The organism is Desulfobulbus elongatus DSM 2908 (assembly GCF_000621145.1).
GTDB classification, from domain to species: domain Bacteria; phylum Desulfobacterota; class Desulfobulbia; order Desulfobulbales; family Desulfobulbaceae; genus Desulfobulbus; species Desulfobulbus elongatus.
In genome coordinates, this window is record NZ_JHZB01000002.1 from 56,869 (window position 1) to 172,211 (window position 115,343).

General features: G+C 57.9%; 107 protein-coding genes and 1 tRNA gene (2 of these 108 only partly in view). 90 read left to right on the forward strand and 18 right to left on the reverse strand.

Annotated features, from left to right (window positions below; translation table 11 throughout):
• From Q362_RS0101280 to Q362_RS18585, 3 genes are all read left to right on the forward strand, one after another.
• On the forward strand, nt 1-1,156 hold the 3' portion of the coding sequence (locus Q362_RS0101280) for an LPS-assembly protein LptD (protein WP_028317196.1). It extends 1,142 nt beyond the left edge of the window; only the last 1,156 of its 2,298 coding nucleotides appear in the window; its start codon lies beyond the left edge, outside the window; it ends in the stop codon at nt 1,154-1,156.
• 21 nt (nt 1,157-1,177) lie between these two features.
• Nucleotides 1,178-2,152 (forward strand): hypothetical protein, encoded by a 975-nt coding sequence (locus tag Q362_RS0101285; protein WP_028317197.1) that lies wholly within the window; start codon nt 1,178-1,180, stop codon nt 2,150-2,152.
• Nucleotides 2,153-2,231: 79 nt separating this feature from the next.
• Entirely contained in the window at nt 2,232-3,395 is a 1,164-nt protein-coding gene (locus Q362_RS18585; RefSeq protein ID WP_051553450.1) for an MltA domain-containing protein, read from the forward strand.
• Between the two features lie 272 nt (nt 3,396-3,667).
• Here Q362_RS18585 and htpX read toward each other — a convergent pair whose 3' ends face one another.
• The 4 genes from htpX to Q362_RS0101310 form a co-directional block, all read right to left on the reverse strand.
• Nucleotides 3,668-4,504 (reverse strand): zinc metalloprotease HtpX, encoded by an 837-nt coding sequence (gene htpX, locus Q362_RS0101295; RefSeq protein ID WP_028317198.1) that lies wholly within the window; start codon nt 4,502-4,504, stop codon nt 3,668-3,670.
• 178 nt (nt 4,505-4,682) lie between these two features.
• The gene (gene elbB, locus Q362_RS0101300; protein ID WP_028317199.1) at nt 4,683-5,339 is read right to left on the reverse strand and encodes an isoprenoid biosynthesis glyoxalase ElbB; all 657 of its coding nucleotides are present in this window, start codon (nt 5,337-5,339) and stop codon (nt 4,683-4,685) included.
• A 38-nt stretch (nt 5,340-5,377) separates the two neighbouring features.
• Nucleotides 5,378-5,905 (reverse strand): hypoxanthine phosphoribosyltransferase, encoded by a 528-nt coding sequence (hpt, locus tag Q362_RS0101305; RefSeq protein ID WP_028317200.1) that lies wholly within the window; start codon nt 5,903-5,905, stop codon nt 5,378-5,380.
• A gap of 29 nt (nt 5,906-5,934) precedes the next feature.
• Entirely contained in the window at nt 5,935-8,229 is a 2,295-nt protein-coding gene (locus Q362_RS0101310) for a tetratricopeptide repeat protein (RefSeq protein ID WP_028317201.1), read from the reverse strand.
• 287 nt (nt 8,230-8,516) lie between these two features.
• On the opposite strand from Q362_RS0101310, the gene Q362_RS0101315 reads away from it, so the two are divergent.
• The 22 genes from Q362_RS0101315 to Q362_RS22625 all read left to right on the forward strand — a co-directional run bounded on the left by Q362_RS0101315 (nt 8,517) and on the right by Q362_RS22625 (nt 30,809).
• Entirely contained in the window at nt 8,517-9,293 is a 777-nt protein-coding gene (locus tag Q362_RS0101315; RefSeq protein ID WP_028317202.1) for a polysaccharide biosynthesis/export family protein, read from the forward strand.
• Nucleotides 9,294-9,308: 15 nt separating this feature from the next.
• Nucleotides 9,309-10,763 (forward strand): hypothetical protein, encoded by a 1,455-nt coding sequence (locus Q362_RS0101320; RefSeq protein WP_211248425.1) that lies wholly within the window; start codon nt 9,309-9,311, stop codon nt 10,761-10,763.
• Between the two features lie 126 nt (nt 10,764-10,889).
• Nucleotides 10,890-12,203, forward strand: a complete 1,314-nt coding sequence (locus Q362_RS0101325) for a UDP-glucose dehydrogenase family protein (RefSeq protein WP_028317204.1) — start codon at nt 10,890-10,892, stop codon at nt 12,201-12,203.
• A gap of 377 nt (nt 12,204-12,580) precedes the next feature.
• Nucleotides 12,581-12,784 carry a hypothetical protein gene (locus Q362_RS23330; RefSeq protein WP_157469785.1) on the forward strand — a complete coding sequence of 68 codons (204 nt, stop codon included), beginning with the start codon at nt 12,581-12,583 and terminating at the stop codon, nt 12,782-12,784.
• Nucleotides 12,785-12,826: 42 nt separating this feature from the next.
• On the forward strand, nt 12,827-14,242 hold the full coding sequence (locus Q362_RS0101330; protein ID WP_245590126.1) for a sugar transferase: 1,416 nt from the start codon (nt 12,827-12,829) through the stop codon (nt 14,240-14,242).
• Between the two features lie 42 nt (nt 14,243-14,284).
• A complete protein-coding gene (locus Q362_RS0101335) occupies nt 14,285-15,124 on the forward strand; it encodes an exosortase/archaeosortase family protein (RefSeq protein ID WP_028317206.1) in 840 nt (279 codons plus the stop codon).
• On the forward strand, nt 15,109-15,771 hold the full coding sequence (locus tag Q362_RS0101340; protein ID WP_028317207.1) for an exosortase C-terminal domain/associated protein EpsI: 663 nt from the start codon (nt 15,109-15,111) through the stop codon (nt 15,769-15,771). The genes Q362_RS0101335 and Q362_RS0101340 overlap by 16 nt, the downstream gene beginning before the upstream one ends.
• A gap of 43 nt (nt 15,772-15,814) precedes the next feature.
• Complete coding sequence (locus Q362_RS0101345) at nt 15,815-16,882, forward strand: VanZ family protein (protein ID WP_211248426.1); 1,068 nt, start codon at nt 15,815-15,817, stop codon at nt 16,880-16,882.
• 123 nt (nt 16,883-17,005) lie between these two features.
• Nucleotides 17,006-17,668, forward strand: coding sequence for a polysaccharide deacetylase family protein (locus tag Q362_RS22605; protein ID WP_084312133.1), 663 nt, complete (start codon nt 17,006-17,008; stop codon nt 17,666-17,668).
• 8 nt (nt 17,669-17,676) lie between these two features.
• On the forward strand, nt 17,677-18,855 hold the full coding sequence (locus Q362_RS23335; RefSeq protein ID WP_157469789.1) for a hypothetical protein: 1,179 nt from the start codon (nt 17,677-17,679) through the stop codon (nt 18,853-18,855).
• Nucleotides 18,856-18,865: 10 nt separating this feature from the next.
• The gene (locus Q362_RS23340; RefSeq protein ID WP_157469791.1) at nt 18,866-19,600 is read left to right on the forward strand and encodes a PHP domain-containing protein; all 735 of its coding nucleotides are present in this window, start codon (nt 18,866-18,868) and stop codon (nt 19,598-19,600) included.
• 115 nt (nt 19,601-19,715) lie between these two features.
• A complete protein-coding gene (locus Q362_RS0101365; RefSeq protein ID WP_028317209.1) occupies nt 19,716-21,023 on the forward strand; it encodes an oligosaccharide flippase family protein in 1,308 nt (435 codons plus the stop codon).
• 7 nt (nt 21,024-21,030) lie between these two features.
• Complete coding sequence (locus Q362_RS24675) at nt 21,031-21,666, forward strand: CatB-related O-acetyltransferase (protein ID WP_211248427.1); 636 nt, start codon at nt 21,031-21,033, stop codon at nt 21,664-21,666.
• A 30-nt stretch (nt 21,667-21,696) separates the two neighbouring features.
• Nucleotides 21,697-23,013: a polysaccharide pyruvyl transferase family protein gene (locus tag Q362_RS22610; protein WP_084312135.1), complete on the forward strand. Its 1,317-nt coding sequence runs from the start codon at nt 21,697-21,699 to the stop codon at nt 23,011-23,013.
• Nucleotides 23,014-23,168: 155 nt separating this feature from the next.
• Nucleotides 23,169-24,200 carry a nitroreductase family protein gene (locus Q362_RS22615; protein WP_169737340.1) on the forward strand — a complete coding sequence of 344 codons (1,032 nt, stop codon included), beginning with the start codon at nt 23,169-23,171 and terminating at the stop codon, nt 24,198-24,200.
• 270 nt (nt 24,201-24,470) lie between these two features.
• Nucleotides 24,471-25,505, forward strand: coding sequence for an O-antigen ligase family protein (locus Q362_RS0101380; RefSeq protein ID WP_169737341.1), 1,035 nt, complete (start codon nt 24,471-24,473; stop codon nt 25,503-25,505).
• Nucleotides 25,506-25,538: 33 nt separating this feature from the next.
• Nucleotides 25,539-26,513 carry a glycosyltransferase gene (locus Q362_RS18590; protein ID WP_245590127.1) on the forward strand — a complete coding sequence of 325 codons (975 nt, stop codon included), beginning with the start codon at nt 25,539-25,541 and terminating at the stop codon, nt 26,511-26,513.
• 42 nt (nt 26,514-26,555) lie between these two features.
• Nucleotides 26,556-27,002, forward strand: coding sequence for a glycosyltransferase family protein (locus Q362_RS0101390; protein ID WP_028317212.1), 447 nt, complete (start codon nt 26,556-26,558; stop codon nt 27,000-27,002).
• An 11-nt stretch (nt 27,003-27,013) separates the two neighbouring features.
• Nucleotides 27,014-27,493, forward strand: coding sequence for a glycosyltransferase (locus Q362_RS0101395; protein ID WP_245590128.1), 480 nt, complete (start codon nt 27,014-27,016; stop codon nt 27,491-27,493).
• A gap of 71 nt (nt 27,494-27,564) precedes the next feature.
• A complete protein-coding gene (locus Q362_RS18595; RefSeq protein ID WP_342670220.1) occupies nt 27,565-28,515 on the forward strand; it encodes a glycosyltransferase family 2 protein in 951 nt (316 codons plus the stop codon).
• Complete coding sequence (locus Q362_RS22620) at nt 28,512-29,723, forward strand: glycosyltransferase family 4 protein (RefSeq protein ID WP_084312143.1); 1,212 nt, start codon at nt 28,512-28,514, stop codon at nt 29,721-29,723. The genes Q362_RS18595 and Q362_RS22620 overlap by 4 nt, the downstream gene beginning before the upstream one ends.
• A gap of 51 nt (nt 29,724-29,774) precedes the next feature.
• Nucleotides 29,775-30,809 (forward strand): polysaccharide pyruvyl transferase family protein, encoded by a 1,035-nt coding sequence (locus Q362_RS22625; RefSeq protein ID WP_084312145.1) that lies wholly within the window; start codon nt 29,775-29,777, stop codon nt 30,807-30,809.
• A 167-nt stretch (nt 30,810-30,976) separates the two neighbouring features.
• Here Q362_RS22625 and Q362_RS23350 read toward each other — a convergent pair whose 3' ends face one another.
• From Q362_RS23350 to Q362_RS24680, 5 genes are all read right to left on the reverse strand, one after another.
• On the reverse strand, nt 30,977-32,734 hold the full coding sequence (locus Q362_RS23350) for a hypothetical protein (RefSeq protein WP_157469796.1): 1,758 nt from the start codon (nt 32,732-32,734) through the stop codon (nt 30,977-30,979).
• Between the two features lie 121 nt (nt 32,735-32,855).
• Nucleotides 32,856-33,659: a golvesin C-terminal-like domain-containing protein gene (locus Q362_RS0101410; RefSeq protein ID WP_028317215.1), complete on the reverse strand. Its 804-nt coding sequence runs from the start codon at nt 33,657-33,659 to the stop codon at nt 32,856-32,858.
• Between the two features lie 316 nt (nt 33,660-33,975).
• Nucleotides 33,976-36,663 (reverse strand): PKD domain-containing protein, encoded by a 2,688-nt coding sequence (locus Q362_RS0101415; RefSeq protein WP_169737342.1) that lies wholly within the window; start codon nt 36,661-36,663, stop codon nt 33,976-33,978.
• Nucleotides 36,664-36,840: 177 nt separating this feature from the next.
• The gene (locus Q362_RS0101420; protein WP_028317217.1) at nt 36,841-37,629 is read right to left on the reverse strand and encodes a cyclic di-GMP-binding domain-containing protein, MshE-related; all 789 of its coding nucleotides are present in this window, start codon (nt 37,627-37,629) and stop codon (nt 36,841-36,843) included.
• Between the two features lie 433 nt (nt 37,630-38,062).
• Nucleotides 38,063-38,566 carry a ComEA family DNA-binding protein gene (locus Q362_RS24680; protein WP_281172858.1) on the reverse strand — a complete coding sequence of 168 codons (504 nt, stop codon included), beginning with the start codon at nt 38,564-38,566 and terminating at the stop codon, nt 38,063-38,065.
• A 63-nt stretch (nt 38,567-38,629) separates the two neighbouring features.
• Here Q362_RS24680 and Q362_RS0101430 point away from each other — a divergent pair, with 63 nt between their 5' ends.
• Genes Q362_RS0101430 through Q362_RS0101445 form a run of 4 tightly spaced genes read left to right on the forward strand, consistent with a single transcriptional unit; the run spans nt 38,630 to nt 42,993 of the window.
• Complete coding sequence (locus Q362_RS0101430) at nt 38,630-39,601, forward strand: VanZ family protein (RefSeq protein WP_169737343.1); 972 nt, start codon at nt 38,630-38,632, stop codon at nt 39,599-39,601.
• Between the two features lie 5 nt (nt 39,602-39,606).
• On the forward strand, nt 39,607-41,061 hold the full coding sequence (locus Q362_RS0101435) for a HAMP domain-containing sensor histidine kinase (protein WP_028317220.1): 1,455 nt from the start codon (nt 39,607-39,609) through the stop codon (nt 41,059-41,061).
• On the forward strand, nt 41,058-41,642 hold the full coding sequence (locus tag Q362_RS0101440) for a hypothetical protein (protein ID WP_028317221.1): 585 nt from the start codon (nt 41,058-41,060) through the stop codon (nt 41,640-41,642). The genes Q362_RS0101435 and Q362_RS0101440 overlap by 4 nt, the downstream gene beginning before the upstream one ends.
• Before the next feature lies 1 nt (nt 41,643).
• Nucleotides 41,644-42,993: a sigma 54-interacting transcriptional regulator gene (locus tag Q362_RS0101445; protein ID WP_028317222.1), complete on the forward strand. Its 1,350-nt coding sequence runs from the start codon at nt 41,644-41,646 to the stop codon at nt 42,991-42,993.
• Nucleotides 42,994-43,079: 86 nt separating this feature from the next.
• On the opposite strand, the gene mutM is transcribed toward Q362_RS0101445, so the two are convergent.
• A complete protein-coding gene (gene mutM / locus Q362_RS0101450) occupies nt 43,080-43,931 on the reverse strand; it encodes a bifunctional DNA-formamidopyrimidine glycosylase/DNA-(apurinic or apyrimidinic site) lyase (protein ID WP_028317223.1) in 852 nt (283 codons plus the stop codon).
• Entirely contained in the window at nt 43,924-44,706 is a 783-nt protein-coding gene (locus Q362_RS0101455; protein ID WP_157469801.1) for a 4'-phosphopantetheinyl transferase family protein, read from the reverse strand. The genes mutM and Q362_RS0101455 overlap by 8 nt, the downstream gene beginning before the upstream one ends.
• Before the next feature lie 143 nt (nt 44,707-44,849).
• Here Q362_RS0101455 and Q362_RS0101460 point away from each other — a divergent pair, with 143 nt between their 5' ends.
• Together Q362_RS0101460 and Q362_RS0101465 are read left to right on the forward strand one after the other, a co-directional pair.
• On the forward strand, nt 44,850-45,440 hold the full coding sequence (locus Q362_RS0101460; RefSeq protein ID WP_028317225.1) for a CvpA family protein: 591 nt from the start codon (nt 44,850-44,852) through the stop codon (nt 45,438-45,440).
• Between the two features lie 121 nt (nt 45,441-45,561).
• On the forward strand, nt 45,562-46,971 hold the full coding sequence (locus tag Q362_RS0101465) for a mannose-1-phosphate guanylyltransferase/mannose-6-phosphate isomerase (RefSeq protein ID WP_035215236.1): 1,410 nt from the start codon (nt 45,562-45,564) through the stop codon (nt 46,969-46,971).
• 34 nt (nt 46,972-47,005) lie between these two features.
• Here the strand turns inward: Q362_RS0101465 and Q362_RS0101470 are convergent, their stop codons facing one another.
• Nucleotides 47,006-47,389 (reverse strand): PilZ domain-containing protein, encoded by a 384-nt coding sequence (locus Q362_RS0101470; RefSeq protein WP_028317227.1) that lies wholly within the window; start codon nt 47,387-47,389, stop codon nt 47,006-47,008.
• A 479-nt stretch (nt 47,390-47,868) separates the two neighbouring features.
• On the opposite strand from Q362_RS0101470, the gene Q362_RS0101475 reads away from it, so the two are divergent.
• From Q362_RS0101475 to Q362_RS18605, 6 genes are all read left to right on the forward strand, one after another.
• Nucleotides 47,869-49,089 carry an ammonium transporter gene (locus Q362_RS0101475; protein ID WP_028317228.1) on the forward strand — a complete coding sequence of 407 codons (1,221 nt, stop codon included), beginning with the start codon at nt 47,869-47,871 and terminating at the stop codon, nt 49,087-49,089.
• 54 nt (nt 49,090-49,143) lie between these two features.
• On the forward strand, nt 49,144-49,482 hold the full coding sequence (locus Q362_RS0101480) for a P-II family nitrogen regulator (RefSeq protein ID WP_028317229.1): 339 nt from the start codon (nt 49,144-49,146) through the stop codon (nt 49,480-49,482).
• Nucleotides 49,482-52,082, forward strand: coding sequence for a [protein-PII] uridylyltransferase (glnD, locus tag Q362_RS18600; protein WP_051553456.1), 2,601 nt, complete (start codon nt 49,482-49,484; stop codon nt 52,080-52,082). Before Q362_RS0101480 ends, glnD begins: the two co-directional genes overlap by 1 nt.
• 99 nt (nt 52,083-52,181) lie before the next feature.
• Nucleotides 52,182-54,362 (forward strand): glutamine synthetase III family protein, encoded by a 2,181-nt coding sequence (locus Q362_RS0101490; protein WP_028317230.1) that lies wholly within the window; start codon nt 52,182-52,184, stop codon nt 54,360-54,362.
• Nucleotides 54,363-54,690: 328 nt separating this feature from the next.
• Nucleotides 54,691-56,019, forward strand: a complete 1,329-nt coding sequence (gene glnA / locus Q362_RS0101495; protein ID WP_028317231.1) for a type I glutamate--ammonia ligase — start codon at nt 54,691-54,693, stop codon at nt 56,017-56,019.
• Between the two features lie 247 nt (nt 56,020-56,266).
• A complete protein-coding gene (locus tag Q362_RS18605; protein ID WP_051553458.1) occupies nt 56,267-56,986 on the forward strand; it encodes a CBS and ACT domain-containing protein in 720 nt (239 codons plus the stop codon).
• Nucleotides 56,987-57,004: 18 nt separating this feature from the next.
• Here the strand turns inward: Q362_RS18605 and ftsH are convergent, their stop codons facing one another.
• The gene (gene ftsH / locus Q362_RS0101505; RefSeq protein WP_028317232.1) at nt 57,005-58,816 is read right to left on the reverse strand and encodes an ATP-dependent zinc metalloprotease FtsH; all 1,812 of its coding nucleotides are present in this window, start codon (nt 58,814-58,816) and stop codon (nt 57,005-57,007) included.
• Between the two features lie 140 nt (nt 58,817-58,956).
• Nucleotides 58,957-59,466 carry a hypothetical protein gene (locus Q362_RS0101510; protein WP_028317233.1) on the reverse strand — a complete coding sequence of 170 codons (510 nt, stop codon included), beginning with the start codon at nt 59,464-59,466 and terminating at the stop codon, nt 58,957-58,959.
• Nucleotides 59,467-60,162: 696 nt separating this feature from the next.
• Here Q362_RS0101510 and Q362_RS0101515 point away from each other — a divergent pair.
• The 35 genes from Q362_RS0101515 to Q362_RS0101690 all read left to right on the forward strand — a co-directional run bounded on the left by Q362_RS0101515 (nt 60,163) and on the right by Q362_RS0101690 (nt 97,243).
• On the forward strand, nt 60,163-60,702 hold the full coding sequence (locus Q362_RS0101515; RefSeq protein WP_028317234.1) for a methylated-DNA--[protein]-cysteine S-methyltransferase: 540 nt from the start codon (nt 60,163-60,165) through the stop codon (nt 60,700-60,702).
• Between the two features lie 16 nt (nt 60,703-60,718).
• The gene (locus Q362_RS23355) at nt 60,719-60,940 is read left to right on the forward strand and encodes a hypothetical protein (protein ID WP_157469803.1); all 222 of its coding nucleotides are present in this window, start codon (nt 60,719-60,721) and stop codon (nt 60,938-60,940) included.
• Nucleotides 60,941-61,425: 485 nt separating this feature from the next.
• Nucleotides 61,426-61,995, forward strand: a complete 570-nt coding sequence (locus Q362_RS0101525) for a Pvc16 family protein (RefSeq protein WP_028317236.1) — start codon at nt 61,426-61,428, stop codon at nt 61,993-61,995.
• Nucleotides 61,992-62,996 (forward strand): hypothetical protein, encoded by a 1,005-nt coding sequence (locus Q362_RS0101530; RefSeq protein ID WP_028317237.1) that lies wholly within the window; start codon nt 61,992-61,994, stop codon nt 62,994-62,996. The genes Q362_RS0101525 and Q362_RS0101530 overlap by 4 nt, the downstream gene beginning before the upstream one ends.
• A gap of 12 nt (nt 62,997-63,008) precedes the next feature.
• Complete coding sequence (locus tag Q362_RS0101535) at nt 63,009-64,421, forward strand: phage tail sheath family protein (RefSeq protein WP_028317238.1); 1,413 nt, start codon at nt 63,009-63,011, stop codon at nt 64,419-64,421.
• A 57-nt stretch (nt 64,422-64,478) separates the two neighbouring features.
• A complete protein-coding gene (locus tag Q362_RS0101540; protein ID WP_028317239.1) occupies nt 64,479-64,913 on the forward strand; it encodes a phage tail protein in 435 nt (144 codons plus the stop codon).
• Nucleotides 64,913-65,359: a phage tail protein gene (locus Q362_RS0101545; RefSeq protein ID WP_028317240.1), complete on the forward strand. Its 447-nt coding sequence runs from the start codon at nt 64,913-64,915 to the stop codon at nt 65,357-65,359. Before Q362_RS0101540 ends, Q362_RS0101545 begins: the two co-directional genes overlap by 1 nt.
• 3 nt (nt 65,360-65,362) lie before the next feature.
• Nucleotides 65,363-65,527, forward strand: coding sequence for a DUF5908 family protein (locus Q362_RS23970; RefSeq protein ID WP_169737344.1), 165 nt, complete (start codon nt 65,363-65,365; stop codon nt 65,525-65,527).
• Nucleotides 65,528-65,530: 3 nt separating this feature from the next.
• The gene (locus Q362_RS0101555; RefSeq protein ID WP_028317241.1) at nt 65,531-66,199 is read left to right on the forward strand and encodes a CIS tube protein; all 669 of its coding nucleotides are present in this window, start codon (nt 65,531-65,533) and stop codon (nt 66,197-66,199) included.
• Nucleotides 66,200-66,252: 53 nt separating this feature from the next.
• Nucleotides 66,253-67,944 carry a type VI secretion system tip protein VgrG gene (vgrG, locus tag Q362_RS0101560; RefSeq protein ID WP_211248429.1) on the forward strand — a complete coding sequence of 564 codons (1,692 nt, stop codon included), beginning with the start codon at nt 66,253-66,255 and terminating at the stop codon, nt 67,942-67,944.
• A 25-nt stretch (nt 67,945-67,969) separates the two neighbouring features.
• Nucleotides 67,970-68,248 carry a PAAR domain-containing protein gene (locus tag Q362_RS0101565; RefSeq protein WP_028317243.1) on the forward strand — a complete coding sequence of 93 codons (279 nt, stop codon included), beginning with the start codon at nt 67,970-67,972 and terminating at the stop codon, nt 68,246-68,248.
• Between the two features lie 13 nt (nt 68,249-68,261).
• A complete protein-coding gene (locus Q362_RS0101570; RefSeq protein WP_028317244.1) occupies nt 68,262-68,711 on the forward strand; it encodes a GPW/gp25 family protein in 450 nt (149 codons plus the stop codon).
• 20 nt (nt 68,712-68,731) lie between these two features.
• Nucleotides 68,732-71,812 (forward strand): baseplate J/gp47 family protein, encoded by a 3,081-nt coding sequence (locus Q362_RS0101575; RefSeq protein ID WP_028317245.1) that lies wholly within the window; start codon nt 68,732-68,734, stop codon nt 71,810-71,812.
• Nucleotides 71,813-71,866: 54 nt separating this feature from the next.
• Complete coding sequence (locus tag Q362_RS0101580) at nt 71,867-74,473, forward strand: hypothetical protein (RefSeq protein WP_211248430.1); 2,607 nt, start codon at nt 71,867-71,869, stop codon at nt 74,471-74,473.
• A 69-nt stretch (nt 74,474-74,542) separates the two neighbouring features.
• Entirely contained in the window at nt 74,543-77,380 is a 2,838-nt protein-coding gene (locus Q362_RS0101585) for a hypothetical protein (protein ID WP_028317247.1), read from the forward strand.
• Nucleotides 77,381-77,387: 7 nt separating this feature from the next.
• Nucleotides 77,388-78,962, forward strand: coding sequence for a contractile injection system tape measure protein (locus tag Q362_RS21830; RefSeq protein ID WP_028317248.1), 1,575 nt, complete (start codon nt 77,388-77,390; stop codon nt 78,960-78,962).
• Nucleotides 78,963-78,968: 6 nt separating this feature from the next.
• Nucleotides 78,969-80,306, forward strand: coding sequence for an ATP-binding protein (locus Q362_RS0101595; protein WP_028317249.1), 1,338 nt, complete (start codon nt 78,969-78,971; stop codon nt 80,304-80,306).
• 41 nt (nt 80,307-80,347) lie between these two features.
• Nucleotides 80,348-83,122: a hypothetical protein gene (locus Q362_RS0101600; protein WP_028317250.1), complete on the forward strand. Its 2,775-nt coding sequence runs from the start codon at nt 80,348-80,350 to the stop codon at nt 83,120-83,122.
• 69 nt (nt 83,123-83,191) lie between these two features.
• Nucleotides 83,192-83,671, forward strand: coding sequence for a DciA family protein (locus Q362_RS21835; RefSeq protein ID WP_169737345.1), 480 nt, complete (start codon nt 83,192-83,194; stop codon nt 83,669-83,671).
• A gap of 143 nt (nt 83,672-83,814) precedes the next feature.
• On the forward strand, nt 83,815-86,133 hold the full coding sequence (gene cysS / locus Q362_RS0101610) for a cysteine--tRNA ligase (RefSeq protein WP_028317252.1): 2,319 nt from the start codon (nt 83,815-83,817) through the stop codon (nt 86,131-86,133).
• Between the two features lie 287 nt (nt 86,134-86,420).
• Nucleotides 86,421-86,497 (forward strand) — tRNA-Arg (locus tag Q362_RS0101620).
• A gap of 421 nt (nt 86,498-86,918) precedes the next feature.
• Nucleotides 86,919-88,403 (forward strand): helix-turn-helix domain-containing protein, encoded by a 1,485-nt coding sequence (locus Q362_RS23360; RefSeq protein WP_157469805.1) that lies wholly within the window; start codon nt 86,919-86,921, stop codon nt 88,401-88,403.
• Nucleotides 88,400-88,627, forward strand: coding sequence for a hypothetical protein (locus Q362_RS22630; RefSeq protein ID WP_084312151.1), 228 nt, complete (start codon nt 88,400-88,402; stop codon nt 88,625-88,627). The genes Q362_RS23360 and Q362_RS22630 overlap by 4 nt, the downstream gene beginning before the upstream one ends.
• Nucleotides 88,628-88,639: 12 nt before the next feature.
• The gene (locus Q362_RS23365; protein ID WP_157469807.1) at nt 88,640-89,017 is read left to right on the forward strand and encodes a hypothetical protein; all 378 of its coding nucleotides are present in this window, start codon (nt 88,640-88,642) and stop codon (nt 89,015-89,017) included.
• Complete coding sequence (locus Q362_RS23370; protein WP_157469809.1) at nt 89,014-89,250, forward strand: TraK family protein; 237 nt, start codon at nt 89,014-89,016, stop codon at nt 89,248-89,250. Before Q362_RS23365 ends, Q362_RS23370 begins: the two co-directional genes overlap by 4 nt.
• Nucleotides 89,251-89,252: 2 nt before the next feature.
• Nucleotides 89,253-89,981, forward strand: a complete 729-nt coding sequence (locus tag Q362_RS0101640; protein WP_028317255.1) for a nucleotide-binding protein — start codon at nt 89,253-89,255, stop codon at nt 89,979-89,981.
• A gap of 25 nt (nt 89,982-90,006) precedes the next feature.
• Nucleotides 90,007-90,915 carry a Rha family transcriptional regulator gene (locus tag Q362_RS21840; protein WP_051553460.1) on the forward strand — a complete coding sequence of 303 codons (909 nt, stop codon included), beginning with the start codon at nt 90,007-90,009 and terminating at the stop codon, nt 90,913-90,915.
• A 4-nt stretch (nt 90,916-90,919) separates the two neighbouring features.
• Nucleotides 90,920-91,210, forward strand: a complete 291-nt coding sequence (locus Q362_RS0101650) for a hypothetical protein (RefSeq protein WP_169737346.1) — start codon at nt 90,920-90,922, stop codon at nt 91,208-91,210.
• A gap of 402 nt (nt 91,211-91,612) precedes the next feature.
• Entirely contained in the window at nt 91,613-92,035 is a 423-nt protein-coding gene (locus Q362_RS18625; RefSeq protein ID WP_035215245.1) for a hypothetical protein, read from the forward strand.
• On the forward strand, nt 92,032-92,319 hold the full coding sequence (locus Q362_RS0101665; protein ID WP_028317258.1) for a hypothetical protein: 288 nt from the start codon (nt 92,032-92,034) through the stop codon (nt 92,317-92,319). Before Q362_RS18625 ends, Q362_RS0101665 begins: the two co-directional genes overlap by 4 nt.
• Entirely contained in the window at nt 92,316-93,260 is a 945-nt protein-coding gene (trbB, locus tag Q362_RS0101670; RefSeq protein ID WP_028317259.1) for a P-type conjugative transfer ATPase TrbB, read from the forward strand. Before Q362_RS0101665 ends, trbB begins: the two co-directional genes overlap by 4 nt.
• Complete coding sequence (locus tag Q362_RS0101675) at nt 93,253-93,579, forward strand: TrbC/VirB2 family type IV secretion system protein (RefSeq protein ID WP_035215247.1); 327 nt, start codon at nt 93,253-93,255, stop codon at nt 93,577-93,579. The genes trbB and Q362_RS0101675 overlap by 8 nt, the downstream gene beginning before the upstream one ends.
• 1 nt (nt 93,580) lies before the next feature.
• Complete coding sequence (trbD, locus tag Q362_RS0101680; protein WP_028317261.1) at nt 93,581-93,874, forward strand: conjugal transfer protein TrbD; 294 nt, start codon at nt 93,581-93,583, stop codon at nt 93,872-93,874.
• Nucleotides 93,868-96,396 (forward strand): VirB4 family type IV secretion/conjugal transfer ATPase, encoded by a 2,529-nt coding sequence (locus Q362_RS18630; protein WP_084312153.1) that lies wholly within the window; start codon nt 93,868-93,870, stop codon nt 96,394-96,396. Before trbD ends, Q362_RS18630 begins: the two co-directional genes overlap by 7 nt.
• Complete coding sequence (locus Q362_RS0101690) at nt 96,386-97,243, forward strand: hypothetical protein (protein WP_028317262.1); 858 nt, start codon at nt 96,386-96,388, stop codon at nt 97,241-97,243. Before Q362_RS18630 ends, Q362_RS0101690 begins: the two co-directional genes overlap by 11 nt.
• On the opposite strand, the gene Q362_RS24955 is transcribed toward Q362_RS0101690, so the two are convergent.
• Nucleotides 97,131-97,487, reverse strand: coding sequence for a plasmid fertility inhibition factor family protein (locus Q362_RS24955; RefSeq protein ID WP_425389233.1), 357 nt, complete (start codon nt 97,485-97,487; stop codon nt 97,131-97,133). The genes Q362_RS0101690 and Q362_RS24955 overlap by 113 nt on opposite strands.
• 104 nt (nt 97,488-97,591) lie before the next feature.
• On the opposite strand from Q362_RS24955, the gene Q362_RS21845 reads away from it, so the two are divergent.
• On the forward strand, nt 97,592-98,380 hold the full coding sequence (locus Q362_RS21845) for a TrbJ/VirB5 family protein (RefSeq protein ID WP_051553462.1): 789 nt from the start codon (nt 97,592-97,594) through the stop codon (nt 98,378-98,380).
• Nucleotides 98,381-98,384: 4 nt separating this feature from the next.
• Here the strand turns inward: Q362_RS21845 and Q362_RS0101700 are convergent, their stop codons facing one another.
• A complete protein-coding gene (locus tag Q362_RS0101700) occupies nt 98,385-98,597 on the reverse strand; it encodes a hypothetical protein (protein WP_028317263.1) in 213 nt (70 codons plus the stop codon).
• Between Q362_RS0101700 and trbL the strand changes: the two genes are divergently transcribed.
• Together trbL and Q362_RS0101710 are read left to right on the forward strand one after the other, a co-directional pair.
• Nucleotides 98,596-99,774, forward strand: a complete 1,179-nt coding sequence (trbL, locus tag Q362_RS0101705; protein WP_084312155.1) for a P-type conjugative transfer protein TrbL — start codon at nt 98,596-98,598, stop codon at nt 99,772-99,774. The two genes, Q362_RS0101700 and trbL, sit on opposite strands and share 2 nt — an antisense overlap.
• A gap of 45 nt (nt 99,775-99,819) precedes the next feature.
• Entirely contained in the window at nt 99,820-100,524 is a 705-nt protein-coding gene (locus Q362_RS0101710; RefSeq protein ID WP_028317265.1) for a VirB8/TrbF family protein, read from the forward strand.
• Nucleotides 100,525-100,539: 15 nt separating this feature from the next.
• Here the strand turns inward: Q362_RS0101710 and Q362_RS0101715 are convergent, their stop codons facing one another.
• Nucleotides 100,540-100,875: a helix-turn-helix transcriptional regulator gene (locus Q362_RS0101715; RefSeq protein ID WP_051553464.1), complete on the reverse strand. Its 336-nt coding sequence runs from the start codon at nt 100,873-100,875 to the stop codon at nt 100,540-100,542.
• A complete protein-coding gene (locus Q362_RS0101720) occupies nt 100,868-101,167 on the reverse strand; it encodes a type II toxin-antitoxin system RelE family toxin (protein ID WP_028317267.1) in 300 nt (99 codons plus the stop codon). The genes Q362_RS0101715 and Q362_RS0101720 overlap by 8 nt, the downstream gene beginning before the upstream one ends.
• A 52-nt stretch (nt 101,168-101,219) precedes the next feature.
• Here Q362_RS0101720 and trbG point away from each other — a divergent pair, with 52 nt between their 5' ends.
• The 15 genes from trbG to Q362_RS18650 form a co-directional block, all read left to right on the forward strand.
• Nucleotides 101,220-102,101, forward strand: a complete 882-nt coding sequence (gene trbG, locus Q362_RS0101725) for a P-type conjugative transfer protein TrbG (RefSeq protein ID WP_028317268.1) — start codon at nt 101,220-101,222, stop codon at nt 102,099-102,101.
• Nucleotides 102,101-102,544, forward strand: a complete 444-nt coding sequence (locus Q362_RS0101730; RefSeq protein ID WP_028317269.1) for a hypothetical protein — start codon at nt 102,101-102,103, stop codon at nt 102,542-102,544. Before trbG ends, Q362_RS0101730 begins: the two co-directional genes overlap by 1 nt.
• A complete protein-coding gene (locus Q362_RS22635) occupies nt 102,541-103,293 on the forward strand; it encodes a toxin co-regulated pilus biosynthesis Q family protein (protein WP_169737347.1) in 753 nt (250 codons plus the stop codon). Before Q362_RS0101730 ends, Q362_RS22635 begins: the two co-directional genes overlap by 4 nt.
• A gap of 13 nt (nt 103,294-103,306) precedes the next feature.
• Nucleotides 103,307-104,950 (forward strand): secretin N-terminal domain-containing protein, encoded by a 1,644-nt coding sequence (locus tag Q362_RS0101745; protein ID WP_028317271.1) that lies wholly within the window; start codon nt 103,307-103,309, stop codon nt 104,948-104,950.
• A 1-nt stretch (nt 104,951) separates the two neighbouring features.
• Nucleotides 104,952-105,452, forward strand: coding sequence for a type IV pilus biogenesis protein PilP (gene pilP, locus Q362_RS0101750; RefSeq protein ID WP_028317272.1), 501 nt, complete (start codon nt 104,952-104,954; stop codon nt 105,450-105,452).
• Nucleotides 105,452-106,609 carry a type 4b pilus protein PilO2 gene (gene pilO2, locus Q362_RS0101755; protein ID WP_028317273.1) on the forward strand — a complete coding sequence of 386 codons (1,158 nt, stop codon included), beginning with the start codon at nt 105,452-105,454 and terminating at the stop codon, nt 106,607-106,609. Before pilP ends, pilO2 begins: the two co-directional genes overlap by 1 nt.
• The gene (locus Q362_RS18640; RefSeq protein ID WP_084312161.1) at nt 106,596-108,155 is read left to right on the forward strand and encodes a GspE/PulE family protein; all 1,560 of its coding nucleotides are present in this window, start codon (nt 106,596-106,598) and stop codon (nt 108,153-108,155) included. The genes pilO2 and Q362_RS18640 overlap by 14 nt, the downstream gene beginning before the upstream one ends.
• Nucleotides 108,148-109,242, forward strand: a complete 1,095-nt coding sequence (locus Q362_RS0101765) for a type II secretion system F family protein (protein ID WP_028317274.1) — start codon at nt 108,148-108,150, stop codon at nt 109,240-109,242. The genes Q362_RS18640 and Q362_RS0101765 overlap by 8 nt, the downstream gene beginning before the upstream one ends.
• Nucleotides 109,243-109,277: 35 nt before the next feature.
• Nucleotides 109,278-109,772, forward strand: coding sequence for a type 4 pilus major pilin (locus tag Q362_RS0101770; protein ID WP_028317275.1), 495 nt, complete (start codon nt 109,278-109,280; stop codon nt 109,770-109,772).
• A gap of 2 nt (nt 109,773-109,774) precedes the next feature.
• Nucleotides 109,775-110,710 carry an ATPase, T2SS/T4P/T4SS family gene (locus Q362_RS0101775; protein ID WP_028317276.1) on the forward strand — a complete coding sequence of 312 codons (936 nt, stop codon included), beginning with the start codon at nt 109,775-109,777 and terminating at the stop codon, nt 110,708-110,710.
• A gap of 11 nt (nt 110,711-110,721) precedes the next feature.
• Nucleotides 110,722-111,195, forward strand: a complete 474-nt coding sequence (gene pilM / locus Q362_RS0101780; RefSeq protein WP_028317277.1) for a type IV pilus biogenesis protein PilM — start codon at nt 110,722-110,724, stop codon at nt 111,193-111,195.
• 2 nt (nt 111,196-111,197) lie between these two features.
• A complete protein-coding gene (pilV, locus tag Q362_RS21850; protein ID WP_051553474.1) occupies nt 111,198-112,601 on the forward strand; it encodes a shufflon system plasmid conjugative transfer pilus tip adhesin PilV in 1,404 nt (467 codons plus the stop codon).
• A gap of 8 nt (nt 112,602-112,609) precedes the next feature.
• Nucleotides 112,610-113,029 (forward strand): lytic transglycosylase domain-containing protein, encoded by a 420-nt coding sequence (locus tag Q362_RS22640; protein WP_084312167.1) that lies wholly within the window; start codon nt 112,610-112,612, stop codon nt 113,027-113,029.
• Between the two features lie 8 nt (nt 113,030-113,037).
• Entirely contained in the window at nt 113,038-114,216 is a 1,179-nt protein-coding gene (locus tag Q362_RS0101790) for a TrbI/VirB10 family protein (RefSeq protein ID WP_028317278.1), read from the forward strand.
• Nucleotides 114,217-114,340: 124 nt separating this feature from the next.
• Nucleotides 114,341-115,343 carry the 5' portion of a type IV secretory system conjugative DNA transfer family protein gene (locus tag Q362_RS18650; RefSeq protein ID WP_084312169.1) on the forward strand. The gene runs 929 nt beyond the window's last position, so 1,003 of the gene's 1,932 nt are visible here — the first part of the coding sequence; the start codon lies at nt 114,341-114,343; its stop codon lies beyond the right edge, outside the window.

Sequence of the window (115,343 nt, forward strand, 5' to 3'; positions counted from 1 at the left end):
CCAGGTGTTCGGCCGGGGCTTCAACGACAAAACCAACAAGTACCGCGAGAATACGGCGGCGACCCTCCGCTCCTGGGACTACGGCGCCTCGCTTCTGGGCGAGGTCATAGCGGTCAACGACATCACCGAACAGGTCTATACGCCGGACAACCCGTCCCGATCCTGGTCGTTGCCGTCGCTGACCTACTCCGGCCTAGTCCCCATCGCCTTCCTCGGTGGCCCCGACTTCCAGTGGGACGCCAACTACACCAATTTCTGGCGCGACGAGGGGGTGGGTGCCCAGCGCATCGATTTCATGCCCATGGTCACCACGGGCATTCCGCTCAGCCCGTACGTGGAGGCCAACGTCACCGGCGGCATTCGCAACACCGCCTACCTGATCGACGACAACGGGGCCTCCGACTGGCAAGACAAGGATTCGGAAAACCGGTTCCTGTCCCACCTGACCGGCGAGGTCGGCACGACCCTGATGCGCGACTTCGCCATCGACTTCGGCGGCGCCCACACCCTGAGCCACACGGTGCGGCCCTTTGTTTCGTACGTCCATACCTCCATCCCGAACCGGGAGGTCCTGCCCCAATTCGACGAGATCGACCAGCTGGAGGAGGAAAACGCCATCTATTACGGTTTCAACAACTTCTTCTCGCTCGCCGGCGAACGCAACGGCCGGGAATTCGATCGGGAATACGCCTTCTTCAAGGTCAAGCAGGGCTTTGATCTGCGTAGCGAGAAAAGCGACGCCCCGCTGACCCCGATCATGGCCGAGACCGGGCTGTACCCCCTCGAACGCATGCGGCTCAAATACACCACCGAAATCGATCTTTACGGCGACGGCGCCTTTCTCCATTCCATCGACGCCGACTACTCCAGCGACCGCGGCGACAGATTGTCACTCGATTACCGGTTCAACGAACTCACCGACGTCAACTCGGTCCGCACCTCCCTCTGGTACCTGCTGCCGTACAACTTCGCCGCCGGCTACAGCCTGGAACGAGCCATCGAACAGGATGAAACCATCGAGGAAATCGTCCGGCTGCGGTTTGTCCAGCCCTGCTGGTCGGTGGAATTCTCCGCCGATACCACGCCCGGCGACCAGACCTTCATGATCACCTTTCGCCTGGCCAACATCGGCAATCCCCTTGGCCTCGGTCTCTGAGGCTGCGCCGGCCGATCGCCCATGCCCGACGCAAACCGGATCGATGTCTTCAACGGCGATGCCGACGGCATCTGCGCCCTGCACCAGCTCCGCCTGCACACGCCCCGGCCGGGCGCCCGCCTGATCACCGGCCTCAAACGCGACATCGCCCTGCTGAAGCGGCTCGACGAGGTCAGCGGCCAGCGGATCACAGTGCTCGACATTTCGCTGGACCGCAACCGGGAGGCCCTGATGCGGCTGTTGTCCCTGGGCAACCGCATTTTCTACGCCGATCACCACTTCAGCGGTGAGGTGCCCCGGCATGGGTTGCTGGAAACCCACCTCGACCCTTCCCCGCACGTCTGCACCTCGCTGATCGTCGACCGGCTGCTGGCCGGCGCCCATGCCCCTTGGGCCATTGCCGGGGCCTTTGGCGACAACCTGGACGAGCGCGCGCGCCGCTATGCCGACGCGCTCGGCCTCGCCGCCGACGAACAGGAGATGCTCAGGGAGATCGGCACCCTGCTCAACTACAACGGTTACGGCCTGAGCGAGGAGGATCTCCTGATCCATCCCGCCGACCTGTTTGGCGAGGTTCGCCAATTCCGCGATCCCTTCGTCTTCTCCCGCCAGTCCGCCCTGCTGGAACGGCTTCGCCGCAGCTATGCGGACGACATGGCCAGGGCCGCCGATCTGCAACCGGCAAGCGTCACCGCCGGCGGCCGCGTCTTCCGCCTGCCCGCGGCGGCCTGGGCCAATCGGGTGGTCGGCGTGCTCGCCAACAGGCTCAGCCGCGAGCAGCCCGCCCTGGCCCATGCCGTGCTGCTCGCGCGTCCCGGCGGCGGCTTCCAGGTGAGCGTCCGCGCCCCACTCGCCACCCGCCAGGGCGCGGACAGCCTCTGCCGCCGCTATGCCACCGGCGGTGGCCGGGCCGGGGCGGCCGGGATCAACCATCTGCCCGAGGATGAGCTGACCGGGTTCCTGGCCGCCTTTGCCCGCCATTTTCCGTCGCCCTGAGCCCGATGACCGCCGCACCCAACCGCGCCCACCGCTTTGCCCTCGGCGAACCGGTTGGGGCCTGTACCCGCTGAATTCCATGCGTGGCCGGCAACGACAGGTTCTTGCCCTGCTGGCCGGATGTTGTCTGCTCCTGCTGACCGGTTTCGTTGCCGCCGCTGTCCCGGCCGCAGAACGTGTCGCCACCGACGATCTCGGCGGCCAGCGGCTCGACGAGGCCCTTGACCGCAGCCTGACCTTCCTCCGCACAATCGACCCCGCCGCCAGCTACCGGGTCGGGGACCGGTCCATCCCGGTGCGGCAGCTGATCCGCTCCCTGCTCCACCTGCAACACCTGGTGGCCGCCCATCCTGCCCCCGAAGCACTTGCCCGCGCAATCAACCGGGACTACGACATCATCCGGGGCAATGCCCTGCCGGGGACAACGGCCGGACGCATGCGCATCACCGGCTATTACCAGCCGATCTTCGCCGGCAGCCTCGACCGGCAGCCTCCCTACGTCCATCCCCTCTACCGGGTGCCGGACGATCTCCTCATCCGCCGCAACCAGGGCAAAAAGGAGGTGCTCGGCCGCCGGACGAACGGCGCGGTCGTGCCTTACTGGACCCGCCGGGAGATCGAACGCGACGGCCCGCTCCTCGGCCGGGAACTGGTCTGGCTCAAGGAGCCGTTCGATGCCTTTGTCCTCCATATCCAGGGCTCGGGAATCATCCGCCTGCCCGACGGCTCCCGGCGGGGCGTCCACTATGCCATCAGCAACGGCCGGCCCTACCGCAGCGTCGGCGCCTTCATGGTCGCCACCGGCCGGATGCGGCTGGCCGATGTCACCATGGCCAGCCTCCGCCGCTATATCGAGCGCCACCCCGGGGAACGGGACCTGATTCTCCACCACAACGATTCGTTCATTTTCTTCGAGTGGTGCGAACCGGGGCCGGCCATCGGCAGCCTGGGCCAACCTCTGACCCCCGGCCGCTCCGTTGCAGCCGACCACAAATGGTATCCACCCGGCAGCCTGGTCTACGTCGACAGCCGCCGGCCGATCATGACCGCTGCCGGCGAGGTCGGAAAGTGGCAGTCCCTGCGGCGGCTGGCCACGGTGCAGGATACCGGCAGCGCCCTGACCGGCCCGAACCGGCTCGACATCTTCTGGGGCACGGGCGAGCAGGCGGGCATGGAGGCGGGACAGATGAAGGAGGCGGGGGCGGCGTATCTGTTGCTCCTCAGGGAGGGTGCCGGCAAATAGATCGCCTGGAGAGGAGTTGGCGACTGAAGGTTACCTGCCGCCTGACGGGCGATCTTTTGTGATGGGATGGCGGGGAGATCACACGGCAGCGGGTGCGATTTGTCCTTTCGAGGAGCGGGGTGCCGGGAAATCTCCCGGTTCTGGGGATTTCCCAGTCGAAATGGCCCATCCTCCTCCGCCGGGTTCGCCGTGCGAATCGCCTCCTGTTCGATCCGGAAATGGAAGAGTCGGGAACGCGACGAAAAACCGCTCCGGCGGACACGCCTACATCGCTACATCGACAGCAGGCGGCGGATTCGCTCCTCCATGGGCGGGTGGGTCGAGAAGAGGTTGGCGACGGTGCCGCCGCTGAGCGGGTTGACGATGTACATCTGCGCCGATGCCGGATTGACGTCCATCGGCCGCTGGGCGTTGTAGTTGGCGAGCTTGTTGAGGGCGCTGGCCAGCGATTTGGGATGGCCGCAGATCTCGGCGCCGGTGGCGTCGGCCATGTATTCCCGGCCACGGGAGATGGCCATCTGGATGAGGGTCGCGGCCAGCGGCGCCACCAGCATGGTCACCAGCATCACCAGCGGGTTGCTGCCGCCTTCCTCGTCGTTGCGGCTGCCGCCGAACAGCATCGCCCACTGGGCCATGGTGGCCAGGTAGGAAATCGCACCCGCCATGACCGCGGCGATCGAACCGATGAGAATGTCCCGGTTCCTGATGTGGGCGAGTTCGTGGGCAACGACCCCTTCCAGCTCATGCCGGTCCAGCACCTGGAGCAGACCGGTGGTGACCGCCACCGCCGCATGTTCCGGGTTGCGGCCGGTGGCAAAGGCGTTGGGGGTCGGTTCGTCGATCACGTACACCTTGGGCTTGGGCAGTCCGGCCCGTGCGGCCAACCCACCCACGAGCGCATGCAGGTCGTGGGCTTCGGCCGGCGAGACCTCGCGGGCGTGATTCATGGCCAGGGCCATCTTGTCCGAATTCCAGTAGGCAAAAAAGTTCAGGCCCACGGCCAGCAGCAGGGCGATGATCATGCCCTGCTGACCGCCCATCGCCCGACCGGCAACCATGAACAGGGCGGTGAGCGCCGCCATGAGCATGAAGGTTTTCATGGTGTTCATCGTGTATCCTCTCAGCTTGAAGTTGGGGGGACGCCGATGCGGCGGGGAGCGCGCTTTCGGCTTTGGCCTACACGATAAACCGCCGGCGGGCCCAGTCAAGACGGGGCAGCCGCAAAAGCCGCCCCGTCCAGACCGTTGGTGCAGGGGAAGGGGAGAAGGAGAAAAGCGGGATGGGTGATCAGGCCATCATCGCCAGCATGGCCTTGATCAGGTTGTCGGCGCCTTCGGCGATCTGGTCAATCCGGGAATTGAGCATGTAGCAGGGGGTGCTGACGATTTTCTGTTCTCGGTCGATGGCGATTTCGCCCTGCATGGTCGGCTGATGGCGGGCACCCATGGCGGCGAGGTTGTCGGCGGTGCCCTGGTCCTGGCCGATGGTCAGGGTGACGTTCCCCAGCACCTTGGCCAGGATGACCGGGGCGATGCACAAAGCGCCGATGGGCTTGCCGGCGGCATGCATGGCCTTGATCGCCGTGGCCACATCGGGATTCACGGTGCATTGGGCGCCGTCGAAGGCGTAGCTGCTCAGGTTTTTGGCCGCGCCGAAGCCGCCGGGAATCACCAGGCCGTCGGCCGAGTCGGGGGCGAAGGTGGCGAGCGCGGCGATCTTGCCCCTGGCGATTCGTGCCGATTCGATCAGGACGTTGCGCTTCTCGCTCATCTCCTGCCCGGTGATGTGGTTGAGCACGTGGTGCTGCTTGATGTCGGGTGCATAGCACTGGAAATCGGCGCCATTTTTATGAATGGCCCAGAGGGTGAGGGTGGCCTCGTGGATCTCGGCGCCATCCTGATGGCCGCAACCGGAGAGGATCACGGCAAAATTCTTCTTTCGCATAACAGCCTCCTTTCGAGCAGGTTGACAACGGGTGTGATCTAGTCCAGGGAATAAATGGCCGGAAGATTGCGGTATTGTTCGGCGCAATCCAGGCCGTAGCCGACGAGAAAGCCGCGGTCGAGGTCGAAGCCGACGTAATCGACCGTAACCGGCACGGCCCGCCGTTCTTTCTTGTCGATGAGGGAACAGATCCGCACCGAAGCGGCCGGGCTTTGCCGGAAATGGTCCCGCAGCCAGGCCATGGTCGTGCCGGTGTCGACGATGTCCTCCACCAGCAGCACATCCTTGCCGGCCAGTTCGATGCCGGGTTCCTTGAGCAGACGGATGGTGCCCGACGACACCGTCCCCGTGCCGTAGCTGGCCACCCGGATGAAATCGATTTCAACATCGAGGGCGATGGTGCGGCACAGATCGGCGGCAAAGATGAAGGCGCCGTTGAGCACGCCGAGGAGCACCAGCTTCCTGCCCTGATAATCCCGGGTGATCTGCCGGCCGAGTTCCAGCACGCGGTCCTGAATCTGGCGGGAACTCAGGACCAGCTCCCGCGCGGGTTGCGATGTCGTCATGGGAACGCTCCGTTTGTGTGGTCCCTATGCTATTGCTCGCTCTGCCACTTCTTCAGGGTGGCGGCGGCCTCCTCCTTTTCCTGGAAGGATTGGTTCTGGGCCAGCGCCTTTTCCATTTCCCTGATGGCCTCCTCCTTCTTGCCCTCGCCATACAGGGCCAGGGCGAGGTGGTAGCGGAGCACGGGCATGTCGTCCTGCTTCTGCACCGCCTGGACAAACTCGTTGCGGGCCAGGCTGAACGAACCCCGCTTGTAATGCACCCAGCCCAGGGTGTCGATGATGTGGACATCGTCGGGCTGCTGCTGCTTGGCGGTCATGGCCAGACGCAGGGCCTCTCCCAGGTCGGGATCCTTGTCCTCGGCGATCATCCAGGCCAGATTGTTGGCCGCCGGGGCGAAGTCGGGCTTGATGGCCAGGGCCTTGGTATAGGATTCCTTGGCCAGATCGCTCCTGCCGGTCTGCTCGTAGAGGCTGCCCAACCCCATGTAGGCGCCCAGGGTCTTGGGCTGTTTGGCCAGCAGATCGTTGTACTCGGCGATGGCCTGATCGGTCTTGCCCTGCCGGGTCAGAACCATGGCGCTCAGGGCATAGGCCTGCGGATTGTCAGGATCGAGTTCCTGTGCCTTCTGGTAGAGTGCAAGGGCCTTGTCCGGTTGATTCGCGCCCAGGTACAGATTCGCCAGCACGATGTGCATGCCGCCGCTCTGCGGAGCCTTGGCGATCTGCGCCTCGGTCATCTTGATCAGCGCGTCCTGCTTGGCGCCCTCCTTCCGGGCGATCTGGAGCAGGAAGGTGAAGGCCCTGACATTGTCGGGCTGCAAGGTCATCACCTTGGCAAAGGTCTCCTTGGCCTTGGCCTCCTGCTGCAGGGCCAGGTGGGCCAGGCCGAGGCTGCCCAGCACTTCCACGTTGTCCGGCACCTTGGCATGGAGTTCGGAGAACATTTTCTCGGCGGTGGCGTATTCCTTGGAAAACAACACGCCCTTGGCGAGGGTGAGGGCGGCCTGGAAATCGCGGGGATTGATCTTCAGGGCCGTGGCCGCTTCCTTCTTGGCGGTTTCGAAGTCGCCTTCCTGAAGCGAAAGGAGCGCGAGCAGGGAATGGGCCTTGGCGAATCCGGGGCTGAACCTGATCGCCTCCAGCAGGGATTCCTTGGCCAGCTTCATGTCCCTGAGGTTGCTGTGGGCCACCGCTTTCACGAAAAACAACTCGCCCCATTTGGGATAGTCGCGGATCAGGCCCGTGACCGAATCCAGGGCCTCCTGATTCTTGCCTTCCTTGAGCAGGAACTTTGCCTGGACCAGGGCGGCGGTGGCGTTTTTGTCGTTGGCCTTCGCCACTTTCGTCAGCAGGTCTTTCGCCTGATCGAATTTGCCGTAATCGAAATAGAAATCAGCCAGTTGCGCTTCGAACTCCTCCGGTTTGTCGGCCGAGGCGATGGCCTCCTTGTAGAGCTGCTCCGCCTGTTCGAGGGCGCCTTTTTTCACGTAGAATTCGGCGACCGAAACCTTCAGCCTGCTGTTCTTGGGATCGACTTTGAGGGCCTGCAACAGATGCTGTTCGGCCTTGTCCACGTCGTTTTCGATCAGGTCGAGGGAGGCCATCTGCAGGTACGGCTGGGGCGAATCGGGCACGGCGGCCGCCATCTTGTCCAGCGTGGTTCGGGCCTTGTCCAGCTCTTTGCGCTCGATATAAAACGCGGCCAGGGTGGCGTAATTGAGCATTTTCTTGCCATTCAGCTCCAGCGCTTTTGCAAAGGCCTGCTCCGCCTCCGCGAATTGTTCCTTTTTGGTGAGGATGCGCCCCTTGATCCCGTACAGCCGGTCTTCGTTGGCGGCGACGGCAATGGCTTTGTCGATCGCGGCCAGGGCGGCATCGACCTTGCCGTCGACCAGTTCCAGGTTGGCGAGCAGGGCCAGGGCGTCCTTGTTGTCCGGCGCCTGCTTGAGCACCTCTTCGATTCTCTGGCGGGCGTCATCCTTTTTTTGGCTCAGCAGGTAGAACTCCGCTGTTTTGATGTTGGCGTCCAGGTTCTTCGGGTCCAGGGTCGCCGCGCGTTGCAGCTCCTCGAAGGCCTGGCGCGCCTCGCCGCTTTTCAGATAGAGCAGGCCCAGCTGATAGCGGGCTTCGGCGTATTTGGGATCGATCTGGATGGCGTTGCGCAACTCGATGATGGCCTCTTTGTCCTTCTGTTCCTGGAGGTAGGCCATGGCTTTCTGATAGTGTTCTTCCTTGTTTTTTTCTCCCAGGCACCCCGTGAGCAACAAGGAGCAGAGCAGGATCGAGAATGATGCGGCCAAAAACGACAGGCGGTTCGATTTCATAGGTCTCCTTCTCGCAAAGGGGGCTGGTGACGCTGAGATGACCAAGGGTCCGTTCTTCTTCGCTCTTTATATAGCAAACCGGGTGCATTGAGGAATAAAAAACGAGCCCCCCGGACAGGGGGATGATATTTTCAGTTCAATGTATGAACAAAGCGACTATTTTGCCAGAGAATGTTCCGGAATCGTGGAAAATAGAAAGATTCCTTTTTTTGTTTTGACCTGTTACCGTGATGCCGGTAGCATAAAAAGTCAATAAGTTCATCCTGCTGAGCCAAAAGGAGAGAGGCATGAAAACGTTTTCCATCGTCACGCAAAGGTGGGTGTGGGCAGTGGTTGTCGCCGGGTTTGTCATGGCGTGGTCGTCTTGGGCGGCTGAATCGGGGAGCGATGCTGTCGTCAAGGATGATCTCAAGGATAAATACCGGCAAGAGGTGCTGGGAGAGAAGGGGGCGTCCCAGAAAGACCAGGAATACGTCATCGGCTATCGCGACATTCTGTATGTCGAGGTATACGGCGAGGGATCGATGGCGGTGGGGCCGGGTAACGCGATGCAGGGGGGGATGTCGGCCGATGGAGGCGGAGCGGGAGGTCAGGATTTCATCCGCGGCCGCGGTACCGGCGCCGAGGTCGGTGTGGACGGGCGCGTTTCGCTGCGCCATATCGGCGATGTCTACGTGGTGGGCATGACCTTGTCCCAATTGGCTGAGTATCTGAGTAAATTGTACAGCGCCGTGTTCGGCGAGCCGAACGTGATCACCTCGGTGATGCAGAGCAACAGCCGGCAATACACGGTCATGGGGCAGGTGAAGGCGCCGGGTCTGTATCACCTCGACCAGCCGTTCACCATTGTCAAGGCGATCGCCAGGGCCGGTGGCCTGACCGAGTGGGCCAAGGCCGACATCACCGTGATTCGCCAGGGCAACGAACTGGTCGTCGAGAAGGGGCAGGACAAATCGCCGAAGAGCGCCCAGCAGTTCCAGTTTGATTACGATGATTTCGTCGCAGGAAAGAATATCGAGGGAAATATCCAGCTTGAACCCGGTGATGTAGTTGTCGTGCATTGACAGCGAGGCCATCTCATGCGGACAGTTTCTCCTGTGTCGGGGCGGACGGTTTTCTGCCTCCTGATTCCCGTGGTTCTCGGTGCGAGCCCGTCTTTTGCCCGGCAGACAACGGTAACCGGAACGGTGGGCACGGTCGTCGATTACCGCGAGCGATCGTACGAGCATGGTGACAGCGGCGCCTATTCCGATAACAGGGATCGACAGAAGATAGGCATTCGGCCGGAAGTGCTGATCGTTTCGCGGGATGTCCGCGACTCCCTGAGCCTGCACTACAGCCCCACGCTCAGTTATGACGCTGTCCTTGAAGAGAATGAAGTCGACCATCAACTCGATTTCCAGGGGGAACGCTGGCTCTCGCACAAGTGGTCGGTTTCGGTGGCGGAAACCTATATTCGGTCCGATGATCCCGGAACGCCCACCCGCGGCAGGGCCTACTACGACACCGTCGGCGATCCCGACGGTGGGCAAGCGACGCCGGATGACACGCCGACCGAGTTGTCCCGCGATCAGAACGGCCGGAAGTACTGGACGAATACCGCCCGCGTGCGCACAAATTATGCCGTGGACAAGGACAGCCGCATCGGCGGGGGATATACGTATTCCGTTTTGCGCAATGACGGGGACGGCACCGCTTACGAGGATTACGACAGACATTCCTTTTTTACCGATCTGGCCCATGGCTTCACCCCGAATTGGCGGTCGAATCTGGGGCTCAATTATACCCGCGGCCTGTACGACCGTGCGCAGCGCCTCGGTAGCGCCTCGGACGACTCCCCGGATCTCGATCAATACGGCCTGCTTTTTGGAATCGATTACGTCCACACTCTCCATGACTTCTATCCGTTCAAATATTCGCTGAACGAAACCCAGTACGATGGCGATACCCGCCCGGACAACCAGATCCATGCCTGGTCCCTGGGATGGGATCATGCCTTTGACTCCCGTACCCGGATGGCGCTGGGCGGCGGACCCTCCTACGCCAAAATCCAGGGACTGGAGGGCTCGTGGGGATACAACGCCTATGCCACCCTGAACAGGGCCTATGAACACGCCGCCTTGCTGTTGTCGCTCAATAAAGCCTATGAGACCAAGAACTTCACCGGAAGCAGCGGCGACAACGGTCTGACCGACACGTACAGCGCCCGGGCCGCCTTCAGCTATCGCTACACGCAGGATTTGTCCTTTAATCTGTTCGGCAGCTACAGCCGGGAATCCACGCTTGACCCGCAGGGGATATATCGAACCAGCGCCCTGGGCGACGCGACCGCAACGGGAAAGACCGGTGATGCGAGTTACGACAGGGATATCTACGAGACGGGCATCGGCTGCTCCTACTCCTTTGCCCGCTGGTACAAGGCCGGCCTGAAATACAGCTACTATGTTTCCGACGGCAAACTGGACAGCGATCAGTATACCGATCACCAAGTCCTGTTCACGTTGAGTGCCAGCCATGAACTCTGGCGGTGGTGAGGAACGGGTCGGTTGGGTTCGAAACGCATATCAGGGCGTGTGGTGCGTCAGTACGCCTTGCTTGAATCGTTTTTACCGTTGGCCAGGTAGCGCCTGCGGTTCTTGGACAGTGTTTGGAGGCTGCTTGTGAAGATTACAATTATCGGAACTGGTTATGTCGGCCTGGTGAGCGGCACATGCTTCTCCGAATTCGGCCATGAGGTGGTCTGCGTCGATCATGATGCGGCGAAAATAGAGACCCTCTGCCAGGGACAGATCCCGATTTACGAACCCGGCCTGGCCGATCTTGTCACCAAGAACGTGTCGGCCGGACATCTGCGTTTCACCACCGATCTCAGTCAGGCGGTACCGGGCGCCGATGCGATCTTCCTCGCCGTGGGTACGCCGTCGAGCCGACGGGGCGACGGTTACGCCGATCTCAGTTATCTGTATGAGGCCGCCCGGGGCATTGCCCCGTATCTTGCCGGCTATACGGTGGTGGTCGACAAGAGCACGGTGCCGGTCGGAACGGCACGCCAGGTGGCCCGGATCATCCACGAAACCAACCCCAAGGCCAGCTTCGATGTGGCGTCCAATCCCGAATTTTTGCGGGAAGGAGCGGCGATCAACGACTTCATGCGGCCGGACCGGGTGGTCATAGGGGTGGAAAGCGACCAAGCCGCCGCGATATTGCGCGAAATCTACGGTCCCTTGTACCTCATCGAAACCCCCATCGTGGTCACCAGCATCGAGACCGCCGAACTGATCAAATATGCCGCCAACGCCTTTCTGGCGGTGAAAATCAGCTTCATCAACGAAATGGCCGCTGTCTGCGAAGCCGTGGGGGCCGATGCCATCGCCCTGGCCAAGGGGATCGGGCTCGACGGCCGCATCGGCAAAAAATTCCTCCATCCGGGGCCGGGCTATGGCGGTTCCTGCTTTCCCAAGGACACGGTTGCCCTGTTGCGAACCGTGCAGGAGCACGGGGTCAGTGCCCGCATCGTCGAGGCCGCCGTCGAGGTCAATGCCGCCCAAAAGGCGCGGATGGTGAAAAAGATCCGCGATGCGCTGGGGGGCAGCGAGTCGGGTAAGACCATCGGCGTGCTGGGGCTCACCTTCAAGCCGGAAACGGACGACATGCGGGAGGCGCCTGCCCTGACCATCCTGCCTGCCCTGCTCGAACGGGGCGCGACCATCAAGGCGCACGACCCGCAGGGCATACACGAAGCGGCGAAGCTGTTGCCGGCGTCGATGCTCTATGTCGACGACCCGTACGAGGTGTTCGTCAATGCCGATGCGGTCGTTCTGCTCACGGAATGGAACCAGTACCGGGCCCTGGATTTCAACAGAATGAAGGACGAGATGCGCAACCCCGTCTTCATTGATTTGCGCAATGTCTACGAACCGCGGAAAATACAGGCCATGGGCTATGCATATGTCGGCAACGGCAGGGGGGAGTGATGGCGAGCGGTTATAATGGGGCCTCGTTGCCGGCTTCCGTCCGGTACGCCACCCGCCTTGTTTCGCAAGCCGGAGAGGGGATTGAACGTGCCTGAAATCGGTCGGAAGCGCAAACAGGAAGAATCGTTGCCAGCAACGGCCGGAAAGACGGGAGAGCAGTTGCCTTCCTTCCTGCACGTGTTTTTTTGAGAATATGACCTGGCAACGCTTGAAGTCCGGAAATATGCATCCTTTGTCATGGAGCGGCTCATGGAGCGTGGGGCATGGGAGGCGATGCGGTGGCTTTTGGCGACCTATTCCAAACAGGAGCGTTTCGCTTTTTTGCAGAACCGGGGCAGAAAATCCTCACACCCAAGGCGCTCAATTACTGAGCAATCATGAGCGATGTTCCCGACCATCTGCGTCGACAGTGGCTTGCCGATGCATATGCGCGGGATGACGTATGGAGCATCAGGAGTGCTCCCGGCATTTTGAATGAACGGCAGCGCGCCCTGCTTCCTGTTCTGGCGGCAATTCTACCTTGCCGGTGGAACAGCCTTGGCATTGCGGTTCGGGCACAAGCTTTCACCTGTTTTTACTGAATATCGAAGAAAAAGAGAACAGCCAATTTTTTGGGCAGGATGATGGACCACAACGCAAACGATCTGGGTTCCGGAGTTTTTTTTGTTGATATTCTGTGCACCGTTCTGGCCTTTCTCGCCGCTTTCTGGCTTAGGGAATTTGTTCCTGTGCTGGAGGAAGAGCCCCTTGATCTCTATTCTCACGTCTTCCTCATTCCGCTTCTGCTTGCCCTGACCATCAGCCTCCTTTCCTATTTTGGCGCGTATCAGGGACCGAACCGGAAAAATTATGGCGCCTACTTCTGGGCAGTGGCCAAGACGGTTTTTGTTACCGTGGCCACTCTTTTGTCGCTGCTCTTTTTTTTGAAGATCGAGTATGTGAGCCGTTTTGTCATCCTTATCTTTGCCGTCCTGGAACTCGTGGTTCTTTCGACGATTCGCGGCGTGGCGATCAGGATTTTCAAGGACCAGGTGCGTAGCGGCAAGAATAAGCTGCGGGTGCTCATCGTCGGCACGCGGAGCCGGGCGCAGGATCTCGTCAAGGCGTTGCAGCAACAGGTGGTCTGGGGGGTTCAGGTGGTGGGATTCATCGATCCCGATCCCGCTTGCCTGGGGCAAAAAATTTTCGGCGTCCCCGTGATCGGCACCGTCGAAAACATGCATGAATGCCTGAAAAACAATGTGTTTGACGAAGTGATCGTGGCTATCCCCCGTTCCCTTCTCGACGATGCCGAACCGATCGTCATGGCCTGCGAGGAGGAGGGGGTCCGCCTCCGTTTCATGGCCGACGTGTTCAATGTGCAGGTGGCGCGCATGTCGCTTTCACAGGTGCAGGGCATTCCCCTGCTCACCATGGAACCTGTCGCCCAGGATCCGCAGCAGCTTCTGGCAAAACGGTTGTTCGATCTCATTCTGACCATCCTCGCCCTTCCTTTCCTGGTGCCGTTGTTTTTGGTGGTGGCCCTCGCCATTAAACTGGATTCATCGGGTCCGGTATTTTTTGTCCAGCAGCGGGTCGGCTTGCGCAAACGTCTTTTCCCCATGTACAAATTTCGCTCCATGTATGTTGGTGCGGAGGAGAAGTTGAAGGAGATCGAGCATCTCAATGAAGCTGAAGGCCCTATTTTTAAAATACGGGATGACCCTCGAGTGACACGGGTCGGTCGATTTCTCCGCAGAACGAGCATTGACGAATTGCCGCAATTGATCAATGTTCTTCGTGGAGAAATGAGTCTGGTCGGTCCGCGGCCGATGTCGCAACGGGATGTGGAATTGTTTGATCGGGGTGTTCAGAGAAAGCGGTTCAGCGTGCAACCCGGATTGACCTGTTTGTGGCAGATCTCGGGCCGTAGCGACTTGCCTTTTGAGAAGTGGCTGGAACTCGACCTCGAATACATTGCAAACTGGAGTTTCTGGTTGGATATCAAAATCCTGTTCAAAACCATTCCCGTTGTCCTGAAATCCAAGGGTGCGGTGTAAGGCGAGCAGACAACATCGCGCGATGCGAGTTGGTTGAAAAGTATGATGAACTCTTCCAGAGAACGAAATCGAACCCTGCTCCTTTTCAGTTTCCTGGCGGTCCTGTTTGTTGTCGCCTACTATCCAGCTTTCATCGGCTTTGCCCGTAAGTGGTCCGCGTCCGAGGACTATGCCCACGCTTTTTTCACCGTGCCGATCATTATCTACATGATATGGACCAAAAAAGAGGCATTCCTTAAACAGGAGGGAAACAGTGTTGTCGGCCTGCCCCTGGTTGTCGGCTCTATTTCACTCTATCTTCTTTCCCTGCAATTGCAGATACCCACAATCATGTTCGTGGCCACCATGCTTACCGTGGTGAGCACGCTTATTTATTTTTGCGAATTTCGAATCGTCAAGGCGCTCATCATTCCGATTATGTTGCTTTTTTTGCTGATTCCCATTCCGAACCAGCTCCTCTCGGCAGTGACGGCGGCATTGCAGCTCAAGGTGTCCGAGGCGAGCGAACTGATCGTGCAACTGTTAGCAATTCCTCTGTTCCGGGAGGGCAATGTCCTGCACATTCCGGACAAGACATTTCAGGTCGTCGAGGCGTGCAGCGGGATTCGCTCGTTGATCTCTCTTTCGACCTTGAGTCTCATCTTCGGCTATTTTACCCTGAGAACATGGTGGGCGACGTCTCTCCTGCTCTTGTTGAGTGTTCCCATCGCGATTTTCATCAATATTGTCAGGGTGGTCAGCATGGTCGTCGTCTACCGCTGGTATGCAATCGATCTGACCGAAGGAACGGCCCATACCGTTGCCGGCCTCGTCCTCTTTCTTCTCGGCTTTTTCATGTTGGGCCTTTTTCAGAGGATATTGGAATCTTGGGAAACAAAGTAGAAAGAAAAGCCATTGTCCTGATCGTGCTTCTGGCGATTGTCGCTTTTCTGGCCCACAGAGAAGCGGAACCGGTGGTGAGAGCCAAGAATCGCGACCTGCAAACCGTGTTCGGGCCGGTGGCCGGGTATCGCATCGCTTCCCGCGTTCCGCTGGAGCAGGATGTCTACCGGTTTCTCGACCTGGACGACTACACCTCGGTGAACTACGAGAAAGAGGGCGTCCCTGTCGGGTTGTACATAGGCTACTATTTTTCGCTCGACAAGGTTTCCGCCGCCCATTCTCCGCTGGTGTGTTTTCCGGGTCAGGGATGGGCCATTGATCAGCCGGTGCTCCATCGCCTCGATCTGGGCGGCTATGTGATCAATTATGCCGAAATAATCGCCCGACTCGAAAACAGGCAGGAACTCATCATGTATTGGTATCAGGCAGGCACGAGCACTAGTCCTGAAATCTACAAAAATAAAATGAATGCCGTTTTTAACAAACTCGGCGGCAAGGGGCAGGAGCATGCTTTTGTACGGGTGTCGGTGCCCGTTGCCGATTCAGCGATGGAGCGGGCCAGAGAGACCGGAAAAGAGTTCATTGCAGCCTTTTATCCCGCTTTTCTTGCCTATATAGCCGAACAGAATTCTTCCGGACGCAACTGAACGGGAGCAACCGTTGCTTGGCCTCCGACAGATGCGCTCCACGATGCCATGGGGGATCGCCACTGCTATCACCGCAAGCATCACCCTTGCCCTGTGCTGGTGGCCTTTTGATTTTTTTCCGAAAAATGACGTGCTGGCTGACCTTGGCCAGGGTCAGGCCGTATTCAATATGGGGGGAAGCGCCGGCCGACCTTCCAACAACGGCCATGTCTTCAGCCGTGATCTTTTTCGGTTCGACGCCGATCATGGGGCCGTTTTCCGGCTGGTGATCACGCCGTTGGCTATTCCCAGGGGGTTGGGCTGTCTTCTTGTTCTTCATGATGGAGGGGCGCGTCCACCGTTGGTGATTGCCCAATGGCAGGAGCATCTGGCGCTTTTCGTCCGGGCGCCGGAAGCAAAAAAAGGATACCGCGAGATGGGGCTCAGGGACCGGCTGCCTCTCGGCAAAAGAGTCGTGCTCACCATCGATACCGCAACCGATGGCACCCGAGTGTTCCTTGACGGCGAATTGGCGGCAAGATACAAGGGATTCTCATTGATAGCACCAAGCGGCGTAATCGATGGGAGGCTGATTCTGGGTAATAATCAGCACGGTACGGAGCCTTGGCACGGCAGCATCGAGCGGGTGACTGTCTATGACCGTTCGCTCCAGTCCGCGCCCGTCTCTGCAGGCCCCGGCACGGTGCCAGTGTTTGATTGCAGCTTTGTTCACAACGAAAGGAACACAGGGACGGATTCAGAGGAGAACTGTCCGGGGCTTGTCATACCGGAGCGATTCAGGCCGCTCGCGCCGATCATGCTGGCTCCTCTTTCGTACCAGGATTTCAGCCGGAGCAGCACCTGGCGGGACATCGTCTTCAATATTTTTGGATTCCTGCCCATCAGCATCTGCCTTTCATGTCTCGCTGGTAGGTGGACCGATCAGCATTGGAAGCGGTTTGGCTTAACTCTGCTGGGGGCTTCTCTCCTCAGTCTGATAATCGAATCCGGCCAGTATTTTTTAGCGTCGCGCCATTCCAGCCAACTCGATCTGCTGTGCAACATGGTCGGAGCGTTGCTGGCTGCTGCTGTTGCTTGGTTCAATGCAAAAGATAGCAAAAAAAGCATCTAAACGTATTAACACCAACTATTTTTAATTTGTACACTGTATCTACGCCGAGATCTATTGTTGCATCGGTATGAGCAAGTGTTCATATCTGAGTTTGTAGAATGAACTTTTGCGCTGAGGTGGTTTATGAAGCATATAATTAATTTAACTTTTCATGGTATTGGTAATAGAACACGTTTGGTGGAGAATGGAGAAGATAACTATTGGATTAATAAAGATTTATTTGTTAATATTCTGAACTCTGTTCAATGTTTGAGTAATGTATGTATAACTTTTGATGATGGTAATATATCAGATTTTGATATAGCTTTCCCTGAATTGTTGAAGAGAAGGATGGTGGGCAAATTTTTTATTCTTACTGGAATGATGAATGTTAATGGATATTTATCTGCTAAACATATTAGGGAAATTTCTTCATATGGAATGGAAGTGGGTATACATGGAAAAAATCATATAAAATGGCGGGGGCTATCTGGTGATCAGCTAAAATCAGAAATTATTGATTCGAAAAAAAAGTTAGAAGATATTGTTTGTAAACCGATTATTTCTTCATCATGTCCATTTGGAGAATATGATTCTTTGGTTTTGAAAAAATTAATTAATGCTAATTATAAGTATATTTATACAAGCGATAGGGTGCCATGTCTTAAAAATAGCTGGTTCCGCCCTCGTTATTCTGTTAGAAGTAAGGACAATATTGATTCAATAATGAAAAATATTAATCAAAAATATATAATTGTAAATAATTTTTTTAAAATTATTAAGATTTGTATAAAAATGAAGCGGTAGTGATAAATATGGCAAAGAATGTATTGATAGGCCCATCTGACGCCCTTTCTGCTCCTGAGGTTGCTTGGAGTCTGGTAAACTATGGGTTTGAAGTGACGGCTTTTTCAGTTAGAGGAAGGCGGTCATCTTTAGAAAAAATTAAAGAAATATCATTTGTTTTTATAACTGACCCAGAAATTGATGCTTATCAATCCTTAGAAGATTTGGGTAATGTTATTATAAAAGGCAATTTTGCTATTTTTCTTCCTTTGACCGATTTTGCTGTCTGGATGTATAGTAAACTCAGTCATATATTGCCATATCTTGAATATTCTGTGAGTAATGATTCGGTTGATTTAACGATAGACAAATGGAAACAAATTGAACTTGCTGTTAAATCCGGGATGTTTGTTCCGGAAACATTATGTTGTAATTCATCAGATGAGGCATTGAGTAATAGCTATTATCCTTGTTTTGTAAAAAGTTCTGTTGCCGTTGGAATTTCTGAAGGAAAGCTTCTTCGTGATCCTTGTTATGTCTGCGGATGTCAAGACGAGTTTAAGCATGTTGTTGCTCGGTGGGATTTTTCTCGTCCAATGTTAATTCAACCCTGTCTTACGGGCAGGGGGGAAGGTGTATTTGGATTAGCAACCGATACTGAAATTAATTGGTGGAGTGCTCATCGGCGGATCCGCATGATGAATCCTCAAGGTTCGGGGTCAAGTGCCTGTGAAGCTATTGTTCCTGATAGTAGCGTGCTGCCCGCTATCCAGCGATTTCTTCTCTCTAATTCTTGGAAAGGAATATTCATGATAGAGTTTTTGCGAGATGACGATGGAAAATTGTGGTTTATGGAAATCAATGGAAGAGCATGGGGAAGTATGGCTCTTGCTCGACGTGGGGGATATGAATATCCTGCATGGATGGTTCAATCTCTTTTGGATCTAAATTTTAAACCAGCTATTCCTTCTCCGGTCTTGCCTCTTCGATGCAGGCATTTAGGCAGAGAGCTTATTCATCTGCTTCTAGTTATAAAAGGGCCCAAGTCAACTAAAGCAGTTCCCAGTTGGCCTAGCTTTTGGAAGACTTTGAGAGATATGTTGACATGGCGCAGTTATGATCATTGGTATAATTGGAATTCAAAATACCCTGCGGTTTTTTGGCGTGATTCATTTCTGTCTGTATATAGAGCAGTATTTAAAAAATAGGATTATTCAAATGAAAATTCTAAAAGCTGCTGTTCATTTGCATTCAGATTGGTCTTATGATGGTCATTTTAAGCTGAAAGAATTAGTAGATTTTTTTGATAGATTTGGAGTTCGTATTTTGTTGATGGCTGAGCACGACAGAAATTTTACTCAAGAAAAACTGAATGATTATATCTGTGCATGTGAACAATATAGTACTGATAGATGTTTAATAGTTCCTGGAATTGAATATAGTGATAAAGATAATGATACTCATGTATTAACATGGGGTGATCTTCCTTTTTTTGGGGAAAATCTTCCAACTTTAACGCTATTGGAGAACGTAAATAGTAATGGTGGAGTCTGTGTATTAGCGCATCCTTCACGTGGAAATACATTTACTAAATATGAATATCAATGGAAAAAATATTTAAGTGGCATTGAAGTGTGGAATCGAAAGACGGATGGATTCCAGATGAGTCGGGAAGCGTTGATTCTTTTTAAGGGAAATCCGGATTTAATTCCTTTTGTGTCATTAGATTTTCATAATAAAAAACAATTTATACCATTATTTATGAAAATTAAGATTTCTGGATATGTCAACAGTAAAATCGTAATTGATGCAATGAGATCGAGATATATTTATCCTTCAGTATTTGGATTTCATGCTAAAACTATGATGAATAAGAAAGGAATATTTATATTGAATATTCTTGAAAAGATTAGGAAAAGTTCTTTGTCTGCTTTAAGATCAATCAAAAAATAATAATATGTTTTGATCAATTTTTTATCTCTCTCCAGAGAATAAAGTCTTTTTTTGTATATTGTATAATTTTTATTGATGTCTTCTGGAGTAAATTGTTGCTCATTTTTGACGTACAATGTTTGAAATTATAAAAAAGAACATAGGGGGGGGCTCGTTACGAGCTAAATTTATTCGAAGTTCCGCATGGTTATCTGCTGGCAATATTTTTGAAAAGATCCTCGCCTTTGCAAGCAAGATTATCTTGGCGCGCTTGCTGATACCTGGAGACTTGGGTGTTGTGGTGCTTATCACCAGCATTGCGAGCCTCTTTGAATGCATGACTGAGGTGGGGGTAAAGCAATGTATCATTCAAAACAAAAATGGTGACAGCCCTGAATTTTTAAATGCAGCGTGGTGGTTTTCGGTGCTTCGCGGCAGTGTCCTTTTTTCAATCGCCTGGATGTTGACACCTTGGATTTGCGACTTCTATTTTCAGGATAAAGGCGAAATTTTATCTAGTTACAATATTCAGACATTGCATCAGATGGTTCGGCTGGCCTTTTTCAACTTGTTATTTAATGGGCTGGTGAGCCCGAGAACCTATGTTTTGGAAAGGCAATTTCAATTTTCCAGGGTTGTTGGGTATATGCAAAGTTCTGCTCTGGTCGGCATACTCGTAACGATTATCTTGTCCTTTGTCCTTCGTAATGCCTGGGCTATGGTGATAGGATCTGTGTGCCAAGGTTTTTTCAGGGTATTAATGTCTTATGCCTTTTGTCCATTTTTGCCAAGAATGAGCTGTCATCGGCAAAGTTTGGCTCAACTCGCTCGCTATGGATGGGGAACGTGGGGTGCGCCTTTTTTTGCCTATGTCGCTTTTAATATAGATATTATGGTTGGAGCAAAGGTGCTGGGACCTGAATTGATAGGGTTGTATGGTTTTGTTGTGGGATTGGCGTATATTCCTCGAGAATTATTCGCCCGCATTATCAATCCAGTTATACTGCCAACATTTGTCAGGCGTCAAGACGAGTTAGTGAAACTGCGAGTTATGATCAGGAAGATGATATGTGGCATTGTGCTAATTTCGATGCCGTTAATTATCTGTTCGTTTTTTTTTCATAGACAGATAGTTGTAACAATTTACGGAGTCTCGTTTGAATCCGTTTCAATTGTATTTGCTATATTTACTATAAATGTATTTTTTATTATTTTGAGTATGATTTTTATAAACTTATTTATGGCGATTGGTACTCCTCACACATATAGGAATCATACTTTTATTCGTGCAATTATTTTATCGTTGTTTATTGTTCCGATAGCGCAAAATTTTGGTGTTATTGGGATGGCGATTTTGCAAGTTTTTTCAAATATTACTTTGGTTCTGTCTCTTTGGTATGTTGCATATAAATCAACCGCATATAATTCTTTGATTCATCGTTAGGAATATATTGGAACTTTACGATATGAATATAAATAAAACCATGTTTTTTCTTTATCGTTTTAATAAATGTAGAAGGATAATTATTTCATTGTTGAAAAAATTGGAAAATGGTGAACTGTTTTCAGTGACTATTCGAGAGATTTTTAATAAATATCATAACATTAATGTAGGTATGTATTCTTATGGTTGTTTTGTCTCTTCAAACATAAGGCCGTTCACAGTTTTTGGTCGTTACTGCTCTGTCGCTCCTGGGGTTAGAGTGTATCGTGCAAATCATCCTATATTGCATAGATCAATGCATCCTTTTTTTTATGATCCTAAATATAATTTTGTCAAAGATAATAAAATTTTTCCAAAAGAGATTATTATTGGCCACGATGTATGGATGGGTGCCAACGCGATAATAACACCGTCTGTAATGAATGTCGGCAATGGCGCGGTAATTGCTGCCGGCGCTGTTGTGACTAGGGATGTTCCCGATTATGCTGTGGTTGCTGGAAATCCTGCCAGGATTATAAAATATAGATTTTCTCAAGATCTTATTGAAATTCTAACCGATTCACAATGGTGGATGAAAGATATTGATGAACTTGCAGATAATGTTAACGATTTTATACACCCTTTATCTGCTTGCACCGATTAAATCTCTTGCCATTTATAAATTTGCATTGATATGATCGAGTCTGTAAATCAACAAGGCATACGTGTAGTTCTTCTTGGTGCATCGTTTGCAACCGGGAATCTTGGTGTAAGCGCTTTGGCTTGGTCAAGCCTATATTTGATTCGAAGGAAATGGCCTGCTGCGAAAATTGTGCTGCTCGGTGTGGGAAAGCAGCCCGCCGAAAGCCAGGTTTACCTGAACGATCGGCCGGAAATCTTTCTATCTTGGCCTGTGCGTTATTGTATTAATATTTTTGCTGCGCATCATATCCTTGGTTTAGGAGCGGCTGTTTTGCTTTCTCGCTTTGTTCCTTTTTGTGGGCGATGGTTTGACAGAGTGCCGTCTGGCGTGCAGGCATTGCTGAGATGCAATCTCATCTGCGATATCACGGGAGGCGACAGCTTCAGCGATATCTATGGTTTGCCACGCTTTTTGCGAGGTTATCTGCTTAAGCGCATCTGCCAGTTGACGGGGAAGCCGTTCATTCTCCTGCCGCAAACCTATGGTCCATTTGAAACAGGGCTGGCTCAAATGCTGGCACGTCATGTTCTTGGTAATTGTAAGGTTATTTTTTCACGCGATACGGAAGGGCTTAGGACTGTTTGCGATTTGATAGGGTCTTCTGGAAAAGCTAAATTATGCCCTGATGTGGCCTTTACACTCAAACCACTGCGACCAGATAGTGTCCAGATCCGTCAACTTGAGCAGCTCAAGGCTAAGGGTAAGCAGATTGTTGGTTTCAATGTCAGCGGGCTGCTCTACCATGGCGGGTATTCCCGAGACAATATGTTCGGATTGTCGTGTGACTATCAAGCCTTGGTCGCCACTATCCTCTTATGGTTTTACCGTCATACGGACTGGTGTATGATGTTGGTCCCTCATGTTGTGCCACAAGCCAAATGGGTTGTTGAAGATGATTTGGCAGCATCGATACAGGTTACGGAAACCTTGCCGGCTGAGTGTCGCGATCGAGTGTTTGTTCTTGAACGCGGCTATGACCAAAACGAAATCAAGTATTTCATCGGATTCAGTGATTTTTTTATCGGTGCCAGGATGCATGCTACCATTGCCGCCCTTTCTCAGGGTATACCTGCGATCGGCTTGGCATACAGTCGAAAATTTGTCGGGGTTTTTGCCACTGTAGGGGTAGTTGATTGCGTGCTTGATCTGCGTAGCTTGAATGAGCAGGAAATTCTTTCCAGAATTGAAGACATTTTTGATCGCCGATATGCAATTACTACGATATTGCAACAGAATGTTCCGGTTCTGAAAGAGAAAGTTCAAGGATTATTTGAAGGATTTGAAGATTTGTCAACAGACGTGCCGTAGTATAACTCAATGGTTATAAGTTTTTAACAAAATATTGGCTCTGGTGCAAAATAGTGTGTTTATTTTTTTCTGCAAAAAAAATGTAATTTGATTTATTTTTTAATAAATTTTACTCATTTATGAAATCATATAATTGTAATAATTTTCGAGATCGTTTGTCTGTTGATTTAAATAAAGAGTCGATAACTTTTTTTGACTCAATACTCACACCGTTGAGAATATTGGTTAGAAAGTTACGTTTATTCAGGGAATTTTTTTATGATTTTAATAGATTTTGTAGATACAGTTCGGTTGTACATAGAGGTAATGAGAGGGAAAAACTGCAGGCTTTGCTAGTAATGGCCTATCATTCTTTGGAGAAAGGGCTTTCTCTTCCGTCTCCACGCCCCGGATTCGGGATAAAGCATATTAATACATTAATTTCCAGATTAAATTTATATGTAAATAAATACGGTTTTGATTGTTACGTTATGGCGTCTTTGAATGCTTTGGAGGCTTATAATAATTTTAATATTAATAATGGTATTAATAATGATTATATTGATGAATATATACGTAATTTGAAGTCAAGATTGGAAATCAACTATGAGTATGAATTATGTTCAGGAACGAAGACAATCAATAAAAAAGAATTTATTGAAAGTTCTAATGTTAATTTTAGAAAATTTTTTGAAGCAAGATCCAGTGTTCGACAGTATTCAGAGGAGAGTGTTAGTTCGGATTATATAAAAGATGCTGTGAAAATTGCCTTAAAAACACCTTGTGTATGTAATCGTCAATCATGGAAAGTTAGAGTTTTTAAAGAAAAAGAAAATGTAAAAAAAATCCTCAGTATTCAAGAGGGAGCTGTCGGCTTTGCTGAGAAAATAGGAACTCTGTTGATAGTGTCAAGTGATTTGTCTTATTTCCAATCTTCTGGTGAGAGAAATCAGTGCTGGGTAGATGGTGGGTTATTTTCTATGTCACTTTTGTTGGCATTGCATTCTTTTGGTCTTGTTACATGTTCGTTGAATTGGAGTAAAAATAGCTATATTGATAATTTATTAAAAGAAACTATGGATATTCCTCAGTCTGAATCAATAATAATGCTAATTTCTGTCGGCCATCCTCTTCATACTTTTAAGGTTGCTTCCTCTTGGAGGAAACCTGTAGAAGATATTATCTTTTTTGATAACGACATTTCATAATGATTTATGCCTCGTTTATCTATTTAATATCTGTATAATTACTGAATGTCGCAATCAACTCCGGCAATAAACTTGACAGGTCCATGTAAAGTAGTCCGTTTTTCAGCCCTTCCTTGGACGGTAATTATATTTGTCCTTTCTTTATTGTTGCCTACTACTATTTCCTTTAGTATTGGCGACTTTCGTTTAACAATATATCGAGTAGTGCTTCTAGTATTCTTTATCCCTTGTTTCGTACGAGTGATGAATGGTAGATACGGGAAAGCTTTGTTGGCCGATAAGCTTTTGTTAGGCTATGCAGGGGGGATGATACTTTCCCTTTCTGCGCACCTTGGACTGGCTGGGGGGGGGAAATCTGGTGGTGTCTTAGTGTTGGAGTCTTATGGTGCCTATTTGTTAGCTCGCTCGTTTATTCGCAATGAGATGCAATTCGCTGCCTTTATCAGGCTCTTATTTTTCATTATCGCCAGTCTGTCTTTGGCAACCATCCCTGAAGCGTTGACCGGGAAAAATATTTTCCAGCCTCATGTCGCCCATATCGGCGGCCGCCTCGGTTTGACTCGTGCATTTGGCCCCTTTGACCACCCCATCCTTTATGGGATGTTTTGCGCCAGCGCAGTGTCCTTAACACTGTTTGTTCCGATTAATACACTGCAGGAAAAAGGCACACATTTCTTTCGGGCCGGGTGGGTTATTGTCGCTGCATTTATGTCGGTATCCAGCGGTGCGCTGGTGACAGTCGTTGTGCAATTAATATTAACAATGTGGAAAGGTTTGACTCGAACAATTGCATCAAGATGGCATTTGTTTTCGATCCTGTTGATTATCGTTTATGTGATGATTGACCTTCTTTCCAACCGCACTCCAATGCGGGTTTTTTTGCACCGGTTGACTTTTAGCGCAGAAACTGCATACACAAGATTACAGATTTGGGATTCAGGAATAAAATATAATGTTATGGAACATCCATGGATCGGTATTGGTTTTGACGAATGGAGTCGAGTCTCTTGGCTGGGCCCTTCTATTGATAATTATTGGCTGGTTATCATGGTGCGGCATGGGTTGCCGACCTTCTGTCTGCTCTCCTTGGGCATAATTGCGCTTTTATATACGGTCAAGCGATATGTTTATCTTAGTGAACCGGCCCAATTGATGCGTACGGCTTGGGGATTTGCAATGATCGGCTTAATCATTGCCGGTTCTACGGTCCACTTCTGGAACAACCTCCATGCTTGGTTCTTTTTCTTGCTTGGCAGTGGCGCCTGGATGGCGACTCAGGGCGATGAACGCCAAAAAGGTGGTTAATATTTTTATATTATTCTCTTAGAGTATCGATTCGTGCGTATCCAGGTTTCCATAATTATCCCCGCCCACAACGAAGAAAAGGTCATCGCCTCGACTTTGGCGGCTCTCATGCCAGGGATCGTTGATCGATCCTTTGAGGTCATTGTAGTCTGCAACGGCTGTACTGATCGTACTGCTCAGGTGGTTACATCCCGATTTGAGACTGTTATCTGCTTGGAAACACCTGTTGCATCGAAGGCTCACGCTCTTAACTTAGGTGATGCCAGGGCCACCAGGTTTCCTCGAATCTATCAGGACGCCGATGTTATGCTCAACGCCGAAGCGGTGGGATTGCTTGCAACTGCTTTGCATGGTGGTGAGTTTTTGGCGGCATCGCCGGCCATGCTCATGAACTGCCGGCATGCTTCCTGGCCTGTGCGGAGTTATTACGACATCTGGCAGCGACTACCGTATGTACGAGAGGGCATGATTGGCGTCGGGGTATATGCGTTGTCAGAGCAGGGACGTCGACGCTTCGACCAGTTCCCCAACCTTATCGCAGATGATGGCTATGTGCGGGCTTTATTTCAGCCACATGAGCGCACCGTGGTCCCTGGTTGCTGCTCGGAGGTGCGAGCCCCAAAAAAATTGCACGGGCTAATAAAAATCAAGACTAGGAGCCGAAAAGGGCGCTATCAGTTGGCCCAGGCCTTCCCCGAATTGATGACCAACGAACCTAAGGCCTACGCTGAGGCGTTGCTGCCTTTGGTTCGGTCCATGCGTCTCTGGGCGCGATTGGCTGTATATCTGTATGTGAATCTGGTGACAAGAATGCTGGCTGGGCGTAAACAAGCGGCCATAGACGCAAGGAATTGGGAACGGGATGAAACCAGCCGGGACAGCGTGATTGAGGAGACGTGCACAGGTAAAAAAAGTGGCCCAGCAATACTTGCTCCCTATTGCCATTGCGAGCGGAACGAGGATCTTAAGAGCGGGAAGGAACTGCAATCCAAGCGTTCTGCGAAATAGCACGCCGCGGCTCCTTAACAATGCCATCGATGAGGAATATTTATGACTAAAGTAATGCTGGTGTCCTCTTCAGGTGGACACTGGGTACAGCTTAACCGGTTGCGGCCCGCCTTTGAAGGCATGGAACTCATTTATGTGACTACGGAGGAACGGTACCGGAATACTGTGGGTTTAGCTCATTTCCTGACGGTACCGGATGCGAGCCGTTGGAACAAAATTCGAGTGCTGTGGCTGGCTGTGGTTATGCTTTGGCACATCCTTCGCGTTCGACCGGATGTGGTGGTTTCCACCGGAGCAGCCCCCGGATTTTTCGCCCTTTTCTTCGGAAAGAAACTGGGAGCCCTAACCATCTGGCTGGACAGCATTGCTAATGTTGAGGAGATGTCCATGTCCGGAAAAATGGCAAGCAAACATGCCGATTTGTGGTTGACCCAGTGGCAGCACCTAGCCCGGCCTGACGGGCCACTGTACAAGGGTGCGGTGCTATGATATTCGTTACCGTGGGTGAGCAACTGCCGTTTGACCGGCTGATCCAGGCCATGGATCAGTGGGCGCAACGCACTGGGCAGGAAGTGTTTGCCCAAGTGGGTCATTCGGACTTCAAGCCGTGCTACATCCAATACAAGCCCTTTCTCGATCAGGCTGAGTTTGGTCAAAAGATGGAGGCTGCCCAGCTCATTGTGGCCCATGCAGGCATGGGTACCATCATATCTGCTTTAGAACGAGGTAAGCCGTTGGTGGTCATGCCTAGGAAAGCCTCTCTGGGTGAGCATCGAAATGAGCATCAATCGGCCACAGCCAGCCGTTTTGCAGCCTTGGGACATGTATGGGTGGTCGATGATGAACAGGGGTTGGGCGAAGCACTTGCGTTTTTTTTGACCGGAGGCGAACCGGATCGGAGTCAGATAACTCGCATTGAACCATCAGCAGAATTAATCCAGGCTATCCGCGAGTTCATCCGTTCGGTGGGTCATCAATAACAAACAATATGACAATGATCACATCCTCAATTGACGCACCTGGTACCCATGAAATTGAATGTGCCTTGACCTTGCTAGGCATACAGGGCTGTGACCTGAGCATAGTTATTGTTTCTTATAATACCCTCGGGATGACTAGGGAATGCCTCGCTTCGATTGAGCGCAATCGAGGAGACCTTGTGGCTCAGATAATCGTGGTCGACAATAACTCCCAGGATGGCAGTGTTGCCATGATCAAGGCAGAATTCCCCCATGTTGAACTCATCGAGAATAAAGAGAACAAGGGATTTGCAGCCGCTAACAATCAAGCTTTCTTTCGCTGTCGGGGACAATTCGTCCTCCTGCTGAACTCCGATACCATTATCTTGGATGAAGTCTTGCAAGCATCGGTTGAGTATCTGGAATGCCATCCTCGAGTTGGCGCCATGGGATGCCAAGTGCTGAACACCGACCGTAGCGTGCAGTTCACCTGTTCCGGTTTCCCTACCCTGGCAAGGCTTCTGGCTATGACCCTGGCCCTGGACAGAATAGGAAAGTTCACTTGGCTGGATCGTTACCTCATGCGCTGGTGGAGGCGGGATGACGAGCGGGAGGTAGAGGTGATCAGCGGCTGCTATCTCATGATTCGCAAAGAGGTTTTGGAAAACGTCGGCCTCTTAGATGAAAGCTTCTTCTTTTTTGGTGAAGAAACAGACTGGTGCCGAAGGATGAGAGAGGCGGGTTGGCAACTTGTTTTCGCTCCGGTTGGGAGAATTATACACCACGGGGGGGGCAGCGTAAAAAAGCTGAATTTTAAGCGGGATGTAATGCTTACCGCAGCCACCGTCAGGTTGCACCGCAAGTACGGTAGTCTTGCTGCGGAAGTAACTGCCTATGCCATCCTCATGGGGTTCAATTTGTCTAGGGCGGCTTTATGGTCCATCGTCGCCTGTGGCTCCTATCGTGGCAAAGAGCGTTCTGATCATTTTCTGAAAGTTGTTGCTTCGTGGCGCGATTGTTGGCCGACGGGGAGAATTTCGTGAAAATATTGCTGATAACATGGGGCTGCGATCGTGACGATGTCAGTGAGCCGCAGATTGCCTACCGCTGGGTAAGGGAGATAGCCAAGCGGCATGAGGTGGTTGTATTCTCGGTCAGCCTTCCGGAAAGGTTTGGATGCGTGAAAGAACAGTTTCCCGATCTGGAAGTTATCGAATGGCGCGATATTCGCGTGCCGCCTTTACTCAAACGTTTTCGTTCTCTGGCAAAACCCCTATATTTTGCTTATTTCAGAAAAGCGAGAGGGTTCCTGCGTGAACTGGTTAAACAGCACCGTTTTGACATTATCCATCATCTCAACCCATTTGCCTGGCGGTATCCATCACCGGCCTATGGTTTAGGTGTGCCACTTGTCCGTGGGCCAGTGGCAGGTGGCTTGTTGACGCCAGTCGCCATGCGCTCCGAGATACGGGATGTTTTTCACCCGTACAAATTTCTCAGATTGACGGATAGCTGGCGAAAAAAATTAGACCTGATCTTGAGAACGTCCTATCAGCATACAGATTGCGTTTTAGCCGCAGCTCCCTATGTGGTTGATCTGTTAACGCCCTTGCCAATTCGGAGAGTTGAGATTGAGATTGAGCACGGCCTAGAAACGTTGTCAAAATGTCAACATCAGCCACAACTTCACGTTAATCATGAAAAAATCCGACTTCTTTTCGTCGGCCGGATCATCAGGACGAAAGGGGTGCGGGATGCTATTCGTGCCTTGACGTTCATGAAGACCAGAGAAAAAGTGGCATTGACAATCATTGGTGATGGTGAGGATATGCCTGCCTGCCGTCAACTTGTCCATGACCTTCATTTAGAGAAAATAGTGCAATTCCGAGGTTGGTGTGCAAGAGAAGATGTTGAGAATGCCTATTTTAATACCGATATTTTCTTATTTCCTAGTTTTAGAGAGCCAACAGGCGGGGTGATTCTTGAAGCAATGACCCATGGGTTGCCTTGCGTCGTTTGTGATTATGGGGGGCCGAGTTATATGGTAACAAACAAATGCGGAGTATTGATATCGCCTGATGCTCCAGAGAAATATGCAAAAAAAATAGCAGTAAGGCTTGATGAGCTAGTGTGCAATAAACAATTGAGAATTAATCTTGGAAAAAATGCCTTGATTCAAGCGTACTCTAATTTTTCGTGGAATGAAAAGATGAATCGTGTGGATAATTATTATAGATCGTTAATAAAGTAATAATTCATTTTTTTGTTAAATAGTAATCTATTCTTATGGGGGACCACGAATATGAAGCCTTTTTTTCTTAGAGATACAAAAAATTTTGGAGATTATTCTAATCATTGGCTATGGCCAAAGTTGATCGGTGATCTTCTTGATGAAGAAGATAACATTCGTCTTGTAGGAATAGGTTCTCTTTTAAAGTCTGATCTTAATTATGTTGCAGGTAAAAAAATTATATTTGGCCCCGGAAGTGGGTATGGTAGTTTTCCGCATCTTGATTCTATAAAAGACTGGATATTTTATTTTGTTAGAGGGCCATTGACTGCGGAAAAATTTGGTCTTCCTCCTGAGAAATCGATTGTTGATGGGGCATGGTTAGTATCGCTATTGCCCGATTTTGCAAAGGAATATAAAAAGAAAGGTGTCTGTTTTATACCGCATTGGAAAACTGCTGAGAGAGGAGATTGGGAGCAAGTATGTCAGGCCGCAGGAATGATGTATATAGATCCTATGGATGATTTTGAAAAGATAGTAAATGCTATAGCAAGTTCAGAGTTGGTTATCACCGAGTCATTGCATGGAGCTATTTTTGCTGATTTGTTTAGGACTCCGTGGATTCCTGTAAAAATATCTCAGAGTTTTCTAAACTTTAAATGGATTGATTGGTGTCAATCAATAGATGTTCCTTTTAAGATAATTCAAATTCCTTGCTCGAACTTTATTGATTGTTTGTCTAGTAATATTAATCCATTTGGTGTTAATTTTAAGGTGAATATTAATGATTCAGTTAATATTGAGCCAATAAAAGAAAGTGTTGTGAAGGTAATACCTCCATTGTATTATAAGTATCTTATGATTTTAAAAAAAATGCTAAGGATTCAACGGGAAAAAATGTTTCGTAAAATGAAAATATGGAATCAAGGTGTTTTGATAAAGTGCTGGAACGAAAAATATACTACAAAATTGGCAAATTTGTTAAAGAATGTATCATTGTTGGAGCCCACTCTTAGTAATGATAAAGTGAAAGCTGAAAAGATAGAAAGATTGGAAAATATATTATATAAGTTAAGAAAAGATTATCAAAATGGTTTTAATGTTTGATAAACATTAAGATGTTGAAAATTTTTAATGAAGCTGGTTTTCTGTAAAAAGAAAATATCTGCTTCCTCTTTATGCAGACATGATTTGGGATAATTACGAGGTCTACTGCAATGTCTGTAGATTTTATGTTCAAATAGGAATTGCTGGCATTTTCATGGCCATTATCTTTATTTGATTAGTAAAATATGAGGCGAATGGCTTGGATTGTCTCGTTTGCAATGTATTTGATCCTCTTTGATTATGCTCCAGTTTTTTTCAATTTGGGCAGTAGTGTAACCTGCTTTTATCATAGATTTATCTAGCTTGCCAAAACGGCTTTGTTTTGTGTATGGAGGAGTAGCTGTTTTGATACATTCTCCAGGCTTGTCCGGATCTGGTCCCCACGTAATTTTATAATATTTGCACCCACTTTTTTTGTAAGGCTCACAGGTAGCTGTATCTTCACGTGAATCAGGTGTTACACATGGGTCGTCAGCGGTTCTTATTCCTTCGTTTTGTATTCTGTCTAAATATATAAGTAAATCATCATAATTGACAGCTTCGCATACTGTGGGGATCAAATACATTAGCGCGGCTAAAGATCGTTGTGGACCTAGGCTTGTATTCATATAACCCACACCGGGCCTGTTTGATGGGCCATCAATATAACCATATGGATCGCGCCCTGTTCTTTTTCCTGTGCTAATGTCGCAAACTCCAGTGGCACCATCGTAGCATTGGGATTTAAATAAACTTCCCCAGTAAGCATCTTCTTCTAAATTTCCAAATATAACATCACCCCATATCGGAAAATTTTTTCCTGGTTGTACTTGTGTTAATTCATGTGGTCCAACTGAAGCCAAGCCGCGACCATTTTTACCTGCGGTACTTATAATATTTGAAAAATTTTTATCTCGTAATAATGCTGCAAAAAATACTGCTGGTGGAAAGCGACCAGCGCTTTGTGTTGCGCCTACGCCAAACCATCTAGTCGTTCCATTTGCTGGGTTGTAAACTGTTGCGAAAATATCCTGTCCGTAAGTCAATATTGCTGATAATGCTTTAATTTTCTCGTGATATGTATTTTCAGTAGAGAGCAGTCTTGTTACATCAGAAAACCAAGCGACAGCTGTTCCGGCACCGTAATCGTCAATTAAAATATGTGAACGAAACGCACGGCCACCTTCAGACCATCCAGACTCATTAGTTGAGTTGAATATTCCGAAAATTTCAGTGCTGTGCGACCATCGTTGACGAATTAATTCAATTTCATCTTTAGAAAGTCCTGTAAAATAATTCTTTGATGGAAGTTGAGTCAAATTGAAATCTGACAATTTAAAAAAATATTTTTTTGTCCCAGTAATATTTGGTCGAATACGATCTGTTCCATTGTTTTCAGGTGCTGAAGGTAAAACAGTTAGAACATTGTAGGAATCGACACATGAACCTAATATGGCCTTCGTGCCACATGCTCCTTCCATATTTTCGTTTCGTTGTATTGATGCAACAAGCGATGTCGTATTTGAATAATCAATAGGTAACTTTGTTATTATATTTTCTGATTCAACATAATTGCCATATTTGTTCGCTGTTCCTAGTAGTCCTGTTCTTTCAGGTATTGGATCAGCATCTAAAGATAAATATCCTGAACCTTTTACTTCAGTAATGGTTACAGTTGTTTGCCCCTTCGCTGGTGCAACCCAATAATCACCATTGGCAAATTGGCCGCAGCGGGCTTCACCTCCCCCAGAATGAAACGACCAATTATAGATATTGTCTATCGCCATCCCGCCATTCGGAATTCCGGCGGTGACAGTCACGGAGATTGATCGACCAGTACACGGATAGTTTGCGTCTGTGGAACCGCAATCGCATTGAGCAATGCTATTTTTGCAAGTGAATACAATTAATATTATTATTAAAAAATAATTAATTTTTTTTGGCATTTAATCCACCCTTGTCAATGTTCATTATTGTATTTATATGGGTGATGATATTTTCTGATTTATCAACTACAGTAAATCAGAGTAAAATAAAGTTGTTGAAAAAATAAATTTGCCTTTTTCATCAAGGTGTAGATGTGACTTTTACTGCATCAGCTATCAAATAGCCATTACCTGCATCGGAAAGCGTAACCTGCAGTTTTCCTTGATTCAAAGCGTATTTTCCCAGTGAAATGAAGATGCTTCCATTGATCTGCTGATTGACTGCTTTATTGGCAATGACCTTGCCATTGTTAGTTACACTAAAAGGAGCGTTAGATGCTCGGTTGCCGCTCGCGGTGTAATAACAAAATATTTCATAATTGCCATTGGTTGGAATATTAATCGTCCATGTGGCCATCGAAGATCCATTACCCGAGGGGGCAGTTTTATAGCCTTTATTGTAGTATCCCTTAGTACTTTTTGAGTCGGACCAGGAACCGACAGTGGAAAAATTCGCTGTGTCCGCGTCATCGACAATAATCTCGAACACTTCAGTGTATAACTTGATACTGGACTGCGCAATAGCCACACCTCCTTTATCATCGATGACCGTCAGGGTTACCGGTGCCGAAGTTGCGCTGAATTGGTGCGCGGCTGTGGCTCCTTCTCCGGTTGTTCCGTCGCCAAAATCCCATTTGTAGGTGCTGATGCTGCCATCCGAATCCGAGGAGCCGCTGGCGTCGAAGGTGACGGCATTGCCGTTAACCGTGTAGCTGAACTCCGCCACCGGCGGTTTGTTGGTTGCCTGGGCGTCAGTGATGGTCACTTCCTTGAGATTGCCGGAAAATGCGGCGGCAACGACCGGGACCGATACGACTGCAAAAAAGAAACCGATCAGGGCAGTGGTATGGAGTGCCTGGGCGGTGGATTTGGTTTTGGTGTTCATCGAGGGTCTCCTGGAAGTTTCGAGAGGTATTGGCTGTTGTTTGTTTTCATTTCGGTGCATTATTGCGGTTGTCTGGCCTACGGGAAGAGTTCGGCGCTCATATCGTGCCGGTTGTTTTTCGTGAACACGACAAGAAGATGAGGTCGAGATTTCTCCCTTGGTCGAAATGACATGCTGGAGCAAGAAGGCATGCTGCAGTCGCGTTGATACGCTACGCTATCGGCGTAATTGCCGGTCGTTTGCATGCCGGCCGTCCTGACATTCAGGGAATCCGTCCGCAGCATATACTCCGGATGAAGGAATCGCGAGACGGCATTCATGGCGTGTAGGTAATGCTGTTTGAGGGTGAACTGTTGCCGCCTGCCGTTTCCATGGTTTGGACGGTGAAGGCCATTGGGCCGCCAGATACCGTTATCTCACAGCTCAACTGCCGTGCCGAGGGATTGCCGGTGGTGCAGATGGTCTCGCCGTTGGCTAGGATCTGGAAGCCACTGATGGTGGCTTCCAGGGTGGCGTCGAATTCCCAACTGAAGGTTGCCAGAGCCTTTTCCGGCGGCTGATCGAGCGCAATGTAGCCGACAGTTTCCGCGGGGTGCGTTACTTCGCTGTCTTTCGACTGCTCCTCCTCAACCTTCACCTGGAATCCCGTTGCGGTCTGATTCTGCATGCGCAGGGCCGAGGTGTCGGTATTGTTGGTGGTTTGCATATCCGCCAGCAGCAAGGGCGGCTGGCTGAACGCACCTTGATGTTGTCCGCTGTACCAGGCGTCCGTCACCGCGTTGGCTGTCTTTGCCACTTCATACTGCAATGTACCGATTGTCCCTTTGCCGGGCTCCCAGGCGATGTAGTTGACGGTTTCGTTGAGGTGCGTGTTGGTGTTTTTCTCCTGCTCCCGGAAGTAATAGGAGAAGCCGGACGACCCGACATTCTTGATGCGGCCGCCGATGGTATCCGCTTCATTCACCGAGGCAACGGTGGTGAACACCACCGGATTTCCGGGGAAGGCGCCGCCGAAGGATACGGTTTTGAAACTGGTGGTTCCCGCGAAACTGCCAGCTTCGACGGTCGCGCCATTGGGCAGGGTGTAGTGACCTTTTTCCATGACAAGGTAGCTGATGCTCTCCTGCGGATGGGTTCCATCCAGGTAGTTCCACTCGGTCAGCTTGATGTCGAAGCCGGTTTTATTGACGTTGCGGAGCCGGATGACGCACGGTTCGCCGTTTTTAAAACTGGGCGGGCCGGCGATGACAATCGGGTTGGTGAAGGAGGTGGTCAGGGGTACGCGCACCCATTCGCTGCTGACCCCGACCTCGCCAGTTTCGATTCTCACCTCGGCCGCCGGCTGTTCGGTATTTGTGGAGATGGCGATACTGGCGCTGCCGCTTGCTCCTTGGTTGTCCGTGACGTTCAGTGTGGCGGTGAAGGTGGCCGCCGTGGTGTAGGTGTGGGTGACCGATTTGCCGGTGGCCGTGCTGCCATCGCCGAAATTCCATACATAGCTGCTGATGCTGCCGTCGCTGTCGCTCGAGCCGCCGCCGTCGAAGGTAACGGTGAGGGGGGCGGAACCGGCGAGGGGTGTGGCGCCGATGGCCGCCTGGGGAGGCTTGTTGGCCGTCGCGGACCCGGTGACGATGACAGGGGTGCCGATCTGGCTGCTTTGTCCCTTGCTGTCAATGACGGTCAGGGTGGCGGTATAGGTACCGGCCGAGGTGTAGGCGTGGGATGCGGTGGCACCTGTTGCCGAAGATCCGTCGCCAAAACTCCAGTTGTAGGAGGTGATGGTGGCGTTGGTGGCGGTTGAGCCCGATCCGTCCAGGCTGACGGTGAGCGGTGCCGGTCCCGTGGCGGTGGAAGACGAGATCACGGCGGTCGGGGGCGTGGACGCTGTCGTGGCATCGGAACTGGATGCCACGATGGCGACAGTCGCCGTATTTGTGGTGCCGGAATCGTCGACAACGGTCAGTTGGGCTGTATACGTGCCCGCTGTTGCGTAGGTGTGGCTGGCTGTCGAGCCTGTTGCTGTCGAGCCGTCGCCGAAATCCCATCGGTAGCCGGTAACGCCGCCGGTTGAAGCTGCTCCGTTGAAGGTAACCGGAAGCGGCGCCGGGCCGCTGGCGGTATTGGCTGCGATCACGGCCCTCAGTTCTCCTTCGTCGGTTCCGGTGGTACCACTGCCCGTGTAGGTGAGGGCATTGGAAAGGCTGGTCTCGGTGCCGTCGGCGTTGACAGCGGTCAGGGTGTAGGTGACCGGTGTGGCTGTGAGGTCGGCGGTACAGGTCAACTGCCGCGCGGCCGGATCGGAGGTCTGGCAGATCAAGACGGCGTTCTGGTACACGCGGAAGCCTGCAATATCCGTCGCCTGGTCGTACTCCCAGGTGAAACCGAGTTGTTTGGTATTAAACAACTCCGGATAGGCGGTGGGATCAAAAACGAGCAGATTGGATGGGTTTGTTTCGCTGCCGTTAGTGGTCACCTCGGTCATGCTGAAGGTCATGACCTGGTGGAGGAGGTCGGCCCTGCAGGCGATCGAAGTGGCAGATGGGGTGGTTGTCTCGCACAGCAGGGTATTGTTCAAGTAGAGCCGGTAGCCGCTGATGGCGGTGGCATCGGTGGCGGGAGTCCAGTTGAAGGTGAACAGCTTGCTGCCCGTTGTTCCCGTGTTTTCCGGAACTGCTCCGGGGGCAGCGGCGTCACTGGAGGCGGTGAAAGGAAAAGGTGTCGAATGCGGGCTTTCCGTACCATCGCTGAAAGTGGCGGTCAGGGTGAAATTGGCAGTGCCCTGAGGGAGCGACACCTGGCAGTCCATGGCGGTTGCAGTAGGATCCTGGACCTGACAAACATAAGGAACAACCCCTTCCTGATACAGTCTAAACCCGGTAACGGCCGGTTCGCTGGGCGGCGTGTATCCCCACTCGACATGGATCGATTGGGTGGTTGCCGCCACGGTCAGGCCGGGCAGGCAGCAGCAGAGAAGAAAGAGAAGACCGATAGTCCGGATATGCATCGTTGTCACCGCGTGAAAGAGGGCGGAAGCTGTGGCGTCTTTACGAAGAGAATTGCACGATGCGTGCCATGCATTGCTGTTGGCCATTGGCAATAATTTCAATGTGATGTGACGCTGACCGATTACCGGCCGCTCCTTCTGTTACTCTTTGGTAAGAAGCAGGGCGGCATACCGGGCCTATTGGACCCGCGATATCGCCCACTTGGTCCATTCGTATTGCGCGGTCGAGAGATCGCTTCTCTTGTTTTCCACGAAATCGGCCAATGCAGCCGGGGAATCAAAGGTGATGGAGTAGTATCCACCGGCGTGGGCGCCGCGACCCAGGAAGGTGGCTTTACCGCTCTGATCGAGCCCGACCATCAGGTCATGATTCTTGTAGATGGTGGTGGTGCCTGTATGGGTTATGGTGCCGTATTTGGTCTGTATATAAAATCGATACGTGAAGCCGGCGACGGCAATGATGAGGACCAAGGCCACCGCCGAGGTGATTTTGGCGTAGCGGCTGTGGCTTTGCGGATTGAAGATATCGCTGAGCGAGATGGGGACATATCGCTTGGTCGCCTGTTGAATATCGGTTTGCCGCGCCAGGCAGGGCTGGACCGCCTTGCCGGTGAAATTTTCGATATCGGTGATGGCCTCGACATCCGAAGGATCGGCCATGGCCACCCTGAGAATCCTGTCGCCTTCAAGGCTGAGGGGAAAAACGTCGTATTTGGTGCAGAGATAGCGAGGGAGCAATCCTTTTGCCGACGAATCGTATTCCTGGGCAATGCTGATAATCGGCGAGTTGAACTGGGCGGAGAGCGTTTCGAGTAACTGATCGCTGGTGATGACCCCCATTTTCACCAGAATCCTGCCCAGCCTGCGGTTCCCGCCGACTTGCATTTTCAGGGCGCGGTTGCAGTCCTCTGCGGTGATGAGACCGGCATCGATCAGGAGTTCACCTAAACGTTTTTTTTCAGACATAGTCGTGCTCCGGGAAAAACTGTGGATGGACAACCGCTTGCGCCTATACTCGCGCGATGCTCCGGTAGCGGTTCAGGGGCGCCCTGGTATGGATGGCGGGAAGCCCTTCTCCTCTTTTCCGGAATACGGCGGGAGCCGCGCTGGCAGCGAGTGGACAAGAAGCTTTATGAGAATCGTATTCGTTGATGGCACTGTACCTTATTCTTTGGGAATTGCGAAGAAAAGATGAAGAAAAAATAATAAAAGACGGATGGGGAAAAAGTTGGGAAAGTGCGACGGGGTGGGAACGGATCGAGCAGTGGGAGATGGGGCGGGCGTCTTCTTTTCCCGACGGAACAAGGTCACCTGACTCAAAAAGAGGACATGACTCGAAAAAAACCGCTGGAGCCGCACCCGCGCGCCGATGCCTCCGATGGCGGGTGCGGCTGTGCGGTTATTCGCCAACCGTGATTTCCGGTTTGATTTTTTCGATGATTTTGTCGCCAATCCCCTTTACCTTGGCGAGATCGTCGACGGTTTTGAAGTCGCCGTTCGCGGTTCTGTATGCGACAATGGCCTCCGCCTTCGTTTTGCCGATTCCGTTGAGTGTCGTCAGTTCCTCCATGGTGGCGGTGTTGATGTTGACCTTGGCAAACGCAGCGGTTGCAAAGAAGAGAATGAGCATCAGGGTCAGGTACAACTTTTTCATCGGTCCTCCTTGGGCTGAATTGAAAATGAAATAAAACAGATGCTTCAATGATAGGGAAAAATTTCGGTGGAAGTCAAATTGAAAAATGTCGTAACTTTTTAATGTAGTGTGGTAATTTCGTGAAAACCGTTGTGCGGCAACGCTTTTGGCGGCATGGGCATCGAACGGATTTTCAAAAAAACTGTTGGGGAACGGGCCGCACATCCATGGCGGCGGTTCTCCCCGTTCGACATGGTGCACCGCAGACATGCACAGGTGTTTGCAACAGAAAAGGCTGCCGTGCTTGACCGTGGAGGCGTGAAGACGGCCCCCATGGAACGGACACTGGCGCAATTGAGACGGGGAGGCGTCTGGCATCGCCTGATCCTGGGAGCGACGCTGCTGTCGGGCTCGCCGTTTTTTTTCTGGGGCGGGCCGGGATACTACTCTTCCCGCTCGTTTCAGGCGGCCTGGGATCTCGGGCATCTCCTGTATTTTCTGCTGTTCACCCTCTGGGTGCACGATCTGCGCAGAAAGGGGCGAAACCCCGGTTCTCCGTTTTCCTCCTTCCTTGTCCTGTTCGCCCTGGTCCTCGTCCTTGGCTCGGCCGTGGAACTCTTGCAGTTGTTTGTCATCGGCCGGACCCCGGATATTGACGATGTTTTGCGCAATCAGCTTGGCTGCCTGACGGCATTTGCCTTTTGCATCCGGCCGCAGATATTCCGGATACGCTGGCAGCAGCGCATCCTGCAGGCCGGGGTGTCCGTTCTGCTCGCTTGCTCGGCCTGGCCGCTGTCCCGGGCACTGTTCGATGAAGGCATGGCGCTCCGCCAGTTCCCGGTCCTGTCCGACTTTGAGACGCCGTTTGAACGCTATCGCTGGAACTATGCCGGGCAATTGCGGGTGGAGAACGGACATGTCCGGCATGGCCGCCAGGCGGCACGGGTCCAGTTGTCCACGGAAAAATATTCGGGGATCGCTCTGTTTCATTTTCCCGGCGACTGGCGCGGATACCGGGCGTTGCGTTTCAGTGTCTACAATCCCGATGCGGCCCCGCTCGTGCTCAACAGCCGCGTCCACGACAATTATCACCGGAAACACGGCATGGAGTACCACGACCGCTTCAATCAGGTCTTTACCTTGGCGCAGGGATGGAACGACCTGGTTATTCCCCTGGACAAGGTCAGGAACGCGCCTAGGGACCGGGCGATGGACATGGAGCATATCGAGGGCTTCGGTCTGTTCGTCGTCCGGCAGCCCCGGCCGCTGGTGCTGTATCTCGATTATGTCTATCTCGACAGGTGACGCCCGTGAACCGACTGTATCATCCCCGATCGTTTCTTTCGCTTCTGCTCACCGGCTTTATTTTTGTCGCCCTGCCCCTGATCGTGGCCCTGGGCAGTTCGATCCAGATTCTCGACGGGCTGGTGCAGCAAAGCGCGGTGGCCGTGTTCCGTTCAGCGGGCAGAATCGACAGTTGCAGGAAGGTGGCTGAGCAACTCCATCGCCAGGAGCGATCGGCGCGGCTCTTTTTGGTGCTGGGCGAGACCGAACATCTCGACGACGTCAATGCCCGGCACCGGGACATAGAAGAGATGCTGCGCCAGTTTTCCGTCCTGAATCACGAAAACGAACTGATGCCGCTGATTGCGCAGCTGGAGGAGAAGGAAGGGCTCCTGGTCGCGGCATTGACGGATTTGTCGGGCGATCCGGACGAAAGGAAGAACAGGCAGGAAATGGCGCTCGCCGGCTACAGCGAGATCGGCTCGATCGTGGGACAACTGGAACGGTTGAGCAACAGCCTGATGATCCAGGAGGTCGATATCCTCAAGGAACAGGTGCAAAGCAACAAGAACACCCTGGTCTGGCAGATCTCGGGCTTGATCGGATTCAGCGTCCTGCTGGTGGTGTTGTTCATGTCCCTGATCAACAAGCCGGTCAGTCAGTTGGACCGGGGCATCGAACGCCTGGGCGAGGGCGATTTCGCCACCCCGATCGTGGTTTCCGGTCCCCGCGACCTGGAGGCGATCGGGGCGAAGCTCGATTGGCTGCGCAAGCGGCTGAATACCCTGGACCGGGAAAAGGTGCGGATGCTGGCCCACATTTCCCATGAATTGAAGACGCCGCTGTCGTCGATCAAGGAGGGAACCGGATTGCTCAAGGATGGCCTGGTCGGGCCGCTGAGCGACAAGCAGATCGAGGTGGTGGGCATCCTCGACACCAATTGCAGCAAATTGCAGAAACTCATCCAGAACATCCTTGATTTCAACATGGCCCAGGCCAAGGAAATGCCGCTCGATTTTCAGGAGATCCGGGTCGATGCGCTGGTGGCCGAGGTGGCGGCCGACCACCGCAACGCCATGCTGGCCAGAAACATCCATTTGCAGACGGAATTGCTGCCCGTGCGGGTGAGCGGCAACCCGAAGCAACTGAAGACGGTCCTCGACAATCTCCTTGCCAATGCCGTCAAATTCACCCCGGACGATGGCGGGATCGGCATTGTCATGAAGAAAAAGGCGCAGATGCTCCGCCTGATCATCGAGGACAACGGACCCGGTATCAGCGAGGAGGACCGCGCCCAAATCTTCCTGCCCTTTTTCAAGGGGGAGCAAAAGAACCGGTCCGTGATCAAGGGTTCTGGTCTGGGACTTGCAATAAGCAAGGAGTACATTCAAAATTGCGGCGGTACGCTTCGTCTGCTCCCCAGCGAACAAGGGGCGCGTTTTGAAGTCGCCATGCCGTATGTTCGGGAAGAAACGGAATGAGCAGAGCGTATTTGGCGATCATCCTGGTGGCGAGTTTGTCGTTGAGCGGTTGTGCCGCCCTTTTCGGCAAAGGATCCGAACAGGCGCAAGAGGCAACCGTTCCCCGGACAACGGAAACGGACGTCATTCTGGCCTGCGTCGCCGAGAATAAAAAATTTTCCCGCACGACATTCAACGAGGCCTACAAGACCGCCCTCGCCAATGCGACCAGACCCGAAAACGCCGAGTTGCCGTCCTTGGTCTGCCTGAGCCTGCACCAGCGGGCCTCCTATAAACAATTCAAAACAGGCATGGAAATGCTTGCCAGCCACATCAAGGCCCACCCGGAGAGTGCTCCCAGTCTCCAGGGGCTTCTGCTGCTGCAGCAGCGGCTCAATAAGGAAAAGATCGTCAAATGGGCGCAAGGGGCCAAGAGCATGGATGAAAAAGAAGGGCTGGAGGCTGACAACAAGGAGTTGCTGGAACGCAACGAGACTCTGGAAAGGAACGCCGCGCAGGATCAGGCCCGGATCAAGGAATTGCAGCAACAGATCGAACAGTTGAAGAATATCGAGAACATCATAAAAAACAGGGAGCGGTGACATGGGGCGTCAATACAAGATCCTGTTGGTTGACGACGAGGCCGATCTGCTTCGTCTGTGGAAATTGCGCCTTGAAAGCAAGAACTATCAGGTCGCGGTCGCTTCCAGCGGCGAGGAGGCCCTGGCCACCTTCGCCGCTTTCAAGCCCGATGTCGTGCTCACCGATCTGCGGATGCCGGGCATTGACGGCATGGCCCTGTTCGAGGCGATCCGCTCGCTCAACAAGTCGGTGCCGGTCATCATCATTACCGCCCATGGTTCCATCCCCGAAGCGGTTGAGGCCACCAGGCAGGGCGTCTTTTCGTTCCTGACCAAGCCGATCGAGGGGGCGAGCCTGCTTCAGGAAATCGCCAAGGCCATCGAGGCGACCTGCGGGGGAACCGGCGATGCTCCGGAAAACCGCGAGGAATGGCGGCAGGACATCATCAGCCAGAGCGCGATCATGGAAGAGTTGCTCTCCCGCGCCAAGCTGGTCGCGGAAACCGATTCCACCGTACTCATCCGGGGGGAGAGCGGCACCGGCAAGGAACTGCTCGCCATCGCCATCCACAAGGCCAGTCAACACCGCAAGGGACCCTTTATCCCGGTGAATTGCACGGCGATTCCGGAATCCCTGCTGGAGTCCGAGCTGTTCGGGCATGTCAAGGGATCGTTCACCGGCGCGGTCAAGAGCTATGCCGGCCTGTTTCAATCCGCGGATAACGGCACGCTGTTTCTCGATGAAATCGGTGACATGCCCCTGCACATCCAGGTCAAGCTGTTGCGGGTGCTCCAGGACCGGCAGATCCGGCCGGTGGGCAGTCCCCGGCCGGTTCCGGTCAATGTGCGCATCATTTCGGCAACCCATAAAAACCTGGAGGAGGCCATCCGCGAAAACACCTTCCGCGAGGACCTCTTTTACCGGTTGAACGTGGTCAGCCTCGAGCTGCCGCCCCTGTACAAACGCAAGGAGGATATCCCCCTGCTGGCCGAACACTTCGTCGGCATCCTTACCAAAAAGAAGGATGGCCAGGAGAAGCGGTTCACACCCGAGGCCATGAAGATCCTGGTCGAGGCCGAATGGCCGGGCAACATCAGGCAGCTCTACAATGTGGTTGAAAATGCCGTGGCCCTGGCGACTTCGTCGCTGATCACCGAGGATCTGCTCTTCGATGCCATCAAGCAGCATCAGAAAAAGATCCTGCCCCTGTCCGAGGCGCGGCGACAGTTCGAGCAGCAGTATCTCATCCAGTTGCTGCAAACCACCCAGGGCAACGTCTCGCAGGCCGCCCGGCTGGCCCAGCGCAACCGGACCGACTTTTACAAGTTGTTGAATCGACATCATATTGTTCCGTCTCTGTACAAGGACTGAGTATTGATTTGCGCTGTCGCAAAAAAGAGACGTAAATGCAGGCGCTGCCTGGGAAGGTGCTGGGAATCGGCAGAAAGGCGAGTCGCTTAAAGGAGACGGTGGGGAGAGGGTAGCTGGCAGGCGGGGCAGAAGTAGGTGGCCCTGCCTGCCAGCGTTGTTTTGACAATGGACCGGCCGCAGTGCAGACAGGGTTGGTCTTCGCGGCCATACACCTGGAAATGCAGTTGGAAGTAGCCGGGATGACCGGTGGCGCCGAGAAAATCGGCGATGGTGGAGCCGCCGGCCGCAATCGCCTGATGCAGGATCCGCCTGGATTCGGCTGCAACCCGCTGCCAATCGTCGACCACCAACCGGCCCGCCGGGATTGACGGATGGATGCGGCTGGCGAACAGGATTTCGTTGGCGTAGATGTTGCCGATGCCGGCAATGAGCCGGCCGTTCATGAGCAACGACTTGATGGGTGTCGACCTCCGGTCCGCGAGCCGGAGCAAATGCTCGGCGGTGAACCCTGAGCCCAAGGGCTCGATTCCTTCCCCGGCTGAAAAGGCGCGTTCGGCCTCCTCAGCCGCTGCCGCCGGCCACACCATCACGCTGCCGAATCTGCGGCTGTCGTTCAGGCGCACGTCCTTGTCGTTGTCCAGGGTCAGGATGAGATGATCGTGGCGATGGCGCGGCGTATCCCCGTCGAGCAAGCTCAGTTTGCCGGTCATGCCCAGATGAACGACCAGGATCGCTCCCCCGGCCATCCGCACCAGCAGGTACTTGGCCCGGCGGTCGAGGGTTGCGATTCGTTGATCGAGGACGTGTTCACGCAGCAGGCGGCGCGGCATCGGAGTCCGCAACCGGTGGCCGCTCCAGGCGATACGGACCACCGTCCGGCCGGGCAGGTGGTCGAGCAACCCCCGGCGGGTGACCTCCACTTCCGGCAATTCAGGCATGCGCGCCTCCCGTGGTGCAGGCCACCAGATGATCGCCTATCTCTGTTATCCGTACCGTGGCGGTCATGACGGCCGGTTGCGACACTTGGCACAGGGCTGTCCAGAGCGATGCCTCCCGGTCGCGCTCCACCCGCGTCAATCGGATCATCCCGAAAAACGAGGGATAATCGGCCAGCAGGCACTTCTTCACCGCTTCCTTGACCGTCCAGATCAGGCCGAGCCGGGTGAGGGGCGCGAGCCGGGAATCGATCAGGTCCAGCTCCTCCACACGCGCAAACCGTTCCGCCACGGTGGCGAGTTGTGGCGTCAGGTGCTGGATGTCGATACCGCAACTCCCGACCTGGCAGGCCAGGGCCGCCGCATATCCCCGACTGTGGGAAATGGAGACCGAAGCGGCCGGCCGACCCGATGGTGCGCTTTCGAGGGACGGGCGACCGTGACTATCGGGCAGAATGGAATACTGCTGAAACGAAAGCAGGGAAGTCGCGGGGGCAAGGAGCCGGTGCAGGCAGTGTTTGGCCGCCAGGCGGCCACCCAGCCATTCCAGCCGCCGTTTGGGAGAACGGAACTGATGGAAGAGGTCGTTTTCCGCCGGTGAGAGCAGAGGGGCAAGCTCGCCGGGTCGTTCGATCAGGGGGGACAAGAGGCTCAAATCCAGCAATGCCAAACGGCAGTGAGCCGGTGAGAGCGTGCGCAGCCGCTCGGCCACGCCGTCCGGATGGCTCACGAGGAGGTCGTGGGTTTTCAGGGTCGTTTCCGGACAAATGCTTGTCATGACCCATGAATCCGGTATAATCGACCCGGTGCCGCCGGCACCTTTTTCCAAATGCCGCCGGTGCTTCCCGCGGCCCCGCCCGCCAGGGGCAAGGGCCACCGGCACAATCGCAGTTCCTTGTTCATGATTCCGGACCCAAGCCTATGCCGACGTTGCATGATGTGACCTTTTTCGACCTGGTGGTCGCCTCCATTTTTCTGCTGTTCGTGGTCCGGGGTGTCTGGATCGGGTTTGTGCGGCAACTGGCCGCCTTTTTCGCCCTGGTGGGCAGTTACGGCATCGCCGGCCGGTACGCGGACAGGATTCTGCCCTGGACCGAGCGGTTCGTCGACAATCCCAAGGTAACCTTCTTTGTCAGCTTTGCCATACTTTTTGTGGTCTCGGCCCTTGTCTTCACCCTGATGGGCAAGATCCTGCACCGTTTCCTCCAGATCACCCTGCTCGGCTGGCTGGACCGGCTGGCCGGGCTGGCGCTCGGCGGCGCCAAGGCCGCCTTGGTCGCGTCCCTGCTCTACATGCTGCTGGCCTCCACGTTGTCGACCACCAACGATATGCTGCGCAAATCCTCTTCCTCGCCGTATCTCAAACAGGGGGCGGAATGGCTGCGTTCGTTCGTCAACGATCCCCGGCTGCGCGACTATCTGATGCAAAAGGATCCGGCCATCCTCAACGAACTGCTGCCGGAAAAACCGGCGGACAAGCGGGGCGAGCAGAAGAAACCGGCGCAGACCTGACGGTCCTTTCGCCGCCGCGTTTATACTTCACGCGCAGCACGGCCGACACGCCGGTGCATCTGATCCAGACGTGAAGCGAATCCTTCAATTCTTCAAACAGACAAACCGTCGAGGTGCGTTCATGGCGATTCAACCGATCATTCTGGCGGGCGGGACCGGCTCCCGGCTGTGGCCCCTTTCCCGGGAACTCTATCCCAAACAGGTGATCAGCCTGACCGGCGAGCTGTCGTTGCTGCAGACCACGGCGCAACGGGTCGCCGCGCTGGAGGATGCCCTGCCGCCTCTTCTCGTGGTGGGCGAGGAACATCGCTTTTTGGCCAAAAGCCAGATGGAAGCGCTCGATCTGTTTGCCGGTTACCGCATTCTGCTCGAACCGTGCGGAAAAAACACCGCACCCGCCATCTGCGGGGCAGCGGCCTATGTGGACCAACTGGGCCGGGGTGACGATGTCCTTTTGGTGCTGCCCGCCGATCATCTGATCGTCAAGACCGGGGAGTTCGCCCGTGTGGTCCGCGAGGCGGCCGCACTGGCCCGGCAGGGGCGGATCGTCACCTTCGGCGTCGTGCCCGACCGGCCGGAAACTGGGTACGGCTATATTGCCAAGGGGGAGGGAACCGCGGTGGCCAGTTTCGTGGAAAAACCCGATCAGGCCACGGCGGAACGGTATTTCGCCAGCGGGAATTATCTCTGGAACAGTGGCATGTTCGCCTTCACCGCCGCGACCCTTCTCGCGGAAATGCAGGCCCATGCCCCTGCCATAGCCGCTTCCATGACCGAGGCGGCGACAACGGGACGGGAAGACGGCGTGTTCTTCCGGTTCGACGGCGTGGCCATGGCCGCCTGTCCGTCGGATTCGATCGATTACGGCCTGATGGAAAAAACGGCAAAGGCGGCGGTGGTTCCGGCCGACATCGGCTGGAGCGACATCGGCTCGTGGCGGGCCATCTGGGAGGTCAGCGACAAGGACGAACAGGGCAATGCGGTGCGGGGCGATGTCCTGCTGGAGGATGTCCGCAATTCCCTGATCCGTTCCGGCCATACCCTGGTCGCGGCCATTGGCCTGCGCGACACCATGGTGGTGGAAACCGCCGATGCCGTCCTGGTGGCGCCCATGGACCGTTCGCAGGATGTCAAGAAGATCGTCGACAAGCTCAAGCAGGACAAGCGGGGCGAGTATCATGTCCATCGCACCGTGTTCCGGCCCTGGGGGAGCTACACCACCCTGGAATTGCACGAGCGGTTCCAGATCAAGCGGATCACGGTCAATCCCGGCGCGCGTCTGTCCCTGCAGATGCACCACCATCGCCATGAGCACTGGGTGGTGGTCACGGGAACGGCCAAGGTGCAGAAAGGCGAGCAGACCATTCTGCTCAAGGAAGACGAGGCCGTCTACATTCCCAGTTGCACCAGGCATCGTCTGGAAAACCCCGGAGTGATCCCCCTGGAACTGATCGAGGTGCAGATTGGCAGTTACCTCGGCGAGGACGACATCGTCCGCTTCGACGACGAGTACGGAAGAGTCCTGGAATAGACCGCCCGGAAAGGAATCGATCCGCGGTGACCGCTCAGCCCCCGGAGATCGGCATGGGGTGGGTGGCTATGTCGTGGGCGTGTTGCCGGTGAAAGGCCGCGACATAATCGTCGAGAACGCGTTTGTCGTTGTCGGAGACATGAAAGAACTCGATGCCGCTGTGGTGCCGGCCTGAATCGCTGGCGGAATAGACAATCCTTCCCATCACGTCGATCAACTGGTCCTTCAGGCCCAAGGTGATCATTACCTGCTGCCCTTTCGGCAGCGGGATGTGCGTTTCCATCAAAATCCCGCCCTTGCTCACGTTCAGGGTTCGCGCCATGGAATAATCACTGGGCCGTCCCTGTTCGTCCACAACGAGATAATCCAGTAAATTCAGCGATTCCGGGCGAATGTATTGTCTGCGTTCCGTTGTCATCGTGTTTCCTGTCGGTCGGTGAGCCGCGCTCGCGGTGTGTGGTCGTGTGGCGGATGCAAGCGGTATCGGGGCGGAACTGCGCTTGTCTGGGCATCTCGTGTCCTCTCGCCAAACACGGTGTCCTCAAAAGAGTACCGTTCGGATTTTCGTTTGTCAATCAAGGGCTCGGCACGACACGAGGAAGACATTTTTGTTTCTTGTTGGTCAAAAAATTTCAAAAATGTGTGTTTTGTTTCAATGTATCCGATTAATTTTTGGTAAAAATCTTTTTTAATTAATATGTTAGTATGTTGATATTGTTTTGGCCTGGATTTTGTATAATTCCATCCAGCGAAAAGAACGGGCGTGCCGGGGAGAAATGCGGGGTTTGACGACCGTTACTTTTTTGTAGATTGAAAAAAGAATATTTGATTAATTGCCACCTCTTTGTTAGGGTGCTTTTCTTAACCCTACAAAATTGTCAATAAAGGAGGATGGCAATGGTCAACGGTGCGGATACGGCATTTATCCTGGCGGCTGCGGGCTTGGTGTTTCTGATGACTCCCGGCCTGGCGTTGTTCTATGCCGGCATGGTTCGGAGCAAGAACGCGCTGGGTACCATCATGCAGAGCTTTGTCCTGATTTCGCTCGTTTCGTTGGAGTGGGTCTATCTCGGATATTCCATGTCCTTCGGCCCGGATGTCGGCGGGTTGATCGGCGACCTGTCCTGGATCGGATTGCGGGGCGTTGGCATCGCCCCGAGCGAAACCTACGCGACCACCATTCCGCAGGTGGTGTTCATGGTGTATCAGTGCATGTTCGCCGTGATCACCCCGGCTCTGATTGCCGGTGCCTTTGCCGAGCGGGTCCGTTTTCCCGCTTTTGTGGTCTTCAGCCTGCTCTGGGCCGTTTTGGTCTACAATCCGGTGTGCCACTGGCTCTGGGGCAGTGGCGGTTGGCTGGTCAAGTTGGGTGTGCTCGATTTTGCCGGTGGTCTGGTGGTGCACGCCACCTGCGGGGCGGCAGCCCTGGCCGCGGTCATGGTGATCGGGCCGCGCAAGGGGTTCGGGCAGAGCAATTTCATGCCCCACAACCTGCCCATGACCATGCTGGGTACCGGTCTGCTGTGGTTCGGCTGGTTCGGGTTCAACGGCGGCAGCGCGCTGGCGGCCAACGAGGTTGCGGGCACCGCCTTTGTCGCCACCCATCTGGGCGGCATGGCGGGCATGCTGATGTGGACGGCCATGGAGTGGATCAAGCTGGGCAAGCCCACCACTCTGGGCGCCGCGTCCGGGGCCATCGCGGGTCTGGCCACCATCACGCCGGCCGCAGGTTTTGTTGGACCGGGAGGAGCAATTGTTATAGGCTTGATCGCAGGCGTTATCTGCTACCTGGCGGTCAATTTGAAAAGCAGATTCAAGTTCGATGACTCCCTCGATGTGGTGGGTATCCATGGCGTGGGAGGAGTGACCGGTACCATCCTTCTCGGAGTTTTCGCCTCCAGGGCGGCCAATCCCAATGGCGTGGATGGGCTGCTGGCCGGCAACGGGGCGCAGCTGGTGAACCAGCTCGTCGGCGTCGGCGCGGTGTGCGGGTATGCGTTCGTGGTCAGTTGGGTCATCCTGAAAGGGGTGCACATGACCATGGGGCTGCGCATCACCGAGGAAGCCGAACACCAGGGGCTCGACTATACCGAGCATTCGGAGACCGCCTATAATTAATGCATCCGGCCGGCGGTGGTCTGGAGCGAAAGGGACGGAACTGAGGAGCGTGCCATGAAAAAAATTGAAGCCATCATCAAGCCTTTCAAACTCGATGAAGTGAAAGATGCCCTGAACGGCATCGGCATCAAGGGGATGACGGTCACCGAGGTCAAGGGATACGGCCGGCAAAAGGGCCATACCGAGATTTACCGCGGTGCCGAGTACGTGGTCGATTTCATCCCGAAAATCAAACTGGAGATCATTATCCAGGACGACCAGGTCGACCAGGTGATCGAGACCATCCTGGCCGCGGCCAGGACCGGAAAGATCGGCGACGGCAAGATCTTCGTCCAGCCGGTGGAACGGGTTGTCCGGGTCCGGACCGGGGAGACCGGCAGCGAGGCCGTTTGATGACGGTGCCTCTGCGGGCCAAGCAGGAAGCGCTGGCCGAGGCCTGGAGAGAGGGGCTCAGCGGTCAGGAGATTCTGCACCGTTCCGCGGCGTTGATCGATGAATTCATTGCCCATCGGTTCGCCGGCGCCCCGGCGGTGCAGAAGGCCAGGGGCGCCATCGCCGTGGTGGCTCTGGGCGGCTATGGCCGGCGGGAGCTGTATCCCTATTCGGATATCGATCTGCTGCTGCTCCACGACCGGCGGTCGAAGAAGGCGATGCAGGAGGTCGCCGAGGCCCTGCTGTATCCGCTCTGGGACGAGGGCTTCGAGGTCGGACACAGCGTGCGCGGCGTCAAGGATGCCGTCCAGTTCGCCCTGGATGATTTCCATTTCCAGGTGTCCCTGCTGGACGCGCGGCTGATTGCGGGTTCGGCCGCGCTGTTCGACGAACTGCGCGCCCGCTACGGCAAGAAGGTGCTGGATGGCCGCCGGCTCGATTTCGTCCGGACCATGGACGCCTTCAAGCTGGAGCGCTGGCAGAAATTCGGCAGCCATACCTATCTGCTCGAGCCGCACATCAAGGAAGGCAAGGGCGGGCTCCGCGACATTCAGGCCATGGGGTGGGTGGCGAAAGGCGTTTTCGGCCTTCAGGACCTCGACGCCATCCAATCCTCGGGCATGCTGGAGGCGGCCAACAGGCAGGCGTTCGAGAGCGCCTGGTCCATGCTGCTCAAGATCCGCAACCGGTTGCATCTGCTGTGCCGCCGCAAGAACGACCATCTGATCTTCGAGTATCAGCAGGAGGTGGCGCAGGCGTTCGATTATCGGGATACGGGGGGCATGCTCGGGGTCGAGCATTTCATGCGGGATGTGTACAGCCACCTGCAGACCGTTTCCGTGGTCACCGATCTGTTCTTTGAGCATGTGCACGAAGTGCTGGGGCTGACAGCCGGGACATCGCCGGAACAGCAGGTGGAGCGGGGCATCGTGCTCCGTGGCGGCACCGTGCGGCTGACCTCCCTCGACGAGTTGACGGCGCGGCCCCTGCTGCTGATGCGGCTGTTCCTCCAGGCGGGCCGACTGGGGGCGCCGCTGCACCACCGCACCCGGCAGAGCGTGGCCAGTTCCCTGTTCCTGGTGGATGACCGGTTCCGAACCTCGAAGCGGGTGGCCAAGGCCTTTCTCGATTTGTTGACCCAGGCGGAGCCGATTTTTCCGGTGCTGGAGGCCATGTTGGCCACCGGGCTGTTGACCGGCTATCTTCCCGAATTTGCTGGGGTGGAATCGCTGGCGCAGCACGATCTCTACCATCTGTATACCGTGGACCGCCACCAGTTGCAGGCGGTGGCCGAGTTGAGCGCGCTACGGCGGGACGAACCGGATCTGTTCGCCGAGATCGACCAGATCGAGGTGCTCTACCTGGCGGCGCTGCTCCACGACATCGGCAAGGGCCGCCGGACCGACCATTCGGTCCTCGGGGCGGAAATGGCCGCCGGCATCGGCGCCCGGCTGCATCTGCCGGAAGAGGTGTGCGCCACGTTGGCGTTTCTGATCCGGTATCATCTGTATCTGCCGGAAAACGCGATGCGGCGGGATTTCAGCGACCGCGAGTTCATCCGGCAGGCGGCGGAACTGATCGGCGACACCGAGCGGCTCACCATGCTCTATCTGCTGACCATCGCCGATTCCAAGGCCACCGGCCCGTCGGCATGGTCCGACTGGAAGGCGAGTTTGCTGGCGGAACTGTATCTGAGCCTCAAGGCGTGCCTCGGCGCCAAGTGCCACCTCGACGGTTCCGACTCGGAGGAAGAGGAGCAGGGCGTTAGTTGGCTGCGCGAGCGGATTCTGGCCCATCTGGACGGCCGGCCGACCCGGATGGATGTCCAGAGCCTGCCTGCGGAGTATCTCCTGAGCTTCGGTTTACCGGCGGTGCTGCACCATCTCCGGGTGCACACGGACAAGGCGGCGCGTCTGGCCCAGCAGGTGCTGCTTTTTCCGGAGCCGGGCGGGCGTTCCTGGTCGCTGTTGATCATGGGGCCGGATCGCGTCGGTCTGCTGGCGAAATTTTGCGGCGTGCTGGCCCTGCACCATCTGACGGTTTTGTCGGCCCAGATTTTTACCTGGCCGGACGGCACGGTGGTGGACACCCTTGAAGTGGTTCCGGCCATCCCGCGTGATTTCGAGGAGATGGATTGGCAGGCGGTGGAGCGGGATTTCAACCTGGCGGTCAATTACCGGCTCGATGTCGGCTATCAGCTCCACGAACGCAGCCAGGTGCAGCAGTATGGCCCGTCCCGCCCGGTGCAGCAACTGGAGCGCAAGGTGATCGTCGACAACCAGACTTCGCAGCCCTACACGATCATCGAGGTGTACGGCGGTGACAACCGGAGCGCCCTGTATCAGTTGACCCAGACCCTAGCCGATTTCGGGCTGTCCATCCATCGGGCCCGCATCGCCACCGAGGTCGAGCAGTTGATCGATATCTTCTATGTGAAGAACCGGGCCGGGGACAAGCTGACCGAGCCGGCTGCGGTGGAGAAGGTGCGTATGACCCTGATGCGGATCATCGGCGCGGAGGAGGCGGAACCCGAGACCGCCGGTGTGCCGCAGCGGTCATAGATGCGGGAGTATCCGGCAACAACCGGGTTTTTCATCAATTCCAAACGAGCTGACAAGCTGTAGTCATCATCATTTTCAACCCTTTATGGAGCGTGCACTATGAGTGGAATCCAGGCCCGTCTGAACGCCATTTCGGCAATCATCAACTACAAACCATCCCATGCCCCCCTGAATTTCAGCGAAACAAAACCCACCGACGTGTTTGGATCCAACGTCTTCAGCGACAAGGTCATGAAGGAGCGCCTGCCCAAGCATGTCTACAAATCGCTGAAGAACACCATCGCCTTCGGCGAGAAACTCGACGCCTCCGTTGCCGACGTGGTCGCCAACGCCATGAAGGACTGGGCCATCGAGAAGGGCGCCACCCACTTCACCCATGTCTTCTACCCCCTGACCGGCCTGACCGCTGAAAAGCACGATGCCTTCCTGGTTCCGGACGGCGAGGGTGGAGCGATTGCCGAGTTCTCCGGCAAGATGCTCATCCAGGGCGAACCCGATGCCTCCTCCTTCCCCTCCGGCGGCCTGCGCGCCACCTTCGAGGCCCGCGGCTACACCGCCTGGGATGTCACCAGCCCGGCCTACATCCTCGAGAATCCCAACGGCACCTTCCTCTGCATCCCCACGGCCTTCGTCTCCTGGACGGGCGAGGCCCTGGACAAGAAAACCCCGCTGCTGCGCTCCCTCCAGGCCCTGAACAAGCAGGCCAAGCGGGTGCTCAAGCTCTTCGGCGTCTCCACCAAGCTGCCGGTCACCTCCTTTGCCGGTCCCGAACAGGAATACTTCCTCGTCGACCGCAATTTCGTGTTCTCCCGTCCCGACCTGCTCATCGCCGGCCGCTCCCTCTTCGGCGCACCTTCGGCCAAGGGCCAGGAGTTCGAGGACCAGTACTTCGGCGTCATTCCCCGCCGGGTGCTCTCCTTCATGATGGAAGTGGAGCGTGAACTCTTCAAGCTGGGCATCCCCGTGAAGACCCGCCACAACGAAGTGGCTCCCAGCCAGTTCGAGATCGCCCCGATCTTCGAGCAGGGTAACCTGGCCACCGACCACAACCAGATGGTCATGACCACCCTGCGCGCCGTGGCCAAGCGCTACGGCATGGTCTGCCTGCTCCACGAGAAACCCTTCGCCGGCATCAACGGCTCGGGCAAGCACCTGAACTATTCGATCGGCAACGCCGAGTTGGGCAGCCTGTTCGATCCGGGCGACACGCCGCACGCCAATGCCCAGTTCCTGGTGTTCTGCGCCGCCGCCATCCGCGCCCTGCACAAATACGGTTCCCTGCTGCGCGCCACCGTGGCTTCCGCCTCCAACGACCATCGCCTGGGCGCCAACGAGGCGCCGCCGGCGATCATGAGCGCCTACCTGGGCGAGCAACTGGCCGATGTGTTCGAGCAGATCAAGAAGGGCGACGTCAAGGGGTCCAAGACCAAGGGCGTCATGAACATCGGCGTCGATACCCTGCCGCCGCTGCCCATGGATCCGGGCGACCGCAACCGCACCAGCCCCTTCGCCTTCACCGGCAACCGCTTCGAGTTCCGGGCCGTGGGCTCCTCCCACTCCATCGCCGGCGCCCAGGTGGCCCTGAATACGATGATGTCGGAATCTCTCGATTACGTGGCGACCGAACTGGAGAAGTTGGGCAAGGTCAACAAGACCCAGTTCAACGAGGGCGTGCAGAAGCTGCTCCAGAAGATCATGAAGGAGCACGACACCGTGATTTTCAACGGCGACGGCTACTCCGAGGCCTGGCACAAGGAAGCGGCCAAGCGCGGCCTGCCCAACCTGAAGACCACCCCCGAGGCCCTGCCCGTGCTCACCGGCAAGGACGTGGTGGAACTGTTCACCGCGTACGGTGTCCTCTCCGAGGCCGAACTGAAGAGCCGCCAGGAAATCTACCTGGAGCAGTATGTCAAGGTCATCACCACCGAGGCCAACCTGGTGATCCGCATGGCCCGCACCGTGATCTTCCCGGCGGCGATGCGGTACCAGGGCCAGCTGGCCGAGACCTGCGCCAACCTCAAGGTTATCGGCCACGACTTCAAGATGGCCGCTCTCGAGGATGTCACCGCCAAGCTGCGCGCCATGCAGGCCGAGGCGGACAAGCTGGAGAAGCTCCTGGCCCACGAGGGCGGCGACACCCTGGCCCACGCCAAGTACATGTGCGAGAAGGTGCTTCCGGCCATGCTGGTGGTGCGCGGCTACGCCGACGCCCTGGAATCCGTGGTGGCTGACGATCTGTGGCCGCTGCCCTCCTATCAGGAGATGCTGTTCATCCGCTGATCCCGACAGCACCGCAAAAACCTTCGAGGCCGCTCCCGGCAGGGGGCGGCCTTTTTCTTTCCCGTAAAGCCGGCGTGCAGATCCTCCCATCGCGGCCGGGCGATGCCACCGCCGCCGAATCCACCTGCGGCGGCCGGAACGCGCACCACGCCCGACCCCCCGGCGATCGGCCTGCCCGCGCGCCGTTTCCGTCCCGTATCTACCGATTATGTGTTCGTATATTGATCTTTTTCATGTTGGAGAGTATACACGGATCAGGTTCAGTGCCGTGTGACCCTGGTTGAAGTTCGTTGGTAATCAGAATCCACAAAGAACAAGGAGCAGAGTTATGACCCGCGACCACATCATGGCGACCATCAAGGAAAAAAACGTGAATTTTTTCCGTCTGCAGTTTGTCGATATTTTCGGCTTCATGAAGAATATCGCCATTCCGCGCAGCCAGATCGAAAAGGCGCTGGACGGCAAGATCATGTTTGACGGTTCCTCCATCGAGGGCTTTGTCCGCATCAACGAGTCGGACATGTACCTCAAGCCCGATTACAACACCTTCGTCGTCCTGCCCTGGCGCGAGAAGGACGGCCGCAATGCCGCCCGCATCATCTGCGACGTGTACAAGCCGGACGGCACCCCCTTTGTCGGCTGCCCCCGCAACAACCTGAAGCGGGTCATGGACGAGGCGAAGAAGCTCGGCTTCACCATGAACGTCGGCACCGAATGCGAGTTCTTCCTGTTCCGTCGCGACCAGGACGGACGCCCCACCACCATCACCGACGATGTCACCGGCTACTTCGATGTCGAGCCCGATGACGGCGGCATCGAGTGCCGCCGCAAGATCATCGAGACCCTGGAAGCCATGGGCTTCGAGATCGAGGCCTCGCACCACGAGGTCGCCGAGGGGCAGCACGAGATCAATTTCAAATATGCCGATGCCGTCACCGCCGCCGACAACACCATCACCTACAAATGGGTCGTCCGGTCGATCGCGGCCGAATTCGGTCTCCATGCCACCTTCATGCCGAAACCGATCTTCGGTATCAACGGCTCGGGCATGCACACCAACCAGTCCCTGTTCAACCTCGACGGCACCAATGCCTTCTTCGACGAGAAGGACCCGCTGCAACTGAGCGGAGTCGCCTACCGGTACATCGCCGGCATTCTCAAGAATGCCCGCGGGTTCGCCGCCGTGACCAACCCGCTGGTCAACTCCTACAAACGTCTGGTCGCAGGATACGAGGCCCCCGTCTATGTGGCCTGGTCCGCCTCCAACCGTTCCGCGCTCATCCGCATCCCGGCCTCCCGCGGTCTGGGCACCCGGACCGAGGTCCGCTGCCCGGACCCCACCTGCAACCCGTACCTGGCCTTCGCTATGATGCTCAATTCCGGCCTGGACGGCGTCAAGAACAACCTCGCGCCGCCGCCGTCCACCGATGTCGACATCTTCGAGATGACCGCCGCCGAGAAGGTGGCCGCCGGTATCGCCAGCATGCCGGCCAACCTTTACGAGGCCGTCCAGGAACTCAAGGCCAACCCCATCGCCAGGGAAACGCTGGGTAGCCATATCTTCGAGAAATACATCGAGGGCAAGGAAAAGGAGTGGGATGAGTACCGCATCGCGGTCACCGATTGGGAGCTGAACACCTATCTCCGCCGCTATTGATCCGCGCGAAGACCGCGTAATGCATGGGGCATCCCTTCGGGACTGCCCCATTTTTTTGGTGCGAACACCGCCGGCGGCGGTTCTTTTCCGGTGGTGCGGATGGCGTTCGGCAACGGCTTGGCGTATAATGGCAAGGTGCCACGAGCCGGAACGCTGCCGGCCGTCCGCCGCCGCGGGATAAAGCGAAGGGGAGACAAAGGGAGGGCTTCGGCGGGAACGATCCGGCGCCAACGGAGGAGGAACCCCCATGTACATCGGCCAAATCATGCGTACCGATCTGGTGACGGTGCCCCCGGAAACCACGCTGGTCGAGGCCCGCGAACTGATCGAACGCCATCGGATCGGCCACCTGCTGGTGGTCGACGGGAAGGGGCGGCTGGCCGGAATCGTCTCCGACCGGGATCTGCGGCTGAACTGGGCGTCGCCGGCCACCACCCTCAGCGTCCACGAACTCCATTATCTGCTCCCCAAGGTTGAACTGGGGGCGATCATGGTGGACAACGTGATCACCGTGACCCCGGACACCACCATCGAGCGGGCCGCCCACATCATGCAGACCCAGGTGATCAGCTCGCTGCCGGTGATGGCGGCCGGCAGGCTGGTGGGTATCGTCACCCGCACCGACGTCATGGGCGTGCTGCTCCAGGCCATCGGCATGGGCGGGGAGAGCAGGCGCCTCGGGGTCCTGGTCGACGACCGCATCGGCCGGCTGGCCGAGGTGACGGCCATTCTCCGCGACCAGCGGACCAACATTCAAAGCCTGTTCTGCTGGCCGGTCACCGGTTTTCCCGACATCTCCCATCTGGTGATCCGGGTGGCCGCATCCGACGGCGAGCAGGCCATCGCCGCTCTGGAGGCCGGCGGCTTCAAGGTGCTCACCCGCTACGAGCGGGATCTCCGGCCCTTCCTGCCGCGCATACCCGCCGCGCAGCCTCCGGTTGCCGACCACGGCCCGGGTAAAAAATAATCCCGCGGCGCCGGAGGGTCAGCGCCGCAGATCCGCCGTCAGTTCGATCAGTTCCTTTTCCAGCAGGGTTTCCTTTTCCAGCAGGGTCTTGGCGCACCGTTCCAGGATATCCCGGTTGGTCTTGAGGATATTCAGGGTCCTGGCAAAGGTGTCGTCGATGATGGTGCGCACCGAGAGGTCGATCTGCTGGGCGGTGTTGTCGCTGATCTGACAGCCGTTGACCCCGTGGCCGGTCGGCCCGAGGAAGTTCGGCTGGTTGTCCTCGTAGACGACGAAGCCGATGGCCGGATCCATGCCGTAGCGGGTGACCATGTTACGGGCGATGTCCGTGGCCCGGGCGATGTCGTCGGCGGCACCGGTGGAGAGGTGGTCGAAGATCAGTTTTTCCGCCGCCCGGCCACCGAGGAGCACGGCGATTTTATGCTCCAGTTCCTCCCTGGTCATGAGAAAACGGTCCTCGGTCGGCCGTTGCAGGGTGTAGCCCAGGGCGCCGATGCCCCGGGGAATGATCGAGATCTTGAAGACCGGATCGGTGCCCGGCAGGGCCAGGGCGGTCAGGGCGTGCCCGACCTCGTGGTAGGCGACGATCTCCCGTTCGCGGGGATTGAGCAGCCGGTTTTTTTTCTCCAGGCCGGCGATGATCCGCTCGATGGCCAGGGTGAAGTCGTTCATGCTGACCTCGTCCGCCTGCCGCCGGGTGGCCAGCAGGGCGGCCTCGTTGACCAGGTTGGCCAGATCGGCCCCGGAAAAGCCGGTGGTCAGGTCCGCCACTTGGGCGGGGTCGACATCTGCGCCCATCTGGATCTTTTTCATATGAACCTTGAGGATGGCGATCCGGCCCAGCTTGTCGGGACGATCGACCAATACCTGGCGGTCGAAGCGGCCGGCGCGGAGCAGGGCGGGGTCGAGGATTTCGGGCCGGTTGGTGGCGGCCAGGAGAACCAGGCCGCTGGCCGGGTCGAAGCCGTCCAGTTCGACCAGCAACTGGTTGAGGGTCTGTTCGCGCTCGTCGTTGCCGCCCAGGCCGGCGGCGGTGCGGGCCCGGCCCAGGGCGTCGAGTTCGTCGATGAAGATGATCGCCGGCGCCGATTTGCGGGCCTGTTCGAACAGATCGCGCACCCGCGCCGCCCCCACGCCGACGAACATCTCGACGAATTCCGAGCCGCTGATCGAGAAGAAGGGCACGCCCGCCTCGCCGGCCACCGCCCGCGCCAGCAGGGTCTTGCCCGTGCCGGGGGGGCCGACCAGCAGAATGCCCTTGGGCATCCTGGCCCCCAGTTTGCCGTAATCCTCGGGCGCCTTCAGGAAATCGACGATCTCCTGCAATTCCGCCTTGCTTTCATCCACCCCGGCCACATCCTCGAAGGTGACGCCGGTCTGATGCTCGACATAGACCTTGGCCTTGGATTTGCCGATGTTCATGAAGCCGCCGCCGAGTCCCTGCTTGTCGGCGAATTTGCGGAGAATCAGCATCCAGATGCCGAAAAACACCAGGGCCGGCACCACCCAGGAAAGGATCGTCGCCAGGAATTTGCTTTCATACACCTGGGTGTAGGGGACGTTGTACTTGGCCAGATGTTCGGCCAGGCCTGGGTCGACCCGGTTGGCGACGATGATCTTCTTGCCGTTCTCCGGCTCCTTCAACGTGCCGGCAATGTATTTTTCCCGGATCGCCAGGTCCGCCACCTTGCCCTGCTGGAGCAGGTGTTCCAGCTCGCTGTAGGGCACGGCGGTGATGGTCTGCTGCTCGACCCAGATCTCGTGGATGACCAGGATGCCGAAGACGGCGAAAATGGCGAAAATCACGTTGAATTTCTGCTTGTTTTCCATGTTGGTTCCCTTGCGGGTGTCCGCTTTGGTTGACGGAGATGGCGCTCTTCCGGCCCTGTCCGGCGTCGAGGAACGGCGCCGGACGCGGCAAGGAGTGTGTCCTTTTGGGGGCGCGGCCGGAGGCTTGCGCGGCGAACCGGTTACTGCAATGATCCCTGGATGTGATGCATGGTCGCCTCCTTGATGATGCCGATCAGCTTGGAATCCTGGGCATATGCTTCTTCGATCAGGGCGTTTTGAAAATCGGGCAGCGTCCTGATCAGCAACGTATGGAATCCCTCCGGCCGCTCCGGATCGAGACTGCCATGCTCCACCGGCATGACGGCCGTGACCTTGACCGATATCTCCCCGTCCAGCCGCTTGAGGGCGGTGACCAGGGTGCAGCGGCCCTTGTTCAGCTTGGCCGACTTCTGCCTGTATCGTTCCGAGCGGGCGACGAATTCATGGATCACCGAGGCCAGGGCGCCGTCGGGGCCGGGGAAATACTGGCCCCTGGCAAAAACATTGGCCAAGACCAGTTGCAGCTCGTCGGTCTCGACCCGCTCCATCGATTTTCTGGTAAAGGCGAACACTTCCGGATTTTCCGGGATAATGCCGTCCTGATGTTCGCCGACAATATAAATGAAACGATCCGGCTGCCCGTTCTTCATCTGTTTTCCTTCCCCGCTGGCTGCTGTTATTCTAACATTCCTTTCTCATTACCATAATCGTCCCCGGTTGGGGAAGTTTCTTGACTGCTCAATCCAAGTCGACCCGATCGGGAAAGCGGCGTCACTGTCGATCATTTGAACGTCCCGTGGGCTCTTCCGAAACCGGAACACCATTTTTATCATGCTGCACAATGCGGGCTGCTATGTTTTTCTAATTATATCTATGTATTCTATGAGAAGAATCCATCCCGGATTTTTTTTCGATCATAAGGGATGCATGGCCGAAAATGGCGAGTAGTTTTCGAGAAAAAGACGACAGTCTCGGAAAAAGGAGATGCACGATACTAAACTCTGAAAACCGGGCGCGATTTCCTCGCCCATTGGGCTATATCCGGCGTCGAGGTCGCTATCGATGGCGAATACCGGCGCACCGTACATTGTATCGGCGGCGAGCAAAAAGACGTGTACGGTTGGATGGTTGGATGCGGATAAGCCACCGCCCCGAGAGGAACGCGCTGGCCGTTACCGTGGATTCCGCTTTGCTGCCGGTTTTGCCACAGGTTACGGCGCGGACCCGTCTCGCCTCGTGCGGAAAAGGAAATCCTTGAAACGGCTGAAGCCTGGAGTCCCTGGCGCAGCTATGCAGCGATCACTTTATGGAACTCTTTGTAAACTTTCTCAAAACGGGAGAATGGCATGTTGTATTCTACGCAGTATGCATCGCCTTTGGGTTCACTCACCCTGGCGAGTGACGGCAAGAGCTTGGTTGGCTTGTGGGTTGAAGGCCAAAAGTATTTTGGCGGCACTGTCACAGGCGATCTTTCCGAAAAAAACGATCTGCCGGTGCTTACGGAGGCAAGGCAATGGCTTGACGCCTACTTTGCCGGAAAGAAACCGGCCATATCGGAGTTGCCCCTGGCCCCCACAGGCGGAGAGTTTCGCAGGCGCGTGTGGGAAATTTTGTGTGAGATCCCCTACGGCGGATATACGACCTACGGCGCAATCGCCAAGGAAACGGCTGCCCGGATGAACAAAAAAAGCATGTCGGGTCAAGCTGTTGGCGGCGCGGTGGGGCATAATCCCATTTCCATCATCATCCCCTGCCATCGGGTTGTGGGGGCAAACGGCAGCTTGACGGGATACGCCGGAGGCATCAGCAAAAAGATACAGCTCCTGGAACTTGAAGGCATCGACACGTCCAACTTTTTCGTGCCCGGCAAGGGCACTGCCCTGTAGAATCGAATGCGGCCCCTTGCCGGAATCAGGAATTTCGGCAAGGGGCAAAAAACGTGACAGCTTTCCCCACAATTCCAGCCGACCGGGCCGGGTGGACCTTTCGCCAGGCATCGTGGACCGCATTGCATTCTGGACAAAAAATCCGGCTCTGATGTTCGGCGGGTTTGAAGAAATCGACCTGATTGGCCATCTCCTCGTCGTCCATCTTGTGCTTATTCCATTGCCAAGTCAAACATGATGAACTCTGGATGCTCACAAGAGCAGGTTGTGCCAACGGCCCCGGTGTTTCCCGGTGGATGAGGTTAGGCGCATTTAATTGTATAATTTGTTGAAATTATTTAAAATATTTTAAAAACATGGTTTCCGGCGAACCTGGAAATATCCACACAGCAGCATGGCGAAAGCCGCCGGACGCCCTGGCGGACAAAATCAGGGTTCCTGCGGAGCGGCTGTAGTCGGACGCCAACGCTGTCGGTCCGGGGCGACTTGATAAAGAGAAATGCAATCGGGAAATTGGCGGCGAGTTCATGATTTCTGGATAGAAAACATCTCCGATTTCTCTCTACTTTTCCTCTCTTGTCTTTCCGGCCGCTTCCGATAGGTTACGAGGTCAAAGGAAGAGCATTGCCCCGGATGCATTGCCGCCCGCGCATGACACGGGCCGGTTGCCGGGTTGGATCCAGATGCCGGTTTGTCAGTCACCCCCTGGCCACGGGAGCGGTCATGCTTGATGTCGCCTTGAAGTTTCTGCGGGATGAGATAAACGCCGCCCTGACGCTCCGCACCGGTTCGGACGCGGTCAAGGTCGTCCTGAGCAAGGTGGCCGACGAGGCCGGCAAATATGCCTTCGCCATCGACAACATCGGCTGCGCGATCGTCAATATCGAGGAAGAGCGCATACTCAAGGCCCAGATGCCCGCCACCGCCACGGTCAACGGCCAGCAGGTGACGACGTTGCCCGAACTCAAGCTCAACCTGCACCTGCTCTTCGCCGCCCATTTCACCCACTACGACCAGGCGCTCAAATATCTGGCCCTGCTGCTCACCTTTTTCCAGGCCCATCCCGTCTTCACCTCCGACCAGTACCCGGCCCTGACGCCCGCCTGCGGCAAACTGGCCGTGGACCTGATCTCGCTCAACTATGAACAGCTCAACCAGATCTGGACCTACATCGGGGCGAAACATCTCCCCTCGGCAGTGTATAGGGTGCGGCTGGTGATCCTCCAGGAGACCGAGCCAACCGGCATCCAGCCGCCGTTGACCACCATCAGCGCCACCATCCACAGCCGATGATCACCTCGTTCCGCACCCTCTGCACGCTGCATGTCGACCACGCGTACTACGACGGGGGGCGATGCCGGGATTTCGGCTTTGTCACGCCGACGGATACCGCCGCGCTGCTGAACAACGGCAGGCTGCTGGTCAAGGTCCGGGACGGGGTGCTGCACGTGCTGTTCGAGACCGACGAGACGGGCACGCCGCTGCGGCCGCTGGCCGGGGCCACCCTGCGTTTCGGCCTGCTGCTGCGCAATCCGCTTTTTGCCCTGGTCACGGCCGTCGTGCCCGCCACCCCGCTGTACCGCAACACCGCCGACCCGGCCGCGCTTGATCCGCCCCTGACCGCCCGGCTGACCGGCCGTCTCTTCGCCCACGCGCTGGCCCGACCGGAGCGGCCGGTGACCGTCGACCTGTATCATCCCGACGGCCAACCGGCGCTCACCGAAACCGTGGTTGCGGCGCACGACCGCGCCGACGTGTCGTTCGACCTGAGCGGATATCCTCCGGGCCTCTACCGCCTGGAAGAGGCCTATCCGGGCGAGACCCTCGCCACCAACTCGTATCTCGATCCCGAGTCGCTGGCCGCCGGTGTGTTCGGGATGGTGGAACTCACCGTTGCCGCCGGCTTCTACGCCGCGCCGCCGTCCTTTGCCGTCTCCTTTGCGGCCAGGGAGGAGACGCTGCGCTATTACCTGGTAATCGGCAAGTACACCGAGGCCGAATTCGCCTCCTTGACGGTGGCCGATGCCGGATTCGGCGAAGACCAGCGGCCGCAGATCCTGTTCGACCGGGTGGAAGCCGCTGCCTTCGGCGACGGGGAACTGGCCCCCGCCCTGCTGGCGAACAACGGCCAGCAGGTGGTCCTGTTCCGCTCGCGCGGTCCCGTGGCCCGGCGGAAGCAGGCCAGGAAAAATATTCAGTTGCGCAAGAACGGTGATGTCCTCATCAAGCATCTGCCCCAGGTGGGAGCCGTCGATGTGCATGGAGACGTGGTCATCCATATTTCTAAACCCTAGAGGAAGGACAACATGCCAACGTACAAGACGCCCGATGTGTATGTGGAAGAGATTTCAGCGTTCCCGCCTTCGGTGGCCGAGGTCGAGACCGCCATCCCGGCCTTTATCGGCTACACCGAGACCGCCCGGAAGAAAACCGACAACGACCTGATCCTCAAGCCGACCAAGATCTACTCGTTCAAGGAGTACGAGCAGTATTACGGCTTCCCCGAGGACGACACCATCGCCCTGACCGTCATCGACGGCACCGACGGCGGGCTGAAGGTGACCTCCTTCACCGAGCCCGCCGTGAAATACCTGCTTTACTACAGCGTCAAGATGTTCTTCGACAACGGCGGCGGCCAGTGCTACATCGTTTCGGTGGGCACCTACAAGACCACGCCGGCGATCGATCTCGCCGGCGACGCCTCCGCCGATCCCACCAGCATGTACGGCCTGCAGGACGGCCTCGATGCAATCAAGCTCGAGGACGAGCCCACCCTCATCGTCATTCCCGAGGCGGTGCAGTTGAACACCGCCGACTACACCACCCTGGTGCAGGCGGTGCTGCTCCAGTGCAACACCCTGGGCGACCGCTTCGCCATCTTCGACATCCACGACGGCACCACCGACCTGGACGCCACGGCGCTGGCCGCCAACCGGGGCTATTTCGGCAACAACTACCTGAAATACGGCGCCGCCTATTATCCCTTCATCAGGACGACGATGCAATTCTGGGTCAATGCCGGCGAGACCAACGTCAGCGTCACCCACGGCGCCAATCCGACCGCGACCCTCGATACCCTCAAGACCGGCAACACCGCCCTGTACAATTTCGCCAAGACGGCGCTCAAGGAGCATTTCCTCACCCTGCCGCCGAGCGGGGCGGTGGCCGGCGTCTATGCCGCCATCGACGCCAACCGCGGCGTATGGAAGGCGCCGGCCAACGTCAGCCTCGCCGGAGTGATCGAACCGGTGATCAAGCTCGACAACGCCCGCCAGGACGGCCTCAACGTCGATGCCTCCACCGGCAAGTCGATCAACGTCATCCGGGCCTTCATGGGCATGGGCATCCTGGTGTGGGGGGCGCGCACCCTGGCCGGCAACGACAACGAATGGCGCTACGTGTCGGTCCGCCGCTTCTTCAACATGGCGGAGGAATCGATCAAGAAATCGACCTACTGGGCAGTGTTCGAACCCAACGACGCCAACACCTGGGTCAAGGTGCGCGGCATGATCGAGAACTACCTGATCCAGAAGTGGCGGGAAGGCGCCCTGGCCGGCGCCACGCCCAAGGACGCCTTTTTCGTCCGCTGCGGCCTGGGCATCACCATGACCGCCCAGGACATTCTCGAGGGGCGGATGCACGTGGAGATCGGCATGGCGGTGGTGCGGCCGGCCGAGTTCATCGTCCTCAAGTTCTCGCACAAAATGCAGACCTCCTGAACCTGACCGTTCCGGGACGGCAAACCATTACGCTCTCAACGCCATAAGGATGACATCATGGAGAAAATCTATCCTCTTCCGGTCTTTCATTTTTCCGTCGAGTGGGGCGGCACGCGCATTGGCTTTTCCGAGGTCACCGGCCTGACCCAGGAAAATCAGGCCATCGAGTACCGGGACGGCTCCTTTCCGGAATACTCGTCGATCAAGATGCCGGGCCTGCGCAAGTTCAGCAACATCACCCTAAAGCGCGGCGTGGTCAAGAGCGACAACGAGTTCTTCGCCTGGCTCAACACCATCAAGCTCAACAAGGTCGAGCGCCGCGACCTGGTGATCAAGCTGCTCAACGAGGAGCACAGCCCGGTGATGGTCTGGAAGGTGCACAACGCCTTCCCGGTCAAGGTGGAGGGGCCGCAGCTCAAGGCCTCGGCCAACGAGGTGGCCGTCGAGTCGATCGAGATCGCCCACGAAGGGCTTGAAGTGCAGAACGACTGATGGCCGTCTACTACCCGCCGGTCAGTTTCCACTTTCTCGTCGAGGTGCTGGGCTTTTCGGCCAACAGCCACGACGTCCGCTTCACCGAGGTTAGCGGGCTCGCCGTGGATGTGGAGACCGAGGAGGTGGCCGAGGGCGGCGAGAACCGGTTCGTCCAGAAATACCCGACCCGGGCCCGGTATCCGGAACTGGTGCTCAAGCGCGGCCTGCTGGCGGATTCGGAACTGATCGGCTGGATCCGCTCCTGCATCGAGGACCTGGTCATCGAGCCCAGGAACATCGATGTCAAGCTGCTCAACGACGAGCACCAGCCCCTGGTCACCTGGCACCTGGTCAACGCCTATCCGACCAAGTGGTCGATCGGCGACTTCAACGCGGCCAGCAACACGGTGAGCATCGAAACCATGCAGCTCTTTTATCAATATTTCACCGTGGACAGGGGGTGAGGCATGCCGGTGATCATCGACGAGGTCATCATTTCGGTGGAGGTGGACAATCAGGCCGCCGGGGGCACGGCCGCCCCGCCCGCGCTCGATGTCGCGGACCGGCAGGCCCTGGTGGCCGAATGCGTCGAGCGGGTGCTGGACATCCTCGAACAGAAGGCGGAGCGCTGAGCGATGAGCGAACGGGGCATGCTGGAAAAGCTGACGATTCTGGCCTACGAGTCGCCGACCTATGCGGGGCAGCCGGTGGCCGAATTCGCGGCCTTCGTCAATCCCGGCGAGATCACCCTCAGCTACGAGATGGAGTACGACAGCGCCCAGGGCGCGGGGACCAACAACAGCCGCATGCAGTTCAAGAAGCAGAAGCCCGGCGACCTGAGCTTAAGCTTCTTCCTCGACGGCACCGGTGCCGGCGGCCGGACCATCGACGTGCAGGCGGAGGTGGAGCGGTTTCAGACGGTCACCGGCTACAACGGCAACATCCACCGGCCCAACTACCTCAAGGTGGTGTGGGGCACTTTGCAGGTGCGGCGCTGCGTCCTCAAATCGGTGTCCGTGGTCTACAAACTGTTCAAGCCCGACGGCGTGCCTCTGCGGGCGGTGGTCAACGCCACCTTCACCGACAATTCGGACGACCGCACCCGGGTCGCCATGGCCCGGGATCAGTCCCCGGACCTGACCCACATCCGCATCGTCAAGGCGGGCGACACCCTGCCGGGACTGTGCACGGCCATCTACAACGACCCCATGTACTACCTGGAAGTGGCCCGGTTCAACCGGATTGACAATTTCCGCAACCTGCAACCGGGCGTGAAGCTGGTCTTTCCGCCCCTGGAGAAATAGCCATTCCCGAAGAACGCACCCTGCCCATCGCCGCCGAGCACCGCGCCTTCACCGTGAAGGTGGAAGGGGCCGAGGTGACGGGAGAACAGCATCTGCTGGCCGCGGTCGTGACCAAGGCGGCCAACCGCATCGCCGGCGCCCGGCTGGTCTATGCCGACGGGGCCGCCGCCACCGGTGAGTTTCCCTTGAGCAACGGCGACCTGTTCCTGCCCGGCAAGGCGGTGGAGATCCTGGCCGGTCCGGCCAACGATCCGGTGTCGCTGTTCACCGGCATCGTGGTCCGGCAGAGCCTGAAGATCCGCGACCGGGCCACGCCGCAGTTGGTGGTGGAATGCCGGCACCGGGCGGTCAAGCTGACCGTGGGGGCGAAAAACGGCTATTTCCACGACCAGACCGACAGCAACATCATCACCGCCCTGCTGGAAGGGACCGGTCTCCGGGCCGAGGTGGCGGCGACTTCGGTCACCCACAAGCAGCAGGTGCAGTACGACTGCACTGACTGGGATTTTTTGCTGATGCGCGCCGAGGCCAACGGGCTGCTGGTGTTCACTAACGGCGAGGAGGTGGCGGTCAGGGCGCCGGCCATGGACGGCACGCCGGTCTGCGCCCTGCTGTTCGGCGCCACCATCCTGGAGTTGGATGTGCAGATGGAGGCCCGCGGCCAGTACCAGGCGGTGACCGGCGTCACCTGGGACGCCGCCGGTCAGGAGCTTGCGACCAGGGAGGCCGCGGACCCCGGCATCGCCGGCCCCGGCAACCATGGCGTCGAAGAGCTCGCCGCCGTGGTCGGCCTGAATGCCTTCCGGTTGCAGCATGGCGCGGTGGGGCTGGAAGAGGCGCAGGCCTGGGCCGACGCCCAGTGGCTCAAGTCGCAGTTGAGCCGGATCACCGGCCGGATCAAGTGCGAGGGCATCGCCACAATCAATCCGGGGGACCTCGTCACCTTAAGCGGCGTGGGCGACCGCTACAACGGCGATGCCTATGTCAGCGGCATCCGCCACGATTTCGACCTGGTCCAGGGCTGGAAGACCCATCTCCAGTTCGGCGGGCTCGATGCCTGGCTGGGCAGGGAGCGACAGGTGACCGCGCCCAAGGCCGGCGCCCTGGTGCCGGGCATCAACGGCCTGCAACTGGGCGTGGTCACGGGCAACGAAGACCCGGACGGCGAGCATCGGGTGCGGGTACGGATGCCCCTGGTCAGCGGCGACGAGGACGGCACCTGGTGCCGGGTGGCCTCGCTCGACGCCGGCGACGAACGGGGGTTTTTCTTCCGCCCCGAGATCGGCGACGAGGTGGTGCTCGGCTTCGTCGACGACGACCCGCGCCAGGCCGTCATCCTGGGCATGCTGCACAGCAGCGCCAAACCGGCGCCGCTGGCCGGCTCGGACGACAACCACGAAAAGCTGTACCAGAGCCGCGCCAGGATGCAGTTCTCCTTCAACGACGACACCAGGGTGATCCGGCTGGAAACCCCGAACGGCAACGCCATCGCCCTGAGCGAGGACGAAAAGAGCGTCACCATCGCCGATCAGAACAACAACACGATCACCATGAACGAGGACGGCATCGCCATCGAGAGCAGCAAAGCGATCACCCTCAAGGCGGGGACGGAACTGCAGATCGAGGCGTCGACGAAAGGCACGGTCAAGAGCGGCGCCGATCTCAAGCTGGAGGGCAGCGCCGGGGTCGAGTTGACCAGCAGCGGCGTGACCAAGGTCAAGGGCTCGATGGTGCAGATCAACTGAGCCCGGCGAGAGAGGAGAGCGAGCGATGCCGGCAGCGGCGCGGGTGGGCGATGTCAGCGATCACGGCGGCACCATTATTGGTCCGGGCGTGGTCACGGTATTGATCGGCGGCAAGCCGGCGGCAGTGGCCGGGGACCTGCATACCTGCTCCCTGCCGCCCAACAGCCACCAACCCACGGTCAGCCCCTTTCCCGCCGGCAGCAGCACGGTGCAGATCGGCGGCATGCCGGCCCTGCGTACCACCGACACCTGCATCTGCGGGGCCAAGGCGGTGGTCGGCGAACCGACGGTGATCATCAACTGAAGACGGACAGACCATGAGCGAGCGGCAACCGACATCTCTGCACACCTCCTTCCTCGGCATTGGCTGGAGTTTTCCGCCCGAGTTCGTCAGGGAAACCGCATCGGTGCGGATGACCGCGGACGAGGAAGACATCCGCGCCAGTTTGATCATCCTCCTGGGCACGGCGGCGGGCGAGCGCTTCCTGGTGCCGGATTACGGCCTCGACATGCACGGGCTGCTGTTCGAGTCGCTGAACACGACCATGCAGACCCATCTCAAGGACCGGGTCCGGACCGCGATCCTCATCCACGAGCCGCGGATCGACCTGCTTTCCCTGGAACTGGACACCTCGCAGCAACTCGACGGCCGGCTGGGCATTGTCATCGATTACGCGGTGCGGGCCACCAACTCGCGCTACAACCTGGTCTATCCCTTCTATCTCTCCGACGGCAACGAGTTGCGGCGGACCGTGGCGGGCCCATAAGCTCAGGCGCAGGTACAGGCATGGCTGAACACACCATCATCGACACCATGATTTCCCGCCCCGGCCAGAGCCAGGGCGACCGCCTGCCCGCCGAACTGGGGGCGCACCATGCCGACATCGACGAGCGGACCGGGGCCGACCTGCTCCGCTTCGTGCATCGTCTGGCCGCGCACATCAACTCCTATGCCGACGATCCGGACCTGCCGGCCGGCGACTGGGCGAGCTTTTTTCCGGGGGACGCCGCCGCGATCGCACGGCTGCTCGCCCACGATGCCGGCGAGGCCGAGCCGCATTTGGCGCTGCTGGCCGCCTTTGCCGAGCTGTACAAGCTGCCGCAGGAGATGCTCAACCGCATCACCGGCCGGCATCTGGATTTCTTCTACCGGGAGGTGCTCCGGCTGACCGGCAAGGGGCCCCAAACCGACCGGGCGCACCTGTTGATCGAACTGAAAAAGAACGCCGAGCCGCTGATCGTCGGGCCCGAGTACCAGTTCCTCGCCGGCAAAGAGCGGGTGTATGCCCCGGATGTGGCCACGGTCATCAACCACGGCCAGGTGAGCGAGGTGCGCAGCTTCTTCGTCGATGCCGCGGGGCACGGCCGGGTGCTGATGGCGCCGGTGGCCAACTCGGCCGACGGCCTGGGTGGCGCGCTTGATCCCGCGGACCCGAAATGGCACGGCTTCGGCCACCCGGACCTGCCCCAGGCCGCGATCGGCTTCGGCTTGGCCGCGCCGGTCCTGCGCCTGCGCGAGGGCACCAGGACCCTCACCCTGCGCCTGCATCTGGCTCCGGTCAAGGAGAGCGTCACCGCCGCCGTGCTCAAGGACGCCTTTGAACTCTATCTCAGCGGCGAGCAGCAGTGGCTGGGCCCCTTTCCGCCGGAGAGCGTCACCCTGACCAGGGAGGCGGCCGGCCACAGCCTGCTGACCCTGGCCCTCACCCTGTCGTCCGAAGAGGGGGCGGTGGTCGATTACGATCCGCGCCTCCATGGCGGCGGCTATGCCACCGAAGCGCCGGTCGTGCAGGTGCTGCTGCGGGAGAGCTGCCGCACCATCGGCTACAAGGTCCTGCGGGACCTGGTGGTGGGCCGCGCCGAGGTGGCCGTGCAGGTTGCCGGCGTGGCCCCCCAGACCGTGGCCAGCGACAGCGGCGTCCTGGATGCGACCAAGGTGTTCCTGCCCTTCGGTACCCAGCCGGTGGCAGGGGCGCGCTTGGTCATCGGCTGCCCCGAGGCCCTGGACAAGCAATTGTCCGAACTGAGCCTGACCATGCAGTGGCACGACGCCCCCGCCAGTTTCGCCACCCGCTACCAGGGATACGGGGTCACCGGCATGGGCAACGGCTTCTTCACCGCCGGCGTCTCGTTCCACGACGGCGGCACCTGGCAGTACAGCCAGCCGGGCGTGGCGCTCTTTGCCTCTGGCGATGCCACCCAGGAGCAGACCCTGACCTTCCGCGCCGCCGGCGGGAAGACCAGCGGGGCACAGCCGTCGCCGGGCGAGCGGCTGCGGACCCTGAAGCGGCTCAAAACCCGCTGGGCCGCCTCGGAGGCGCGCCGCGAGATGCTCAGGCAGCCGGCCCTGGCCGCCGCGGGGACCACCGTGCCGCCGCCGCGGCAGGGGACGATCACCATCGCCCTGGAACGCGGTTTTCTCCATGCCGAATACCGCAAGAAATGCGTCGAACAGGTGGTGACCTACAGCAAGCAGGGCTCGGGCAGCCTGAGCCTGATCGCCGAACCGTACACCCCGGCCATCCGCACCATCACGCTGGGATACGCGGCGACCTCGGGCACCGTGACCCTGGGCCGGATCGGGGAAGAAAAAGTGACGGCGGACGACTGTCTGCGCTCCGACCTGCACTTCTTCCACATCACGCCGTTCGGCCAGATGCGGGAACACGGCTATCTGCGCGAGCAGGCCGGCTTTGTTGCTGACATCCGCGTGCGCCTGCTGCCGTTTTTCGGCAACGAGGGCGAGCTGCTGATCGGCCTTGCACGCCTCCAGGGCGGCGACAGCGTCAGCCTGCTTTTCCAGGTGGCAGAGGGCAGCGCCGATCCCGACCTGCCGGCCCGGCCGGTGTCGTGGTCGGTGCTCTGCGACAACTACTGGCAACCGTTCGGCGAGCAGGGGGTGGTGCGGGACACCACCAACCAGTTGCTGACCAGCGGCCTCATCACCTTTGTCCTGCCCGGTGGGGCTACCACCGGCAACACCATCCTGCCGGGAGAGCGCATCTGGTTGCAAGGGGCCGTGGCCCGCGACACCGCTGCCGTGGCCCAGTTGATCGAGGTGGCGGCCAACGCCATCGAGGTCCGCCAGCCCGGCGCCGAACCGATCCTGACCGATCCCGTGCTGCCCGCCGGTTCGATCAGCAAGATGCGCACCCAGCCCGCGGCGATCAAATCCTGCCGCCAGCCCTACGCCACCTTCGGCGGCCGGCCGGCCGAGTCGGCCGAGCATTTCCGCAGGCGGGTGGCCGAACGGCTGCGCCACAAGAATCGCTGCGTCACGCCCTGGGATTACGAACGGATCGTGCTGGAGGCCTTTCCCGGCGTGCACCGGGTGAAGTGCATCCCCCACGCAACCGGCGACTGCTGGCTGGCGCCGGGCAATGTGCTGATCGTGGTGGTGCCGGATCTGAACAACCGCAACGGCGTCAATCCGCTCGCGCCCAAGGTCGATGCCGACACGCTGGCGCGCATCGCCGCCCATGTCGGCGCCCGCAGCGCCGGCCAGGTGACGGTGCGGGTGCGCAACCCGCGCTACCAGCAGATCCTGCTCGACTTCAAGGTCCGCCTGCGCCGGGGCTATGCCTTCAACACCTACGGCAGGGAGCTGAACCGGGCCATCGTCCGCATGCTCTCGCCCTGGGCCTTCGGCGAGGCGAACCGCGACATCGGCTTCGGCGGCACGATCTACAAGTCGGTGCTGCTCGACCGGATCGAGGAGTTGGCCTATGTCGATTATATCGAGGAACTGCGGATGGTCAGTGCCTTCGGCCCGCCGCCGGCCAGCGCCGTCGATGTCGACGAGGTGCGGCCGCTGGCGCCGGATGCCATCCTGGTGTCCGCCGAAGGCCACCGCATCCGCGAGGCGTGATGCCATGAACCGTTCCCGCGCGCAAGCGCCACCGCAATCCGACAGGCCGAGCCCATGTCCATGCCGACCATGACCATTCCGAAGAAGCGGACCGGCGAACCGGCGCTCGACCAGCGGCAGCTGTTCGCCATCGGCCTTGCCCATGTGCAGCGCCTGGCCCGCCAGGTATGGACCGATTACAACGTCCACGATCCGGGCATCACCATCCTGGAACTGCTCTGCTACGCCCTCACCGACCTGGGCAGCCGGGCCTCGCTGCCGCTGCCCGACCTGCTGGCCACCGAGACCGACAACGCGGCCAACATGGCCGGCCAGTTCGTCACCGCTGCCCGGATCCTGCCCAACCGGCCGCTCACCCAGCTCGACTACCGCAAGCTGCTCATCGACATCAGGGGCGTCCGCAATGCCTGGCTGCAACCGGCCGGCCTCACCTATTACGCCGATACCGTGGTCGGCCAACTGCTGCGCAGCCATCCCGGTACGCCGGGCATCGAGCCCGTCCGCCTCGCCGGTCTGTACGAGGTGCTGATCGATTACGATTCCAACCTGCTGGAGGAGCAGAACAGGGTGGAGCGGGAGGTGCACCGGGTGCTGCACGCCCACCGCAACCTGTGCGAGGATTTCATCGCCTTCCGCAGGGTCGAGACCCAGTCGTTCACCCTGTGCAGCGAACTGGAGCTGCATGCCGATGCCGACCAGGCGCAGGTGCAGGCGGAACTGCTGTTTAAGGTGCAGGAGTATCTGGCCCCGCCGGTGCGCAATTATTCCCTGGAGGAGATGCTGGCCCGCCGCCGGGACGACGGCAGCCCCTCTACCATAGACGAGATCTTCGACGGCCCGCTGCTTGCCTGCGGCTTCATCGACGATGCCGAATTGGCCGCGGCCGAACTGCGCACCGAGATCCGCCTCTCCGATATGATCGGCCTGATCATGGACATCGAGGGCGTGGCGGCCGTGCGGGAGATCGTCATCCAGGCCGACGGCGAGAAACCGGCGACCAATCCCTGGGTCGTTCCGGTGGCCGCAGGCAAGAAGGCCCTGCTGAACAGCCAGCGGACCCGGCTGGTGTTCTACAAGCGGGCCATGCCGGTGGTGGCCGATCCGGTCCGGGTGCAGGCGCTTCTCCAGGAACTCAACCAGGCGCAGACCGCGCAAACCGACCGCGAGGCCCCGTTCGATCTGCCCCTGCCGCTGGGCACCTTCCGCGCGCCCGCCGCCTACCATGCCGTGCAGAACCATTTTCCCCGGCTCTACGGCCTGGGCGAGGACGGCCTCAGCAGCGCGGCCCCTGCCGGCCGCCGGGCCCAGGCCTTGCAGCTCAAAGGGTATCTGCTCTTTTTCGATCAGTTGATGGCCGATTACCTGGCCCAGCTGGCCCATGTCCGCCACCTGTTCTCCCTCGACCCGGCCATGCTGCGCACCTATGCCCATCAGGCCGTGACCTCGTTTCGGGACTTCGACAAACTCTACGGCGAGGCCGATGCGGCGCAGATCCGCCAGACCATCGAGACCGCGGTCGAGGACCAGGGCGATCGGCAGGTTCAGCTGGAGCGGCGCCACCGTTTCCTCGACCACCTCATCGCCCGGTTCGCCGAACGGTTCACCGAGTACGCCCACCTGATGTACGCCGAGTTCGGCGCCAGCGCCGAGCAGCTCGTCGCCCACAAGTGCGCCTTTCTCCAGGACTACCCGCGCACGTCGGCGGTCAGGGCCCAGGCCTACGACGCCAGCCTGCGCCAGGACGCCGACCTGTGGAACTCGGACAACATCTCGGGCCTGGAGCGGCGCCTGGCCGGCCTGCTGGGCATCCGCAATTCGCAGCGCCGCAATCTCGGCGACATCGCCTTCGATATCTACGTCGAGGTGGACGACACCGAAGGCGACGAATTCCGCTTCCGCGTCCGCAACCGCGAGACCGGCAAGATCATCCTCAGCAGCAGCACCCGGTACGCGACCTCGGTGCAGGCCTGGGCCGCCCTGCGGCTGGCCATTTCCTGGGGGCAGCTGGGCAGCAGCTATCAGCGCAGGCAGAGCGTCGACGGCCGCCACTATTTCAACGTGATCGACGACCAGGGCGAGGTGATGGCCCGGCGGATCGAATACTTCACCGATCCGGCCCGGATGGAGGCGGTCATCGCCGAAACCGTGGAGTATCTGCGGGTCAACTACAGCGAGGAGGGGATGTACCTGATCGAGAACATCCTTCTGCGACCCAGGGAAGGCGGCGGCGTGCCGGACCCCTTCCTGCCGATCTGCGCGGCGGCAGAGCAGCCGGACTGCGGCGGCTACGACCCGTACAGCTACCGGATTCATGTCGTCCTGCCGGCCTATGGCAGCCGCTTCCAGTCGATGGCCTTCCGGCGCTTCGCCGAGGAGGTCATCCGGGCGGAGACGCCGGCCCACATCCTGCCCAGGATCTGCTGGGTGAGCAAGGAGGACATGGCCCGGTTCGAATCGGCCTACCGCGACTGGCTGCTGCTCAAGTCCGGCCGCGAGCGGAGCCGCCGGCATGAGCGGCTGGTGCGGTTCATCGGCGAACTCACTGCGCTGCGCAATGTCTACCCCCGGCAGCGTTTGCACGAATGCGACGCCGACGAGAGCCGGGAAAAATTCATCCTCGGGCGAACCAGCCTGGGGTCGGAACCAAGCGGGGACGTCTGAGCATAAAAACGGCGAACCGAACGGGACGGCGGCAGCGGCGCCGATCCGGTTGAGAAGGAGAGGGGCATCATGGCAGGGATACATCGGAGTCTTGAGGCGATCGCGGCAACCTACGCCGTCTTCGAGAAGAATCAGGTGCTGAGCCACGAGGAGCTCAACAGCGTGGCCGCCTATCTGGACGACCAGGGGCGGATGACGCGGCTGGCCCTGCTGGGGGCCGGCATCGTCTGCGGCCTGCAGCTTGGCCGGCGCGGCGACGCGGTGGTGCTGGGGCCGGGCATCGGCCTGACCACCGACGGCGACCTCGTCTGCCGCGGCGGCGAAACCGTCTACCAATGGTTTCGGCCCTACGACGCCACCCGGCCGGCGTACGCGCCCTTCTACGTCGGCGGCACGGTGCCCGGCACCATGCTGCCGGTGTTTGAGCTGACCAGCACCCAGGAGGCCGGCGAAGAAGGGCGGCCGGAGGAACTGAGCCGTTTCACCGACCGCACCGGCCTGAGCCTGGACAACCTGGTCGGCGTGCTGTTCATGGAAAGCGCCATCACCGAGTTCGACCTGTGCACCGGCACCGATTGCGACAACCTGGGCCAGGAATGCCGCCATGTCCTGCGGCTGCTGGCGGTGGACCAGGCCCTGGCGACCGCCCTGCGCGAGACGGTGGTCACGCCGCAGCAGGCCTTCGCCAAACTCGGCGAGCTTGTCGCCACCCGGCCGGTGTTCACCGGCGCCACCAACACCCCCAACCTGCTGGCCCAGGCCTTCCGCACCGCCTGCGCCGGCATTCACGCCGGTCTCGCCGCCGAACTGCCCAAGCTCTATCCGGCCTGCGCCCCCTTTCTCGGCGATCTGTTCGCTGACGGCGACCCGGCCGCCTTCTGGCTGCTGCAACTGAACAGATGGCGCGATTATTTCGCCGGCACCGGCCGGCACATCCAGTACTACTACGATTTTCTCAAGGACCTGGCGGAAACGTGGAACGATTTCCGCTACGAGCTGGCCGGCGAGCGTACCTGGTGCTGCCCCGATCCGCAGGCCTTTCCCAAGCATCTGCTCCTCGGCGCCTTCAGTCCGGCGGCCGGCCCGGACACCTTCCGGACCGCCTTCTATCCCTCGCCCCTGGTCAGCCGCACCGCCGTACAGCTGCATCACGCCCGCTTCCTGGCCGGCAAGATCGACACCCTGATCCGCACCTTTGCCCTGCCCGAGATAACGGACATCCGCGTCACTCCGAGCCGCGGCGAGGCGACGCCGCTAGAGGAACGGGCCATTCCCTGCTATTACCTGGCCAACATCGCCCCCCCCATCCATACCCAGTGGAACTTCCGCCTGCAGGAGCGGGGCCTGGCCGCGACGAACTACTCGTACAACGCCGGCCTGTATGGCGCCACCGGCGCGGCCGCCAATCCCCTGGCCGCCTCCCTCGGCCGCTATCCCTTCTTCCGGATCGAAGGGCATCTGGGCCAGCCGGTGGCCACGGTGACCGCCGTCCTGGAAAGCCGGATCAAAAGCGCGAATCTGCCCTTCGCCGTGCGCGCCATCGCCCTCAGCGCCGACCGGACCAAGGTGGTCAAGCGGCCGGGCATCCGCTACACCGACCTGCACCGGCTGCATTACCTGTTCCGCCAGGATGTGAGCCGCCAGTTGAGCGACGCCATCCGCTTCAGCCAGAACTTCAAGCAGAAGGTGGACAAGGCGGTGCGGACCAATGTCATCGCCAACCAGGCCGACGATGCCGGGGTGACCTACACCGGCTACGCCAAGGACAAGAACACCGAACTGGCGCGCAGCGCCGCCAAGGTCCGCGCGGTGCTCAACCGCACCTATTCGCAGTACAAGGCCGACACCACCTGGAAGGCGAACGTCGCGCCGGCCCTGGAGGCGGCCGGCCGGTTCAAGGCCCGGCTGACCGAGGTGGTGAAGACGGAATTCGCCACTCCCTTCGACGCGCTGATCGGCAACGACCGGCTGCAATGGCTCGACTGGCTCGACGACATCATCAAGGGCAGGGACGAAAAAGAAGACGACCGGCTGCTGTTCGCCCCCTTCCTGGCCGAGTATCCCGGCATCGAACACGCGGGCGGCGTGCCGCGCGGCGGCACCTTTGTCCTGGCCTACGACGAGCAGCAGCAGGTGGTGGCCGACTTCATGCTGCCCTATTTCTGCTGCGAGGCGGCCGAGGAGGAACCGCCGCAGCCGCCGTTCAAGAAACCGGGGCTGCGGCCCGGCTGGGTGGTCGGCAACGGCATCACCGTTCTGCCCTCGCGCACCGAATTCATCCGGGACACATTGAATGTCTTCCGGGACGATCAGGTGAGCACGCTCATCCGGGACAAACTGGTCGGATTCAAGAGCGAGCATGTCGACACCCTGCGGGATAAGATCGAAACAAACCTGACCGCCAGGATCGATGTCCTGCAGAAGGATTATCTCGGCACGGTCAGGGAATCGGCCAACCTGATGGGCAACGCCCTGATTGCCGGCAAGGGGCAGGCGGCCGGCATCGATAAGGGCGCGGCGAGCTTCAGCGACAAACAACTGGAATCCATGGTCGCCAATGCCAGGGAAAAGGAGGCGGCGGCCAAGTACCTGGCCGGGAAAGCCACGCAGCCGGGAATCGAGGAATCGCAACGGGTTATCTACGAGCAACAGGCCAAGGAGGCCGAGAACGATCTGGCGATCGCCATAGCCGATGCCACGAAGTATATCGCCGATTCCAAGACCGATGTCGCGGCCGGCAGCGAAGGCATGGCCGCCATGCTGGCCCTGAACAGCGGCCTGGCCACAATCAAGGACGAGACGGCCAAAAAGACGGTCGACAACCGGTTCAGCGCAATCAAGGCGGGCGCCGCCAGCACCGGCCTGGTGGTGGTGATGGATGCCATGACCGCAGCTAAGATGCGATGAGGCGGCAATGAACAGGCCCGCATCCGGCGACCATCGCATCCGGTCCCTGCACTGGCGGGTGGCGGTTCCCACCGCCGGAGAGGCCTTTGCCTGGCGGTCCTTTCTCCATGCACAGGGAACGGAACTGCTGGTGCAAGCCTTGGCGCAACACTGCGATGCGGCAGCCTCCGACGGCGAGGTGCTCCGCATTCCCCGGCTGGAGCTGCGCCTGCGCCTCGGTTCGCCCGATGAGCTGGCAACCCTGCTGCCGGAGGCGATCCGGCGGGAATGGGATCGTCAGCTCGATGCAGGGCATCGCGTTGCCCGGCTGGGGCCCGGCGAGGGGACGCCGTCCGCCATTCCGGCTGTCGACGATCAGAAACTGGACGATTTGCTGCACTACCTGCGCACCGGCTTTCTGCCCTGGCGGGCGGCGGTCGGTCCGGCCGAGGAGATGATCGGTATCCTGGCCGCTACCCTGCATGACCAATGGCCGGCGGTGCTGGCGCTCCTGCGCCAACAACGGCAGAACGCCTCCTTCCTCTTCCGTCTGCTCCACCTCGTTCCGGATGCGGAGCGCGGTGCGGTGCTCGCCGCGTGCCTCGACCTGCTGCCCCAGGGGGAGGGGAGAACCACTGCCGAGGCATGCCTGGCCGTGCTGCGGGACGAGGCGGCAGGATTGAGCCGCCATGCCCGGCTCAGCCTGACGGCCGCGGTGCTGGTTCCTTTGACCGGCGATGCGGAGCGTCTGACCGGGCCGGCCTTTTCCGCCCTGCTGGCGGCCTCGATCGCCCTGTCCTGCGATCAGGCGCTGGTGGAGCGATTCCTCGCCCTGCTGCCCGAGGCGATCCGGCGGGAATGGGATTCTCCGCCCGACCGGGATGACCCCGGTGCCGGACCGGAGGGCGGCAAAGGGACCTTGCCGCTCACCGTCCCGATAATCGGCGGACAGGAACGGCCCGATCCGGTGCCCTCTCTAAGCGCCGAGTTCCCGTCCTGGCAGGCAGTGACCGGCCGGACCGGGGAGGCGGACGACATCTCGGCCGTCCCTGCACCGCATATGGACAGCGGACGCGATAAGGCGACCGGGCCGGATCTCTATCCGTTGCGGGTTGGCCAGGCGGGCCTGGTTCTGCTCCATCCCTACCTGGGCCGGCTCTTTGTCCACTGCGGCCTCATGGAGCCGGGGGAGAAGCGGCTGGCGCCGTCCGTCCTGCCGCGCATGGCCGTGCTGCTGCACTATCTGGCCACCGGCCGGGACAAGGCGATGGAGTTCGAACTGGGGCTGATCAAGGTCCTGCTCGGGCTCGATCCGCCGGCCCCAGTGCCGGTGTGCGAGGACCTGCTGGCCGAGGCCGACAAGAGGGAGGGGCAAGCCCTGCTGGCCGCGGTTGTCGGCCACTGGAGCGCGCTGCAGAACACCTCTCCCGAGGGGCTGCGCGCCTCGTTTCTCGAACGGCCGGGACTGCTGCGCCCCACCGGGGACGGCTGGCAACTCAACGTGGAGCGCAAGGGCAGGGACATCCTCCTGGAGCGCCTGCCCTGGAGCATTGCCCTGGTCCGGCTGCCCTGGATGCCCCGGCTGCTGCTGGTGGAATGGTGAGGCCCCATGCGCGACAACGCCCGCGATCTCGAACAGGAACTGGCATGGTTCGCCCAGATGCTGGACGCCCGGCTGGCGGCCTATGTCGGGACCGGGGCCGACGCCCGGCCGGCCGACGACATCCCGCCGCCGGACCTGAGCGGGAGCACCTCCTGGTACGCCCGCTTTCTCGGCCACTACCAGCTGTCGGCGGGCGAACGGCTGGTGCTGCTGCTGGCCCTGATCCCGCATATCCGGCCCCAGCTGCTGGACGTGCTCTGGAGCAGGAACCAGGCGGTCGACCGCGGCTTCACCGAGTTCGGCGGCGTGCAGGGCGCCAGCCACGGCGGCTTTCTCCCCACCGGCGAAACGGCAGCCTTCCTCCTGGCCGGGGACGACCTCGCCGCCCGCTTCGCTCTGATGGGGCTGTTTGCCAGCGACCATGTCTTCGCCCGCCACGCCATCCTGCAACTCGCGCCGGTGGCCCCCGGCGAGCCCCTGTTGAGCGGCGCGCTCACCCTGTCCCGCGAATACGTGGCCTGGCTGACCACCGGCACCGAGCACAAACCCAATTACAACAGCGAGTTTCCGGCCCGGCTGATCGGCACCCGCCTCGACTGGGACCATCTGGTGCTGCCGTCGTTTACCCTGACCCAGTTGGAGGAGATCAATCACTGGCTCCGCCACGGCCGGCAACTGCTCTACGACTGGGAGATGGACGCCAAGCTGCCCCCCGGCTTCACTGCGCTGTTCCACGGACCGCCGGGCACCGGCAAGACGCTGTCGGCCTGCCTGCTCGGCAAGCATTGCGGCTGTGACGTCTACAAGATCGACCTCAGCATGATCGTGTCCAAGTACATCGGCGAAACCGAAAAGAACCTGGCCCGGATTTTCGACCTGGCCGAGCACAAGCAGTGGATTCTCTTTTTCGACGAGGCCGACGCCCTGTTCGGCAAGCGGACCAGGGTCGACGACGCCCACGACCGCTACGCCAACCAGGAGGTCAGTTTTCTGCTCCAGCGGATCGAGGAGTTCAACGGCGTGGCCATCCTTGCTTCCAACATCAAGGCCAATATCGATACGGCCTTCCTGCGCCGGCTGCATGCGGTCATCCATTTTCCCATGCCCAAGCCGGCGGAGCGGTTGCGGATCTGGCAGGGGGCCTTTCCGGCGAAGGCCCGGCTGGCCGAGGCCGTCGATCTGGAACGGATCGCCGAGGCCTACGAACTGGCCGGCGGCGCGATCATGAATGTGGTCCGCCATGCCTCCCTGCAGGCGCTCAGCCGCGACAGCGACACCATCCTCCCGGATGACGTGGAAGAGGGCATCCGCAGGGAGCTGCGCAAAGAAGGACGAACCGTCTGAGCCGGTTTGGGCCGGCCGACGGGAAACGCGAGGCAAAGGCAGTGGATATACCCAGGCAGAAAATCGTCAACCGCATGCCCCAGGTCAAACCGGCGGCCGTCTCGCTGCCGGCGGCCGCCCTGGTCCGGCCCAGGCCGGGCTCGGCCCCTGCCGCCGCTTCCTTCGCCGCCGTCATGGCTCAGCCGAACCGGGCATCGGCCGCCTTCTCCCTGCATGCCGGCCTGCGTACCCCGGCACTGGCGCGTTTCGGCGGCATCGGCCCGGCGGCCCGGAACCAGCGACCGCTGCCGCAGGCTGCCGGCAACGGCCAGCAGCCGCGCCGAACCGAAGAAGCTCCGAGTGAACGGACGCAGGCGACCGCGCCGGCCCAAACCGCCCCCGCCGGTGCCGCCGCGCCGAGCCGGCAGGACGAGGCGGAGACGGCCGCCCGGATCGATTCACCTCCCGCGCCCGCCCGCGAGGAAACGCCCGCCTCCCAGGAGCCGGCCCCGGCCGACGACGGCTGGGCTGAACGCAACATCCCGACTGCCCGACCCGAAAGCGCCCCGAACCCGGCCGAACCTCCTCTCCCGGACCGGATCGGGGCGCCGACGGCTCAGGCGGAGGCGCCGGCAAGTCCGGCCGCCGAGCCGCTGCCGGCAAAGCCACCGCCCCGGAGCGAAACCCCGGAAGCGGCCGCTCCCGCGACGGAGCTGCTCGGCAATCCGCAGATTCCGCTCGCCGCCGCCGCTGCCGAGAGCCTGCTGCGGATCGAGCGCGCCACTGCGGACGCCGCCGCCCGGCTCAAGGCGGACGCCGCGGCGAAACGGAGCCAGACCTCGGCGCTGTTTACCGCGAGAAGGCAGGCCCTCGCCGCGCTGGTCAACGGCGGCATCCGGACGGTGTCCGACACGATCGGCCGCTCTTACGCCCTGGTCGCGGCTTGGTTCCTTGCCGGCGTCGATGCGGCGAGAAACGGCCTCCTGCGTCTGGTGGCCGTGGCCCTTGCCACCGGCATAGCCGTTGCCGCCAGGGTGCAGGCCCTGATTATGGGAATGGTCGCCGGGGTTGCGAGCGGTGTCAACACGGTGATCGAGCAGGTGCTCGGCATCGCGCGGCTGGTGCCGATTCCCCCTCTTCCGGGAGCGGGCCGGATACGCGCTACGGTGCTGCGCGGGGCCGGCCGGATCGCCGGGGTCATCCGCGGGGCGCTCACCCATGTGCAGCGCTTCGCCGCCCTGGTCGTCGGCTCGGTGCTCGGTGCGATCATCGCCCTGGCCAGTCGTGTCGGCATGGCCCTGGTCGCCATTGCCACCCGGCTGGCAAGCATGGTGCGAACGGTCGTCACCGCGGTGGTCCGCGCCCTCGACACGGTGAGAGGATGGCTGGTCGGCCGGATCCGCTGGCTCGCCGGCCAGGTCGGGGCCGTGCTGAGGCGCATCGAGGCCCAGGTGCACGACTATATCGACCGGAGCGAGCAGCAGGCCCTCGACGAGATGACCGCAAACAGGCGGACCGCCCGGATGAGCATCCTCCAGATTCTCGCCTTCTGCTACCTCGGGGAGGATTATCCCGACGACGAGGCGGACAACGACCTGCTCGACCGGGTGGACAGCACCGCTTCCAAAGAAGAGTTCGAAGGCGCGGCCCGGACGGCGCTGGCGCGCACCGTTGCCCGGACCCTTGCCGCCCACGAGCAGACCCTCCAGCGGTTCAGGCGGGCCACCGCCAGCCTGATCGTCATGGCGGTCAGAATCGTCCTCGATTTCCTTGCCGGCATCGGCCGGACGATTGCGCAGGCGATCGGCACGGCCGTGGCTCACGTTGCCGCCGCGATCACCCGGTTGATGGCGAGCTTCGGCGTCCTGGCCGGGCAGATTGTCGCCGGGGTGGCCGCGCTGATCAGCCGGGTGGGTGCTCTGCTTGTGCGGGTGCAGGAGGTGGTGGTCGCGGTGGCGCGGTCGCCGCTCACCGCTTTCAGCAACCTGGCGTGGTCGGTTGTCGGGCTGGTGCGGAGCTTTTTCCAGCGGGTGGTCCTGCGCCTGGTCGAGATGCTGCGCTCGGCGGTCGGCTCGGGAAGCGCGCCCGATCCCGACTCGCTCACCAGCGGCTTCGCCGCCTTCGATACGAGCCGCCTGGCCGCCGCCGCCCGCATGGCCTCGCCGGCCGCGGCCGTGGTCCCGGTCCTGGTCGGCGTCGGCATCGTGATCAGCGAGGCCACCGTTGCCCTCATCCTGACGATCCTGTTTTGGGTGGGGGTCGTTTTGCTGATCATCCTGGCCATAATCTTGCTGGTCCTCCTCATCCGCTGGATTATCGCCAGGGTGCGCAGCATGCCGAAGGCCAAACCGCTACCGCGCGTTCGGCCCCGGCCCCGGCGGCGGCGCGGTCCGCGGACGCCGCTCCGCTGGAATCCCTCGCTCTCCTATAGCGTGGTGGTGGGCTCCGGCGGGCTGCCCGGAACGCTCGATACCACGGGCCGTTTGCCGGCAAAGGCGCCGCTCCACGGCCATCATGTCTGGCCGAAATTCGTCGGCGGTCCCGCAGTCCAGCCGCTGATGTCCATCAGGGACAGCGTGCACCTCGGCGTTGTCCATCCGTCCCTCAACAGTTTTTTGGTGTTGACGGCCAGGGGTCTGGGACATACGATTTCGACCCATACCACGGACCCCAGGAATATCGCCTTCGTTGCCCACCTCCGCCGCGATCTCCTCGATCGGAGCCTGTATTCCGCAGGCATGGCCGGGTATTACGCGGGCCTGAACGCGATCACCCGCCCCGCGATTCCCGCCGCCGCCTATCTGCGGGGCATAACCTCTTCCTTCCCGCGGATATGAGGCCGGATGCGCATCCGGCTGCGGCCGGCGGCGACGACCGGCGATGGTCCGGGCAGACGATGTGAGCAGATGAAGAAGAAAACGCGAACCGGATACGAACAGAGCGGGCCGACCCCCATGCGGGAGATGTTTGCCGATGTCTACGCGGCCAAGCAATGGGGCACGCAGTGGCGGCTGTTCCGCCTGCTCAGACAGTGGCCCGAAGTCGTCGGTGCCGAGGTGGCCCGGCTGACCGCGCCCGCCTTTTTCCGCCGGGAAACCCTGTGGATTTTTGTTCAGGATTCCGCCTGGATGCACCATTTGCAGTATGTCAAGACCGACCTGATCGCCCGCATCAACCGCCATCTCGAAGGAGAGCCCGTCACCGATCTCCGCTGGCAGCTCTCCCCCCCGCCCCAGCCGCAACCCGAACACCGTTCCCCCGATCCACGGGCGATCGACCCCGAGCGAGAGCAGTCGTTCTGCCAAATGACCGAAGCCATTGCCAACCGGGAAAGCCGCGAGGCCCTGCAACGGTTGTGGCGGCTTTTTGCCGCCCACGACGAATAGCAGGCCGCCCGGCCGCTCCCATCCATTCGCCTGCCGGGACAAAGTTAATCCCGGCCGGGTGCTTTTTTTGCGCTTTGCCCGGAAATAGGCTATGGTAGCGGCGGATATTTTTGTTCCGATCCCCAGATTTTCCCGATACGGCAATGAAACTCGTTGAATTGATAGGCAATACCCCGCTGGTCGAACTGAGCCGGCTCAACCCGGCCGCCGGCCGGGTGGAACTGCTGGGCAAGCTCGAATCCCGCAATCCCGGCGGTTCGATCAAGGATCGGGTCGCCCTGTCCATGGTCGATGCCGCCGAACAGAGCGGCGAGCTGACCCGCGACAAGATCCTCCTCGAAGCCACCAGCGGCAACACCGGCATCGGCATGGCCATGGTGTGCGCCGCCAAGCAGTACCGCTGCCAGCTGATCATGCCCGAATCGGCCTCGATCGAGCGGCGGCTGATCATGCAGGCCTATGGCGCGGAGATCATCCTCACCCCGGCCAAGCGCGCCACCGACGGGGCCATCGAAAAGGCCTACGCGCTCGCCCGCGAACACCCCGACCGCTATTTTCTCGCCGACCAGTTCAACAATCCGGCCAACTGGCAGGCGCATTACCGCAGCACCGCCCCGGAGATCTGGGAGCAGACCGGCGGCCGGGTGACCGACATCGTCGTCACCCTGGGGACCTCGGGCACGGCCATGGGGCTGTCGAAATGGTTCCGCGACCACCACCCGGAGGTGCGGGTGATCGCGGTGGAGCCGTTTCTCGGCCACAAGATCCAGGGCCTGAAGAACATGAAGGAGTCCTACAAGCCGGGGATTTTCGACAAGAGCCTGCCGCACGCCATCGTCAACGTGGCCGACGAGGACGCCTTTGCCACGGTCCGCCGCCTGGCCGCCGAGGAGGGCATTTTCGCAGGCATGAGCAGCGGCGCGGCCATGTTCGCCGGCATCCAGCGGGCCGGTGAACTCGACGGCGGCTGCGTCGTGGTGATCCTGCCCGACGGCGGCGAGCGCTATCTGAGCACCACGCTCTTCGTCCGCCGGGAAAAGGTCGAGGAGGAAACCGCCCACCTGCGGCTGTTCAACACCATGACCCGCAAGAAGGCGATGTTCCAGCCGATCCGCGACGACCGCGTCACCCTGTACGCCTGCGGGCCCACGGCCGCGGAATCGCCCAACCTGGCCCACTGCCGCCGGTTCATCGTCGCCGACCTGATCAACCGTTGCCTGCGCGCCAACGGCTATGCGGTGGAATTGTACATGAATTTCACCGATCTCGACGACAACACCATTACCGGCGCCATCAAGGCCGGCGCCGATCTGCTCGCCTTCACCGGCCGCTATATCGACGAGTTCAAGGAGGCGGTCGAGGTCCTCAACGTGGAAAAGGCGGCAGGCTACCCGCTCGCCTCCGAGCATGTCGGCGACATGATCGAGATCGCCCACGACCTGATCCACAAGGGATACGCCTACGAGAAGCTGGGCTCGATCTACTTCGACATCTCCAAGTTCAAGAAATACGGCCGCCTGTCCGGCATCGACCTGAGTAAGATCAAGGTCGGCCAGACGGTGGACCTCGACAACTACGAGAAGGACAACCCCCGCGACTTCACCCTGCTGAAGCGCTCGACCCTGGCCGAGCTGAAAAAGGGCATCTTCTACGAGACCGACTGGGGCAACGTCCGGCCCGGCTGGCACATCGAATGCTCGGCGATGTCGACCAAGTATCTCGGCGAAACCCTCGACATCCACACCGCCAGCCAGGACCTGGTGTTTCCGCACCACGAAAACGAGATCGCCATCGCCGAGGCGCTCACCGGCAAGCCCCTGGCCAATTTCTGGCTTCATTCCGGCCAGTTGCTCAAGGACGGCCGCAAAATGGCCAGCGACACCGGCAACGTGGTCACCCTGCGCGAGGTGCTGGCCAAAGGCTACAGCGGCCGGGAGCTGCGCTTCATGCTGATGGGCGTTCATTACCGCAAGCCCCTCCTGTTTTCCTACAAACGGCTCGACGCGGCCCGGACGGCGCTGCGGCGGATCGACGAGTTCACCCGCAAGCTCCTCTGCCTGCCCGCCGGCCTGCCCCATCCCGAGGTGGCCACCTACGTGACCGAGTTGGAGAAGCGCTTTTTAGAGGCGGTGAACGACGATCTCAACATCTCCGGGGCCATCGGTGCATTGTTCAATTTCATCAAGCAGGCCAATCCGGTGCTCCAGGCCCGGCAGTTGGACAGGGACCAGAAACACGATGTCCTGGAAGCGCTGCAACTGATCAACGGGGTGCTCGGCGTGCTGCGGCTGGAGCATTGCCCGCTGACGCCGGAGATCGACCGGCTCATCCGCCAGCGCGAGCGGGCCCGGCAGCTCAAGGACTGGACCGCCGCCGATTCGGCCCGCGAGGAACTGCTGCGCAAGGGCGTCACCATCCACGATACCGCCGCCGGCCCGGTCTGGGAGCGGGTCGACGGGTAATTCATTTCCAGGTCAGACAGGACGCGATCGCGCAGAGAAATCTGGCGGAGGATGATGGGGCATTTCGACCAAAGGGAGGAATCTCCTTGTTATGACGAGATTTCTCCTCGCTGTGCTCATGGAAATGACCCAAAAAACATATCGCATTTTTGAAGTGGAAATGGAAGAAGACGCGCGGTTTGCGGAGGCCGGGGCGCGAACCATCGAGCTCGGCCGCCCTTGCGGGAGACGGCACGCATAATGGTTGCGTTCGCGGCACTTCCCCGGTACAGTGCCAGCGCGAATAAGCGCCAGTAGCTCAGTTGGATAGAGCAACGGCCTTCTAAGCCGTGGGTCTGGGGTTCGAATCCCTACTGGCGCGCCAAAAATCAAAGGTTTTTCTTTGGAGTCGAGAAGGTTTCTTCTCTGACGACAAGGAACCTTTTTAACACAGAAGCCCCTTGGGGAGTCGGGAAAATTGTATCCTGCCTCCTTAAGGGGCTTTTTTATTTTTTTAAGACTGAAGCGACGCACTTGCTTCTTGGCCGATCCGGCCGGGGGGTAGGTGCGTTTTTTTTTGGGATCGGCCCGGAGGTGACACAACAGAGGGCGCTAACTGAGCTGTAGAAGCAAAAAGGCCGCCGGTGTTCGCGCACCCACGGCCAATCCGGAAGTCTTGAGACTTCTGTCAGGAGGGAAAAGTGATAAACCTCCTTTATTCCTGACAGATTACCCGAAAAAAAACGGGGTGTCAAGTACATAGGGATATTTTTTGCTTTTTCCGCTCGAATAGGAAAAGTGAAAATATGGAAACAATTTCGATTGGTTATGACTGGAAGCAAATTGCAAAAACTGAAAGATATATGAAGAAAATGATCTCTTCCATAAAGAGGCCGTCCGGCCGAAGAAAGTATTCCGATGGGCTACGTGATGCGTTCATCCTCATCTTTAGATGCACGCACGGACAGGACTTTACGTTTGTAGGCCTTAAACGCCTGGAAGAAGAATTTGGGGTACATCCTCGGACCATCGAGCGATGGCTAAAAACGCTGATCGAAGATGGTTGGATAGCTAGAGGCGTGAAGTGCATTGATGGATATATGCGCTGTGGTTTTTACCTGCTGGCGCATCCATTGCTGCTGAATTTGTTAGAAAAATTGAATCTTCCCTGGAGAAAACACAATGAAGAACAAGAAGCTGATCAGATTAAAGCGGGAGGCCCCGAGTCAGAAATATCTGACGGTTCCGGCGAGCCTGATCACGAAAAAAATGGATCGGTACGAAAAATTGATGAATATCGCGCTGCTCATGCGTGCAGCGAGGAAGACAGAAATTCATCCTGCGCAGCAGGGCATGGTGAAAGCCTTGGAAAAGAAGGTCGGCCGTCCTTTGGACGACATAATCGACGACTTCCTGGAGCTGGAGTTCATGGGGGTATTCGAGTTTTCCGAGGACCGAAAGACAATTCGGCTCCTAGAAGGCGATGCGCCACCTATGCCAATCTCCAAGCTGATTTAGCCCGGCAAGTTGTCGGCAACTTGCCGGACCGTCTAACTATAAGGAATGGTTTTAATGTTCCCCCCTTCCCCCCCGAAAAAAATTTAGCCGCTTCTTCTCCTTCGGCCGCCTCTGCACCAGGAGAGAATGGAAAAATTTTTATCGAGCCAGAAGTTTCGGCCGAAGCGCCGGCAGCAGCCCTCTTTGAAATCCCCCAAGATACAGCTTGGACCGAGGCCAAAAACACAATCTGCGCCTCCTCCCCCCATCTTCGGCCGCTGCTTGATCAGCTCGCCTCGCGCCGCTTGGCCGACGGCACGCTTTCCCTGGATGGCCCGGCTGACCCGGTGACCAACATCATCGAAAGGCAGTATGGTCGGCGCATAGCCGAGGCCTTGCGCCAGGTCGGCGTGGATCGGCATCAATACGGCGTATGGCCGCCCGAGCTGCGCCAGCAAATAGAGGCCCGCGACCAGGCCCGCGCGGATCGGGAGCGGATCAGAGAAGAACGGCAGCGGCAACAGGCCGTAGCGGCCAGGGCGATCCGCCTGGCGCAAATGACACCTGCCCAACAATTCGAGCAACTCGAAGCGGCTTATCCCGCCGGCAAAAGCGGTTGGTGGGCAAAGCAAGTCTTTCTCCGGATGCATAAACGCGGAGATATTCCTGCACTTCCTGTGCTGTTGTCGGCACTATCCCGCCAAAAAGACAATCCATCATGGCAACGCGATAACGCCCGATGGGTCCCGAAACTCAACAACTGGCTAATTCAACGCCAATGGAGAGAAAAATGAAAAATTACAGCTATCAGATTGATCCGCGCCCTGTTGAAGTCGGTGGCGGTTGGCGTCTTCGCTTGCTGGAGAACGGAAAAGAAGTGGGAGGCGGAGTTTTCCCACCGATTGAAGGATTTGGCGACGAGCTTGGATTACAAATAGCTTATGACGAAGCCATCTATGAGGCATCACTTTGGATTACAGAGCAAAAAAACAGAAGACACAGTGAAATATCAAGATAACAGGTAACTGAAATGAGTAAAAGCAAAGATAAAGACGACATTGCTTTTATCAATATGAGATATGGAATGAAATTCAATTCTATTCTCACGATTCCGTCAGATGTTTGGCGAAGTAACTTGTCAATGCATGCAAAAATTCTCTATATTCTCATAAGTGAATATGAGATTGATACAAGGCATTGGCGAGGTAGTCGTTATGAATGCAGAAAAATTATAAACACTGAATCCAGTGATTATAAAATGAAAATGTCTGTTAATGACTTCAACTATTATATAGGTGAAATGGTCGTTGATTATATTTCTTCATTGGAGAAAAAGTCTTCTGAAAATTTATTAAAAAAATCTGCGCAAGAGCTGATTGAAATGGAACTCGTAAAGGTATCTAAATGACAAGAATGTATGGGAAGGCTCGGTTAGAATTTTTTTCGATAAAAGATGAGTTTGTCGAACTTCGTAGTAAAGGATGGCTGATCCGTCCTATATATAGAAAATTTCTGTCTGAAGAAAAAATTTCTATGAGTTATCAATCGTTCTGGCGTTATGTCGACAGGTTTGAAAATCCAAACAAGAAAGATCGGAATTTTGATCCTGTAACTTTGAAAGATAAGAAAAAAGAGGACTAGAAATGATACATTTTATTTTGCAAGGCAAAGGCGGTGTCGGGAAAAGTTTCATATGCGCTGTCCTGTACCAGTATATGGATAACAAAAATATGAATGTTGTTGGATTTGATACCGATCCTGTTAACACTACATTTGCAGGCTATAAATCTCTTGGTGTTAAAATCATCGACATAATGAGCGGAGACGATATAGACCAGAGAAAGTTTGACAAGATGATTGAAATAATTCTAAAAAATAATGATGTATCCAACATCATTATAGATAATGGCGCATCAAGTTTTGTTCCTTTGGTGTCATATCTCAAGGAAAACGATGCGCTACAAATGATAAAAGACGCTGGACATGATGTTCAATTGCATACAGTCATAACAGGTGGTCAAGCAATAGGTGACACATTGGCCGGGCTTAGTGTGTTGGCAACAAATTTTCCTCAGTCAGATATTGTTGTTTGGCTGAATCAGTACTTTGGCAGCATTGCATCACCCGCAGGCGATAAAAATTTTGAAGATTTCAAGCTATACAAAGATCACAGTTCGCAAATCCGCTGCTTGGTTCGCATTCCTCAACGCAAACAATCTCTGTTCGGCAAGGACATCGAAGAAATGCTGTCCCGTCGCCAGACATTTGAAGAAGCAATTAACTCTGACGAAGTGCCGGTCATGACCAAGCAACGCCTGAAAATATTCTGGAAGGAGATGTGCGCGGAGCTGGATCGGGCGCAACTGGTTTGAGGAATCCAAGGACAAAAGAGCAGCCATGAAAGAGATTGAGAAACGAGCGCAAGCACCGGTGGTTGAAGTCCAGAATGGCCAACCGGTGACAACTACGCTGGAAGTCGCCAGGTATTTTGGGAAGCGGCATAAAAATGTGTTGCAAGCAATTGAAACTCTTCTCCCGCAACTGCCGGAAATCAACCGGCTGAATTTTCAGCCCGTTGATTACACCGACGCCAAAGGAGAAAACCGGCCAACTTATCTGCTCACCCGCGACGGCTTTATTCTGCTGGCGATGGGATTCACGGGACAGAAGGCTCTGCAATTCAAAGTGGCCTACATCGATGCCTTCAACGCCATGGAAGCGGAGATACAAAAAGACCGGCAATGGGTCTCCGGCCTGTCCGAATCCCTGGAGCGGATTTGTCCGACGCCGGTTCGTGAAGAAACCACCGTCCGGAATCAACGAGCCGTGAAACTACTACGGGCGATGGCAGCCTATTGGGCGCTACTCGAAGACATGCCGCAGGAAACGGCGGAGAAAGCTGTCTGCGCCGTGGGTATGCTCAGGGAATTGGACGACTTCGATTTTGACAAGCACCTGCTTGACCCGATGTACTGCTTTCTCGAACAGGTCATCGCCCGCCCCAGCTCAAAAGACGGCCGGCCGGCAACTGAACAACAGATCGACACCATCGAGCACCTGTTGGACGCCTGCGCCCAATACAAATATTCGCGAGACAGAAATGTCTACGACCTGCTGAAGTGCGAGTACGGCATCACCACCGAAGACATTCTAAAGAGCAACGCGGGGCAAGCAAGACGGATTGCAGGCCTCGCCTACAACTTGCTGTGCCGACACGAGACGCTGACCATGGTGATCGACAAAATCAAAAGCCGCGCCGGGGATGCCATCCGCAAAAACCAAATCGAGAAGAGCAATGGACGATAAGGCTATGACTGAGAAAAAAATTTGCGGCGCTGGAAATGGCGAGACGACTTTTAACTTGCCGAACATTGGCCTTGGAACAATGCGCACCTCCGCAACTTATGCCGCCCTGTTCATCCTGCTTGAGGGTGACCGGGAAAATCAAATTGACGTTCTCGACAGTGTAATGAAGGCGCTGAACATCGCCCCGGAAGAGATACTGCATAACCGCAAAATGCCTGATGTCTGCGACGAAGCAGCTTGGCGGAAGTGGAACAATAAAAAGGAAGCCATCATTGCCCTGAATAATCGATATTGAAAGGGTGCTGCTATGGAAAAAGAAAGAAGAATAACAAAGAGTTCACCACTCTGCTCCCGGCCAAACGGAAGGAGTTACTTCGAGGTGACTTGTCCGTGGTGTGGCACTGTAGCGCGCTGCTATCGCTGGTCGATGGCGGCCGTGGGCAAGCGCTGTCCCGGTTGCGGAGCGATGCATTCTTCAAATGGAATTTCCAGGAGGACCAAATGAGCAAGAAACACGTCCCGCTTTGCGCAGGCTGCGGCATAGACCTGATAGACCTGCCGCGCCGAGCTGAGAAGACAAGCCTTTGTCCATAGTGCGAGAAGAAGATTGAGAACGGCCAAGTGGCTTGGTCGTCCTCCAAAAAACAAACGGTCGAGCCAGCAGGTGACGACCGGCAACTTTCTTTGTGGTGACCCCATGGAAGACAACGAAAAGACCTTCGACCCGCCGGCAGCTCCGATCCTGCCTGACGGGATTGGTTTGACTCATGACCAGGTGGCCGAGTTGTTGGTGTTGCAATGCAAACTCGAAGTGTCGCCGGATGACCCCATGATGATGATGGTGACACTCCTCAATGCCTACCTGCACGAGCAGGACAAACTGTTGCAGCGCCACAACCAGGCGTTGACGAGCATCTTGTCTGCTCGGACTGACGGATACGTCCAGGCCGTGGAACAAGTCTCGAACGACCTGAAAACCAGCCTGGCCTCCTCCACGGTCGAGGGCATCCAATCCACCTACAAGCAGTTCCGGATCAGTTCAATCTGGTTGGCGGGGATCATCGGCGTCTCTGCCCTGGTCAACGTAACTGTATTTGTCCTGCAGGCGGTGTCACGATGAAAAAGGACCTGGAAACCTTGGAAATACAACTCCCGCCCGAAGTGGCGGCGGAGCTACGCTATCTCGTGGAACTGCATGAGAAACACGGAGCCCCGAACCCACAGACAAGCGTCGAATCCCTGATCGTTGAGATGATGGGAATCGTCGCGGCCGGGAGCCGCCGGCCGTGCTCGTGGGAGCGAGGAACCTTGGCGTCAGCAGGGTTGGTGGCGAACTGCGACGAACATCGTCGTTATCGGCGCGATTATGGCCGGCCCGCTCAAAAGCAGGAGCCGGAACGATGATCGACAGCCGCCTGCTAAACGCTCTGGAGCACAATCTTGGCTCCAGCATCATGTGCGCCCTGAACGATCCGGACGTGGTTGAAATCATGCTCAACCCCGACGGCCAGGTATGGGTCGAGAAGCACGGCCAGGATATGACAGTGCTCGGGACCATGTCGGCCGAGAAAGGCCGGTTGATCCTGTCTCTCGTCGCCAGCGGCCTCGACACGACGGTGACCACGGAAAACCCCATCGTAGAAGGCGAGCTGCCCCTGGACGGCTCGCGGTTCGAGGGCTTATTGCCCCCGGTCGTGGAAGCTCCCAGCTTCACGATCCGCAAGAAGGCATCCAAGGTCTTCAGCCTGTCCGACTATGCCGCTCAGGACATCATCCCGGCCCATATAATCCCGTTCCTGGAAGCACAGGTGTCAGCCCGGATGAACATCCTCGTGGTGGGCGGCACCGGCTCGGGCAAGACCACGCTGGTCAATGCACTCATCCGGGTCATTGCGGATCAGTGCCCGAATGATCGGCTGTTGATCCTGGAGGATACCGAGGAACTCCAGAGCAAAAGCCCGAACACCGTCTTTTTTCACACCTCGGATCATGTAGACATGCGCCGCCTGGTCAAAGTGACCATGCGCTATCGACCGACTCGAATCATCGTAGGTGAGGTCCGAGATGGCGCGGCTCTCGATCTGCTCAAAGCATGGAACACCGGCCACCCTGGCGGCATAGCAACTGTGCACGCCAACAGTGCGGCCGAAGGACTGGACCGACTGGAAGAGCTGGTCGCGGAGGCGACGCCGGCGCCCAAGCAACGGCTCATCGGCAACGGCATCGACCTGGTGATATTCATCGAACGCGCACCCGGTGGTCGCCGGGTGTCAGAAATATTGCGTGTCAATGGTTGGCACGCCGAATCTCAATCGTACCGGATGGAGACTGTTTATCATGCTTGACTCGCTTAAAACCAACAAACTGCTCGTGTCCTTCATCGTTGCCGCCGTCGTAGTGGCAATTCCGGACCTCGCCGCTGCCGGTGGCATCACGGAATTTTCCGATCCGCTGGAGAAGGTCGCCAGCACCGTCACCGGCCCGGCCGGCAAGTGGATTTCCATTGCCGCCATGGGCATCTGCGGCGTGATTTTCATCTTAAACAAGGACGATATGAGCGGCGGCTTCCGAATGCTGCTCCAGGTGGTATTTGGGGTCAGCTTTATCGCCTTCGCCGCCAGTATCGTCAACTCGGTGTTCAGCTTCTCGGGAGCGCTGATCTGACATGAACACCGTGCCCATTCATCAATCCTTGCACCGTCATAGCCTAGTGTTAGGCGCTGAGCGCGAACTGGTGATGTTCAGCGCCCTGATAGCCTTTCTTGTGGGCGTCGGCGGCATGACCGGCATTGCGGCTGTCAGTGCCGCCGTGTTTTGGCTCTCGGCGGTGTTTGTCCTGCGCCTGATGGCGAAAGCCGACCCGCAGATGTCGAAGATCTGGATGCGGCATATCCGGCAACAGGACTTCTATTCGGCCCGCAGTAGCCGCTGGCGGCGACAAGGAGGTTTTCGATGCTGATCAAGGACTATCGCAGCCAGGCCAAGGGCCTGCCGGACCTGCTGCCCTATGCTGCGCTGATCGCGCCGGGCGTGGTGCTGGGTAAGGACGGCTCGTTCCTCGCGGGCTGGAAAATCAGCGGTCCGGATACAGCCAGCTCGACGGATGAAGAGCTGGCATGGATGGCCCGGCAGGTGAGCAACGGCATCCGGTTGCTCGGCACCGGCTGGATGCTGCATGTCGATGCGGTACGCCTGCCGCATCATGCGTATCCGCCGGAAGACTCCGGACACTTCCCCGATCCGGTCACTCGCCTGATCGATGAAGAGCGGCGGGAATATTTCGGCAGCGGCCTGTGCTACCGAACCCAAACAATCCTCGTGGTGACTTATAAACCCGCCCTGCAGGTTGTCAAAATGACGCAGGCCATCCAGACCGGCGGCACCGCCGTCGGCGGCATGGAAAAAGCGCTGGAGCACTTCCAGGGCACCCTGGCCGAGTTGGAGGATATTCTGTCCTCGGTGGTGAGGATGGAGCGCCTGACGGAGACGGAAGAAATGGGTGTGCTCTGCTCCAGCCTGCTGTCGCATCTCCAGGGGTGCGTCACCGGGATTTTTCACCCGGTGCGTGTGCCGTCTAGCCCGATGTACCTGGATGCTATCCTTGGCGGCGTCGACCTGACGGCCGGCCTGCGGCTCCGCCTGGGTGATCGCCACCTTGCCGTGCTGTCCCTGGATGGCCTGCCGCTCGAATCCTACCCATCCATGCTGTCGGCGCTTGATGGCCTATCCTTGCCGTATCGTTATTCGACGCGGTTCATTTGCTTGGACCAGCTTGACGGCACGCGGGAAATCAATATGTACCGCAAGGGCTGGCAACAACAAATGTTTCGTTTCATCGACAAGTTTCTCAACAACGCCAGCGCCCGAATCAACCGCGACGCGGCAATGATGCGAGACGATGCCGAGGAGGCTTTCCTGGCAGTGCAGAGTGGCTTGGTCGGTGTCGGCTACCTCTCGCAGTGCATCGTCCTGATGCACGAGGATGAAGACGAGCTGACCAGCCAGAGCCGCGATCTCCGGCGGCTGATCCAGACGCTCGGTTTTGGCTGCCGACTCGAATCAATCAACGCCCTGGAGGCTTGGCTGGGCTCGCATCCGGGTAACGGCTGGGCGAATGTCCGGCGGCCCCTGGTCAACACGCTCAACTTGGCGCACCTGCTGCCGCTGGCAACGGTCTGGACCGGCCGCCGGTATGCCCCCTGTCCGTTCTATCCGCCTCGATCCCGGCCGCTGGCGGTCCTTGCCACGGACGGCTCGACTCCGTTCTGGTGCAACCTCCATGCCGGCGATCTCGGCCACACCTTGATTTTCGGGCCGACGGGTGCCGGCAAATCTACCCTGCTCGGCCTGCTCGCCGCGCAGTTTCGAGCCTACCCGCACGCATCCATAACAGCGTTCGACAAGGGCGAAAGCCTCTTGCCGCTCTGCCTCGGTGCCGGCGGCAGCCATTTCAACATCGGCGTTGATCCGCTGTCCTTCGCTCCCCTGCAAAGCATCGACAAGGAGGAAGAATTTACCTGGGCCGCCAACTGGATCGTCACATGTGCGGAGCTGCAAAAGCTCGTCGTCCTGCCGGGCCACCGCAACGACATCCATCAAGCATTGTCTACCCTGCGGCACAATCCGCCGGAAATGCGGTCGATGACCGATTTCTGGCATGTGCTCCAGTCACGCGATCTGAAGGAAGCGCTGAACCATTACACCAACCAGGGGGCAATGGGCCGCCTTCTCGACGCTCAGGCGGATAACTTGCAAATCTCGCAGTTCACAGTCTTTGAAATCGAATCCCTCATGGAGATGGGGGAGGCCAATATGCTGCCGGTGCTGCTCTACCTGTTCCACCGGTTCGAGCAGTCGCTCAATGGTCAGCCGGCCCTGCTGATCCTTGATGAAGCCTGGGTCATGCTGGGCAACCCGGTTTTCCGGGAAAAAATCAGGGAATGGTTGAAAGTCCTTAGAAAGCGGAACTGCGCGGTGGTCCTGGCAACGCAAAGCCTGTCCGACGCGGAACGCTCGGGCATCGTGGACGTGCTTGCCGAATCCTGCCCGACAAAAATCTACCTGCCGAACCTCACGGCCCGCGAGAAACAGCATCATTTGTACCTCGACCTTGGCCTCAACGAGCGCCAGGTGGAGATCATCGCCAACGCCACCCCGAAGCGTGACTATTACGTTGTCTCGCCCGAGGGTCGCCGCTTGGTGCAACTGGCGCTCGGCCCCCGCACACTCTCGTTTGTCGGAGCCTCAGACAAGGAAAGCCTGAGCAGAATCAAGGAACTCTCTGCTCAATACGGCCAGGAATGGCCCGCTGTCTGGCTCAAAGAGAGAGGGTTGGTTGATACCATTTGCGGTGGCCGCGGCCAAGTGTCCGGAGCTGCTTTTGATACCAATTCAGACCCGGCGCCGCTCCGATCGGCAGGCCATGAATCTGATGAATGGTATCAGGACTCCAAGAATGAGGGAAAAGATAATGGATATTGAGAGACAGGCCATAGAACGAACGCTGCACAATCTGCTCTATGTCTGCCTGTATTCCGGCAGGTGGGGCGAGGGTATTCATAAGGTGATGAACGAAAATAGAAATGTCATGCGTGAAATCTATAAAAGACCAGACACCAGGAGCAAATTTATCTGGATGGAGGATGTCATAACCAAGCACGACATTTTCTTTGAAAGTCTGCTTTCCGCTTTGCGTCCTACTTTCCCAAGCGCCGGAAAAGATACGCATTATGGCGAAAATGGAATGCCGCTGACCCCCTGGCCTGGGCGCAATTACGGGCCTGCTGAAATTATGTGGACGGAAACGTGGGCGGAAATCTGGGATTGCCAGACCCGTTCCCTGGGAATCAATGACTTTTGTAGCAGCGTCATGACCGACCCGACCTGCCTCAAGAGTTGTTTTCGCAGGGTTATGAAAGTGTGCCTTTGGTCGCTGGATATTCGCCTGGATGAAAACCGGTACATGCTGGAAACCCTGCTTGCCAACCCGGACGCATTGGAAGGATGGGTGCAATGCCAACTGGAGAAGGTCGATTGGTTCCTTCTGGATGTCTGGCAAGCCCTGGAAATGGATGAGCAATACAAAAAACATTCAAACTGGAGCCCCGGCTTCCGCCCCTGGCCAGGCGATAAACAAGAGCATGCCGAGGGGTTGCTTCGGGAAAGGTCACGGCAATATCAAGCCAAGCCACAACAGGTCAATATGCGGAACTTCCTCATACAACAAGGGGTAATTGATGAGCCCCGGCGAACCGTTGGAGTTCAGGAACATATTCAAGTGGGCAAGCAAGAGGAAAAACCTTTGCCCCGTGAACCAGAAGCCAGATAGTGCGGGTGTTGCCATGGTTAAGCCGCAGGGAATCGTCTCGGATATGGGCGACTTCCGCCAGAGGAACAGGCGCATCGGCCCCTTTGGCGAAATACAAATCTGTCCATCCAGACTGGAGTTTGCGGTCGGCTACTAATGGCTGGCTAACGTCTACAAGGTGTTTGTCCCATATAGCAAAAAAACGCTCCGTTTCGACGAAAACAGCTTTGTGCCCGGATTCCTTCTGTTCCGGGTAGAGCCTCATGTAGACGTATCGTGCACCGTATGGCCGGACAGGAATTTTGTAAAGCTCGATTATTTCAATGCTCAAGGAAATATCTCCTTCGAAATGGAACAAAGAGGAACTCCATGAAAAAACTACCGATCATTGCCGCTGTCTCCCTGACCCTGAATATCCCCATTTTTTCTTTTGGAGAGACGGTCTATTGCACTAACTGCTCCACAACCGCGCTGCAAGCCCTGGATCGGGTCACCAATCTCTCACAGTTGACCACGCTGACGAACCAGTACACCGAGGCAATCACGCAGACCGCCCAGCAGATCAGCCTGGTCCAGCATGCGATCCAGAACACGATGCAATTGCCGCAGGCAATGCGCGGCGAACTTGCCGGGCAAATGACGCAGCTCGCCAATCTGACCAATCAGCTCCGGACCCAGCGCGGCGACTACACAGCCCTCGCTCAGGTCTTCAACAACCTCTTTCCTGCGCAGTCGACTTTCTCAAACCTGACGGCCGCTTCGTCAGCGGAAGAGATCGACGCGGCCAACCAGCAATACCGGGAACATCAAGACAAATGGTCGGCGGCCGTGGATGAAGCGAGCCTGTCGACCTACCAGCTCACCGGCCGCCAGCTCGATGACCTGGCGAACGCCGGCCAGCTCGACTCCTATGTGCAGAGTCTACTGGATAGCCCGGACGGGCAGATGAAGGCCATGCAGGCCGGCAACCAACTCGCAGCCCTACAATTGCAAGAGCAGCGGGAGCTGCGGGAGTTGGTTGCCACCAGCACCCAATCGGCGCTGGCCGCTCAGATGAAGGCGGAGAAGGAGGATCAGTTGGAGCGGGAGCAGTGGCGGGAGGCCATGCAGACAACCATCCTGCGTGCATCGGACCATCTGGACGATCCGCTCCCGTGATTTATCAGGGCAATGGTTTGTCCAAATTGTCGGGCTTTCTCAACATTTCGGTACTAAAGGCCCCTCGCTGTTCAGCCTCAATCTGTTCTTTGGTCTTGGTTTGTTGAGGCTGATTTGCGGTGACTTGAGATTGTGGGGCCTCGGTCTTGTTGTTGTCGCAGGCGGCCACCAGGCCGAGGACTCCAAGTAAACAAAGAAATGAGAGGAATTTTTTCATGTTGAAACGCTCCTTTTTGTTGTGCTGTCTTTTTATGGCGCTACTGGCTCCAGAATGCCAGGCAGCGGTGGATAAAGATGTAGTTACTCGGCTTGCTAACCAATTTTATACAGTTTCGAGAAGTTATGGGGCTGTCCTGGAACAGTACGCCCAAGGCTTGTTCAAGTGGTGCCTGATCCTGGACGTGGCCCTACTCGGAATCCGCGCCGCGCTCGGTCGCCAGGAAATCGGCGACACCATCAAGCAATTCATCTTCGTGCTGCTTTTCGCCGGTTTCTGCCTGGCGGTCATTACCCATTACCAGGAATGGACCGGCAATATCATTAATGGCTTGAAAGGGATAGCCACGACTCTCAGCGGCGAAGACCTCACCCTGTCGCCATTCAAAACCGGCTTCGAAATCGCTGCTAACATTCTCGAAAAAACCAGCAGGTGGGATCCAATAAAAAGCCTTGGATACCTGATTGCCGCCGTCGTGATTATGACCTGCTTCGCGCTGATAACAGCACGTATCTTACTCGTCAAATGCGAGGCCTACATTGCCATGAATGCGGCTGTGTTGCTGTTGGGCTTTGGCGGCTCTGGCCTGCTCAAAGAATACGCCATCAACACCATGCGCTATGCCTTGGCCGTGGCTTTCAAACTGTTTGTCATGCAGTTGGTTCTGGGCGTCGGCATGTCCTTCGTTCTTAGCTTTAGGGCAACCTCTGCCGCCACTTACGAGGAACTGATTGTCGTCATCGGCAGTGCGGTGATCCTCCTCGTCCTCATCGACAAGATACCCGAAGTCTGCGCCGGCATCATCACCGGCTCGCACCATGGCGGCGGCCAGGGCCTCGGCGCTGCCGGCAGTGCGGTGGCCGCCGGCGTCGGCGGCGCTGTAGGTGGCGCGGTCGGCGGTGCTGTCTCCACCGGGCGTGGCCTGGCTTCGATCAAGGCCGCGATGGATGTTGCCGGCCCGCAGGGCTCCGGCGGCAAAACCGGCTGGGCACGCGGCGGCGAAACTCTCAAAAACCTGGGCGGCGCGTACAGCGCGGCCCGGCGGCAACAAAATGCCTGGGGCTCGACCGGCCAGCGCATGAACTCCATCCTCAAAGACCAACGGGATGTCTCCAGGGCAACGAATGCGCCTGCGCCGCCCCAACAAGAGACCCCGAAAGTGGACCCACAGGATTAAGTTTAGCGGAAAACCACAGAATTTCCAAGAAAACAGGTGAATGGAATGACTTTTTTGAAATCAAAACGAGCATCCGGCCATAATGACCGGCCGCCGGCCGTCTCCAACCCATACCTGGCTGCCAGGGAGGAATGGCTGGAACGGTACGGCAACTACATCAGCCGGGCAGCACAGTGGCGGGTCGTGGCCTTTTCCGGCCTGGCGCTGCTGGGCATATCATTGGCTGGCAACATCATGCAGGCCAGACAAAGCAGTATCGCCCCCTACCTGGTCGAGATCGACAAGCTCGGCCGAATCAACAATGTGACCCGCCTTGAACAGAGGGCAGCGGTCCCGCGCAACCTGATCCAGGCGACGATCTCGGAGATGATCACCAACTGGCGCACCGTGACGGCCGACACCGAGTTGCAGCGGCAAATGATCGGCCGCCTGGGCAACGTGGTTGCCGGCGGAGCCAAGGGCGTCCTGAAACAATGGTTTGAGAGCAACAACCCCTATGAAATCGCCAAGTCCGGCCGGCTGATTCATGTGGAAATCAAGGGCTTGCCGCTGCCGGTGAGCGATACGTCTTACCGCGTGGAATGGACGGAGACCGTTCGGAGTCACGCGGGAGCGCTGCTGGAACAGCAATCCTACGAGGCCACCATGGCTATCCAGTTGATGCCACCGGAATCGGAGAAGGTCATCATGGTCAATCCCGGCGGGGTCTACATCACGGACCTGGCCGCGTCAAAAGTCATCAGCAGGTAACCAGGGTATGACTGACTACAGGAAGACCTTGTACGAGATGTTGAACTCTTCTCCGATGCGCTTTGCCATGTCCACGGTGATGTTGCGTTTGCCTTTTTCCATCTCGGCGACATGGTGCTGGCGGATACCGATGCGTTCGGCAAGTGCCTTCTGGGTAAGACCTTCCCGCGTGCGGAGGCCGCGTAGGGCCGTGCCGGGGTGTGCCTCCGGGAAAACTTCTTCCGCGCTGTACAGTTCTTCGCCGTGCTCATTCAGGGGCCGGGAAAACGTAGCCAACTCCAGTACGGAGTCGATGGCCTTGCGCAGGCGGACGGCTTCCGAGGTCGGCACGGTGAAGGATATTTCAGTCAATTCGCCGGTAGTCCGCATTCTCGTGTGTGCCAACATAACGCACCTCTATCAGTTGAATAGTTCTATCAATGACCTTCCAGACGGCCACATACCGGGGCTTGCCTTTATTCAAATGGCAATGATGAACGTCTTTTTTGCCGACAATCCTGCCGTAATGCGGCCAGTGGCCGCGTTCCGGGCCACCGGCCTCCAGCTCGCGGCGCAGGGTGTACAGGGCCGCCGCAATATCTGCGGGGAGCTTGTCTTTCTGTTTACGGGCCTTGCTCGTGAATTTGACGGTCCAGGTATCCATAAAAATACAATACCAGATTTAGGTATTTTTTCAAGGTAAAAAGGAGGAATGCATGAGAAAGACATTATGCACAGTAATTTTTCTTGCCTTGGGGTCGCCGGTCATGGCCGCCGCGCCCGGAGGGAGCCCGGTGGCTGTGAATCCGGATACGATGCTCAACCCGATGCCCGTTCAGCTCTCGCCTCAGCAGCGCGAAGCGTTGCAACTGGCGAACAAGGGCGGCGGTACCACCGCGCCCTATGTCGCCAGCGGCGGCAAGCTGGTCTATGTCCACGGAGCCAGCACGCCGTCAATCATCGCCGCGCCGTTCCAGGTATGCGACGTGGAGCTGGAGCCGGGCGAGAAGATCAATGAAATCGTGGTCGGCGATTCCTCGCGATGGATGGTGGAATCGGGCCTGGCCGGAGATTCCACGCCGCATCTGTTCATCAAGCCGGTGGACGCCGGCCTGGAAACCAGCGCGGTCATTACCACGGATAGACGCGCCTACCATCTGCGGCTCATCAGCCAGAAGACAGGGCACATGCCCTATATCGGCTTTGTCTATTCGGAGACAATCCGACGCCAGGCCGAGCAAAAGAGCCAGCAGGACGCCAAAGAAAAGGAATGGCGCACCACCACCGACGCCGGCGGCCGTCAGGTCGATCTCGCGAAGCTGAATTTTCGCTACGACCTCTCAGGGGATCGGCCGAGTTGGCGGCCGGAACGGGTCTACGATGACGGCCTGAAAACGTACATCCAACTTCCGTCCGGTGTTCGGGCCGGGGAAATGCCGGTCGTGCATGTCCGCAAGGGCGGTGAGTCCGTATTAGTCAATTACCGAGTGGACCCCTCGACCATGGCTATGACGGTTGACGGCATATTCAAGGACCTCTCCCTGATCGCCGGTGTGGGAGATAGCCAGGAATCAGTCGAGATCAGGAGGGCCAATTGATGAAGCAGATGATCGCTACGCTGCTGGGCGTGGCCCTGCTGGCCGGCTGCGCTCATCGAGACAAAGGCAGCTTTGTCAACGGCGAGGCCCTGCAAGTGGGCACGGCAGCGGAATCTATCGCCACCGATGCCACATCCGCAGTTGTTGCGTTGTACCCGCCGGGGAAAACGTCCATCCGGCTGCTAGTCGCCGGAAGCGACAGCTTCTCGGCGGCCTTTGAACAACACCTCCGGGCACGGGGGTTCAGTATCGTCCCATCTGCCCCCGGCACAGCTCCAGCGGGACTCCAGGTGTCTTATGTCCTGGATCGCCACAAGACGGATGGTTCGTTGATGTTGCGGCTCCAGTTTGCGGACGACAGCGGCAAACGAAAGATGATGCGTTCCTATACTGCCGCCGGCCAGGCTGAAGCGGCATTTTCAACGACTGGAGGGGTTTGGTGAAAAAACAATATCAAAGATCAGTGGCCGTTTTTGTCATTTCATGCGGCGTTGGAATCGCCGCGCCCTCCTTTGGGGGCGACCCCAGCGCCCCGCTCGGCAGTTGTACAGCCAATTCCGACGAATTGAATTGCGTCGCTTTAGACGATCTGCCCGCCGCTCCGGAAGTGCAGCAGAAAGACCTGGATGCTTTTGATCTGCCTTCGCCGCCGGCAGTGCAGGAAGAGAAACCCGTCAAGCCGGCCCATGGCAAGGGAAAGGCCGCCAAGAAAGCCGGCACGGCACAGAAGACTGCGGTGGCGGAAAAGCCCGCGAAAGGCCAGCCGCCTGCTCCCCCGAAACCGGCCGCGTCAAAAACTGCATTGCCAGCAAGGGAGACTGCTGCCGCCCCGATTTCGGCAAAAGAACGGCCCCCGGCGCCGACAACCAAGGCCAAGGAACAAGAGACGGCGGATCGGTCATCCAGTCCTCCAGCTCCACCACCGTCGCCGGCCCCGGCATGGACACTGAAAGCAGGCGAAACCGTGGGGCACGGGTTGCAGCTATGGGGTGATCGCGCTGGCTGGAAAGTGGTCTGGAACCTGACCAAGGACTGGTCGGTGCCGGCGCAATCAACCTTTCACGGCGATTTTCGCAGTGTGGCCACCGAGGTACTGCAAACCCTGGCCTCCAATGGGGCACTGATTCGTGGACAATTTTACGAAGGCAACAACACGCTCGTGGTCACCGGTCCCGGTGACTCCGCGCAGTAAGCGAGAGGGATTTATGAAAAAAATTATTGTCGTCATGGTCGCCGCGCTCCTGCTGACGAGTTGCGCCACAACGAAACAGGCCGCCGGCCTCAAGCGGAACGCCCTGGGCGATATTGAATCGGCCGAGGCCAAAGCGGCGCAGACCGCGCCAGTGGTCACGAGCACGCAAAGCGCCTATCTGCTCGGCGCACAAGTGCAGGTCGCCCCGCCGCCGTCGCCGGTCCTTGGCCGGCACGTCACCTATCATTCGACCAAGCCGGTTTCGCTTGCCGATGTCGCCGCCTGGATCAGGCAGGAGACGGGCCTGGTGGTGGATACCATCGATGCCCAACAAAGCAGCAGTACCGCGAGCCAGGCGAATGCACCCACCGGCCCGGTGCCCACGGTCATGCCGCCGCTGCCGGCTACGATGGGCGGCAGCGGCAGCCCTACGACCGTAAGCAGCAATCCGGCCCGTTCGCTCACCATCAATTACGAGGGACCGCTGTCGGGTCTGCTCGATGTCGCGGCCAACCAGTCGGGCATGTGGTGGAAAATGACCGACGGACGCTTGGTGTTTCGCGCCACCGAAACCAAGACTTTTTATTTGCCGGCCATTGCCCGCGCTTCGACAGGAAATAGCCAAATCAGCGCCACTACCGGCAACACCGGCAGCAGCAGCAACAGCGTCAGCAGCACGAGCGGTACCGGCTCGACCGGCAGCATGACATCCTCCGGCGGTGCCACCAGCACCAGCACTTATACCGTGGATGTGTGGGCGGACCTGGAAAAAACCGCAAAATCAATCAGCGGCGGTGCGCAGATCGTGGTGAACGCCTCGGTCGGCAGCATCTCGGTGACGGGCACGCCTGCACAAGTGCGCAGCGTGGAGGAGTGGACGAAGAGCCTGGCCGACAACCTGAGCCAACAGGTAGCGATCACCATCCACGTCTACAACGTAAAGGTGACGAATGAAGACAATTACAGTTGGAACCCGTCCGTTATTTTCAACGATCTTGCCCCTAAATACGGTTTTACGCTGGCCGGTCCCGATGTGCCGGCTGCGGTTTCAAATACCAACCCACTGAACTTTACCGCCAGCGTCTTGGAAAACGCCACGGGCAGGGCCGCAAAATGGAGCGGATCGCAAGTGGCCGTTGCCGCCCTGTCATCGCTTGGCGAGGTCACCGAAACGCTGCGGCAAACCGTGGTCACGCTCAACGGTCAGCCGGCACCGATCCAGGTGGCAAACCAGCTCGGTTATCTGGCTTCCACGACCGCGCCGGTCACCTATACCGGCACCGGCGGGGCAACCGTGCCGCCGTCGCTCACTCCAGGCACCTTGACGACCGGCTTTACCGCGATGTTTTTGCCCCGGATCGTCGGTGGCAAGATCATGCTGGCGATGAACCTGACCAGCAGCACGCTGAACAGCATGGGCAGCGTCGAAAGCGGTGGGTCGAGCATCCAGACACCAAACGTGGACGTGTCCACGTTCCAGCAGGCCGTCAGCCTGACCCCCGGCGACTCGGTGCTCTTGACCGGGTTCACCAAAGATAACGGCAACACCTCGCAAAATGGTGTGGGCACCCCGAGTTTCTGGGGCCTCGGCGGCGGAATCGACAGCACCGCCGGCAAGCAGATGATCGCAATTGTCATTACCGCAAAGGTGGTCTGAGATGAAAAAAACGATAGCCACATCAATCCTGATCGCCTTGGCAGGGACGGCACATGCCGAATCTTCGCTGTACGAGCAGTTAGACTCCCTGCGTTCTCAGAACGCAATTTTGTCCGAGACTTTGAAAAACAAGGAAATCCAAAGCAAGATTGAAAATCTGGACGCAAGAAGCGAAGCATCCGCGCCGGTGGCCACCGGCGACTTTTCCCCGTCATCGATGCCTTCGGCCTCTTCCCCGGCCTCTGTCGAACCGGCACGGCCGCCCCAGGTTCAAATGGTTTCAGGCGTCGGCGGAGCCTTAACGGCTCTGATTACCTTGCCCGGTGGTGGAAGTATCGCGGCCCGGATCGGCACCCGCATTCCGGATACCGGGGTTGTAAAGTCCATTTCCGCTCACGAAGTGCTCGTGGTCGGAAAGAGCGGCCTGGTCAGCCTGCCGTTTGCCGGTGAAGCCGGGAACCAGACTACTGCTCCCCGGCTCCAGCCGTTTGGAGGCCGCTGATGGGTGCTCAAATCGTGGAGCTGGGCAAGCGGCGGTATCTGGCCGGGATGCAATGGACCTCGTTCGAGACCGCGCCGACAAAAAAAGACCTGCTTGAGGACGCCGAGCGGCTGCATGCGTCCTGGGCATGCGTCCGCTTGGGCGAGGATGCCATCCAGGCCGGATTCTGCGAACCGGTGGTGGGAACCAAGCCAATCAAGCTATACAGCCTGGCGGCAATGGTCGCGGATTCCCGCCGGCAGCCGTGGCTAGGCATCTTTCGCGTCAAAGAAGGGCTGTGGTGGTATATCGCCGTCCGCGATGGGCATGCCATCTTACCCGACGGCGATGTGATCGGCGGCGAGGACGAGATTCGCGCCGCCAGGGATCGGCATTCCGGCTATACCGATTGGGAATATGTCGAGGGCGATATTTCCGATCTGCTGACCACCATCAAAAACTCACCGTGGATCAAGCCGTCGCCGGTCCGCGCCCTACACGGCAGCCCTCTCCCTGTTGTGCCGTTGGCGTTGGCCGCGTTGTTGGCCTGCGCCGGCATCGGCGGCTATCTCGGTTGGCAGCATTGGCAAGCGGTGAACCGACAACGAGCCTTGGCGCTCGCCAAGGCAAAAGTACAGACGGCCGCCCCGGTGTCGCCACTCTTGACACTCCCCATGCCCAACGCCTGGTTGGCGGCCTGTGGCAAGGTAATCTCCGGCTTGCCTCTTTCGGAAAACGGCTGGTCGCTTGACAAGGTGGCGTGCCGCGCCGATGCCGTGGACGTGCATTGGCTGCGATCACCAGGCGCCGTGGTGTCGTATCGTCCTGCGGGCATCGTGTCGTCCAACGGCGATGCCGTGGATCAAGTCGTTCCTCTGGCCCTTGAGAAAATAGGGAAAGAGGATGCAATCCAGCTTGCGGACGCCAAGCTCCGGCTGCAAGCCTGGGCGCAAGCGGTCGGCTTTACCCTGGTTGTCAACGATCCGCCAGCGCCCTTGCCGGGCGCGCAGCCCACAAATTCTGATGTTCCACTGCCGCCACCTCAATCCATGGTCACGCTTGATCTCCCTGTATCGCCATTTGGCATGAATTTCGAGATACCTGGCTTGCGCTGGTCCGCGCTTACGTCTACCGCCTCGGGCTGGCATCTGGAGGGCATATTGTATGGGAGCCGCTAAAGAGATTTTACCAATTCCCGAATCGCTCAGGGATGTGATCGCCTTCGATCACGAAGAAAGTTCGGTCTTTGTAGACAAAAGAGCCGCCGGCAATCCGCTTCTGCTTTCGTGGCAATCGCGCAACCGGGCTAAAGGCGTGGTGGTAAAGATTGTGCCCACGGATGTGGATGAAGTTTCCAAAATGCGGGCGTCAGGGTTACGGCCTGCCGCTGAGGCGGACACGGAAACGAACATGCTTGTCCGAGGCGAGGCGTTGGAGATTATCCAGCAGGCCGCAGCTTACGGCGCATCCGATATTCATTTCCTGATGCGGGGCACCTTCGCGGAAATCCAGATCGTGGTCAAGGGCGGCTTGCGCGTTTTGATGCGCCGGCAGCACAGGGAAGGAGCGGCTTTGGCCAGGGCCATCTATCAAGGCATCGCTCAGACCCGCGAGGCCAGCTACAACACTCCCGATTTCCAGAATGCTCAAATATCCGGCGCCGCCCTGCCGCCGGAATGCGGCGTGACCTCCATTCGTATCATCCGGGGGCCGTGTTACCCGCAGGCGCAAGACGGCGCCTTCATGACGCTGCGCCTGCAATACTCGGCTGTGCCCCCCACCGATCCAGCATTGCGGCCCTTGGTGGTGCCGCGCCGGCCCAAGGGGGAGTTTCGGGTCGAGGCCATGGGATACACCCCAAAACAGGTCGAGAAGCTGCGGTACATGATGAATGCCCCCAACGGCGCGGTGATTTTCACCGGCCCGACCGGCTCGGGCAAAACCACAACCATGTACGAAGCGCTGCGCGAGATCGCCCGCACAAAACCCGGCCGTCGGCTGGTGACGGTCGAGGACCCGGTTGAGTATCCGATGGAATGGGCGGTGCAAATGGCGGTCACCGGAGCCCGCAACGATGCCGAGACCGGCGCGGCGTTCAGTGACCGCTTGCGAGTCGCTCTCCGCATGGCCCCCAACATCATCCTGATCGGCGAGCTGCGCGGGCCTGACGTGGCGGTGTCGGCCCTGGAGGCGGCTGTCACCGGTCATCAGGTCTGGACCACCATGCACGTGACTGATCCCTTTCTGTTCGTGGATCGGCTGGAGCTGATGGATGGGACCAGGCTCGCCCGGCGCGTGTTCTGTGACCATAAAATCATTCGCGGCGTTGTCGCGCAACGCCTGTTGCCCAGGCTTTGCCAGGATTGCAGCGTGCGGCTTCAGGATGCTCCCGACGTGTTGCCGGCGGCCATGGTGGCGGCCCTGGCCACCTGGGGCGATCTCGGCCGGGTCCGCATGAGAAGCAAAGAAGGGTGCCCTCGATGCGGTAAGGAAGGATCGGTCGAACGCTTTGCGGTGGCGGAAATCGTGGTCATGGACGGCGCAATCATGCGCGACTTCGTGACAGAGGGCTCCGAGATCGCCCGCAACAATTACCACGCCCGGCCCGACGCTGACCCTTCCATGCTGGAAGCCGCGATTGGGCATGTGTTGGCCGGTGCGGTAGACCCTCGGGATGTCGAGGATTGCGTGGACATTATCGAGCCGAGGGACGCCCATGTTTAACCTCCGGCTGTCGAAACAATTTGTGGAGGCGATGGACCGCCTGGCGTTCTCCTGGCCGGTCCGCGAAGCCTTGTACCGGCATTTGTCCGCACAGATCAGCAACGGTGTCACCATCGAGGCCGCGCTTGATGCGTTTCGGGCAAGATTGCTGCGAAACAAGAGAAAGAGCAGCGCCGGCATTGTCGGTTCAGTTGCCCGGCGGATGCGTGACGGCGCAAGCCTGGCCTCCGCCCTCGGGGCGTGGGTGCCGCAAGACGAGGCGAGCCTGATTGCCGGCGGCGAGTTGGCCGGCAATCTGCCGCAATCCCTGGAGTTGATCATTGAATCAACTCGCAGAATCGAGGCCGTGAATCGTGCACTCAAGGCCGCGATGGTCACCCCGGTTTTCTATCTGCTCGCCGTGTACTTCACCGTTTGGGCCATCGGCCGGTACGTGTCGCCGGCATTGCAGCAGGCATTGCCGAAATACAAGGCCAGTGGCCTGATTTATGGCCTGTACGTAGCCGGCGACCTGGCGAACAGTTTGTGGGCGATTCTGCCGGCCGCAGTTGTCGCGTTGATCGTGGGCGCGGTGATCAGATCCATGACCCTGTGGACAGGCCGCTGGCGCATCATGGCGGAGCGCGTCTTTCCGTATTCGTTTTACCGCGATGTCCAGGGGTATCGCTGGCTGATGAGCTTTGTGGCGCTCCTCCGCGCCGGCATGCCCGACACGGAAATACTGTATCGGCAAATGCCCACGGCCACGCCGTGGCTCAAGGAGCGGCTGCATTTTTTATGGTGGCACATGAATAACGGCAGCTCCTTGCCGGTCGCGCTGATGTCAAAGGGCAGAGGTGGACAGCCGCCCTTTGGTTTTCCCAATCCGGATATGGTTGACGATATAGCTTCAATAGCCGGATTTGCTGATTTTTACGAACGAATTACAAAGCTGACAATGCAATGGGCCGATGAAATGCAGCGAATTACGCAAGCCCGAATCAAGGCATACGGCATTGTCATGGAAGTTCTGATGTATGCCGTTATCGGCATGCTGATGATGGCAATTAATTCCATGTCTGTCCAACTCGGTTCGATTTCAGTCTAACAGGCATTCAATCAATCCAAAAAGGAGCAAAAAAAATGAGTGAAATTCTTGGAACGCTATTCAAGTATTTAATGGTAATTTTGGGTGCTGTTGCAGTCGTTGCTCTCTTCTACATGACCCTCGGTCAAGACAAAACACACAAAGCCATAAGTTCAATCACGCAACTCCAGGCGAACACGCAAGGGTTGTTCAGCACGCACACGTCGTTTACCGACTTGAGCAGTGCAGTAGCCATCACCGCCGGCCTGGCGCCGCCCGACATGATCAGCGGCACCGCGCTGATAAACCCCTGGGGCGGCGCGGTCACCATCGCCGTCAACCCGTCGGTGTCATCGCGGTTCGACATTACCACGACCAATATTCCGGACGATGCCTGCTCCAAACTCGCCAGCATTTTGGGCGCTGCCGGCAGTTCTGCCACCAATCTGGCAGTGAACGGAACGGGGCTGACATTGCCGGTAAACATGGCCGCTGTCGTGACTGCCTGCAATGCCACTACCAACTCGATCACTATTACTTCCGGTCGATGAGCATGCTACGCGACCTTGTTTTTTCCGATCTCTTTGTCACCGACTCGCCTTTGACGAGTTGGTGCAAAGAGACGCCGGACACCCTGACAGTCACCGCTATTCCGCCGGAGTTGGGATCGGAGTTGACGGAGCTGCGCAAGCAGCTTGAAACCGCCTCCACCAACCCCACCTTCCGGGTTGATTGGGGCGGTGACCTCAGAATGAGGGTTGCGCGGGTTACGGTCGCGGACGGCCAGTTGGTTTTTGTTTGCCGTCGCTACCGGCCCCTGCCCGGCTCGCTAGTCAGTTTGGGTGTGCCGCAGTCCATTGCAGACAAGCTGCTCGATCCCAGCCTTAAAGAAGGCCTGGTTGTGTTTATCGGCAAGGCCGGGTCGGGGAAAACAACATTGGCAACGTCGTTTATCCGTGAACGACTGGCGGCCTTCGGCGGGGTCTGCTGGACGATTGAAAACCCGATAGAGCTGCCCTTGCAGGGTCAGCACGGCAAGGGCTGGTGCTATCAAATCGAGGCTTCCAGCGACGATGAAATCGGTCCAGCGGTCCGGCACATGCTGCGCACGACGCCCAATATTATTTTTATCGGCGAGGTCCGCGACGGCTTGGCGGTACGCGAGGCCATTGCCGCCGCCACCAGTGGCCACCTGGTCGTCACGACCTTTCATGCCGGTGATCTGTTGACCGGGCTTGCCCGGCTGTCACGGCTGGCGGGTGACGATGCGGCAGCCGCGCTCGCTGATGGGTTGCGGGTCGGAGTTCATCTGCGCCTTTCGCATGCCGAGCCGGGCAAGCCCTCGCGGATATTGTCGGTCGAACCTATCTGGATGAGTGGCCAGGTCGCCGATGGTCTCCGTTCCATCGTCCGCGATGGCAACTTTCACCTGCTTAAAAGCGAGGTTGAGCGGCAACGCCGGAACTTCGTCATGGGTAAGTTGCCGTAAGGGAGGGGAATATGGGATTTTATTTGTGGCCGTTGATGGTGCTGCTCTTTTTCCTCAGCCTGGTCGGCATTGAGCGCCACCGTTCCGTTCAGTCGGCGCCCGCCTCGGTTGTGACGCAGGCCGTGCAGGCCGGGGAGGCATTCGTTGCCTACCGGAACGCGGTGATGGCCTACCAGGACCAGCACCAGAGTTTTGTCGGCACGGTGCCGGCAAATCAACTTGGTGGCCAGTTCTCCGCTGATTTTCTAGCCGCCGCTGGCAATGCTGTCACGGCCACCGGCGCCACCGGGCGCATTGTCACCTGTTATGCGCTGCTGCCGGCAGGCGCAATCGCTACCGTGCTCGATGTCACCGACCATGACGCATCGTTTGGTTTTGCATCCGGTGCCACCTGGACCAGTCTTACACCGGGGACCACGGCCCAGCCGCTTGCGGTGGCAGTGCCAGATGGAGCCGTCGTTTCAATCCTCCAAATGGGGAAATAATCATGAGTGAAATTCTAGGAGTAATGTTCGCCGCCCTGATCGGCATAATGATCATTCCCACGTTTGGGCATTATACGCAAATCAGCAATGACAATGCCCGCGCCGTGGCTACCGCACAGCAGCAACAACTACTGATCACGGCCGCCACCGAATATATTCAGCAGAATGCGACTGCTATCCAGTCGCACGCTACAGCCTCCGCGCCGGCCGTTATCACGGTGCCGATGCTCCAGGCCACCGGCCTTTTGCCCAATTCTTTCGGCGAAACCAACCCCTATGGCCAGACGTGGCAAGTGCAGGTTTTGCAACCGGTCACCGGCCAGTTGCAAGCCCTGGTGATGGCCACCGGCGGCGCGGCCATCGCCGACAAGCAAGCGAGCAAGATTGCCAGCATCGTCGGCGCTGCCGGCGGCTTTGTGCCCCTCAACGACAGCGCGTTGTATGCGCCGGATAAAGCGTATGGCTCTTATGGCGGCTGGTCGCTCTCGACAGCCGGATACTCGCCCACGGCCGGCACTCCTGCGGCCATGGTGAGCTACACCAACTCGGCCGCCGAAAGCAATTATCTGTACCGCAACGCTGTCCCTGGTCAGCCGCAACTCAACAGAATGAACACGGCGCTCGATATGGGCGCCAACGACATCAATAATGCCGGCGCGGTCAACGCTGCTTCGGTCACCGCCACCGGCAATATCAGCGCGGGCAATGGACGTGTCGTTGCCCGTGACCAATCGGGCGTAGGAGGCTCAATTCAACTCGTCGGCGCCAACGGGCAATCAGTGCACGTGGAAAACATCAACGGCACTTTGCGATTGATGAACTCTGCAAGAACCGCATCTACGCTTAGTGTTGATCAATCGGGGAATCTCAACACAAATTCTGTACAAGTGCCCGCCGGAAATAACATTCGAGTAGGTTCATCGAGCTACTACGGGGACGGCTCAAACAGCGCAGTAAGGCAATCCGGCACTTTCTATGTCCAGCATTATGATGGTTCCCGTGCCAATATCTCTAGTGGCGACATCAATAGCGGCACCGTGAATGTCGCTAATGAGACTTGGGGGTTAATTTTGCGCAATGGATCATCTGGCGACAACAGCGCCGCACAAAATGCCGTTGGTTCGGCAAATCTCAACGATATCTACCTGCGATCCATAAATAAGTGGATGAGTCAGTTGAATAACCAGGCGGCGCTAAAAGTGTCTACTTATGGCACTTGTACGCCCGGAACTTACAATATTGGAAATCATATATATTGTGCGACTGGTAATTCCGCAGGAAATGCTTATGCGTACACTATCCCTGTTAGCTATGTAGGGACAAACTCTTTCGGAAGCCAAGTATATAACTGGCAGTTTGGAAGTTTTAGTAATAACTGTCCGACAATGACCTGTTTTGATCAATAGTTTAAGCGATGTTAAGTTATTTTATTATTTTGTCGTTGTTTGTTGCTACGACTGCAAATGCCGATTGTTTCGACGCTGCCGCAGCATATCAGGGGATAAACGCCAACGTGCTGAGAGCAATTTCAAAAAAAGAAAATCGTCGCTGTGACTCAACAATTAGAAAAAACAAGAATGGTTCTGTTGATGTTGGCTGCATGCAAATAAATTCTATTCACCTTAAAAAATTATCTTCTTATGGCGTTACTCAAGGCGACCTTGCCGATAGCGATCAATGCAAAAATATCTATGTCGGCGCGTGGCATTACAAGAGGATGATTGCGAAGTACGGAAACACATGGGCCGCAGTAGGTGCATACCACAGTGAAACACCGCATCTGCGCGATGCCTATGCAGCAGATGTCTATCGTATTTGGTTGCAGTTGAAATGAGGAAAACGATGGAAAGTCCCAACAGCTTGAAGCCTCCGAAACCGGAAGTCGCCCGCATGAAAAAATGGCCCTTGGCCGTGGTGGCCTTGATGCTGATCGGCCTCAGCAGCGTCCTGTACTACAGCGTCAACAAGCCGCCGGCAGAGAAAGCGCCGGAGAAAAAAACAGAATCGGCCGTTTCCGGCAGTGGGCTGGCGACCGTGGAAGGGCATGGCTTGGCGTCTCTTCCCCCGGACAGCCCGGCGGTGGTTACACCGCCACCCCCGACAGGGGAGAAAAAGGATAAGCCGCTGGTCGTGGTCCGCGACGATCAAGAAGCGCACCGCGATGAGCTGCGCCGGCAGCAAGCCAAGGAGCAAGCCTACATGACCGCGCTGACCTCGCCGCTTCTGGCAAAGCGGAGCACCGCTGCAAGCACCAGCTCCACCGAAGCACCGGCAGCCCCTCGAATGGCGGTGGCGCAGCCCGCTGTTGCGGCCGTCGAGCCGTCCGCATCCTCGCCGGAAGGATCAGCCGACCGGGAAAAGGAGCAATTTCTTGATCGGGCGAGCGCCGGCAAAAACGACTGGCTATCTCCCTATACCCGCGAGGCGGGCCATCCTTTTGAAATCAAGACCGGCACGGTGATACCGGGGATCATGGTCAGCGGTGTCAACTCCGACCTGCCCGGCCACCTGATAGCACAGGTGGCGCAGAACGTCTACGACACTGCCACCCACCAGCATTTGATTGTACCCCAGGGCGCAAAGCTCTTCGGTCGGTACGACTCCCGCGTCGTGTACGGCCAGGAGCGCGTGCTGATCGCCTGGAACAGATTGGTGTTCCCGGACGGCTCCGCCGTCACCCTCGGAGCCATGCCCGGTGCCGACATGGAAGGCTATGCCGGTTTCCATGACCAGGTGAATAACCATTACTGGCGTATCTTCGGCTCGGCGATGCTCATGAGCATGATCACCGGCGGCAGCAGCTATGCTATGGATAGCGTCAGCAACAGCGACGAGGACAGCAATAAAACGACGGTGCAGGATGCCATGGCGTCAGCCCTTGCCGCGCAAATGGGCCAGACGACCATGAGCCTCCTACAAAAAAATCTGAACATCAAACCGACCCTGGAAATCAGGCCCGGCTACCAGTTCAACGTCATCGTGACCAAGGACGTCGTATTCCGGGAGCCGTACCGGGGTTGATACCACTCGTCAGATCCATGGCCGGCCGATCAGGCCGGCGCTGAGATCAAAATGGTATCACCCAGGGCACCCTCGCTGCTCCGGACCAACTCCCTTTTGATACCAAAACCATTCGGAGAACATCATGCCCGAACAACTTTATGGACATATCCAGCGAACTGCCGGCAAAAGCCCTTGGCGTTGGGTCGTGTTGGTGGGCCTGCTGATGTGGGCCGGTGCGGTCCTGATGTGGACCATGCAGCGCATCGGTACGATGTACGGCCATCACGAGACCCTTGGCCGGCCGTTTCGGGCGCTTTCCCGGTGGTGGTATGCACCCTGGGAGATTCTGCACTGGTCGCCGGTGTTGACCTCGCCCGAGGTGGAGCGGATCACGGACCAGGGTTTGCTGTTGTTCGCCACTCCTCTCTTACTCGCCGGCATGCTGTACGCCTACAGCATGCAAATGCCCAAGGGCCGCGACGATCTGCATGGTACGGCTCGCTGGGCAACCCGCAAGGACATTGAGCAAATGAGCTATTTCGCCGGCAAGGGTGTCTACGTCGGCGGCTGGTGGGACAAGCAGAAGCGGGAGCAGCTCTACCTGCGGCACAATGGCCCGGAGCACATTCTGTGCTTCGCTCCGACCAGAAGCGGCAAGGGTGTCGGCCTGATCCTGCCGACACTGCTGGCCTGGGAGCACTCTTCTGTGGTCCTGGACATCAAGGGCGAGAACTACGCGCTCACCGCCGGCCATCTCAAGAGCCAGGGGCATACGGTGTTGCGGTTTGAGCCTTCCGATCCGGAGGGCACGGCCGCGAACTTCAACCCCCTGGAGGAAATCCGGCTAGAGAGCGAACGAGCCATAGCCGACGTGCAGCAGATCGCGAACATGGTCCTCGACCCCGAGGGCAAGGGTCTGACCGATTACTGGAACAAGGCCGCGTTCGGCTTCTTTGGCGGCGTGCTCCTGCATTGTCTACTGGTGACCCGGCACCGGGAGCACCGACCGGCCAGCCTGTATGACGTGTCGGTGATGCTCGAAGACCCGGACCGCGACGGCGGCCCGGCGGCGCTGTTCGAGGAAATCATTGATACGGACCATGCGGTTATGCTCGCCGATCTGTATCCCGACGTGTCGCCGGATC

Bases quoted from the DNA above. Each gene is read 5' to 3' on its own strand.
- Q362_RS23330 (WP_157469785.1), top strand. From the start codon at position 12,581: ATGAGCGATGTTCCCGACCATCTGCGTCGACAGTGGCTTGCCGATGCA.
- glnA (WP_028317231.1), top strand. From the start codon at position 54,691: ATGACCCGCGACCACATCATGGCGACCATCAAGGAAAAAAACGTGAAT.
- trbB (WP_028317259.1), top strand. From the start codon at position 92,316: ATGATCGACAGCCGCCTGCTAAACGCTCTGGAGCACAATCTTGGCTCC.
- Q362_RS23365 (WP_157469807.1), top strand. From the start codon at position 88,640: ATGAGTAAAAGCAAAGATAAAGACGACATTGCTTTTATCAATATGAGA.
- pilO2 (WP_028317273.1), top strand. From the start codon at position 105,452: ATGGGTGCTCAAATCGTGGAGCTGGGCAAGCGGCGGTATCTGGCCGGG.
- ftsH (WP_028317232.1), bottom strand. From the start codon at position 58,816: ATGGAAAACAAGCAGAAATTCAACGTGATTTTCGCCATTTTCGCCGTC.
- Q362_RS0101555 (WP_028317241.1), top strand. From the start codon at position 65,531: ATGAGCGAACGGGGCATGCTGGAAAAGCTGACGATTCTGGCCTACGAG.
- htpX (WP_028317198.1), bottom strand. From the start codon at position 4,504: ATGAACACCATGAAAACCTTCATGCTCATGGCGGCGCTCACCGCCCTG.
- Q362_RS0101665 (WP_028317258.1), top strand. From the start codon at position 92,032: ATGAAAAAGGACCTGGAAACCTTGGAAATACAACTCCCGCCCGAAGTG.
- Q362_RS24680 (WP_281172858.1), bottom strand. From the start codon at position 38,566: ATGTCTGCGGTGCACCATGTCGAACGGGGAGAACCGCCGCCATGGATG.
- Q362_RS0101410 (WP_028317215.1), bottom strand. From the start codon at position 33,659: ATGAACACCAAAACCAAATCCACCGCCCAGGCACTCCATACCACTGCC.
- Q362_RS0101345 (WP_211248426.1), top strand. From the start codon at position 15,815: ATGCCATGGGGGATCGCCACTGCTATCACCGCAAGCATCACCCTTGCC.
- Q362_RS23370 (WP_157469809.1), top strand. From the start codon at position 89,014: ATGACAAGAATGTATGGGAAGGCTCGGTTAGAATTTTTTTCGATAAAA.
- Q362_RS0101720 (WP_028317267.1), bottom strand. From the start codon at position 101,167: ATGGATACCTGGACCGTCAAATTCACGAGCAAGGCCCGTAAACAGAAA.
- Q362_RS0101430 (WP_169737343.1), top strand. From the start codon at position 38,630: ATGGAACGGACACTGGCGCAATTGAGACGGGGAGGCGTCTGGCATCGC.
- Q362_RS0101730 (WP_028317269.1), top strand. From the start codon at position 102,101: ATGAAGCAGATGATCGCTACGCTGCTGGGCGTGGCCCTGCTGGCCGGC.
- Q362_RS0101390 (WP_028317212.1), top strand. From the start codon at position 26,556: ATGACTAAAGTAATGCTGGTGTCCTCTTCAGGTGGACACTGGGTACAG.
- pilP (WP_028317272.1), top strand. From the start codon at position 104,952: ATGAAAAAAACGATAGCCACATCAATCCTGATCGCCTTGGCAGGGACG.
- Q362_RS0101445 (WP_028317222.1), top strand. From the start codon at position 41,644: ATGGGGCGTCAATACAAGATCCTGTTGGTTGACGACGAGGCCGATCTG.
- Q362_RS0101510 (WP_028317233.1), bottom strand. From the start codon at position 59,466: ATGAAGAACGGGCAGCCGGATCGTTTCATTTATATTGTCGGCGAACAT.
- Q362_RS0101790 (WP_028317278.1), top strand. From the start codon at position 113,038: ATGGAAAGTCCCAACAGCTTGAAGCCTCCGAAACCGGAAGTCGCCCGC.
- Q362_RS0101535 (WP_028317238.1), top strand. From the start codon at position 63,009: ATGCCAACGTACAAGACGCCCGATGTGTATGTGGAAGAGATTTCAGCG.
- Q362_RS0101470 (WP_028317227.1), bottom strand. From the start codon at position 47,389: ATGACAACGGAACGCAGACAATACATTCGCCCGGAATCGCTGAATTTA.
- Q362_RS21845 (WP_051553462.1), top strand. From the start codon at position 97,592: ATGAAAAAACTACCGATCATTGCCGCTGTCTCCCTGACCCTGAATATC.
- Q362_RS21830 (WP_028317248.1), top strand. From the start codon at position 77,388: ATGAACAGGCCCGCATCCGGCGACCATCGCATCCGGTCCCTGCACTGG.
- hpt (WP_028317200.1), bottom strand. From the start codon at position 5,905: ATGACGACATCGCAACCCGCGCGGGAGCTGGTCCTGAGTTCCCGCCAG.
- Q362_RS0101580 (WP_211248430.1), top strand. From the start codon at position 71,867: ATGTCCATGCCGACCATGACCATTCCGAAGAAGCGGACCGGCGAACCG.
- Q362_RS0101475 (WP_028317228.1), top strand. From the start codon at position 47,869: ATGGTCAACGGTGCGGATACGGCATTTATCCTGGCGGCTGCGGGCTTG.
- Q362_RS0101775 (WP_028317276.1), top strand. From the start codon at position 109,775: ATGCTACGCGACCTTGTTTTTTCCGATCTCTTTGTCACCGACTCGCCT.
- Q362_RS0101285 (WP_028317197.1), top strand. From the start codon at position 1,178: ATGCCCGACGCAAACCGGATCGATGTCTTCAACGGCGATGCCGACGGC.
- Q362_RS0101440 (WP_028317221.1), top strand. From the start codon at position 41,058: ATGAGCAGAGCGTATTTGGCGATCATCCTGGTGGCGAGTTTGTCGTTG.
- Q362_RS0101690 (WP_028317262.1), top strand. From the start codon at position 96,386: ATGGATATTGAGAGACAGGCCATAGAACGAACGCTGCACAATCTGCTC.
- Q362_RS22625 (WP_084312145.1), top strand. From the start codon at position 29,775: ATGAAGCCTTTTTTTCTTAGAGATACAAAAAATTTTGGAGATTATTCT.
- Q362_RS0101525 (WP_028317236.1), top strand. From the start codon at position 61,426: ATGCTTGATGTCGCCTTGAAGTTTCTGCGGGATGAGATAAACGCCGCC.
- Q362_RS22630 (WP_084312151.1), top strand. From the start codon at position 88,400: ATGAAAAATTACAGCTATCAGATTGATCCGCGCCCTGTTGAAGTCGGT.
- Q362_RS22605 (WP_084312133.1), top strand. From the start codon at position 17,006: ATGAAGCATATAATTAATTTAACTTTTCATGGTATTGGTAATAGAACA.
- Q362_RS0101575 (WP_028317245.1), top strand. From the start codon at position 68,732: ATGGCTGAACACACCATCATCGACACCATGATTTCCCGCCCCGGCCAG.
- Q362_RS0101455 (WP_157469801.1), bottom strand. From the start codon at position 44,706: ATGACAAGCATTTGTCCGGAAACGACCCTGAAAACCCACGACCTCCTC.
- Q362_RS21835 (WP_169737345.1), top strand. From the start codon at position 83,192: ATGAAGAAGAAAACGCGAACCGGATACGAACAGAGCGGGCCGACCCCC.
- Q362_RS0101640 (WP_028317255.1), top strand. From the start codon at position 89,253: ATGATACATTTTATTTTGCAAGGCAAAGGCGGTGTCGGGAAAAGTTTC.
- Q362_RS0101650 (WP_169737346.1), top strand. From the start codon at position 90,920: ATGACTGAGAAAAAAATTTGCGGCGCTGGAAATGGCGAGACGACTTTT.
- Q362_RS18585 (WP_051553450.1), top strand. From the start codon at position 2,232: ATGCGTGGCCGGCAACGACAGGTTCTTGCCCTGCTGGCCGGATGTTGT.
- mutM (WP_028317223.1), bottom strand. From the start codon at position 43,931: ATGCCTGAATTGCCGGAAGTGGAGGTCACCCGCCGGGGGTTGCTCGAC.
- Q362_RS22640 (WP_084312167.1), top strand. From the start codon at position 112,610: ATGTTAAGTTATTTTATTATTTTGTCGTTGTTTGTTGCTACGACTGCA.
- trbG (WP_028317268.1), top strand. From the start codon at position 101,220: ATGAGAAAGACATTATGCACAGTAATTTTTCTTGCCTTGGGGTCGCCG.
- Q362_RS18640 (WP_084312161.1), top strand. From the start codon at position 106,596: ATGGGAGCCGCTAAAGAGATTTTACCAATTCCCGAATCGCTCAGGGAT.
- Q362_RS0101515 (WP_028317234.1), top strand. From the start codon at position 60,163: ATGTTGTATTCTACGCAGTATGCATCGCCTTTGGGTTCACTCACCCTG.
- Q362_RS0101465 (WP_035215236.1), top strand. From the start codon at position 45,562: ATGGCGATTCAACCGATCATTCTGGCGGGCGGGACCGGCTCCCGGCTG.
- pilV (WP_051553474.1), top strand. From the start codon at position 111,198: ATGAGTGAAATTCTAGGAGTAATGTTCGCCGCCCTGATCGGCATAATG.
- Q362_RS0101585 (WP_028317247.1), top strand. From the start codon at position 74,543: ATGGCAGGGATACATCGGAGTCTTGAGGCGATCGCGGCAACCTACGCC.
- Q362_RS0101540 (WP_028317239.1), top strand. From the start codon at position 64,479: ATGGAGAAAATCTATCCTCTTCCGGTCTTTCATTTTTCCGTCGAGTGG.
- Q362_RS0101770 (WP_028317275.1), top strand. From the start codon at position 109,278: ATGAGTGAAATTCTTGGAACGCTATTCAAGTATTTAATGGTAATTTTG.
- Q362_RS0101310 (WP_028317201.1), bottom strand. From the start codon at position 8,229: ATGAAATCGAACCGCCTGTCGTTTTTGGCCGCATCATTCTCGATCCTG.
- Q362_RS24955 (WP_425389233.1), bottom strand. From the start codon at position 97,487: ATGAGGCTCTACCCGGAACAGAAGGAATCCGGGCACAAAGCTGTTTTC.
- Q362_RS0101330 (WP_245590126.1), top strand. From the start codon at position 12,827: ATGGACCACAACGCAAACGATCTGGGTTCCGGAGTTTTTTTTGTTGAT.
- pilM (WP_028317277.1), top strand. From the start codon at position 110,722: ATGGGATTTTATTTGTGGCCGTTGATGGTGCTGCTCTTTTTCCTCAGC.
- Q362_RS0101365 (WP_028317209.1), top strand. From the start codon at position 19,716: ATGTTTGAAATTATAAAAAAGAACATAGGGGGGGGCTCGTTACGAGCT.
- glnD (WP_051553456.1), top strand. From the start codon at position 49,482: ATGACGGTGCCTCTGCGGGCCAAGCAGGAAGCGCTGGCCGAGGCCTGG.
- Q362_RS0101490 (WP_028317230.1), top strand. From the start codon at position 52,182: ATGAGTGGAATCCAGGCCCGTCTGAACGCCATTTCGGCAATCATCAAC.
- Q362_RS18605 (WP_051553458.1), top strand. From the start codon at position 56,267: ATGTACATCGGCCAAATCATGCGTACCGATCTGGTGACGGTGCCCCCG.
- Q362_RS0101415 (WP_169737342.1), bottom strand. From the start codon at position 36,663: ATGCATATCCGGACTATCGGTCTTCTCTTTCTTCTCTGCTGCTGCCTG.
- trbD (WP_028317261.1), top strand. From the start codon at position 93,581: ATGAACACCGTGCCCATTCATCAATCCTTGCACCGTCATAGCCTAGTG.
- Q362_RS0101745 (WP_028317271.1), top strand. From the start codon at position 103,307: ATGAAAAAAATTATTGTCGTCATGGTCGCCGCGCTCCTGCTGACGAGT.
- Q362_RS0101460 (WP_028317225.1), top strand. From the start codon at position 44,850: ATGCCGACGTTGCATGATGTGACCTTTTTCGACCTGGTGGTCGCCTCC.
- Q362_RS23340 (WP_157469791.1), top strand. From the start codon at position 18,866: ATGAAAATTCTAAAAGCTGCTGTTCATTTGCATTCAGATTGGTCTTAT.
- Q362_RS0101565 (WP_028317243.1), top strand. From the start codon at position 67,970: ATGCCGGCAGCGGCGCGGGTGGGCGATGTCAGCGATCACGGCGGCACC.
- Q362_RS0101570 (WP_028317244.1), top strand. From the start codon at position 68,262: ATGAGCGAGCGGCAACCGACATCTCTGCACACCTCCTTCCTCGGCATT.
- Q362_RS0101335 (WP_028317206.1), top strand. From the start codon at position 14,285: ATGATGAACTCTTCCAGAGAACGAAATCGAACCCTGCTCCTTTTCAGT.
- Q362_RS22610 (WP_084312135.1), top strand. From the start codon at position 21,697: ATGATCGAGTCTGTAAATCAACAAGGCATACGTGTAGTTCTTCTTGGT.
- Q362_RS0101710 (WP_028317265.1), top strand. From the start codon at position 99,820: ATGACTTTTTTGAAATCAAAACGAGCATCCGGCCATAATGACCGGCCG.
- trbL (WP_084312155.1), top strand. From the start codon at position 98,596: ATGTTGAAACGCTCCTTTTTGTTGTGCTGTCTTTTTATGGCGCTACTG.
- Q362_RS0101320 (WP_211248425.1), top strand. From the start codon at position 9,309: ATGCGGACAGTTTCTCCTGTGTCGGGGCGGACGGTTTTCTGCCTCCTG.
- Q362_RS21840 (WP_051553460.1), top strand. From the start codon at position 90,007: ATGAAAGAGATTGAGAAACGAGCGCAAGCACCGGTGGTTGAAGTCCAG.
- Q362_RS0101530 (WP_028317237.1), top strand. From the start codon at position 61,992: ATGATCACCTCGTTCCGCACCCTCTGCACGCTGCATGTCGACCACGCG.
- Q362_RS0101675 (WP_035215247.1), top strand. From the start codon at position 93,253: ATGCTTGACTCGCTTAAAACCAACAAACTGCTCGTGTCCTTCATCGTT.
- cysS (WP_028317252.1), top strand. From the start codon at position 83,815: ATGAAACTCGTTGAATTGATAGGCAATACCCCGCTGGTCGAACTGAGC.
- Q362_RS0101480 (WP_028317229.1), top strand. From the start codon at position 49,144: ATGAAAAAAATTGAAGCCATCATCAAGCCTTTCAAACTCGATGAAGTG.
- Q362_RS23350 (WP_157469796.1), bottom strand. From the start codon at position 32,734: ATGCCAAAAAAAATTAATTATTTTTTAATAATAATATTAATTGTATTC.
- Q362_RS23360 (WP_157469805.1), top strand. From the start codon at position 86,919: ATGGAAACAATTTCGATTGGTTATGACTGGAAGCAAATTGCAAAAACT.
- Q362_RS23335 (WP_157469789.1), top strand. From the start codon at position 17,677: ATGGCAAAGAATGTATTGATAGGCCCATCTGACGCCCTTTCTGCTCCT.
- Q362_RS18630 (WP_084312153.1), top strand. From the start codon at position 93,868: ATGCTGATCAAGGACTATCGCAGCCAGGCCAAGGGCCTGCCGGACCTG.
- Q362_RS0101765 (WP_028317274.1), top strand. From the start codon at position 108,148: ATGTTTAACCTCCGGCTGTCGAAACAATTTGTGGAGGCGATGGACCGC.
- Q362_RS0101545 (WP_028317240.1), top strand. From the start codon at position 64,913: ATGGCCGTCTACTACCCGCCGGTCAGTTTCCACTTTCTCGTCGAGGTG.
- Q362_RS0101420 (WP_028317217.1), bottom strand. From the start codon at position 37,629: ATGTCTGAAAAAAAACGTTTAGGTGAACTCCTGATCGATGCCGGTCTC.
- Q362_RS0101315 (WP_028317202.1), top strand. From the start codon at position 8,517: ATGAAAACGTTTTCCATCGTCACGCAAAGGTGGGTGTGGGCAGTGGTT.
- Q362_RS23970 (WP_169737344.1), top strand. From the start codon at position 65,363: ATGCCGGTGATCATCGACGAGGTCATCATTTCGGTGGAGGTGGACAAT.
- Q362_RS0101700 (WP_028317263.1), bottom strand. From the start codon at position 98,597: ATGAAAAAATTCCTCTCATTTCTTTGTTTACTTGGAGTCCTCGGCCTG.
- Q362_RS18625 (WP_035215245.1), top strand. From the start codon at position 91,613: ATGGAAGACAACGAAAAGACCTTCGACCCGCCGGCAGCTCCGATCCTG.
- elbB (WP_028317199.1), bottom strand. From the start codon at position 5,339: ATGCGAAAGAAGAATTTTGCCGTGATCCTCTCCGGTTGCGGCCATCAG.
- Q362_RS0101595 (WP_028317249.1), top strand. From the start codon at position 78,969: ATGCGCGACAACGCCCGCGATCTCGAACAGGAACTGGCATGGTTCGCC.